The organism is Youhaiella tibetensis, from assembly GCF_008000755.1.
GTDB lineage: Bacteria > Pseudomonadota > Alphaproteobacteria > Rhizobiales > Devosiaceae > Paradevosia > Paradevosia tibetensis.
Map to the genome: position 1 here is coordinate 2,809,539 of NZ_CP041690.1, position 109,766 is coordinate 2,919,304.

At 65.0% G+C, this 109,766-nt stretch carries 117 protein-coding genes and 1 tRNA gene (1 of these 118 only partly in view); 69 read left to right on the forward strand and 49 right to left on the reverse strand.

Features of this window, described 5'->3' with window-relative positions; all coding sequences use genetic code 11:
• Window positions 1-97: 97 nt before the first annotated feature.
• The 4 genes from FNA67_RS13695 to FNA67_RS13710 all read left to right on the forward strand — a co-directional run bounded on the left by FNA67_RS13695 (window position 98) and on the right by FNA67_RS13710 (window position 3,496).
• The gene (locus tag FNA67_RS13695) at window positions 98-337 is read left to right on the forward strand and encodes a zinc-finger domain-containing protein (protein ID WP_049705688.1); all 240 of its coding nucleotides are present in this window, start codon (window positions 98-100) and stop codon (window positions 335-337) included.
• An 11-nt stretch (window positions 338-348) separates the two neighbouring features.
• Complete coding sequence (locus tag FNA67_RS13700; protein ID WP_147656367.1) at window positions 349-1,554, forward strand: FAD-dependent monooxygenase; 1,206 nt, start codon at window positions 349-351, stop codon at window positions 1,552-1,554.
• Window positions 1,555-1,661: 107 nt separating this feature from the next.
• On the forward strand, window positions 1,662-3,014 hold the full coding sequence (locus FNA67_RS13705) for a TCR/Tet family MFS transporter (protein ID WP_082202155.1): 1,353 nt from the start codon (window positions 1,662-1,664) through the stop codon (window positions 3,012-3,014).
• On the forward strand, window positions 3,014-3,496 hold the full coding sequence (locus tag FNA67_RS13710; protein ID WP_147656368.1) for a GNAT family N-acetyltransferase: 483 nt from the start codon (window positions 3,014-3,016) through the stop codon (window positions 3,494-3,496). The genes FNA67_RS13705 and FNA67_RS13710 overlap by 1 nt, the downstream gene beginning before the upstream one ends.
• A 9-nt stretch (window positions 3,497-3,505) precedes the next feature.
• On the opposite strand, the gene gndA is transcribed toward FNA67_RS13710, so the two are convergent.
• Window positions 3,506-4,918 (reverse strand): NADP-dependent phosphogluconate dehydrogenase, encoded by a 1,413-nt coding sequence (gene gndA, locus FNA67_RS13715; RefSeq protein ID WP_147656369.1) that lies wholly within the window; start codon window positions 4,916-4,918, stop codon window positions 3,506-3,508.
• 194 nt (window positions 4,919-5,112) lie between these two features.
• Here gndA and FNA67_RS13720 point away from each other — a divergent pair, with 194 nt between their 5' ends.
• Both FNA67_RS13720 and FNA67_RS13725 read left to right on the forward strand, forming a co-directional pair.
• Window positions 5,113-5,883 carry an SDR family oxidoreductase gene (locus tag FNA67_RS13720; RefSeq protein WP_147656370.1) on the forward strand — a complete coding sequence of 257 codons (771 nt, stop codon included), beginning with the start codon at window positions 5,113-5,115 and terminating at the stop codon, window positions 5,881-5,883.
• On the forward strand, window positions 5,852-6,412 hold the full coding sequence (locus tag FNA67_RS13725) for a gluconokinase (protein ID WP_147656371.1): 561 nt from the start codon (window positions 5,852-5,854) through the stop codon (window positions 6,410-6,412). The genes FNA67_RS13720 and FNA67_RS13725 overlap by 32 nt, the downstream gene beginning before the upstream one ends.
• A 3-nt stretch (window positions 6,413-6,415) precedes the next feature.
• Here FNA67_RS13725 and FNA67_RS13730 read toward each other — a convergent pair whose 3' ends face one another.
• From FNA67_RS13730 to FNA67_RS22395, 3 genes are all read right to left on the reverse strand, one after another.
• The gene (locus FNA67_RS13730; RefSeq protein WP_147656372.1) at window positions 6,416-6,979 is read right to left on the reverse strand and encodes an ASCH domain-containing protein; all 564 of its coding nucleotides are present in this window, start codon (window positions 6,977-6,979) and stop codon (window positions 6,416-6,418) included.
• Window positions 6,980-7,083: 104 nt separating this feature from the next.
• A complete protein-coding gene (locus FNA67_RS13735) occupies window positions 7,084-7,629 on the reverse strand; it encodes a methylated-DNA--[protein]-cysteine S-methyltransferase (RefSeq protein WP_049705695.1) in 546 nt (181 codons plus the stop codon).
• Between the two features lie 73 nt (window positions 7,630-7,702).
• Entirely contained in the window at window positions 7,703-8,326 is a 624-nt protein-coding gene (locus FNA67_RS22395; protein WP_342211035.1) for a TetR/AcrR family transcriptional regulator, read from the reverse strand.
• A 12-nt stretch (window positions 8,327-8,338) separates the two neighbouring features.
• On the opposite strand from FNA67_RS22395, the gene FNA67_RS13745 reads away from it, so the two are divergent.
• A complete protein-coding gene (locus tag FNA67_RS13745) occupies window positions 8,339-8,866 on the forward strand; it encodes a dihydrofolate reductase family protein (RefSeq protein WP_147656374.1) in 528 nt (175 codons plus the stop codon).
• Between the two features lie 50 nt (window positions 8,867-8,916).
• Here the strand turns inward: FNA67_RS13745 and FNA67_RS13750 are convergent, their stop codons facing one another.
• Window positions 8,917-9,102, reverse strand: coding sequence for a CsbD family protein (locus FNA67_RS13750; RefSeq protein WP_049705698.1), 186 nt, complete (start codon window positions 9,100-9,102; stop codon window positions 8,917-8,919).
• 52 nt (window positions 9,103-9,154) lie between these two features.
• Complete coding sequence (locus tag FNA67_RS13755; RefSeq protein WP_147656375.1) at window positions 9,155-10,333, reverse strand: MFS transporter; 1,179 nt, start codon at window positions 10,331-10,333, stop codon at window positions 9,155-9,157.
• A 100-nt stretch (window positions 10,334-10,433) separates the two neighbouring features.
• Here FNA67_RS13755 and FNA67_RS13760 point away from each other — a divergent pair, with 100 nt between their 5' ends.
• From FNA67_RS13760 to FNA67_RS13775, 4 genes are all read left to right on the forward strand, one after another.
• Window positions 10,434-11,339, forward strand: a complete 906-nt coding sequence (locus FNA67_RS13760; protein ID WP_147656376.1) for a LysR family transcriptional regulator — start codon at window positions 10,434-10,436, stop codon at window positions 11,337-11,339.
• Window positions 11,340-11,393: 54 nt separating this feature from the next.
• A tRNA-Leu gene (locus FNA67_RS13765) sits at window positions 11,394-11,479 on the forward strand.
• Between the two features lie 29 nt (window positions 11,480-11,508).
• Entirely contained in the window at window positions 11,509-11,934 is a 426-nt protein-coding gene (locus FNA67_RS13770) for an NUDIX hydrolase (RefSeq protein ID WP_147656377.1), read from the forward strand.
• 55 nt (window positions 11,935-11,989) lie between these two features.
• Entirely contained in the window at window positions 11,990-12,616 is a 627-nt protein-coding gene (locus tag FNA67_RS13775; RefSeq protein ID WP_147656378.1) for an FMN-binding negative transcriptional regulator, read from the forward strand.
• 9 nt (window positions 12,617-12,625) lie between these two features.
• Here FNA67_RS13775 and gpt read toward each other — a convergent pair whose 3' ends face one another.
• Both gpt and FNA67_RS13785 read right to left on the reverse strand, forming a co-directional pair.
• Window positions 12,626-13,123 (reverse strand): xanthine phosphoribosyltransferase, encoded by a 498-nt coding sequence (gene gpt / locus FNA67_RS13780; RefSeq protein WP_049705703.1) that lies wholly within the window; start codon window positions 13,121-13,123, stop codon window positions 12,626-12,628.
• Window positions 13,124-13,155: 32 nt separating this feature from the next.
• On the reverse strand, window positions 13,156-13,926 hold the full coding sequence (locus FNA67_RS13785) for a competence/damage-inducible protein A (RefSeq protein WP_147656379.1): 771 nt from the start codon (window positions 13,924-13,926) through the stop codon (window positions 13,156-13,158).
• Window positions 13,927-14,103: 177 nt separating this feature from the next.
• On the opposite strand from FNA67_RS13785, the gene map reads away from it, so the two are divergent.
• Window positions 14,104-14,937, forward strand: a complete 834-nt coding sequence (map, locus tag FNA67_RS13790; protein WP_049705705.1) for a type I methionyl aminopeptidase — start codon at window positions 14,104-14,106, stop codon at window positions 14,935-14,937.
• Window positions 14,937-15,695 carry a RadC family protein gene (gene radC / locus FNA67_RS13795; RefSeq protein WP_082202156.1) on the forward strand — a complete coding sequence of 253 codons (759 nt, stop codon included), beginning with the start codon at window positions 14,937-14,939 and terminating at the stop codon, window positions 15,693-15,695. Before map ends, radC begins: the two co-directional genes overlap by 1 nt.
• On the opposite strand, the gene FNA67_RS13800 is transcribed toward radC, so the two are convergent.
• Together FNA67_RS13800 and FNA67_RS13805 are read right to left on the reverse strand one after the other, a co-directional pair.
• A complete protein-coding gene (locus tag FNA67_RS13800) occupies window positions 15,687-16,889 on the reverse strand; it encodes a GNAT family N-acetyltransferase (RefSeq protein WP_147656380.1) in 1,203 nt (400 codons plus the stop codon). The two genes, radC and FNA67_RS13800, sit on opposite strands and share 9 nt — an antisense overlap.
• 95 nt (window positions 16,890-16,984) lie before the next feature.
• Complete coding sequence (locus FNA67_RS13805; RefSeq protein WP_049705707.1) at window positions 16,985-17,722, reverse strand: cytochrome c biogenesis CcdA family protein; 738 nt, start codon at window positions 17,720-17,722, stop codon at window positions 16,985-16,987.
• A gap of 189 nt (window positions 17,723-17,911) precedes the next feature.
• Between FNA67_RS13805 and rpe the strand changes: the two genes are divergently transcribed.
• The 4 genes from rpe to FNA67_RS13825 all read left to right on the forward strand — a co-directional run bounded on the left by rpe (window position 17,912) and on the right by FNA67_RS13825 (window position 21,130).
• Window positions 17,912-18,592, forward strand: a complete 681-nt coding sequence (gene rpe / locus FNA67_RS13810) for a ribulose-phosphate 3-epimerase (protein ID WP_147656381.1) — start codon at window positions 17,912-17,914, stop codon at window positions 18,590-18,592.
• A 36-nt stretch (window positions 18,593-18,628) separates the two neighbouring features.
• Window positions 18,629-19,948, forward strand: a complete 1,320-nt coding sequence (gene purB, locus FNA67_RS13815; RefSeq protein WP_147656382.1) for an adenylosuccinate lyase — start codon at window positions 18,629-18,631, stop codon at window positions 19,946-19,948.
• 217 nt (window positions 19,949-20,165) lie between these two features.
• The gene (locus tag FNA67_RS13820; RefSeq protein WP_049705710.1) at window positions 20,166-20,579 is read left to right on the forward strand and encodes a GNAT family N-acetyltransferase; all 414 of its coding nucleotides are present in this window, start codon (window positions 20,166-20,168) and stop codon (window positions 20,577-20,579) included.
• Window positions 20,576-21,130, forward strand: a complete 555-nt coding sequence (locus FNA67_RS13825) for an RBBP9/YdeN family alpha/beta hydrolase (protein WP_049705711.1) — start codon at window positions 20,576-20,578, stop codon at window positions 21,128-21,130. The genes FNA67_RS13820 and FNA67_RS13825 overlap by 4 nt, the downstream gene beginning before the upstream one ends.
• Before the next feature lie 79 nt (window positions 21,131-21,209).
• Here FNA67_RS13825 and FNA67_RS13830 read toward each other — a convergent pair whose 3' ends face one another.
• On the reverse strand, window positions 21,210-21,533 hold the full coding sequence (locus FNA67_RS13830; protein WP_147656383.1) for a DUF1476 domain-containing protein: 324 nt from the start codon (window positions 21,531-21,533) through the stop codon (window positions 21,210-21,212).
• A gap of 195 nt (window positions 21,534-21,728) precedes the next feature.
• Here FNA67_RS13830 and purC point away from each other — a divergent pair, with 195 nt between their 5' ends.
• The 7 genes from purC to FNA67_RS13865 all read left to right on the forward strand — a co-directional run bounded on the left by purC (window position 21,729) and on the right by FNA67_RS13865 (window position 28,776).
• Window positions 21,729-22,493, forward strand: coding sequence for a phosphoribosylaminoimidazolesuccinocarboxamide synthase (gene purC, locus FNA67_RS13835; RefSeq protein WP_049705712.1), 765 nt, complete (start codon window positions 21,729-21,731; stop codon window positions 22,491-22,493).
• Between the two features lie 27 nt (window positions 22,494-22,520).
• A complete protein-coding gene (gene purS / locus FNA67_RS13840; protein ID WP_147656384.1) occupies window positions 22,521-22,763 on the forward strand; it encodes a phosphoribosylformylglycinamidine synthase subunit PurS in 243 nt (80 codons plus the stop codon).
• A 277-nt stretch (window positions 22,764-23,040) separates the two neighbouring features.
• Window positions 23,041-24,126 (forward strand): acyltransferase family protein, encoded by a 1,086-nt coding sequence (locus FNA67_RS13845; protein WP_147656385.1) that lies wholly within the window; start codon window positions 23,041-23,043, stop codon window positions 24,124-24,126.
• A gap of 195 nt (window positions 24,127-24,321) precedes the next feature.
• On the forward strand, window positions 24,322-24,990 hold the full coding sequence (gene purQ, locus FNA67_RS13850) for a phosphoribosylformylglycinamidine synthase subunit PurQ (RefSeq protein ID WP_147656386.1): 669 nt from the start codon (window positions 24,322-24,324) through the stop codon (window positions 24,988-24,990).
• Window positions 24,990-25,634 carry a Pr6Pr family membrane protein gene (locus FNA67_RS13855; RefSeq protein WP_147656387.1) on the forward strand — a complete coding sequence of 215 codons (645 nt, stop codon included), beginning with the start codon at window positions 24,990-24,992 and terminating at the stop codon, window positions 25,632-25,634. Before purQ ends, FNA67_RS13855 begins: the two co-directional genes overlap by 1 nt.
• Window positions 25,631-27,862, forward strand: a complete 2,232-nt coding sequence (gene purL, locus FNA67_RS13860; protein ID WP_147656388.1) for a phosphoribosylformylglycinamidine synthase subunit PurL — start codon at window positions 25,631-25,633, stop codon at window positions 27,860-27,862. The genes FNA67_RS13855 and purL overlap by 4 nt, the downstream gene beginning before the upstream one ends.
• A 14-nt stretch (window positions 27,863-27,876) precedes the next feature.
• A complete protein-coding gene (locus FNA67_RS13865; protein ID WP_147656389.1) occupies window positions 27,877-28,776 on the forward strand; it encodes a LysR family transcriptional regulator in 900 nt (299 codons plus the stop codon).
• A 46-nt stretch (window positions 28,777-28,822) separates the two neighbouring features.
• Here FNA67_RS13865 and FNA67_RS13870 read toward each other — a convergent pair whose 3' ends face one another.
• The gene (locus FNA67_RS13870; protein WP_049705719.1) at window positions 28,823-29,275 is read right to left on the reverse strand and encodes an ester cyclase; all 453 of its coding nucleotides are present in this window, start codon (window positions 29,273-29,275) and stop codon (window positions 28,823-28,825) included.
• Between the two features lie 183 nt (window positions 29,276-29,458).
• On the opposite strand from FNA67_RS13870, the gene FNA67_RS13875 reads away from it, so the two are divergent.
• The 7 genes from FNA67_RS13875 to FNA67_RS13905 all read left to right on the forward strand — a co-directional run bounded on the left by FNA67_RS13875 (window position 29,459) and on the right by FNA67_RS13905 (window position 34,458).
• Complete coding sequence (locus FNA67_RS13875) at window positions 29,459-29,692, forward strand: BolA family protein (protein ID WP_147656390.1); 234 nt, start codon at window positions 29,459-29,461, stop codon at window positions 29,690-29,692.
• Entirely contained in the window at window positions 29,692-30,021 is a 330-nt protein-coding gene (locus FNA67_RS13880; RefSeq protein WP_147656391.1) for a DUF6665 family protein, read from the forward strand. Before FNA67_RS13875 ends, FNA67_RS13880 begins: the two co-directional genes overlap by 1 nt.
• Complete coding sequence (locus FNA67_RS13885) at window positions 30,018-30,677, forward strand: HAD family hydrolase (protein ID WP_049705722.1); 660 nt, start codon at window positions 30,018-30,020, stop codon at window positions 30,675-30,677. Before FNA67_RS13880 ends, FNA67_RS13885 begins: the two co-directional genes overlap by 4 nt.
• Window positions 30,674-31,228 carry a hypothetical protein gene (locus FNA67_RS13890; protein WP_147656392.1) on the forward strand — a complete coding sequence of 185 codons (555 nt, stop codon included), beginning with the start codon at window positions 30,674-30,676 and terminating at the stop codon, window positions 31,226-31,228. Before FNA67_RS13885 ends, FNA67_RS13890 begins: the two co-directional genes overlap by 4 nt.
• A gap of 123 nt (window positions 31,229-31,351) precedes the next feature.
• Window positions 31,352-31,696: a Grx4 family monothiol glutaredoxin gene (gene grxD / locus FNA67_RS13895; protein ID WP_147656393.1), complete on the forward strand. Its 345-nt coding sequence runs from the start codon at window positions 31,352-31,354 to the stop codon at window positions 31,694-31,696.
• A 165-nt stretch (window positions 31,697-31,861) separates the two neighbouring features.
• Entirely contained in the window at window positions 31,862-33,103 is a 1,242-nt protein-coding gene (locus tag FNA67_RS13900) for an MFS transporter (protein ID WP_244616353.1), read from the forward strand.
• Window positions 33,104-33,198: 95 nt separating this feature from the next.
• Window positions 33,199-34,458 carry a multidrug effflux MFS transporter gene (locus FNA67_RS13905; RefSeq protein WP_049705726.1) on the forward strand — a complete coding sequence of 420 codons (1,260 nt, stop codon included), beginning with the start codon at window positions 33,199-33,201 and terminating at the stop codon, window positions 34,456-34,458.
• On the opposite strand, the gene FNA67_RS13910 is transcribed toward FNA67_RS13905, so the two are convergent.
• Together FNA67_RS13910 and ttcA are read right to left on the reverse strand one after the other, a co-directional pair.
• Window positions 34,459-35,280 (reverse strand): inositol monophosphatase family protein, encoded by an 822-nt coding sequence (locus FNA67_RS13910; RefSeq protein ID WP_147656395.1) that lies wholly within the window; start codon window positions 35,278-35,280, stop codon window positions 34,459-34,461.
• Window positions 35,277-36,134, reverse strand: coding sequence for a tRNA 2-thiocytidine(32) synthetase TtcA (gene ttcA, locus FNA67_RS13915; protein ID WP_371874374.1), 858 nt, complete (start codon window positions 36,132-36,134; stop codon window positions 35,277-35,279). The genes FNA67_RS13910 and ttcA overlap by 4 nt, the downstream gene beginning before the upstream one ends.
• Window positions 36,135-36,291: 157 nt before the next feature.
• On the opposite strand from ttcA, the gene sbmA reads away from it, so the two are divergent.
• Complete coding sequence (gene sbmA / locus FNA67_RS13920; RefSeq protein ID WP_049705729.1) at window positions 36,292-37,632, forward strand: peptide antibiotic transporter SbmA; 1,341 nt, start codon at window positions 36,292-36,294, stop codon at window positions 37,630-37,632.
• Window positions 37,633-37,715: 83 nt separating this feature from the next.
• Here the strand turns inward: sbmA and rpsD are convergent, their stop codons facing one another.
• The 7 genes from rpsD to FNA67_RS13955 form a co-directional block, all read right to left on the reverse strand.
• Entirely contained in the window at window positions 37,716-38,333 is a 618-nt protein-coding gene (gene rpsD, locus FNA67_RS13925; RefSeq protein WP_147656397.1) for a 30S ribosomal protein S4, read from the reverse strand.
• Window positions 38,334-38,531: 198 nt separating this feature from the next.
• The gene (locus tag FNA67_RS13930) at window positions 38,532-39,035 is read right to left on the reverse strand and encodes a DUF1993 domain-containing protein (RefSeq protein WP_147656398.1); all 504 of its coding nucleotides are present in this window, start codon (window positions 39,033-39,035) and stop codon (window positions 38,532-38,534) included.
• 25 nt (window positions 39,036-39,060) lie between these two features.
• Complete coding sequence (locus FNA67_RS13935; protein WP_308499089.1) at window positions 39,061-40,350, reverse strand: MFS transporter; 1,290 nt, start codon at window positions 40,348-40,350, stop codon at window positions 39,061-39,063.
• Window positions 40,351-40,377: 27 nt separating this feature from the next.
• Entirely contained in the window at window positions 40,378-41,193 is an 816-nt protein-coding gene (locus tag FNA67_RS13940) for an RNA methyltransferase (protein WP_147656400.1), read from the reverse strand.
• A gap of 48 nt (window positions 41,194-41,241) precedes the next feature.
• Complete coding sequence (locus FNA67_RS13945) at window positions 41,242-42,690, reverse strand: GGDEF domain-containing protein (protein ID WP_147656402.1); 1,449 nt, start codon at window positions 42,688-42,690, stop codon at window positions 41,242-41,244.
• 191 nt (window positions 42,691-42,881) lie between these two features.
• Window positions 42,882-43,472 carry a GNAT family N-acetyltransferase gene (locus tag FNA67_RS13950; RefSeq protein ID WP_147656404.1) on the reverse strand — a complete coding sequence of 197 codons (591 nt, stop codon included), beginning with the start codon at window positions 43,470-43,472 and terminating at the stop codon, window positions 42,882-42,884.
• A 326-nt stretch (window positions 43,473-43,798) separates the two neighbouring features.
• Window positions 43,799-44,392 (reverse strand): GNAT family N-acetyltransferase, encoded by a 594-nt coding sequence (locus FNA67_RS13955; protein ID WP_147656406.1) that lies wholly within the window; start codon window positions 44,390-44,392, stop codon window positions 43,799-43,801.
• Between the two features lie 88 nt (window positions 44,393-44,480).
• Here FNA67_RS13955 and FNA67_RS13960 point away from each other — a divergent pair, with 88 nt between their 5' ends.
• Genes FNA67_RS13960 through FNA67_RS13970 form a run of 3 tightly spaced genes read left to right on the forward strand, consistent with a single transcriptional unit; the run spans window position 44,481 to window position 45,605 of the window.
• Complete coding sequence (locus FNA67_RS13960; protein ID WP_170267316.1) at window positions 44,481-44,924, forward strand: GFA family protein; 444 nt, start codon at window positions 44,481-44,483, stop codon at window positions 44,922-44,924.
• A gap of 1 nt (window position 44,925) precedes the next feature.
• Window positions 44,926-45,261, forward strand: coding sequence for a TfoX/Sxy family protein (locus FNA67_RS13965; RefSeq protein ID WP_244616354.1), 336 nt, complete (start codon window positions 44,926-44,928; stop codon window positions 45,259-45,261).
• Window positions 45,258-45,605 (forward strand): TfoX/Sxy family protein, encoded by a 348-nt coding sequence (locus FNA67_RS13970; protein WP_147656413.1) that lies wholly within the window; start codon window positions 45,258-45,260, stop codon window positions 45,603-45,605. The genes FNA67_RS13965 and FNA67_RS13970 overlap by 4 nt, the downstream gene beginning before the upstream one ends.
• Window positions 45,606-45,647: 42 nt before the next feature.
• Here FNA67_RS13970 and fabF read toward each other — a convergent pair whose 3' ends face one another.
• On the reverse strand, window positions 45,648-46,937 hold the full coding sequence (fabF, locus tag FNA67_RS13975; protein ID WP_049705740.1) for a beta-ketoacyl-ACP synthase II: 1,290 nt from the start codon (window positions 46,935-46,937) through the stop codon (window positions 45,648-45,650).
• Between the two features lie 62 nt (window positions 46,938-46,999).
• Window positions 47,000-47,416, reverse strand: coding sequence for a MarR family winged helix-turn-helix transcriptional regulator (locus FNA67_RS13980; protein ID WP_147656415.1), 417 nt, complete (start codon window positions 47,414-47,416; stop codon window positions 47,000-47,002).
• A 120-nt stretch (window positions 47,417-47,536) separates the two neighbouring features.
• Here FNA67_RS13980 and FNA67_RS13985 point away from each other — a divergent pair, with 120 nt between their 5' ends.
• From FNA67_RS13985 to FNA67_RS14020, 8 genes are all read left to right on the forward strand, one after another.
• Window positions 47,537-48,139, forward strand: coding sequence for a DJ-1/PfpI family protein (locus FNA67_RS13985; protein ID WP_049705742.1), 603 nt, complete (start codon window positions 47,537-47,539; stop codon window positions 48,137-48,139).
• A 53-nt stretch (window positions 48,140-48,192) separates the two neighbouring features.
• Window positions 48,193-48,585, forward strand: coding sequence for a ribbon-helix-helix domain-containing protein (locus tag FNA67_RS13990; RefSeq protein WP_147656417.1), 393 nt, complete (start codon window positions 48,193-48,195; stop codon window positions 48,583-48,585).
• 96 nt (window positions 48,586-48,681) lie between these two features.
• Window positions 48,682-49,893 carry an NADP-dependent isocitrate dehydrogenase gene (locus FNA67_RS13995; protein WP_049705744.1) on the forward strand — a complete coding sequence of 404 codons (1,212 nt, stop codon included), beginning with the start codon at window positions 48,682-48,684 and terminating at the stop codon, window positions 49,891-49,893.
• A 115-nt stretch (window positions 49,894-50,008) separates the two neighbouring features.
• A complete protein-coding gene (locus tag FNA67_RS14000; RefSeq protein WP_049705745.1) occupies window positions 50,009-50,584 on the forward strand; it encodes a TetR/AcrR family transcriptional regulator in 576 nt (191 codons plus the stop codon).
• Between the two features lie 99 nt (window positions 50,585-50,683).
• Entirely contained in the window at window positions 50,684-51,484 is an 801-nt protein-coding gene (locus FNA67_RS14005; RefSeq protein ID WP_147656419.1) for an SDR family NAD(P)-dependent oxidoreductase, read from the forward strand.
• Window positions 51,485-51,620: 136 nt separating this feature from the next.
• Complete coding sequence (locus FNA67_RS14010) at window positions 51,621-52,322, forward strand: head GIN domain-containing protein (protein ID WP_170267317.1); 702 nt, start codon at window positions 51,621-51,623, stop codon at window positions 52,320-52,322.
• Window positions 52,319-52,834 carry a GyrI-like domain-containing protein gene (locus FNA67_RS14015; RefSeq protein WP_049705748.1) on the forward strand — a complete coding sequence of 172 codons (516 nt, stop codon included), beginning with the start codon at window positions 52,319-52,321 and terminating at the stop codon, window positions 52,832-52,834. Before FNA67_RS14010 ends, FNA67_RS14015 begins: the two co-directional genes overlap by 4 nt.
• A 29-nt stretch (window positions 52,835-52,863) precedes the next feature.
• The gene (locus FNA67_RS14020) at window positions 52,864-53,847 is read left to right on the forward strand and encodes a glycerophosphodiester phosphodiesterase family protein (protein WP_170267401.1); all 984 of its coding nucleotides are present in this window, start codon (window positions 52,864-52,866) and stop codon (window positions 53,845-53,847) included.
• Between the two features lie 2 nt (window positions 53,848-53,849).
• Here the strand turns inward: FNA67_RS14020 and FNA67_RS14025 are convergent, their stop codons facing one another.
• Window positions 53,850-54,443, reverse strand: coding sequence for a cation transporter (locus FNA67_RS14025; protein ID WP_049705750.1), 594 nt, complete (start codon window positions 54,441-54,443; stop codon window positions 53,850-53,852).
• Between the two features lie 240 nt (window positions 54,444-54,683).
• On the opposite strand from FNA67_RS14025, the gene FNA67_RS14030 reads away from it, so the two are divergent.
• Both FNA67_RS14030 and FNA67_RS14035 read left to right on the forward strand, forming a co-directional pair.
• Complete coding sequence (locus tag FNA67_RS14030) at window positions 54,684-55,634, forward strand: DMT family transporter (RefSeq protein WP_053167919.1); 951 nt, start codon at window positions 54,684-54,686, stop codon at window positions 55,632-55,634.
• A gap of 17 nt (window positions 55,635-55,651) precedes the next feature.
• Window positions 55,652-56,584 (forward strand): DMT family transporter, encoded by a 933-nt coding sequence (locus FNA67_RS14035; protein ID WP_147656423.1) that lies wholly within the window; start codon window positions 55,652-55,654, stop codon window positions 56,582-56,584.
• A gap of 51 nt (window positions 56,585-56,635) precedes the next feature.
• Here the strand turns inward: FNA67_RS14035 and alaS are convergent, their stop codons facing one another.
• Window positions 56,636-59,284 (reverse strand): alanine--tRNA ligase, encoded by a 2,649-nt coding sequence (alaS, locus tag FNA67_RS14040; protein WP_147656425.1) that lies wholly within the window; start codon window positions 59,282-59,284, stop codon window positions 56,636-56,638.
• A gap of 426 nt (window positions 59,285-59,710) precedes the next feature.
• Window positions 59,711-60,787: a recombinase RecA gene (gene recA / locus FNA67_RS14045; RefSeq protein ID WP_049705753.1), complete on the reverse strand. Its 1,077-nt coding sequence runs from the start codon at window positions 60,785-60,787 to the stop codon at window positions 59,711-59,713.
• Window positions 60,788-61,136: 349 nt separating this feature from the next.
• On the opposite strand from recA, the gene araD1 reads away from it, so the two are divergent.
• The gene (araD1, locus tag FNA67_RS14050) at window positions 61,137-62,132 is read left to right on the forward strand and encodes an AraD1 family protein (RefSeq protein WP_147656427.1); all 996 of its coding nucleotides are present in this window, start codon (window positions 61,137-61,139) and stop codon (window positions 62,130-62,132) included.
• A gap of 31 nt (window positions 62,133-62,163) precedes the next feature.
• Here araD1 and FNA67_RS14055 read toward each other — a convergent pair whose 3' ends face one another.
• Both FNA67_RS14055 and FNA67_RS14060 read right to left on the reverse strand, forming a co-directional pair.
• Window positions 62,164-63,168 carry an ABC transporter permease gene (locus FNA67_RS14055; RefSeq protein ID WP_147656429.1) on the reverse strand — a complete coding sequence of 335 codons (1,005 nt, stop codon included), beginning with the start codon at window positions 63,166-63,168 and terminating at the stop codon, window positions 62,164-62,166.
• 11 nt (window positions 63,169-63,179) lie between these two features.
• Entirely contained in the window at window positions 63,180-63,920 is a 741-nt protein-coding gene (locus tag FNA67_RS14060) for an ATP-binding cassette domain-containing protein (RefSeq protein WP_049705756.1), read from the reverse strand.
• Between the two features lie 505 nt (window positions 63,921-64,425).
• On the opposite strand from FNA67_RS14060, the gene FNA67_RS14065 reads away from it, so the two are divergent.
• Complete coding sequence (locus tag FNA67_RS14065) at window positions 64,426-65,418, forward strand: substrate-binding domain-containing protein (RefSeq protein WP_147656431.1); 993 nt, start codon at window positions 64,426-64,428, stop codon at window positions 65,416-65,418.
• Window positions 65,419-65,583: 165 nt separating this feature from the next.
• On the forward strand, window positions 65,584-66,612 hold the full coding sequence (locus FNA67_RS14070; RefSeq protein ID WP_147656433.1) for an aldo/keto reductase: 1,029 nt from the start codon (window positions 65,584-65,586) through the stop codon (window positions 66,610-66,612).
• Between the two features lie 124 nt (window positions 66,613-66,736).
• Here FNA67_RS14070 and cckA read toward each other — a convergent pair whose 3' ends face one another.
• The 7 genes from cckA to flgB form a co-directional block, all read right to left on the reverse strand.
• Window positions 66,737-69,304, reverse strand: a complete 2,568-nt coding sequence (cckA, locus tag FNA67_RS14075; RefSeq protein ID WP_049705759.1) for a cell cycle histidine kinase CckA — start codon at window positions 69,302-69,304, stop codon at window positions 66,737-66,739.
• Window positions 69,305-69,377: 73 nt separating this feature from the next.
• Entirely contained in the window at window positions 69,378-70,472 is a 1,095-nt protein-coding gene (gene flhB, locus FNA67_RS14080) for a flagellar biosynthesis protein FlhB (RefSeq protein ID WP_049705760.1), read from the reverse strand.
• Between the two features lie 45 nt (window positions 70,473-70,517).
• Window positions 70,518-71,285: a flagellar biosynthetic protein FliR gene (gene fliR, locus FNA67_RS14085; RefSeq protein WP_244616355.1), complete on the reverse strand. Its 768-nt coding sequence runs from the start codon at window positions 71,283-71,285 to the stop codon at window positions 70,518-70,520.
• A gap of 3 nt (window positions 71,286-71,288) precedes the next feature.
• Window positions 71,289-71,555 carry a flagellar biosynthetic protein FliQ gene (locus tag FNA67_RS14090; RefSeq protein ID WP_049705761.1) on the reverse strand — a complete coding sequence of 89 codons (267 nt, stop codon included), beginning with the start codon at window positions 71,553-71,555 and terminating at the stop codon, window positions 71,289-71,291.
• Between the two features lie 28 nt (window positions 71,556-71,583).
• A complete protein-coding gene (fliE, locus tag FNA67_RS14095; protein WP_049705762.1) occupies window positions 71,584-71,907 on the reverse strand; it encodes a flagellar hook-basal body complex protein FliE in 324 nt (107 codons plus the stop codon).
• Window positions 71,908-71,918: 11 nt separating this feature from the next.
• Window positions 71,919-72,332, reverse strand: a complete 414-nt coding sequence (flgC, locus tag FNA67_RS14100; protein WP_049705763.1) for a flagellar basal body rod protein FlgC — start codon at window positions 72,330-72,332, stop codon at window positions 71,919-71,921.
• A gap of 11 nt (window positions 72,333-72,343) precedes the next feature.
• Window positions 72,344-72,751 (reverse strand): flagellar basal body rod protein FlgB, encoded by a 408-nt coding sequence (flgB, locus tag FNA67_RS14105; protein ID WP_049705764.1) that lies wholly within the window; start codon window positions 72,749-72,751, stop codon window positions 72,344-72,346.
• A gap of 172 nt (window positions 72,752-72,923) precedes the next feature.
• Between flgB and FNA67_RS22325 the strand changes: the two genes are divergently transcribed.
• Window positions 72,924-73,565 (forward strand): FliO/MopB family protein, encoded by a 642-nt coding sequence (locus tag FNA67_RS22325; protein ID WP_049705765.1) that lies wholly within the window; start codon window positions 72,924-72,926, stop codon window positions 73,563-73,565.
• Window positions 73,531-74,304 (forward strand): flagellar type III secretion system pore protein FliP, encoded by a 774-nt coding sequence (fliP, locus tag FNA67_RS14115; RefSeq protein WP_371874373.1) that lies wholly within the window; start codon window positions 73,531-73,533, stop codon window positions 74,302-74,304. Before FNA67_RS22325 ends, fliP begins: the two co-directional genes overlap by 35 nt.
• Before the next feature lie 17 nt (window positions 74,305-74,321).
• Here the strand turns inward: fliP and FNA67_RS14120 are convergent, their stop codons facing one another.
• From FNA67_RS14120 to FNA67_RS14140, 5 genes are all read right to left on the reverse strand, one after another.
• Window positions 74,322-77,582 (reverse strand): tetratricopeptide repeat protein, encoded by a 3,261-nt coding sequence (locus FNA67_RS14120; protein WP_147656435.1) that lies wholly within the window; start codon window positions 77,580-77,582, stop codon window positions 74,322-74,324.
• Window positions 77,583-77,785: 203 nt separating this feature from the next.
• Window positions 77,786-78,745, reverse strand: a complete 960-nt coding sequence (locus FNA67_RS14125; RefSeq protein ID WP_147656437.1) for a MotE family protein — start codon at window positions 78,743-78,745, stop codon at window positions 77,786-77,788.
• Window positions 78,742-79,170, reverse strand: coding sequence for a DUF6468 domain-containing protein (locus FNA67_RS14130; RefSeq protein WP_147656439.1), 429 nt, complete (start codon window positions 79,168-79,170; stop codon window positions 78,742-78,744). Before FNA67_RS14130 ends, FNA67_RS14125 begins: the two co-directional genes overlap by 4 nt.
• A gap of 3 nt (window positions 79,171-79,173) precedes the next feature.
• Window positions 79,174-80,343, reverse strand: a complete 1,170-nt coding sequence (gene fliM / locus FNA67_RS14135; protein ID WP_147656441.1) for a flagellar motor switch protein FliM — start codon at window positions 80,341-80,343, stop codon at window positions 79,174-79,176.
• Window positions 80,343-80,843 carry a flagellar basal body-associated FliL family protein gene (locus FNA67_RS14140; protein ID WP_049705771.1) on the reverse strand — a complete coding sequence of 167 codons (501 nt, stop codon included), beginning with the start codon at window positions 80,841-80,843 and terminating at the stop codon, window positions 80,343-80,345. The genes fliM and FNA67_RS14140 overlap by 1 nt, the downstream gene beginning before the upstream one ends.
• A 292-nt stretch (window positions 80,844-81,135) precedes the next feature.
• Here FNA67_RS14140 and flgF point away from each other — a divergent pair, with 292 nt between their 5' ends.
• From flgF to flgH, 4 genes are read left to right on the forward strand one after another with little or no spacing between them, the layout of a single operon-like run.
• Complete coding sequence (gene flgF, locus FNA67_RS14145) at window positions 81,136-81,873, forward strand: flagellar basal-body rod protein FlgF (protein WP_049705772.1); 738 nt, start codon at window positions 81,136-81,138, stop codon at window positions 81,871-81,873.
• 12 nt (window positions 81,874-81,885) lie between these two features.
• Window positions 81,886-82,671, forward strand: coding sequence for a flagellar basal-body rod protein FlgG (gene flgG, locus FNA67_RS14150; protein ID WP_049705773.1), 786 nt, complete (start codon window positions 81,886-81,888; stop codon window positions 82,669-82,671).
• Between the two features lie 15 nt (window positions 82,672-82,686).
• On the forward strand, window positions 82,687-83,640 hold the full coding sequence (gene flgA / locus FNA67_RS14155; RefSeq protein WP_147656443.1) for a flagellar basal body P-ring formation chaperone FlgA: 954 nt from the start codon (window positions 82,687-82,689) through the stop codon (window positions 83,638-83,640).
• 12 nt (window positions 83,641-83,652) lie between these two features.
• Window positions 83,653-84,387 carry a flagellar basal body L-ring protein FlgH gene (gene flgH / locus FNA67_RS14160; protein WP_049705775.1) on the forward strand — a complete coding sequence of 245 codons (735 nt, stop codon included), beginning with the start codon at window positions 83,653-83,655 and terminating at the stop codon, window positions 84,385-84,387.
• Window positions 84,388-84,530: 143 nt separating this feature from the next.
• Here flgH and FNA67_RS14165 read toward each other — a convergent pair whose 3' ends face one another.
• Window positions 84,531-85,235, reverse strand: coding sequence for a glutathione binding-like protein (locus FNA67_RS14165; RefSeq protein WP_147656445.1), 705 nt, complete (start codon window positions 85,233-85,235; stop codon window positions 84,531-84,533).
• Between the two features lie 157 nt (window positions 85,236-85,392).
• Between FNA67_RS14165 and FNA67_RS14170 the strand changes: the two genes are divergently transcribed.
• Together FNA67_RS14170 and FNA67_RS14175 are read left to right on the forward strand one after the other, a co-directional pair.
• Window positions 85,393-86,889, forward strand: coding sequence for a carboxypeptidase M32 (locus FNA67_RS14170; RefSeq protein ID WP_049705777.1), 1,497 nt, complete (start codon window positions 85,393-85,395; stop codon window positions 86,887-86,889).
• Between the two features lie 267 nt (window positions 86,890-87,156).
• Complete coding sequence (locus FNA67_RS14175; RefSeq protein WP_147656447.1) at window positions 87,157-88,737, forward strand: ABC-F family ATP-binding cassette domain-containing protein; 1,581 nt, start codon at window positions 87,157-87,159, stop codon at window positions 88,735-88,737.
• Between the two features lie 158 nt (window positions 88,738-88,895).
• Here the strand turns inward: FNA67_RS14175 and dksA are convergent, their stop codons facing one another.
• Window positions 88,896-89,315 (reverse strand): RNA polymerase-binding protein DksA, encoded by a 420-nt coding sequence (gene dksA / locus FNA67_RS14180; protein ID WP_049705779.1) that lies wholly within the window; start codon window positions 89,313-89,315, stop codon window positions 88,896-88,898.
• 102 nt (window positions 89,316-89,417) lie between these two features.
• Complete coding sequence (locus FNA67_RS14185) at window positions 89,418-89,837, reverse strand: flagellar assembly protein FliX (protein WP_082202162.1); 420 nt, start codon at window positions 89,835-89,837, stop codon at window positions 89,418-89,420.
• 220 nt (window positions 89,838-90,057) lie between these two features.
• Here FNA67_RS14185 and FNA67_RS14190 point away from each other — a divergent pair, with 220 nt between their 5' ends.
• The 7 genes from FNA67_RS14190 to flaF all read left to right on the forward strand — a co-directional run bounded on the left by FNA67_RS14190 (window position 90,058) and on the right by flaF (window position 95,718).
• Entirely contained in the window at window positions 90,058-91,182 is a 1,125-nt protein-coding gene (locus tag FNA67_RS14190) for a flagellar basal body P-ring protein FlgI (protein ID WP_082202163.1), read from the forward strand.
• The gene (locus tag FNA67_RS14195; RefSeq protein ID WP_049705781.1) at window positions 91,182-91,505 is read left to right on the forward strand and encodes a rod-binding protein; all 324 of its coding nucleotides are present in this window, start codon (window positions 91,182-91,184) and stop codon (window positions 91,503-91,505) included. The genes FNA67_RS14190 and FNA67_RS14195 overlap by 1 nt, the downstream gene beginning before the upstream one ends.
• Window positions 91,505-91,969: a hypothetical protein gene (locus tag FNA67_RS14200; protein ID WP_049705782.1), complete on the forward strand. Its 465-nt coding sequence runs from the start codon at window positions 91,505-91,507 to the stop codon at window positions 91,967-91,969. The genes FNA67_RS14195 and FNA67_RS14200 overlap by 1 nt, the downstream gene beginning before the upstream one ends.
• Window positions 91,970-92,127: 158 nt before the next feature.
• A complete protein-coding gene (locus FNA67_RS14205) occupies window positions 92,128-92,454 on the forward strand; it encodes a hypothetical protein (RefSeq protein WP_049705783.1) in 327 nt (108 codons plus the stop codon).
• 248 nt (window positions 92,455-92,702) lie between these two features.
• The gene (locus FNA67_RS14210) at window positions 92,703-94,772 is read left to right on the forward strand and encodes a flagellin N-terminal helical domain-containing protein (RefSeq protein WP_147656449.1); all 2,070 of its coding nucleotides are present in this window, start codon (window positions 92,703-92,705) and stop codon (window positions 94,770-94,772) included.
• Window positions 94,773-94,970: 198 nt separating this feature from the next.
• The gene (gene flbT, locus FNA67_RS14215; protein WP_049705785.1) at window positions 94,971-95,396 is read left to right on the forward strand and encodes a flagellar biosynthesis repressor FlbT; all 426 of its coding nucleotides are present in this window, start codon (window positions 94,971-94,973) and stop codon (window positions 95,394-95,396) included.
• The gene (flaF, locus tag FNA67_RS14220; RefSeq protein WP_049705786.1) at window positions 95,347-95,718 is read left to right on the forward strand and encodes a flagellar biosynthesis regulator FlaF; all 372 of its coding nucleotides are present in this window, start codon (window positions 95,347-95,349) and stop codon (window positions 95,716-95,718) included. The genes flbT and flaF overlap by 50 nt, the downstream gene beginning before the upstream one ends.
• A gap of 417 nt (window positions 95,719-96,135) precedes the next feature.
• On the opposite strand, the gene FNA67_RS14225 is transcribed toward flaF, so the two are convergent.
• From FNA67_RS14225 to FNA67_RS14235, 3 genes are all read right to left on the reverse strand, one after another.
• Window positions 96,136-98,109 carry a hypothetical protein gene (locus FNA67_RS14225; RefSeq protein ID WP_147656451.1) on the reverse strand — a complete coding sequence of 658 codons (1,974 nt, stop codon included), beginning with the start codon at window positions 98,107-98,109 and terminating at the stop codon, window positions 96,136-96,138.
• A 6-nt stretch (window positions 98,110-98,115) separates the two neighbouring features.
• Window positions 98,116-99,987 carry a flagellar hook-associated protein FlgK gene (gene flgK / locus FNA67_RS14230; RefSeq protein WP_049705788.1) on the reverse strand — a complete coding sequence of 624 codons (1,872 nt, stop codon included), beginning with the start codon at window positions 99,985-99,987 and terminating at the stop codon, window positions 98,116-98,118.
• Window positions 99,988-100,059: 72 nt separating this feature from the next.
• Window positions 100,060-101,775: a flagellar hook protein FlgE gene (locus FNA67_RS14235; protein WP_147656453.1), complete on the reverse strand. Its 1,716-nt coding sequence runs from the start codon at window positions 101,773-101,775 to the stop codon at window positions 100,060-100,062.
• 375 nt (window positions 101,776-102,150) lie between these two features.
• Here FNA67_RS14235 and FNA67_RS14240 point away from each other — a divergent pair, with 375 nt between their 5' ends.
• Both FNA67_RS14240 and FNA67_RS14245 read left to right on the forward strand, forming a co-directional pair.
• Window positions 102,151-103,017: an ATPase gene (locus FNA67_RS14240; protein WP_147656455.1), complete on the forward strand. Its 867-nt coding sequence runs from the start codon at window positions 102,151-102,153 to the stop codon at window positions 103,015-103,017.
• 65 nt (window positions 103,018-103,082) lie between these two features.
• Window positions 103,083-103,994, forward strand: a complete 912-nt coding sequence (locus tag FNA67_RS14245) for a homoserine O-succinyltransferase (RefSeq protein ID WP_049705791.1) — start codon at window positions 103,083-103,085, stop codon at window positions 103,992-103,994.
• 73 nt (window positions 103,995-104,067) lie between these two features.
• Here the strand turns inward: FNA67_RS14245 and FNA67_RS14250 are convergent, their stop codons facing one another.
• Window positions 104,068-104,958, reverse strand: coding sequence for a hypothetical protein (locus tag FNA67_RS14250; RefSeq protein WP_147656457.1), 891 nt, complete (start codon window positions 104,956-104,958; stop codon window positions 104,068-104,070).
• A gap of 179 nt (window positions 104,959-105,137) precedes the next feature.
• Between FNA67_RS14250 and FNA67_RS14255 the strand changes: the two genes are divergently transcribed.
• From FNA67_RS14255 to FNA67_RS14265, 3 genes are all read left to right on the forward strand, one after another.
• Entirely contained in the window at window positions 105,138-106,592 is a 1,455-nt protein-coding gene (locus FNA67_RS14255; protein WP_147656459.1) for a YcjX family GTP-binding protein, read from the forward strand.
• A gap of 8 nt (window positions 106,593-106,600) precedes the next feature.
• A complete protein-coding gene (locus tag FNA67_RS14260; RefSeq protein WP_244616356.1) occupies window positions 106,601-107,599 on the forward strand; it encodes a YcjF family protein in 999 nt (332 codons plus the stop codon).
• 317 nt (window positions 107,600-107,916) lie between these two features.
• A complete protein-coding gene (locus tag FNA67_RS14265) occupies window positions 107,917-108,195 on the forward strand; it encodes a hypothetical protein (protein WP_049705794.1) in 279 nt (92 codons plus the stop codon).
• A 230-nt stretch (window positions 108,196-108,425) separates the two neighbouring features.
• Here FNA67_RS14265 and FNA67_RS14270 read toward each other — a convergent pair whose 3' ends face one another.
• A complete protein-coding gene (locus FNA67_RS14270) occupies window positions 108,426-108,845 on the reverse strand; it encodes a winged helix-turn-helix transcriptional regulator (RefSeq protein WP_049705795.1) in 420 nt (139 codons plus the stop codon).
• A 96-nt stretch (window positions 108,846-108,941) separates the two neighbouring features.
• Between FNA67_RS14270 and FNA67_RS14275 the strand changes: the two genes are divergently transcribed.
• Entirely contained in the window at window positions 108,942-109,517 is a 576-nt protein-coding gene (locus tag FNA67_RS14275) for an NADPH-dependent FMN reductase (protein ID WP_049705796.1), read from the forward strand.
• A gap of 118 nt (window positions 109,518-109,635) precedes the next feature.
• Here the strand turns inward: FNA67_RS14275 and FNA67_RS14280 are convergent, their stop codons facing one another.
• Window positions 109,636-109,766, reverse strand: partial view of a 2Fe-2S iron-sulfur cluster-binding protein gene (locus FNA67_RS14280; protein ID WP_147656463.1) — the final stretch only. Its footprint extends 187 nt past the window's final position; only the last 131 of its 318 coding nucleotides appear in the window; its start codon lies beyond the right edge, outside the window; its stop codon occupies window positions 109,636-109,638.

A 109,766-nucleotide genomic window follows, 5' to 3' on the forward strand; every position in this document is an offset into this window, starting at 1 on the left:
CCCACATTCCAGACCCCAGTATCCGCCCTTCCCTTTGCCCGCCCGCTTCGCTATGGTCCGGCCCAATTCAACGGCTCCATTCCTAGGGCTTTACGACATGGCTAACGCGACCGTTCCGCACTTCCACAACACCGATGGCCTGCGCCAGATCGAGGTCGGCTCCAAGGAATTCATGTGCGTGGGCGCCCTGCCGCCGTTCGATCACCCCCATGTCTTCCTCGACATGGGCAAGGACACCGAGATCGTGTGCCCCTATTGCTCCACGCTCTACGTCTATAGCTCCAAGCTGGCCCCCGGCACCTCCTCGCCTCTCTCGGCGGTGTTCGAGGCGGCCTGAGCCTTCGCGAAATGCCAGGCGGCAGGTCCGTCTATATTGCCGGCGCCGGCATTGCCGGACTGACTCTCTCCCTCGCCCTCGCCAAGTTCGGCGCCCGCGTGACTGTCCTTGAGCGCCACAAGAGCGTCCAGGAAATCGGCGCGGGCCTCCAGATCAGCCCGAACGCCCGGCGCGTGCTCAATCGGCTGGGCCTCGAGAAGGCTATCTCCGCGGTCAGCTTCGAGCCCGAGGGCATCGACGTCTACGGCTTCCGCGCCGCCCGTCCGCTGGTCACCATGGAACTGGGCGAGGCCGCCCGCGAGCGCTACGGCGCCCAATACGCGGTGATGCACCGCGCCGACCTCGCTGACGTCCTCCATACCGCCACCCGGCGCTTCGCCAATATCGACATCGTCTACGAAGTCATCGACTTTGAGGTCGAGGAGCAGGCGCGCGGCGTCGGAATCGGCTTCGGCCAGGCCGGCGGAGAAAGCCGCCAGGGGCGTGGCTTCGCCTTCGTGGGCGCCGACGGCATCAACTCCGTCACCCGCACGGTGCTGCTGGATGGCCCGGTTCCCGACTGGACCGGCCGCCTCGCCTGGCGCACCCTGCTCGAGACCCGCGAACTCAAGGGCCTGCTCAACCTCGACCGCACCAGTGTCCTGCTCGGCCCCGGCTTCCACGCCGTCTGCTATCCGCTCCCGCATCGCGACAAGGTCAACATCGTGCTCTTCGCCAGGGATCGCGGCGAAGGCGCCCGCAGCGCCCCGGCCCTCCCCGGCGCGGCGCTCGATGACGAGCGCTTCTCGGCCATTTTCCAGGCAGGCGCCGGCCGCTGGGGCTATTGGCCGGTGGGGAGCGTCAATACCGATTTCTGGCACAAGGGCTCGGTCGGCCTCATCGGCGACGCCGCGCACGCCATGATGCCTTTCCAGGCGCAGGGCGCCGCCATGGCCATCGAGGATGCCGCCATCCTCGCGCCGCTGCTCATGACCGAGCCATCGGCAGATGCGGCCTTCGAACGCTACGAAAGCCTGCGCCGCCGGCGCGTCGAGCAGGTGGCCCGCATCTCCGAGGCCAATGGCCGCGCCTTCCACATGCACTTCCCCGCCACGCTCGCCCGCGACGCCGTCATCCGCCTCCAGGGTCCCCAGGGTCACTTCCGCCGGCTCGACTGGCTCTACGGCTACGACCCCTCCCCGGAAGCCGAAATCGGGGCGCCCACCCGTACCGCCTGACGGCATTGCAACCGTTCGGCTACCCAATTCATTGCTTGATCACGCTTGCTTTGGCCACACCTCGTGTGTCAACTGCGCGGCACCCACTAGAGTTTTCAAGATAGAGCATGAAAGCCGAGACCCGCTCCCGACTGACCCTGGCCTGCATTCTCATCACCATTCTGCTCGACATGATCGGCCTGGGGATCATCGTACCGGTGCTTCCCGAACTGATCGAGCAGGTCACCGGCGAGGGCGTGGCCCAAGCCGCCGTCATCGGCGGCTACCTGGTCTTCGTCTATGCGCTGATGCAGTTCCTGTTCTCTCCGGTCCTCGGCAACCTCTCGGATCGCTTCGGGCGCCGCCCGGTGCTGCTGCTCTCCCTGCTCGGCCTGACGGTCGACTATCTCTTCATGGCCTTCGCCCCGATCGTGGCCTTCCTGTTCGTCGGCCGCATCCTCTCGGGCATCGCCGGGGCCGCCGTGGCTACCGCGACGGCCTATATTGCCGACATCACGCCGCCCGAGAAGCGCTCGCAGCGCTTCGGCCTCATCGGCGCCGCCTTCGGCCTCGGCTTCATCATCGGTCCGGTAGTGGGCGGTGAGCTGGGCGCCTATGGCCCGCGCGTCCCCTTCTACGCCGCCGCCGCCCTCGCCTTCGCCAACTTCCTCTTCGGCTTCTTCGTCCTGCCCGAAAGCCTCCCCAAGGAGCGTCGCCGCAAGTTCGACATCCGCCGCGCCAACCCCTTCGGGGCGCTGGTGGCGCTGCGCCAGTACCCGGTCGTGATCTGGCTGCTCTTCGCCCTCTTCCTGCTCTCGCTCGCCAGCCAGGCGTTCCCCTCGGTCTGGAACTTCTTCACCATCGAGGTGGTCAACTTCTCGACCAGCCAGATCGGCCGCGCCCTGGGTGCCTTCGGCATCGGCTTCGCCCTCAGCCAGGCTTTCCTCATCGGCCCGATGGTCAAGCGCATCGGCGAATGGAGCACGGTGCTGATCGGCCTGACCGTGGCGACCATCGCCTTCGTCGGTACCGCCTTCATCCACACAAGCTTCGGCCTCTACGGCTTCCTGATGTTCGGCTCGCTCAGCGGCATCGCCGCGCCCGCCATCAATGGGCTGCTCTCCCGCCAGGTGCCGGACAACGCCCAGGGCGAGCTCCAGGGCGCCGTCAACGCCGCCAACTCGCTTGCCGCCATCCTTGGCCCGCTGGCAGCCACCCAGCTCTTTGCCTATTTCACCACGGCCGAGAAGGGCGAGCCCGGCTATTTCCCCGGCGCCCCGTTCATCGGCGCCGGCGCCATGATCGTCCTGGCAGCGCTCGTCTTCGTCTACACCGCCTGGCGCTACGACCTCATGCACCGCCACCCCGTGGCCAAGCATCCCAAGCGCCCCGACATGGCCCCGCCCGGCCAGCAGGCGACCCCGCCCCATGCCGACCGCAACGGCAACGGCGATAGCGACGTCGAGCCCGAGAAAAGCTGATGGAAATCCGCGCCGCCGGCGAAGCGGACTGGCCCGCCATCTGGGCGATGTTCGAGCCGATCGTGCGCGAAGGCGAGACCTACGCGCTGCCCCGCGACATGGATGAAGCCGCCGCGCGCGGCTACTGGATGGCGCCTGACCGCGCCGTCTTCCTCGCCATCGAGGACGGTCTCGTCCTGGGGTCGAGCACCATCCACCCCAACCAGCAGGGCGGCGGCGCTCACGTTGCCAATGCCGGCTACATCACCGCCGCGGCGGCCCGCGGACGCGGCGTGGGGCGGGCGCTCTGCCTGCACTCGCTCGACTACGCGCGCGATGCCGGCTTCCGGGCCATGCAGTTCAATTTCGTGGTGAGTTCCAACGCGCCTGCCGTACACCTGTGGGAGAGCATCGGCTTCCGCGTCCTCGCCCGCCTTCCGGGGGCCTTTGAGCATCCACGATTGGGTTTCGTGGATGCCCTGCTCATGTGGAAGGACCTCTAGGTCCCCCGCTCAGTTGCCGAGCGTGGACGGCCACTTGCCGTGCTGGCCCGGCCCGCGTCCCTCGATCTCGAAGCCATGCGCCCCGAAGAAGTCGCGCTGCCCCTGGATGAGGTTTGCGGTGCCCCGCGCCTGCCGGTAGCTGTCGAAATAGGAGAGCGCCGAGGACAGGCAGATCAGCGGGAACTCGCCGAGCGCCCCGGCCGCCACCACCTTGCGCAGCGAGGGATGGGCGTCCTTCATGATCGTCACGAAATCCGGCGCCACCAGCAGGTTGACGTTGTCGCCCTTGTCATAGGTCGCCGCCATCTGGTCGAGGAACCGCGAGCGGATGATGCAGCCGGCGCGCCAGATCTTGGCGATGGTGCCGAGCGGCAGGTTCCAGCCGTTCTCTTCGGATGCCTTGGCCAGCACCGCAAAGCCCTGCGCATAGGCCGCGATCTTGCCGGCCAGCAGCGCCTTTTCGAGCTCGGCGAGGCTCACGTCGGCCCCGCCCGCCTGCCGCTTGCCGTAGATGGCTTCTGCCGCCACGCGCTGGTCTTTGGCCGCCGAGAGCGAACGCGCCGCCACGGCGCCCTCGATGGCCGTGGCCGGCACCGCCATTTCCTGCGCCACGATCGCCGACCAGCGGCCCGTGCCCTTCTGGCCGGCTCGGTCCACGATCAGTTCGACCAGCGGCTTGCCCGTCGGCCCGTCGATGGCTTCGAGCACATAGCCCGTGATCTCGATGAGGTAGGAGTTGAGCGGCCCCTTGTTCCACTCCTTGAAGACGTCCGACGCCTGCTTGGGGTTCATCCCCAGCCCGTCGCGCATCACGCCATAGACCTCGGCGATCATCTGCATGTCGGCATATTCGATGCCGTTATGGATGGTCTTGACGAAGTGTCCGGCTCCGCCCTCGCCCAGATAGGCGCAGCACGGCTCGCCGTTGAACTTGGCGGCGATCGCCTTGAGCACCGGCTCGGCATTGTGCCACTGCTCCTTGGAGCCGCCCACCATGATCGAGGGACCGTGGCGCGCGCCTTCTTCGCCGCCCGACACGCCCACGCCCAGGTACCCGATGCCCTTGGGCTTGAGATAGTCGAACCGGCGCTGCGTGTCGGTATAGAGCGAGTTGCCGCATTCGAGGATCGCGTCGCCCTTGTCGAGCAACGGCAGCAATTCCTCGATCACGTCATCCACCGGCTTGCCTGCCTTGACCATGATGATGATCGAGCGCGGCGCCTTGATGGCCTGCACGAATTCCTTGAGGTCCGCTTTCCCGATGATGCGCGGGCGCAATTCGCCTGCTTCAGCCACGAACTCGTCGATCTTGGCGGCGGTTCGGTTGTGGACGGCGATCGTGTACCCTTTTTCGGCAATGTTGAGGGCCAGGTTCGACCCCATAACCGCAAGGCCGATCAGGCCGATATCCGCTGAAGCCATACTCAATTCTCCTATGCGCATCATTGGGCCGGGCCTGCGACGGGAGGCCGCAGGCGGCGGGCGCCAATCGATCACAAACCGGCGCCCGGCGAAAGTCCGGATGGCGTTTTTTTTGCCCCGCGTGAGCCTTGAATCTCGGCGGCCCTTACCAAGCTGCGCCCCTTCCTCTAGGCTTGCTCAAAAGGGAGGAATTCGTGGATTCGCTTTCGCAATTCAACCTTGCGGGCAGGCGCGCGCTGGTCACCGGCTCGAGCCGGGGCATAGGCCTCGCCATTGCCGGGGCGCTGGCCGGAGCCGGCGCCGATGTCGTGCTCAACGGGCGCGACGCCGAAGCCCTGGGCAAGGCCGCCGATACCCTCGCCCAGGGTGGCGTGCGAGTGCGCGCCCTCGCCTTCGACGTCACCAGCGAGGACAGCGTCAACGAGGCCATCGCCTATTGCGAGGGCGAGGTCGGCGCCATCGACATTCTCGTCAACAATGCCGGCATGCAGTTCCGCACCCCGCTCGAAGACTTCCCCCTGGGCAAGTTCGAGATGATGATGGCGACCAACGTCACCTCCGCCTTCATCGTCGGAAAGGCCGTTGCCCGCCACATGATCTCGCGCGGCCGCGGCAAGATCATCAATATCTGTTCGCTGATGAGTTCGCTCTCGCGCCCCTCCATCGCCCCCTACGCCGTGAGCAAGGCCGCCATCGCCAACCTCACGCGCGGCATGGCCACGGACTGGGCCAAACACGGCCTCAACATCAACGGCATCGCTCCAGGCTACTTCAAGACCGAGCTCAACCAGGCGCTCATGGCCAATCCCGAATTCAACGAGTGGGTGGAAAAGCGCACGCCCATGGGCCGCTGGGGCGATGTCGCCGAACTGGGCGGCGCTGCCGTCTTCCTGGCCTCCGAGGCTTCCAGTTTCGTGAACGGACACATTCTCTATGTCGACGGCGCCTTCACCGCCACGGTTTGAACCGGCCCGCATCATCGTGGTGATGGGCGTCTCCTCGAGCGGCAAGTCCACCATTGGGGCCGCCGTCGGACGGCGCCTGCACGCGCCGTTCCTGGATGGCGACGGCTACCATCCTGCCGCCAATGTCGAGAAGATGCGCAGCGGCATTCCGCTGACCGACGAGGATCGCTGGCCTTGGCTCGATGCCCTCGCCAAGGCGCTGCACGAAGCGGCCGACCGCAAGAGCGTGGCCGTCGGCGCCTGCTCGGCGCTGCGCCGCTCCTACCGCGACTATCTCATCAAGAAAGCCGGCGAACCGATTCTATTCGTTTATCTTCACGGCTCGCGCGAGGTCATTGGAGAGCGCATCGCGCATCGCAAGCATGAATACATGCCCGCCTCCCTGCTCGACAGTCAGTTCGCCACCCTCGAGGAACCGGCCGCCGACGAGAACGCCCTGCAGGTCGAGGTGACCGACCCGGTCGAGACCATCGCCAGCCAGGTGGTCAAGGCGGTCTCGCACCTGCGCAGTTTCAAGCGCTGGCAATAGCGGCTACTGGCCGAGCACGGTCTCCCCGCGCGGCGATATCCGGTAGCCGACATCGAGGCTCTCGGTGAGACCAAGTTCCTTGAGCTTGGTCACCTTGCTCTTGAACGGGGCCTTGTCCATACCAGCCTCGCCCGCCAGTTCCTCGGCAAGCCGCCCGGGATGTTGCGCGATCAGCCTGAGCACCGCCCGCGTCCAGGGCGCCTTGCCGTCGAGCCTGTCCAGCGCCGCATGCGCCTCGCCCAGTTCCTCGGCCGAGAGGTCTCGCTTGTTGCGCAGCGCGATACGTGGGTCCTCGCCCGCATAATGCAGCCGGATGATGCAGAGGTCCCCATCCTTCATCGTGTCCAGCCAGCGCCGGAACTCATCGAGCGAACCGAACCCCGCCCGCTTCACGTCCGGCAGCGTCACCTCATCAAGCGTGATCGGCTCGATCGAGTCGATGGCCAGCAGCCCCGCCGACGTCATCAGCGTCCCGCCTGCCTTGACGGTCGAACGCTTCCAGCGCCGGAAGACAGTATCGACTTCCCCGGCCTTGATCCGGGCCAGCAGGTCGGCTTTGAGCAGCATGGATGCGAATCTCCCAACGGACTAGAAAACCGCCCGGACGTTATCGCCGCACCGCCCTCATGCCTACTCGGCCCGCCGTCTCACCCACGATTTCCTGGGGCGATCTAGAACGAGAACGCCATCTGCGCCGGGTTGCGCGCGCCGAGGCGAATGCCCTCCATGTCGAGCAGAGCCAGCTTGGTCTTGACCCCGCCAGGTGCGGAAAACCCGCCCATCTTGTTGCCGCTGGCAAGAACGCGGTGGCACGGCACGATGATCGGCACCGGGTTCTTGCCCATCGCCTGCCCCACCGATTGCGCCGCCCCGGGCGAACCCACCCGTTCGGCCAGTTGCCCGTAGGTCACCGTCTCGCCCCAGCCCAGCTTGAGCATTTCCCGATAGAGCCGGGCATGGAACTCGGGCACGCTCGCCAGGTCGAGCGGCTCGGCACTCAGGTCGGTCGGAATGCCGGTGAAATACTGCTGGAGGCGTTTGACCGTCGGCACCAGCCATTCGGGCGGATGTCCCTCGTCCGCCTCGAGGCGCCGGAGCAGCCGCCCCAGCGTCCTGGGGCCATCCACGTCCGGCAACTGCACGCGGATCAGCCCGGCCTCGCTCCAGGCGAGCCCGACCGGTCCGATGGCAGTGGCGATGAGGCAATATTCGGGCACGGCGTGTTCCCTTTCCGTACTCAGCGGAAAATGATCCCCTTCGCGCTCGAAAACAAGTGCCGCGCGTCGATCTTCAGGGCTTGTCCACGGCCAGTGCCTTGAGCCAGGTGCGCAATTCGGCGGCGACTGCCTCCCGGCCCCGCCCCTCGCGCTCGAACGCCCACCAGATCTGCGCGCCCTGCCATTGGCTGGCCATCAGCCGCCCGAGTTCGTCCTGCCGCGCAGGGTCCGAGGCGAGTCGCCGCCCCAGCGCCTGCATCAGGGCCGCACGCCAGCGCACGCCCCGCGCCCGCAGCACCGGATCGCGCATATCCTCGTAGAGCAGCAGCAGGCCCTCGGCATAGGCCTCGTCGCCCTGCCCCTCCGGCCAGAGCGCCGTCACCAGCGCCACCGCCCCGTCCGGCGTCACCGGCTGGCGTTCGTCCTCACGCGCCGTGGCCTCGTCCAGCAGGTCCCACGCGCGCTCGAGTGCCGCCCGCAGCAGCGCTTCCTTGGTGCCGAAACGCTGCACCAGCGTGGCCGGCGACAGGCCCACCACCGCCGACACCGACGCGAACGTCACGTTCGCCGGTCCCCGGCGGTTGGCAACCTCGAGCGCGCCATCGAGAATGGCTTGATCGGTGACTGTGCGCGGCCGGGCCAAGGTCTCTCCTATTGTAAACGAACGTTCATTTATATAAACACGCGCTCCGAGCAAAGGAGAATCGCGATGGCAAGGATAGTCGGATATATCGCATCGAGCCTGGATGGGTTCATCGCCACGCCCGATGACAACCTCGACTGGCTGACCAGTCAGGAATTCGACAGCGGCGAATTCCCCTACGACGAGTTCATCGCCGGCATCCGCACGGTTGTGATGGGCCGCGGCACCTATGACTGGCTGGAAGGTCAGGAGATGGACTGGCCCTACCACGGCAAGCGCGCCATCGTGGTCACATCGCGCCCGCTCGACAACCCCAAGGGGGAGCTCGAAGTCTGGACGAGAGGCGTCGACGATCTCGTCGCCCACCTGCGTGCCCTCGACGACGGCGACGTCTGGATGCTCGGTGGCGGCAAGCTCCAGATGGCCTTCATGGAGCGCGGCGCGCTCGACGAGATCGAAATCTACATCGTGCCCGAACTCATCGGGGGCGGCATTCCGATGTTCCCGGCCACCGGCTTCAGGGCCAGCCCGAAACTGCTCTCGGTCAACCTCCTGCCACCCGGCGTCGTCCGCCTCAAATACCGCTTCGCCTGAAACGAAAAAGGCCGCCCCCCGGGCGGCCTCTCTGGCGGCATAAACCGTCGCTAGTGGTGCTTGGTGGCCTTGCGAACCTCGTCCTTGGCCTTGCCGACCGCGCTCTCCACCTTGCCCTCGGCCTTTTCCATCTTGCCTTCGGCCTGCAGCCGGCGATTACCGGTCATCTTGCCCGCGGCATCCTTGACCGCTCCACTCGCCTGCTTGCCTGCGCCTTCGATACGATGCTTGTCCATGGGACATCTCCTTGTTGGCCGGCTATCAACGACCAACCGGCGCCCGGGTTCCTCAGGCGAGTTTGTCCCGGGTCACGGTTGCGTGCGGCCGGTCGATCCACACGCCCAGCAGCGCCGTCGCGATGCCGGCGACCGGCAACGCTGCCGCCACCAGCGGCAGGGCCACCAGCCCCGCCCCCTGCTCGACCACCACGCCGCCCAGCCACGCTCCAAGCGCGTTGCCCAGGTTGAAGGCGGCGATATTGAAGCTCGACGCCAGCGTCTGCCCCGCCCCCTCGGCCTTGCCCAGCACCCAGAGCTGGAGCGGCGCCACCGTGGCAAACCCGGCCGCCCCGAGCAGTCCGATGAACGCGACCGTTACCCAGGGATTGTCGAGGCCCAGGCCCATCAAGCCGAGCACCAGCGCCAGCACCGCCAGCGTCCCCAGCACGGTCGGCACCAGCTTCCAGTCGGCCAGCCGCCCACCCACCAGGTTCCCGACGACCAGCCCGCCGCCAAAGACGAGCAGGATCGGCGATACCGCTGCCTCGGGCATGCCGGCGATGCCGGTGAGGATCGGCGCGATATAGGTGAACACCACGAAGACGCCGGCAAACCCCAGCACCGTGGTCAAGAGGCCCATCAGCACCTTGGGCTGCATCAGGATGCGCAGTTCCGCGGCAGGATTGCCGTCCTGGCTCCCCGCCTGATCCCTGGGCACGAAGAGCGCGATCACCGCCAGCGCCAGCACGCCGACACCTGCGACGGCCCAGAAAGTGGCCCGCCAGCCGAATGCCTGCCCGAGCCAGGTGCCGAACGGCACGCCGAGCACATTGGCCACGGTCAGGCCCGTGAACATGATGGCGATCGCCGAAGCCTTGCGGTCGGGCGCCACCAGGCTCGCCGCCACGACCGAGCCTACCCCGAAGAACGTGCCGTGGGCGAACGCGGTCAACACCCGGGCCGCCATCAGCACGGCATAGTTCGGAGCCAGCGCGCAAGCGAGATTGCCCACGATGAAGATCCCCATCAGCGCCAGCAGCGTCAGCTTCCTCGGCCACCGGCTGGTAAGGATCGTCAGCACGGGCGCACCGGCGACCACGCCCAGCGCATAGCCCGAGATGAGCAGACCCGCCATTCCGATCGAGACGCCGAAGTCGGTCGATACCTCGATAAGCAATCCCATGATGACGAATTCGGTTACGCCGATGCCGAAGGCACCGGCGGTGAGGGCGAGAAGGGCGATAGGCATGGCAGGGTCCGTCCGGCTGATGAGCGGCCTCACAAATGGACTCGCCGGCGGCTGTGATCTAGACTTCCCCAATGCACAGCATCTGTGATTTGAATTCATAATGGCGAGAATCGACGTCAATCGCTTCGGCGAAATGGAAATGTTCGTGCGCACCATCGAGGCGGGCAGCTTTTCCGCCGCGGCCCGGGCCGCTCACCTATCGCCATCGGCGGTCAGTAAGCTCATCTCGCGGCTCGAAGCGCGCCTCAACGCGCGTCTCGTCAACCGCTCGACCCGGCGGATCCAGCTCACCCCAGAGGGTGCGGAATTCTACGAGCGCAGCCAGCGCCTGCTCGCCGAGCTCGATGACGCCGAGCAGGCGGCCGCCGGTGCCCTCGCCCCACGCGGAAAATTGCGGATCAACGCCAACGTGCCCGTCGGAACGCAGATCCTCCTGCCACTCATGCCCGCGTTCTGCGCGCGCTATCCTGCGGTCTCCGTCGACATCTCCCTGACCGACAAGGTCGTCGACCTGGTCGAGGAGCGCACCGACGTCGCCCTGCGCAGCGGCCCCCTCAGGAACTCGCGGCTGATGGCCCGCAAGCTCGGCGAAACCCGTTTGCTCCTGGTTGCCGCCCCCGGCTATCTCGCCCGCCAGGGCGCGCCCTCGACCCCCGCTGACCTCGAGGCGCACCAGCGCCTCAGCCTCTGCTACGCTCGCGTCAACGAAACCTGGCCGTTCGTGGTCGATGGCCAACCGATCAGCCTCGCCCCTCGCGGTCCTGTTCGCATCAGCGATGGCGAGGCCCTGCGCCAGCTCGCGCTTTCCGGCCTGGGCATCGCCCGCCTCGCCTGGTTCCAGGTGGCCGACGACATCGCCCAGGGCCGCCTTGTGCCGGTGCTGGAAGACTTCGATGCCGGCGAATGCGAAGAGGTCCATGCCGTATTCCTCGGCCAGGGCGGACACCTCCCCGCCCGCGTCCGCGCCTTCCTGGACTTCATGGTCGAGAACGTTCGCCTTGGGTAAAACCGGTGGCCTCGATTGAGTTTTCGACGGGCGTGTGACACACGAAAGACGCTGGCGGGCGTGATGGAATGGTAGACATACCGGACTTAAAATCCGGAGGGGGTATCCCCATGTGGGTTCGAGTCCCACCGCCCGCACCATCGCTCGCTCCTCCCGACCCGACGAGACCATGACCCGTTTGATCCGCATCGCCGCCTCGGTCATCGCCCGCCCGGATGGCTATGTCCTGGTCGTGCGAAAGCGCGGCACCACCGCCTTCATGCAGCCCGGCGGCAAGATCGATGGCGCCGAAACCGCCCTCGCCGCGGTCCGCCGCGAATTGTACGAGGAACTCCAGATCGAGGTGGCCGAAGGGGCCCTCGACTATCTCGGGCATTTCTCGGCGCTCGCCGCCAACGAGCCGGGCGCGACGGTCGATGCCGAGATCTTCACGCTCCAATGGGGCGAGCCGGTTTCCTCCGCTGCCGAAATCGAGGAGATCCGCTGGGTCGATCCCGCCATCCCCGGCGACATCGAGCTGGCAGCGCTGACCCGCGATCACATCTTTCCCGCCTGGATGGCGCGGCGAAACCTGCCCCCTGCGGACGGCGGTTGACAGCGCGGGGCTTCCCCGCCCAGCCTCTGCGCGCACTTGTCGCCAGGAGACGCAGATGTATACCCCGCCCGCCTTCCGCCAGGACGATCCGCAGGCCTTGCGCGCCCTCATGGCCGAGGCTCGTCTGGCGACCCTGGTCACCGCCACTGCCGATGGCCTTCTGGCCACCCCGCTCCCGCTGATGCTTGATGAAACCGAGGGGCCGCATGGCGTGCTTTACGGACATCTGGCGCGAGCCAACCGCCAATGGAACACTGCCGCAAACGGAGAAGCCCTGGCGATCTTCGCCGGGCCCGACGCCTACGTGACGCCGTCCTGGTATGCGGCCAAGCGCGAGCACGGCAAGGTCGTGCCCACCTGGAACTACGCCGCCGTCCACGCCTATGGCCCGGTCGAGTTCTTCGAGGACGAAGCGCGTCTACTCGAGGTCGTGAGCCGCCTCACCGACCGCCACGAGCACGCCCGCAGCGCGCCCTGGGCCGTGACCGACGCCCCCGATCCGTTCATCCGGGCCCAGCTCAAGGGCATCGTCGGCCTGCGCATGCCGATCACCCGCATCGAGGGCAAGCTCAAGATGAGCCAGAACCGCAGCCCCGAGGATCGCGCCGGCGTCGCGGATGGGCTCTCTCAAAGCGAGGACCCGGCCGACCGCGTGGTCGCCAGGCTCATTCCCCGCTCCTGAACGCAGGTCTCAGTCGGTGCCGCCCGAGATCGGGGCGACATAGGTCACGTCGAGATCCCAGGGGAAGAAGATCCAGGTGTCCTGGCTCACTTCCGTGATGAACGTGTCCACCATCTCCCGGCCCTTGGGCTTGGCGTAGACGGTGGCGAAATGCGCGCCCGGCAGCATTTCGCGCACGGCCCGGGCGGTAGCGCCGGTATCGACCAGGTCGTCCACGATCAGGATCTTGCCGCCGTTCTTGGCGAGATCGAGGATCTGCTCGGAGATCGGCTTGAGCACCTTGACGCCGCCCTGCGACTGGTGGTCGTAGGACTTGACCGCCACGCTCTCCACCACGCGGATATTGAGTTCGCGCGCCACGATCGCCGCCGGCACCAGCCCGCCGCGGGTGATCGCTACGATGGCATCGAACGTCCCGAGGCTCGTCAGGCGCCAGGCCAGCGCCCGGCTGTCACGGTGGAACTGATCCCAGCTGACGGGGAAGGACTTCTGGGCTGGATTGCTCAACGGATTCTCCTTGGCGGCGCCGGGCGCCTTGATTACTCGAGTGGGGGAAGGCCAGCCGCCTTGTGGGCGGCGTTGACCATTTCGCGGACCTTTTCGGCCGCCAGATTCAATCGGGCCTCGTCGGCGGAGCGCAATACCAGCTCGGTGCGCACGTAACCGGCGCCCATCTGCGGATAGCTCCCCATCTTGACGTCGGGGAACTGCGCCTGCAGCTCGGCCAGCGGGCCACCCACCGTCCCCTCGCCGACGCTCGCGGGCACCGTAAGCGAAAGTACCTTGCGGCCGCCCTTGAGGGTGGGCGCCAGGGCCTCGAGCATGGCGCGCATGATCACCGGTACGCCGGCCATCACATGCACGTTCCCGATGCGGAAGCCGGGGGCGGCGCTCACCGAATTGACGATGAGGTTGGCCCCTTCCGGAATCCGCGCCATGCGCAGGCGAGCCTCGTTGACTTCCGTGCCGGTCTCGCGCCAGCGGCTCTCCAGCATCTCGCGGGCGCGCTGGTTGATCGGCAGCGGCACGTCGAAGGCCTTGGCCACCGCGTCGGCGGTGATGTCGTCATGGGTCGGCCCGATGCCGCCGGTGGTGAAGACATAGGTATAGCGATGGCGCAGCGCGTTGAGCGCATCGACGATATCGTCGGTCTCGTCGGCCACCACGCGCACTTCCTTGAGGTCGATCCCCAGGTCCGTGCAGAAATCGGCGACCGCCCCGATGTTCACATCCTTGGTGCGGCCGGAAAGGATTTCGTCACCGATGACGAGCAGGCCGGCAGTGACGCTTGTTTGGTCGGACGTTGACATATCCGCAATAACCCCGGGGCAGGAACGCATGGAATGCCTTCCCCTTCCGCAAACGTCAAGCAATCCGGGCCGCGCACGAACAGGATTCGCCCGCCCGCCTCGTCATAAATGCCGATAGCCGGTTCCCCTTCCCATCTGGCAACATGGCGACTATCTCTTGGGAAACCGGAGAGCCCAATGGTCACCTATGTCGACGCCGCCCAGAAGACCCACCGCACCGCAGGGGTGATCCCGCTTCATGGCGAAGCGGGTTTTGCCGGCATGCGCAAGGCCGGGTCTCTGACGGCCGATGCGCTCGACCTGCTGGTCGATGCCGTCCAGCCCGGCGTCACCACCGCCGCGCTCGACAAGCTGGCCTATGAATTCGCGCGCGACAATGGCGCCATCCCCGCCACCCTCTTCTACAAGGGCTACCGGCACTCGATCTGCACCTCGATCAACCATGTGGTCTGCCACGGCATCCCAGATGACCGGCCGCTGCGCGAAGGCGACATCGTCAATATCGACCTGACCCTGATCGTGGACGGCTGGTATGGCGATTCCTCGCGCATGTACCCGGTCGGCGAGATTTCGCGAAAGGCCGAGCGGCTGATCGAAGTCACCTACCAGTCCTTCGAGGCCGGCCTCGCCCAGGCCAGGCCCGGCAACACCACCGGCGACATCGGCGCGGCTATCCAGGCGGTGGCCGAGGGAGAGCGCACCAGCGTCGTGCGTGATTTCGTCGGCCACGGCGTCGGCCAGCTCTTCCACGATGAGCCCAACATCATGCATTTCGGCATTCCTGGCACCGGCGTCGAGCTCAAGCCCGGCATGATCTTCACCATCGAGCCGATGATCAATCTCGGCCGCCCGCACGTGAAAGTGCTCTCGGACGGCTGGACTGCGGTCACCCGTGACCGCACCCTTTCGGCCCAGTGCGAGCATTCGATCGGCATCACCGAAACCGGCTACGAAATCTTCACGTCCTCCAAGCGTGGCCTCTTCAACCCCCTGGAAGCCCGGAAGAGCTGATGGGAAGCCGGGAGCCTCCATCCGGCCTCCCCGCGTCCGCCGATGGCGGGCTGAACGAGTTCACTCCCGGCCTGCTGAGCCCCACCGATCACCACGCCGGCCACCGGCAGCGCGCCCGCGACCGCTTCCTCAAGGTCGGTGCCGAGGCCATGGAGGATTACGAGCTCCTCGAGCTCGCCCTCCACATCCTCCTGCCCCGCCGCGACACCAAGGCTCTCGCCAAGCAGCTCCTTGCCCGCTTCGGCTCGTTCTCCGGCGTCTTCGCCGCTCCGCCCGAACGCCTGGCCGAAATCAACGGGCTGGGCGAAACCACTATCGCCAATCTCAAGGTAATGCAGGCGGTCGGCCAACGCTTCGGGCGCGACAAGGTGCGCCACGGCCAGCCGATCCTCGGTTCCTGGTCCGAATTGCTCGATTACTGTCACGCCCAGATGGCCTTCGAGAACATCGAGCAGTTCCGCATCCTGTTTCTCGACAAGAAGAACCGCCTCATCGCCGACGAAGTCCAGCAGCGCGGCACCGTCGATCACACCCCGGTCTACCCGCGCGAGGTGATCAAGCGCACGCTCGAGCTCTCCGCCACCGCCATCATCCTCGTGCACAATCACCCCTCGGGCGACCCCTCCCCCTCGGCGGCCGACGTGCAGATGACGCGCGCCATCGTCGATGTGGCCAAACCCCTCGGCATCACCGTCCACGACCACATCATCATCGGAAAATCCGGCCACGCCTCGCTGCGCGGCCTCAAGCTATTCTGAGGCCGGCGCCGGCTTGGCCGACTTGCGCAGCGACTGCACCAGGTTGCGCAACCGCGTATTGGACTTGATGGCGTGCCGCGCAGAGTGCCAACCCTTGTGGGCCTTGGCTGCGATCCAGCCGCGGATCGTGAGCGGCAGGTAATGATGCCTAACCGCGATCTGCTCGTTGCACCAGTGGCGCTTCTCGTCGGTGAACCCCACGCCCATGTCGAAGACGCGGTGGCCCGCATCGAACACCGTCTGCATCACCCGGAGCAGGCACTGCTTGCCGGGCGACCCGACCTGGATCGCCTCGTCCTCGCTCATCGAGGAAATGAGGCAGAAGAGCCTGTCGCCATGCGCGATGTTGTAGCGCACCGCCACGATCTCGCCGTTGAGCCTGAGCACGTGAAGCTTGACCGGCACCCGCGACCCCGGCGCCACCGTCGCATCGTAGAACGCCCGCGTCTTTTCACAGGCAAAGGGATCGCGCACGCCCATCTTGACGAAGCGCGCCGCGCGCTGCCGGAACATCACGTCGAGCACGGCGAGGGCATCGGGTCCGCTTCCAAGCTCCTCGAACGTCACCGTTCCCAGCGCGTCCAGCCGGTCGCCCTGCTGGCGGTCGTGCTTGCGGCGCGATTTGGAGCGCTGCGTCGTATTGGCTTCGTCCCAGCTCGAAAAATGCGAGCGGTAGAGGATATCGGCCTCCAGCCGCTCCCCCAGCTCCGCAAAGATCGGGTCGGCCGGCAGGTATTTGAGGGACACGATATCCACGTCCTGCACCGCCTCGGTCATCGCCAGCCAGAGCGTGCGGCGCTGATGCGGCGTCAGCGTTTCGAGCCGCTCCCGATCCAGCAGCGGCGCGTTGGCGCCCACATGCGATCCGGCGAACCAGCTCAGCACCCGGATACCCCCGACATTGCGACGCTTGAGCGGCATGAAGGCCAGCGGCTCTCCATCGAGCCAGGCGGTGACGAAATACTGGTCGTCTTCCGGCGTTTCGAATGCGTGCGCCCACTGGCGCACGAAATCGAAATCCTGCCCCGGCGATTCAACGCTCGTGGCAAGGGCGCGCCAGGTCTGCTCGACCTCGTCGATGCAATGGCTGACGCTGACGGCGAATTCGGATGCCGAAGCCCAAGCGGACGTGTGCCCGCCGACTCCGGCAAGCCCAAGCGTCATCGTATCGACCGCGGCTTCGCTATGTGCCATGTCCCCCACTCTCGGCTGCGAACGCTGAAAATCTCAGCGTAACAATGCCGTGAACCAACCGGCAGTGGGGAAGCTTTTGGCCAAAAGGGTTAAGATCAGCCGAACTGGCTGAGCATCGGGAAGGTTTCGAGGAACCAGTAGGATAGCCGCGTGAAGTTGCCGGTGAGGAAGAGCACGCCGGTAAGCACCAGCAATCCGCCCATCACCTTTTCGACCGTGCCCAGGTGCTTCTTGAACGTATCGAAGAACGTCAGGAACGGCCCCACGGCAATACCGGCCAGCAGGAACGGCACGCCCAGCCCGAGCGAATAGACCAGCAGCAGCGCCGCGCCCTCATAGGCGGTCGACTGGCTAGCCGCCACGCTCAGGATCGCCGCCAGCACCGGCCCGATGCAGGGCGTCCAGCCGATGGCGAAGGCCAGCCCCAGCATGAACCCGCCCAGCGGTCCGCTTGCCGCGCCCGGCCCGTTGTGCCGGATCTGCCGGTCGAGAATGCCGATGCGATAGACACCCAGGAAGTGCAGCCCCATCGCGATGATCATCAGCCCCGCGATCGGGGTCAGGATCGGCAGCGCCTGGCGGAAGGCCTGCCCGAAGGCGGTCGCCGTTGCGCCGAGCGTCACGAAGACCACCGCGAACCCCGCGATGAAGAACAGCGCCGTCACCACCGTACGCATGTAGAGCGTCCGCGAGTCGCGGCTGGCGTCGCGCATCTGGTCGAAGCTCGCCCCGCTCATATAGGTGAGGTACGGCGGCACCAGCGGCAGGACGCAGGGGCTCAGGAAGCTCAGCACGCCAGCGCCGAACACCACCGGCAAGGAAAATCCGAACATGGTCACTCCGTTTCGCCCGGCTCTTGTAGCCGAGTGGTCCCTTTATGCAACCGGACCGGATGCCGCTCCCGCCGTTGTGATTTGCAGCCTTAGCCTAAGGAAGCACGCGCTGCCTCTTGTACCGGAGGCCCCATAGGGTTAAGCACCGCTGCAACTCCCAATACATCCGCAAGAAGGCCGGAGGCGCCCGTGACCAGCCGACCCATCAAGATCGCTCCCTCGATCCTCTCCGCCGACTTCTCGCGGCTGGGCGACGAGGTGAAGGCCATCGACCAGGCCGGGGCCGACTACATCCACATCGACGTCATGGATGGCCACTTCGTCCCCAATATCAGCTTCGGCCCGGTGGTGATCTCGTCCATCCGCGAGGTCACGGCCAAGCCCTTCGACGTGCACCTGATGATCGCTCCCGTCGATCCCTACATCCAGGCCTTCGCCAAGGCGGGCGCCGACATCATCACCGTCCACGCCGAGGCCGGTCCGCACCTGCACCGCACGCTCCAGGCCATCCGCGCAGAGGGCAAGAAGGCTGGCGTGGTCATCAATCCGGCCACGCCCGTCTCGGCGCTCGAACTGGTCATCGACTATGTCGACCTGCTGCTCATCATGAGCGTCAATCCCGGTTTCGGCGGCCAGAGCTTCATTCCCGAGTCGCTCACCAAGCTCCGCCAGGCCAAGGCCCTGATCGGCGGCCGCGATATCGACCTCGAGATCGATGGCGGCGTCACCGCCGACAATGCCGGCGAGATCGCCCGCGCCGGCGCCAATGTCTTCGTGGCCGGCAGTTCCGTCTATCACGGCAACGACCCGGCCACCTACGCGGCCCGCATCGCCGCAATCCGCAATGCCGCTCAGACCGTTACGGCCTGATCCGGACTCAACTTCTTAAGCCGAGAGCCCAAGCCCATGATCCCGCGCTATTCCCGCCAAGAAATGACGTCGATCTGGTCTCCCGAGACCAAGTTCCGCATCTGGTTCGAGATCGAAGCGCATGCGACCACCGCGCTCGCTCAGCTGGGCGTCGTCCCCAAGGAAGCGGCCGACGTCATCTGGGAAAAGGGCAATGCCGCCACCTTCGACGTCGAGCGGATCGATGAGATCGAACGCACCACCAAGCACGACGTGATCGCCTTCCTCACCCACCTCGCCGAGATCGTCGGTCCCGAGGCCCGCTTCGTCCACCAGGGCATGACCTCCTCGGACGTGCTTGACACCACCCTCTCCGTCCAGCTCGCCCGCGCGTCCGACCTGCTCCTGGCCGATATCGATGCCCTGCTCGCCGCGCTCGAACGGCGCGCGCGCGAGCACAAATACACCATCACTATCGGCCGCAGCCACGGCATCCACGCCGAGCCGACCACGTTCGGCGTCAAGCTGGCCGAAGCCTATGCCGAGTTCGCGCGCAACCGCGAGCGCCTGGTCAACGCCCGCAAGGAAATCGCCGTCGCCGCCATTTCGGGCGCCATCGGCACCTTCGCCAATATCGACCCCAAGGTCGAAGCCTATGTCGCCGAAAAGCTCGGCCTCGCCGTCGAGCCCGTCTCGACCCAGGTGATCCCGCGCGATCGACACGCCATGTTCTTTGCGACCCTGGGCGTCATCGCCTCGTCGGTCGAGCGCGTCGCCACCGAAATCCGCCACCTGCAGCGCACCGAGGTGCTCGAGGCAGAGGAATATTTCTCGCCCGGCCAGAAGGGTTCCTCGGCCATGCCGCACAAGCGCAATCCCGTGCTGACGGAAAACCTCACCGGCCTCTCGCGCCTCGTCCGTGGCATGGTCACGCCGGCACTCGAGAACGTCGCCCTGTGGCACGAGCGCGATATCTCGCACTCCTCGGTCGAGCGCATGATCGGACCGGATGGCACCGTCACCCTCGACTTCGCGCTCGTCCGCCTCACCGGCGTCATCGACAAGCTCCTGGTCTACCCGGAGAACATGAAGCGCAACCTCGACTTGCTCGGCGGCCTCCATAACTCCCAGCGCGTGCTGCTCGCCCTCACGCAGGCGGGCCTGAGCCGCGAAGAGTCCTACGCGGCCGTGCAGCGCAACGCCATGAAGGTCTGGGAAATGCGCGGCGACCGCACCGGCCAGTTCGCCGCCCTGCTCAAGGCCGACCCGGAGGTCTCGTCCAAGCTCTCCGCCGCCGACATCGACGCCATGTTCGACGACTTCTACCACCTCAAGCACGTCGACACGATCTTCGAGCGCGTCTTCGGCGCCAAGTAGGTAGCCCCGCTTCCGCTCCTCCACGAACTCTCGGAGGAGACACCGACCGATTCCCACCGCCTCCCTCCCCCTTGTGGGGAGGGACCGAGGGTGGGAGCAGGCCCCAGACCAGACATCATCCTCCTTACCCGTTGCTTGGGACGCCCCAGGCGACCCCAACCTATTGCGCCCGCCTGCCGACTTCCCTAAGCCTGCCTGCAAGGTCCGGAGTCACGCCATGCCCATCACCTACGCCCGGGAGCTCGATCTCACCGCCGCCGAGTACATCGCCTGCGTCGGTCGCACGACCCTGGGCGAAGGGCGGCCCCTGGGAAACCCTGTACGCATCCAGGCCATGCTCGACAATTCCGGCCTTGTCGTCACCGCGCGCGACGAGACGGGCGAACTGCTCGGCCTCTTCCGGGGCATTACTGATTGGGACTGGGTGTGCTATTGCGCCGACCTGGCCGTCATCGATGGCCAGCAGGGCAAGGGGATCGGCAAGGCCTTGATGGACAAGGCCGCCCAGGTTCTCGGTCCCCGCGTCGCCATCACTCTCCTGGCCAAGCCGCAGGCCGAGGGTTTCTATCGCGCCATCGGCATGAGCCAGCCCATGGCAGCCTTCTTCCGTCCAAGGACAGATCGCTCATGAGAATTTCGGAAGTCGACATCCTGATCGTGCCCGGCCTGGGCAATTCGGGGCCCGAACACTGGCAACGCCGCTGGGGCAGCCGCTTCTCCACCGCCGCCGTGGTCGAGCAGGACGATTGGGATCATCCCAGCCTCGAGCCGTGGGTATCCACCCTCGAGCGCGCCATCATGATGGCCACCCGCCCGGTCATCCTTATCGGCCATTCGCTCGGCGTTTCCGCCATTGCCCACACCGCCCAGCGCCTGAAGGACACCAAGGTGCGTGGCGCCTTCCTCGTTTCGGCGCCCGACCTCGACAATCCCGCCGTCCCGGCCGAGACCGCCCCCTTCAAGGACGTCCCGCGCGATCCCCTGCCCTTCCCCTCGATGCTGGTCGCCTCGAGCGACGATCCCTTCTGCTCGCTCGACCGCGCCGTCGAATTCGCCACCTGCTGGGCCTCCGACTTCCACGAAGCCGGCCCCTCCGGCCACATCAACGTCGCCTCCGGCCACGGCCCCTGGCCCGAAGGCCTTCTCATGTTCACCCGCCTTATGCAGCGCCTGAAGAGCTGAGGCCCACCAAACCGCCGCCTGAAAGCAAAACGGCGAGGGTTGCCCCTCGCCGCTTCGCATTTCCTGCCTGCGCGAAGGCTCAGCCTTCGGCGGCGACCTGCTCGCGGGCCACGTTGACCAACTGCACCATCTTCTGGCGAATCACGTCCTCGCCCACGCTGATGCCCTTGGCCTTGATGTCGCCGGACACCTTGCGGAACACGTCCTCGTCGCCCGCTTCCTCGAAGTCGGCGGCCACCACTTCGGCGGCATAGGCCTTGGCTTCCTCGGCGTTGAGGCCCATCAGCTCCGCGGCCCAGATGCCGAGCAGCTTGTTGCGGCGAGCCTCAGCCTTGAAGCGGAGTGTGGCGTCGTGGGCAAACTTGGCTTCGTAGCCCTTTTCACGATCGTCAAAGCTGGCCAATTGCAGGCTCTCCCGTTTGTCGAAAAACTGGTTGAGCACATAATGGGTTCGCCGCCCTAAATCAACGTCCGCGATGGTCGCAATGCCGCACTGGGCGGGGCTTTCCGCAAAAGCGCTTGCAATTGTGACCGGATTCGGCGCATGAAGCGCCCACTCCATTTCCCGCAACCTTGATTGACGAACGGACAGTCTGCCATGAACCGTCGGCGCAGGATCTATGAGGGCAAGGCCAAGATTCTCTACGAGGGTCCCGAGCCGGGCACGCTCGTTCAGTATTTCAAGGACGACGCCACGGCCGGCAACGGCGCCAAGCACGAAGTGATCGACGGCAAGGGCGTTCTCAACAACCGCATCTCCGAGTTCATCTTCTCGCGGTTGAACACCCTCGGCATTCCGACCCATTTCATCCGCCGCATCAACATGCGCGAGCAACTGATCAAGGAAGTCGAGATTATCCCGCTCGAGGTCGTCGTGCGCAACGTCGCCGCCGGCTCGCTGGTCAAGCGCCTCGGGCTCGAGGCTGGTACCCAGCTCCCCCGCTCGATCATCGAATTCTACTACAAGGACGACGCCCTCAACGACCCGATGGTCTCTGAGGAACACGTCACCGCCTTTGGTTGGGCGACCCCCCAGGAACTCGACGACATCATGGCCCTCGCCATCCGCGTCAACGACTTTCTCACGGGCCTCTTCATGGGCGTCGGCATCCAGCTCGTCGATTTCAAGATCGAGTGCGGCCGCCTCTATGAGGGCGACCTCATGCGGATCGTCCTCGCCGACGAGATCTCGCCGGACAATTGCCGCCTGTGGGACATCAAGACCCGCAACAAGCTCGACAAGGATCGCTTCCGCGAGGACCTCGGCGGCCTGGTCGATGCCTACCGCGAAGTGGCCCAGCGTCTCGGCATCCTGACCGAGACCGATAACGCTCTGGCCACCGGCCCGAGACTCGTGCAGTAAGACAATACGTTCCAGTACGGATCACCGATGAAAGCCCGCGTCACCGTTACCCTCAAGTCCGGCGTCCTCGACCCTCAGGGCCAGGCCATCGTCGGCTCGCTCACTTCCCTCGGCTTCGAGGGCATCAACGGCGTGCGCCAGGGCAAGGTCTTCGACGTGAACCTGGCTGAAACCGATCCGGACAAGGCCAAGGCGCTTCTCAACGACATGTGCGAGAAGCTCCTGGCCAATACTGTGATCGAAAACTACGCCGTCGAACTCCTCGATTAACGCTTTCCCAACTTTTTCAGCAGCATTTGGATCGGTGCGCCCCCAGTGTGGCGCAGGAACCTCCGCACATGATCAAGACCCTGTCACTCTCGGCGCTCTTTTTCCTCGTTCTCGGCCTGCTCTTTGCGGCCTACGCTTCGGTGCCCGTGCCGCTTTAGGCGCGAATTCGATTCAAATTTTATCGATTAAGCATTTCCCTTAAGCACGTCAGCAGCTTGCGCGAGCGGATCGCGCGCTGCCAGACTATCTTGCCGCCATCCAAACAAGGACCAGCGGCATGTCGGGGCAATCCAATCGTCTTTCCTGGGTCGATACGGCCAAGGGTATCTCGATCATCCTCGTGGTGATGATGCATTCTGCCTATGGCGTCGGTGAAGAGACCGGCGGCACCGGCATCCTGCATTGGATCATCGGCTTCGCCACCCCCTTCCGCATGCCCGAATTCTTCATGATCTCGGGCCTCTTCCTGTCCCAGGTCATCAACCGCGACTGGCAGCGCTTCGCCGATCGGCGCGTGGTGCACTATTTCTATTTCTACTTCCTCTGGGCGTTCCTGCAGATCCTGTTCAAGGTCGCCCTGGGCACTGGCGACCCCGTCGCCGCCGCCAGCTACATGGCCTGGGCCGTCATCGAACCCTATGGCGTCCTCTGGTTCATCTACATGCTCGCCGTCTTCTCGGCCGCCACCAAGCTGCTGCACGACGCCAAGGTGCCCCATGTCGTTGTCATCGGCGCCGCCGCCCTCTTGCAGATGGCCCCGGTCGCCACCGGCTCCTACATCGTCGACCAGTTCGCCGAGTACTTCGTCTACTTCTATTCCGGTTACGTCTTCGCCCCCCTCATCTTCAAGCTGGTGGATTGGTCCATGGACCATGTCCTGCTGGCAATTCTCGGCATCGTGGCTTGGGGCCTTGTAGATGCCGCCCTCGTCTTCTCGCCCGGCTTCCAAGTCCAGCCCAAGCACATGCTCATGGGCCTGGCGGAACTGCCCGGCCTGCACCTGATCCTCGCCATCACCGGCTCGATCACCCTGTGTGTGCTGGCCGGCCTGCTCTCCAAGCTCCCGTTCATGGATTGGCTGCGCTGGCTCGGTGCCCACTCGATCGTGGTCTACCTCTCCTTCTCGATCCCCATGTCGATGACCCGCGTGATCCTGATGAAGCTCGGCATCATCGAAAGCACCAGCGTGCTCTCGATCATCGTGATGCTCTCCGCTCTCATCGCCCCGCTCGTCCTCTACGCGGCGATCCAGGTCACCGGCTGGGGCAAGTTCCTCTTCGAGCGCCCCGCCTGGGCCCACATCCCCGGCACCCCGGGCTCGCGCAGCTACGTCAAGGCAGCCCGTCAGGCTCCGGCTGAATGAGCTAGGACGGGAGAGGCGTCGCCTCTGGAGGCATTCGGACCCGATCTCGCGAGCCGGTCTCCTTCCCCCTTGTGGGGAGGGAACAAGGGTGGGAGCGGGCCCAACCCACCTGAATCTCACACTCTCCCCTTGCCTTTTCCCCAAAGAGTCCGCATTAGGGCCTCGCACACCCCATACATACTGCGAGGCCACCCGATGAAGTCAGCTGTCATCGTGTTCCCCGGCTCCAATCGCGACCGCGACATGATCGCGGCGCTGACCAAGATTTCAGGCGAGGCTCCGGCCGTCGTCTGGCATCACGACAGCGAGATTCCGGATGTCGACCTGATCGTGCTTCCCGGCGGCTTCTCCTACGGTGATTACCTGCGCACCGGCGCCATCGCCGCCCGCTCCCCGATCATGAATGCGGTCCGCGAGGCTTCGGCCAGGGGCGTCCGCGTCCTCGGCGTCTGCAACGGCTTCCAGATCCTCACCGAAGCGGGCCTGCTGCCCGGCGCCCTCCTCCGCAATGCCTCGCTCAGGTTCGTCTGCCGCGAGGTCAAGCTCGAGGTCGCCAACAACCAGACCGCCTTCACGCAGGGCTACGCCCAGGGCCAGATCATCCGCTGCCCGGTCGCCCACCATGACGGCAACTACTTTGCCGATGCCGAGACCCTCAAGGCCATCGAGGACAATGGCCAGGTGGCGTTCCGCTACGCCGAGGGCACCAACCCCAACGGCTCGCTCAACGACATCGCCGGCATCTTTAACGCCGACAAGACCGTACTGGGCCTGATGCCCCATCCGGAAAACCTCATCGAAAGCGCCCATGGCGGCATCGATGGTCGTGGCCTCTTCGAAGGGCTGGTGCGGCAGGTCGCTTGATGAACCCTCAGCGCGTCCTGACCCTGGTCGGTTTCCTGATCGGCGTGGTCGGACTGGTCCTGCAGTTCTCGATTTCCATCCCTGCCTACCTCTCGGCAGGACGAAACCTCGCGGATGCGCTGATCACCTTCTTCACCTTCTATACGATCCTCACCAATCTCGCCCTGGTGCTGATCTACCTTTCGGACCTCACCAAGGCCCAATGGCTGGGTTGGTTCCGCCTCGAGCGCACGCGCGCCATGATGGCCGGCGCCATCCTGCTCGTCATGCTGTTCTATCACGCCCTGCTGGCCAGCCTCTGGTCGCCCGAAGGTGCCGCCTGGGTAGCCGACAGCATCCTCCACTACGTGACGCCCATCTTCTACATCGTCTGGTGGTGGATCTTTGCCGACCACGGCAAGCTCGGCTGGCGCGACGTGCCGATGATGCTGGTGCCCTCGCTCATCTACATCGTCTGGGTGCTGCTGCGCGGGGCCGTCGTCGCCGAGTACCCCTACCCCGTGTTCAACGTCACCGAGCTGGGCTATCCCCAGGTCATGCTTAACATCGTCATCGTCGCCATCGCGCTGGCAGTCTTCTTTTGCTGCGCGCTCGCCGCTGACCGCTATCTTGCCCGTTCCTCGACCATCCGGACCCCCGAATGACCTTCCAGAACTACGTCGTCATCACCCCGCAACTCATCGCGGACCACGGCCTCAAGCCCGACGAGTTCGACAAGATCGTCAAGCTCATCGGTCGCCAGCCCACCTATACGGAGCTCGGCATCTTCTCGGCCATGTGGAACGAGCACTGTTCCTACAAGTCCTCCAAGAAATGGCTGCGCACGCTGCCCACCAGCGGCCCGCTTGTCATCCAGGGCCCGGGCGAGAACGCCGGTGTCGTCGACATCGGCGACGGCCAGGCCGTGGTCTTCAAGATGGAATCCCACAACCACCCGTCCTACATCGAGCCCTACCAGGGTGCGGCGACCGGCGTGGGCGGTATCCTGCGCGACGTCTTCACCATGGGCGCGCGCCCGGTCGCAGCCATGAACGCCCTGCGCTTCGGCGCTCCGGACCATGAGAAGACCCGTCACCTCGTCTCCGGCGTCGTGGCCGGCGTCGGCGGCTACGGCAACTCCTTCGGCGTCCCGACCGTGGGCGGGGAAGTCGAGTTTGACGAACGCTATAACGGCAATATCCTCGTCAACGCCTTCGCGGCCGGCCTCGCCGACACCGACAAGATCTTCTACTCCAAGGCCGAAGGCGTCGGCCTGCCCGTCGTCTATCTCGGCGCCAAGACCGGCCGCGACGGCGTCGGCGGCGCCACCATGGCCTCGGCTGAATTCGGCGACGACATCGAGGAGAAGCGCCCCACCGTGCAGGTCGGCGACCCCTTCACCGAAAAGCGCCTGCTCGAAGCCTGCCTCGAGCTCATGGCCACCGGCGCCGTCATCGCGATCCAGGACATGGGTGCCGCCGGCCTCACCTGCTCGGCCGTCGAGATGGGCGCCAAGGGTGACCTCGGCATCGAACTGGACCTCGACAAGGTGCCGGTCCGCGAAGAGAACATGACGCCCTACGAGATGATGCTCTCGGAAAGCCAGGAGCGCATGCTCATGGTGCTGCATCCCGAAAAGGAAGCCGAGGCCCGCGCCGTCTTCGAGAAGTGGGAACTCGACTTCGCCACCGTCGGCATCACCACCAACGACCTGCGCTTCCGCGTGAAGTGGCAGGGCCGCGAAGTCGCCAACCTACCCATCAAGGATCTCGGCGACGAGGCGCCCGAATACGATCGTCCCTGGATCGAACCCAAGGCTCCCGCCCCGCTCGCCGCCGACGACATCCCTGCCTATGACGTGGCCGACGCTCTCCTCAAGCTCATCGGCTCGCCCGCTCTTTCCTCGCGCCGCTGGGTCTATGAGCAATACGACACCATGATCCAGGGCAACTCGCTCCAGCGCCCCGGCGGCGATGCCGGCGTGATCCGGGTCGAAGGCACCGAGAAGAAGGCCCTGGCCTTCACCTCCGATGTGACCCCGCGCTATTGCGAAGCCGACCCCTATGAGGGCGGCAAGCAGGCCGTGGCTGAAGCCTGGCGAAACCTCACGGCCACCGGCGCCGATCCGCTCGCCGCCACCGACAACCTCAACTTCGGCAATCCCGAGCGCCCCGAAATCATGGGCCAGCTCGTCAAGGCCATCGAGGGAATCGGGGAAGCCTGCCGCGCGCTGGACTTCCCCATCGTCTCGGGCAACGTCTCGCTCTACAACGAGACCAATGGCAAGGGCATCCTGCCGACCCCGACCATCGGCGGCGTGGGCCTCCTCCCCGATTGGGACAAGATGGCTCGCATCGGCTTTGCCGGCGAAGGCGAGATGATCCTGCTCTTCGGCGCTCCGGCGCTCTGGGGCACGCATCTGGGTCAGTCCATCTACCTGCGCGATCTCCACGACCGCCGCGACGGCCCCGCCCCCGCCGTTGACCTTGCCCACGAGCGCCGCGTCGGCGACTTCGTGCGCAACCTCATCCGCTCCGGCAAGGCCACCGCGGTCCACGACGTCTCCGATGGCGGCCTCGGCATCGCCCTGGCCGAAATGGCCATCGCCTCGGGCATCGGCGCCACCATCAAGAAGCTCGAAGGCCAGCACGCGATCCCGCTCTTTTTCGGCGAGGACCAGGGCCGTTACATCGTCACCGTCAAGGACATTCCCGACGTCGAGGAATTCTCGCGCTTCATGTCCGAGATCCGCGAAGCCGGCATCTTCGCTCCCTGGATCGGCACCACGGGCGGCACCAAACTCAAGCTGGGTGCGGCGCGCGGTGTACCGGTGAAGGACCTGCAGAAGGCCTACGAAGGCTGGTTCCCCGGCTACATGGCCGGCGAGCTCTGATCACAGCGGGCGCGATGTACGATTGGAACGATCTCAAATTCCTTCTCGCCATCGCCCGCACCGGTTCGACGCTGGGCGCCGCCAAGGCGCTCGGCGTCAACCAGTCCACAGTCGCCCGGCGCTCCGAGGCGCTTGAAGACGCCTTGGGCATCCAGCTTTTTGAACGTCGCCCCGGCGGCTATCGCCTGACGGCTCGCGGCCAGGAACTCGCCGCGATGGCCGAAGCGGTCGAGGCCGGCGCGACCCACATCGCCGATACGGCCGCCTCCTGGCGCCGCCAGATTTCGGGGACGGTCCGGGTCACGACCACCGAACTGGTCGCCACCGCGATCCTCGCTCCACTCATTTCCCGGCTTTCCGCCACCCATCCCGGCCTTACCGTCGAACTCATCGCCGGCGACAGGCGCCTCGATCTTCAACGTAGCGAGGTGGACGTGGCCATTCGAGTCGGCTCCAACCCGAGCGAGCCGAGCCTCGTCCAGAAACACCTGGGCGAGAGCGTCTGGGCCATCTTCGCCGCCCGCAGCTACGCCGACCAATACGGGCTTCCCGGCACGGCCGGGGACCTGGCCGCCCATACGATCCTGGCCGGCGGCGGAGATCTCGTAACTCTTCAGCCACTCGAGTGGCTGGCCGAGGCGGCAGCGGGCGCCCGCATCGCCATGCGATGCAATTCCGTTCCCAACCTCATCGCCGCGGTGAGGTCGGGCGTCGGCATCGGCCCGTTGCCGTATACGGGCGTCGACGAAACGGTCGTCCGCTGCCTTGACGTCGAATGGCGGTCCGATGTCTGGCTCCTCTACCACGAGACCCAACGCTCGACCCCGCACATCCGCGCGTTCCTGGATGCCTTCACCGCCTATTTCGCCACCGTGCGAGGCAAGGTGGACGGAACGGCTTTCGCTGTGCATTAGGGTCCGCTCCGTCGGCACGACGGACGGATCCCACAGCGACAGCCGCTTAAGCTACGACCTTGACCCCCACTGCCGGCTTGGCCGGCCCGGCGGCCTGCGGGAAGCCGACCTGGCGAGCCTGCGAGGCAGCATCGCGCACGCCCCAGCGGCGGCTGATCAAGCCATCGCGCAACTCGAACCATTCGATGGCGACCAGCTCGAAGCTCTTGCCGGTCGGCTCGGTCATGCCAAGGAACGGCGCCGTCCAGCGCCCGCTTTCGGTGAAGCGCACCACAACGATATCGCCTTCGGCCACCATGCCCTCGACCTTGAGCGTCATGTTGAGGCTGCCGGTCAGCGCCCGCCAAACGATCATGGCTTCATCGACCGGAGCCGCGCCGGTGACGCCTTCGATACGCGCATCGTCATGGAAGACGGCGCGCAACTTGGTGAAATCGCGTTCGTTCATCGCCGACACATAGGTCTCTACGATCGCTTTGTTCTTTTCGACAGAGTTCATGGCAATTCTCCTGGTTAGAGGCGCCCGGGGCGCCGTGAAGGCCGCTTGCTAAGGCCCGCGCCCGTTCCTCTCAATCAGCGATTGCGCCGCCTGGTTCTGCGAAACTGCATACCCCCTCCGCCGGTTGACGCATCCGCGTCGAGCGCTCATATCTCGGGCTGGACTACAGACGGAGCCAGCGCCATGCCCATGCCAGCCAGTGAAATCGAACGCCGCATCCGCGAAGCGCTCCCCGATGCCCGGATCGAGATCCGCGACCTGGCGGGCGACGGCGACCATTGGGCCGCGACCGTCGTTTCCGAGGCATTCCGCGGCAAGACGCGCGTCCAGCAGCACCAGCTCGTCTACAAGGCTATCGGCACCGACATGGGCGGCGCCCTGCACGCCCTGGCCCTCACCACCGGCGTCCCCGACTGATGTCGCTGCGCGATTCCCTCGACCTTATCCGGGCCGTCCGCCCCGAGGCGGGAACCGCCGCCCTTCAGAACGAGATCATGGCCGAGCGAGCCTCCTCGCTCGGCATCGCCGAGCAGCGCGTCGCCGAAGCTATTGACGCCCTTGAAGCCGCCCCCGAAGCCAGCCGCCCCGAGACCCTCGCCACGGCCCGCAAGGCGGTGTGGGAGTATTTCGTCCAGCGCGAACTCTGCGGCTTCCGCCGCCACCAGGACGTGATTCAGGATTTGAGAATTCCTCCGCAAGTCCTTCTTGGACTTGGCGCAATGCAACCCATGCGAAAGCCTAGATGACACGAGCCGTTCTATTCGACGTCGATGGCGTGCTGGTCCACAGCCGCTTCCATCCCGATGAAGGCGCGCGCCGTTTCTGGGACAGTCACCTGCTCGAGGACATGGGCGTCGACCCGGTTCGATTCCAGGGCCTTTTCGGCGCCAGCTTCGACCAGGTCGTGATCGGCAAGCGATCGCTCGTTGCCCTGCTCGACGCCTTCCTGCCCTCGGTCGGCTACAAGGGCTCGACCATGGATTTTATCGGCTACTGGCTCGCGCGCGATGCCAATCTCAACTTCCAGTTGCTCGACCTCGTCAAGCGCCTGCGCGCCACCGGCAAGGTGCGCGTCTACATGGCCACCAACCAGGAACACCTGCGCGCGTCCTACCTCTGGAACGAGCTCAAGCTCAGCCACCTGTTCGACGACATGTTCTACGCCGCGCGCCTCGGCGCCATGAAGCCGGATCGCGAGTTCTACCTGCGCACCGAAGACTTCCTCGGTCCCCAGGACGAGCCGCCCCTGCTCTTCGACGATTCCGATCGTGTCATCGCCAGCGCCAACAGCCATGGGTGGGAGGCGGTTCTGTTCAACCACGTTGACGACTGCGCCAACCACCCCTGGATCGCGAACATCCTCGCAGGCACCAGCGCCGCTCGCCTCAAGGAAACGACATGATCCGCACCTGCCTCGCCATGGCCTTGACGACCACCAGCGCACTTGCCGCGATCCCGTCCGCCCTCGCGGTCGAGCCGGAATGCCATGCCAACGACAAATACGTCGTCATAGGCCTCGAAAAGTCCGACGATGTCGGCACCGATTTCCTCGTTCGCAACAAGGCCACCCCGGCCATGAAGGTCGCCTGCAAGTTCAAGCCGACGGATGGCGACTTCGCCGTCGGTGGTCCCGACGAGCCGCTATGGTTCGAGGCGCTTGAGGGCGACCACCTCGTGCTTACCCGCTCGACCGGCCCGCAGGGCATGCTCGTCGTCTACAACCTTGCCGGCCGGATCTCGGTGCTCGATGTCGACGCCGAGGACGTGGTTGTCGACCCGGAAGGCATCGCCTTCTGGCAACCCACCGGACCGGGCACCGCCGAAAACTGCGAGCAGTTCGCCGAGAACGAGGCCGACGGCTTCGGATCCGTGATCCAGGTCTCAAGCCGCTTCAGCTTCACCACCGATACCGTCGCGACGGGCAGCGAAACCCGTTGCAGCATCACCCAATAGGCAGCGCGTCTCGAAAAGGTCATCGTCCAATGCCGATGATGCTCTCGACATGCCTGCCTATCGGCACTATTTAGGGCTCAACCATGTCCGGCCCTTGATCCGGACAATGAAAGGCGCATCCTCATGTCCGAAACCAACGACATCAACGCATTCATCGACAACGCGGTGAAGACCAACGACGTGTTCCTGTTCATGAAGGGCACGCCTGATTTTCCCCAGTGCGGCTTTTCCGGCCAGGTCGTTCAGATCCTGAACTACCTCGGGGTCGACTATCAGAGCGCCAACGTGCTCGCCGACCAGGAACTGCGCGAAGGCGTGAAGGTCTACACCAACTGGCCGACCATTCCCCAGCTCTACGTCAAGGGCGAGTTCGTGGGCGGCGCCGATATCGTGCGTGAGATGTTCCAGAACGGCGAACTCCAGGCGCATTTCGAGCAGAACGGCATCGCGGTCAAGCAGAGCGCCTGATCGCAGGTTACTCCTGCCCGAACCAGCAAGCCGCGCCCCAGGCGCGGCTTTTGCTTTTTGGTCCCATCACCGGACTTGATGGGAACCATCACCCGAATGCGCTTTTCGTGATGAGCGGCCCGGCGTATGAGTCCCTTCCCCCAAAAAGCCGAAGGGACTGCCAACGTGACGTCCATTACCGCGCCCTCCGTTCGCTCCGCTGCCGTGCCGCTGGTCGTCGTAATCGTGGCCGGTTGCATCATCGCGGCCATCGGCAACGGCATCCGGACGAGCTTCGGCCTCTTCACGCTTCCCATGACTGCCGACCTGGGCATGAGCCGGGAGGCCTACGGCATGGCCATGGCCATCCAGAACCTGGCTTGGGGCATCACCCAGCCATTCGCCGGCGCCTTTGCCGACCGCTACGGCACCGCCCGCACCGTGGCCGTAGGCGCGGTCATCTACGCCCTGGGCGTGGTGCTGATGGCCTATTCGCAAACCTCCATGATGCTCAACCTCACCGCGGGCGTCATCACGGGCGTCGGCATCGCCATCTGCTCGTTCAGCGTCGTCATGCAGGCCTTCGGCCGCAGCGTGCCCGCCGAGAAGCGCAGCTTCATCTTCGGCATCGCCACTGCCGCCTCGTCCTTCGGCCAGTTCGCCTTCGCGCCCATTGGCCAGGGCTTCATCAATGCCTTTGGCTGGCAAACCGCGCTCGTTTATCTGGGCGCCATCCTGCTGCTCGTGGTGCCGCTCTCGGCGGCGTTGCGCGGCCGCACCGAGGCAGCGCCCGGCCAGGCGGACATGCCGTTCTTCACTGCCCTGCGCAAAGCCTGGAAGTTCCGCTCCTACCGGCTGCTGGTCACCGGCTTCTTCGTGTGCGGCTTCCACCTGGCCTTTATCAACGTCCACATGCCCGCCTTCCTCGTCCAGTGCGGCCTCACCCCGGAAGTGGGTAGCTGGTCCATCGCCGTCATCGGACTCTTCAACATCGCCGGCTCGCTTCTCTCGGGCTATCTCGGCGGCAGGGTGCCCAAGCAGATCCTGCTCGCCAGCATCTACCTCTCCCGCGCGGTCGCCATCGGGCTGTTCATGCTGTTCCCGGTCACCGAGGTCACGGCCTATCTCTTTGCGGGCGCCATGGGCCTCCTCTGGCTCTCCACGGTCCCGCCCACCGCCGGTCTCGTCAGCGTCTTCTTCGGCGCGCGTTACATGGGCATGCTCTACGGCATCGCCTTCCTTTCCCACCAGATCGGCTCGTTCGTGGGCGTCTGGCTAGGCGGCTATGTCTTTGACCTCACAGGTTCCTACAACCTCGTCTGGTACCTCGGCATCCTGCTCGGTCTCGCCTCTGCCGCCGTGCATCTGCCGATCCGGGAAATGGCCGCGCCGCTCTTCCGGCCCGCTTCGCTTCAACCCGCCCAATAGGCTCAAGGCGGGTTGAAAAAACCTCCCTCGGGGTCCATGGTCGCGGCCTGTTTTCGCCGGGCCGCTCCAGGTCCCTGTATTTTTTGAGACATCTCATGACGACGACAACAATGGCGGCGCGGGAAGTATCCCGTCCCGTCTTCATTGCCCTTATTGCTTCGCTGATGGCTCTCAACGCGCTGGCCATCGACGTGATGCTGCCCGCCCTGCCCTACATGGGCGAAGCCCTTGGCATCGCCAACGAGAACGAGCGGCAGTTCGTGATCTCGGCCTACATGGTCGGTTTCGGGTTCGCCCAGCTCTTTTATGGCCCCATCTCGGATCGCTTCGGGCGCCGTGTGCCGATCTTCGTCGGCCTGAGCATCTATACGGTCGCCGCCCTCGCCGCCGTCTTCGCCCCGAATTTCGCCACGCTTCTCGTCATCCGCGTCATCCAGGGCATCGGTGCTGCGTCCACCCGCGTGATCGCCACCTCGATCGTGCGCGACAAATATTCGGGCCGTGCGATGGCCGAAGTCATGTCGCTGGTCTTCATGGTCTTCATGATCATCCCGATCATCGCCCCGGGCATCGGGCAGGTAATCCTGCTCCAGGCGCCCTGGCAGGGGATCTTCATCTTCATGGCCGTGCTCTCGGCCATCGTGATCACCACCACCTATTTCCTGCTCCCCGAGACCCTGGCGACCGGCAATCGGCGCCCATTGACCATCGGCGCAGTCTTCGACGGGTTCCGCATCGTCTTCACCAACCGGGTCGCCTTCATGTACGGCGCCGCCGGCATGCTCACGTTCGGCGCGCTCTTCGGCTTCATCTCGACCAGCCAGCAGATCTTCGTCGATATCTACGGCTTCGGCCCCTATTTCCCCGTCGCCTTTGCCGTGATGGCCAGCTTCATGTCCATCTCCTCGTTCCTCAACTCGCGGATCGTGTCGCGCTTCGGCATGCGCCGCATCTCGCATTTCGCGCTGCTCGTCTACACCAGCCTCGCCGGCATCTGGGTGGTAGCCAGCCTCTTCGGGCCAATGCCGTTCTGGCTGTTCTTCATCCTGCTGACCACGGTCATGTTCATGTTCGGCTGGGCCGGCTCGAACATGAATTCGCTCTCCATGGAGCCTCTCGGGGCGGTCGCCGGCACGGCGTCATCGGTCTTCGGCTTCCTCCAGACCATCGGGGGCGCAGCCATCGGCTCGTTCATCGGCCAGCACTTCGACGGCACTGTCACCCCCGTAGCCCTGGGCTACTTCAGCATGGGCGCGCTGGCGCTCATCTGCGTGCTGATCGCGGAACGTGGCCAGCTGTTCGGCGTAGGAGCCGAATACTCCCACACCGACTTCTCGCACCACGAAGCGCACTGATCAGAGGGTGAACACCTCACGCCGCAGCGCCTCCCATGTGCTGCGGTCGGCCGCCACGATCAGCCCACCGTCGACGTGGCGAGGCAGGTAGGGTTCGCCATCAAGGCGCGCCGCGTATCCACCCGCTTCCTGTACCATCAGCGCGCCCGCCAGGTGATCCCAGGGCATCAGCTTGCTGTAGGCTGCAAAATCGGCGAACCCCGATACCAACGTTCGGTACTCGTGCCCGGCGCAACGGTAGTTGGCAAACATCCGCGCCTTGGCGAGGTTGGCCAGTATCTCCGGGCGCCGGTCCGGCGGCAGAAACGCAACCGACGCGAGACCCACCATCTGGGCAAGCGGCTTGGGCGCGGCGAAGGCCAGCTTCGTGCGCTCTCCGTCTGCCCGCACCCGCCAGGTACCGCTGCCCTTCTCGGCCAGCATGAAGTCATCGCCCATCGGGTCGTAGATGACGCCGGCGACGGTTTCCCCGCCCGACACCACCGCCGCCATCACCGCAAAGAGCGGCAGCCCGGCGGCAAAGTTCGCCGTGCCGTCGATGGGGTCCACGACAATCGCAAGATCTGCTTCGGCCAATCTCGCAAGCAGCGCAGGGTCCGCCGCCACCGATTCCTCGCCCACGAACAGCGCGTCTGGTGCGAGGGCGGCCACCTTGCCCTTGATGAACCGCTCGGCCTCTTCGTCAGCCTCGGTCACCAGGTCGATGGCCTCGCTCTTGCGCCGTACCTGCTCCGGCTCGAGGTGCCGGAAGCGTGGCAGGATTTCCGCCTTCGCCGCGTCGCGGAGAATGCCGGCCAGCTTGTCGATATCGATGCGGGTCACTGCTGGCCTCCTGCGATGCCTGCGAAATCGAAGAGCCGGGAATCGAGCAGGTGGCTCGGATTGACGTTGCCCAGCGCCCGGATCATCACGTCCTTGCGCCCGGGCATCTGCTTTTCCATGCCATCGAGCATGGCCTTCATCGCGTTGCGCTGCAGGCCATCCTGGCTGCCGCACAGGTCGCAGGGAATGATCGGGAAGGCCATGATTTCGGCAAACCGCGCCAGGTCGGGCTCGGCGCAATAGATCAGCGGCCGCAGCACCTGCACGTCACCCTCGTCATTGAGCAGCTTGGCCGGCATCGCCGCAAGCTTGCCGCCGTGGAAGAGGTTCATGAAGAACGTCTCGAGGCTATCCTCGCGATGATGGCCGAGCACCAGCGCCGAACACCCCTCCTCGCGCGCGATCCGGTAGAGGTGCCCGCGCCGCAACCGCGAGCACAGCGAACAATAGGTCGCCCCCGCCGGGAGCTTGTCGGTCACAATCGAATAGGTGTCCTGGTATTCGATTCTGTGCTCGACCCCGATTTTGGCAAGGTACTCGGGCAGGATGTGCTTGGGAAAGTTCGGCTGCCCCTGATCGAGATTGCACGCGATCAGTTCGACCGGCAGCAGCCCGCGCCACTTGAGATCGAGCAGCAGCGCCAACAATCCATAGGAATCCTTGCCGCCCGAAAGCGCCACCAGCCATCTGTCGCCCGGCCGCACCATTCCGAACTTGTCGATCGCCTCGCGCGTCAGCCGTATCAACCGCTTGCGCAGCTTGTTGAACTCGACGCTCGAGGCAACCTCGCGAAACATCGGATGGGTGGAGGTGGCATCCTCCGTTTCGATGGACTCAGGTGAGGATAGGATCATCTCGTTCATGGCGGGCTCCGTGCCGCAGACCTGTAACGCTTACGGCATCAGAGGAAAAGAGCCACGCCTTGCCGTATTGGCGCCCAGATCGCTCACATGTTGTTTTGTTTAAGCCCTCACAAGTAGGATGAGGGTACAAACACCCTCGGAGACCCCCGTGTTCCGCTCGTTCTTCCCAGTCCCAAAGATCTTCTTCACCTCGGCAATCGTCTGGTTGCTCGTCGCCGTGCTTGCCTGGTTTGCCATCGGCGAGCAACTTCGCGCAGTCATCAGTATCGACCACCTGGTGACTCCAACCGTCTGCGCCGGTGCCGCGCCCGAGGAACCGAGCGGCGCCCGCTCTCCCGAAGCGCCCGCCATAACCCCGGCCGCGCCGGTTGATGGCACCGCCGCGCAACCGAATTGCGTGGCCGAGGACAACAATTTCCTCAACGGCGACAAGATCTGGCTCTACGAGTACGTGCTGCTGATCTCCGTCCTCTTCTGCGTCTTCTGGTACTTCTACAAGCGCAACGAATGGTACTGGTGGTCGGTCGTCGGTTCCACCGGCATCCTGCTCGTGATCTACTTCAACGTGCAGATCGATGCCTGGGTGAACGACTGGCAGGGCACCTTCTTCAACCTCCTGCAGAAGGCCCTCTCCCAACCCGGATCGGTTTCCCCCACCGAGTTCTACGCGCAGATCTTCGTGATCTTCGCCGTGCTGCTTCCCAACATTCTCGTGCTGGTACTGCTGGCCTTCTTCACGTCCCACTACGTGTTCCGCTGGCGCAAGGCGATGAACGCCTACTACATGTCCTACTGGCAGACGATCCGCACGGTCGAGGGCGCCGCCCAGCGTGTGCAGGAAGACACGATGCGCTTCGCATCGATCGTCGAAGACCTCGGCACCAGTTTCTTCTCCTCTCTGATCACGCTGGTCGTGTTCCTGCCCATCCTCTGGACCCTCTCCCAGCACGTCACCGAACTCCCCTTCTTCGGAGACATTCCGGGGAGCCTGGTCTGGGTGGCGCTGGTCGCGGCCGCGGCCGGCACTGTCTTGCTGGCACTCGTGGGCATCAAGCTGCCAGGGCTGCAATTCGAAAACCAGAAGGTGGAAGCAGCTTACCGCAAGGAGCTTGTCTATGGCGAGGACAGCGCCGAGCGCGCCCAACCGCCAACCGTGCGCGACCTCTTTGCCCACGTGCAGAAGAACTACTTCCGCCTCTACTTCCACTACACGTACTTCAACCTGGCTCGGTATGGGTATCTGCAGGCCGCCGGCTACATACCCCTGCTGGCGCTATCGCCCTCCATCCTCGCCGGCACGCTGACCCTGGGCCTCTATCAGCAGGTGCAGCAGGCCTTCGGGCAGGTTTCGGTCTCGTTCCAATTCTTCGCCCGCGCCTGGACGACAATTGTGGAGCTGCAGTCCATCCACAAGCGTCTGCGCCTCTTCGAAAGCTTCATCCCGGTCGGTCAAGAAGCCGTCCGCGAACCCGAACAGGTGGTGGCCTAAGGGCCACCACTTCATCACGCGCAACAAAAAAGGGCCGCTCCGAGGAGCGGCCCTTTCCATATTCGGTTTGTACGTCGCGCCGATTAGCGCGAGTAGAATTCCACGACCAGGTTCGGTTCCATCTGGACCGGGTACGGCACGTCGGCCAGGGCCGGAACGCGCACGTAGGTGGCGGACATCTTGTTGTGGTCGACTTCGATGTACTCGGGCACATCGCGCTCGGCGAGCTGGGTGGCTTCAAGAACGATCGCGAGCTGGCGCGACTTTTCCTTGAGCTCGACCTTGTCGCCCGGCTTGACCTGGTAGGAAGCGATCGTGACGCGCTTGCCGTTGACCAGCACGTGGCCATGGCTCACGAACTGACGGGCTGCGAACACGGTCGGAACGAACTTGGCGCGGTAGATCACGGCGTCCAGGCGGCTCTCGAGCAGACCGATCAGCTTCTCGCCGGTATCGCCCTTGATACGCGAGGCTTCCTGGTAAAGGCGCTTGAAGGCCTTTTCGGTGATCGAGCCGTAGTAGCCCTTGAGCTTCTGCTTGGCGCGCAGCTGCAGACCGTAGTCCGAAGCCTTGCCCTTGCGGCGCTGGCCGTGCTGGCCGGGGCCATAGGCACGGTCATTGAGCGGGGACTTCGGGCGACCCCATAGGTTTTCGCCCAAACGGCGGTCGATCTTGTACTTAACTGAATGGCGCTTCGTCATCGCGTGTCCTTTGTGAACGAAGAGAAATGGACCGCGCCCTCCTCTGCCCCAGCGCTTTCGCTCTGGAGCCGACAGACCTCGTTTAATCAAGATCCCGGGTGCGCCTGCTGCCCCGAAAGGCTGAACAGGTGCGCGCGTGATAGAGGCGTGAAGGAATTATGTCAAGCGGCGCGAGGTTTGCACGCCGCCCGGCGGGCCTCACACGCCCAGATAATCGCGCTTGCCCACATCCACCCCGTTGTGACGCAGGATCGCGTAGGCCGTGGTGATGTGGAAGTAGAAGTTGGGCAACTGCCGATCGAAGAGATAGTCGGCGCCGGTCAGCGTCAGGTCGCGGTCGCGCAGCTTGACCGTGAGTTCGCGCGTATCGGCCCCTTCAAAGGCGCTCTCGGGCACGCTCTTGACGAAGTCGACGGTCTTTGCGATGCGCGCGCGCAGCTCTTCCCAGGTTGTCTCGTCGTCGGCGAAGCTCGGCATCTCGACGCCGGCAAGCCGCGCCACGGTGGCCTTGGCCGTATCGCTGGCGCGCTGGATCTGCCCGGAGAACGGATACATGTCCGGCGCCAGGCGCGAATTGACGAGCACCGAAAGCTCGATCTTGCGAGCCGCCGCATTGGCCCCGGCCTTGTCCATGATGCCACTCAGCTGGCTGAAGCCGCGCAGATAGAGGGGAACCGAAGCCCGATAAATCGACAGAGTCATGTGCCTACCTTCTTTCAAGCCAACGTCATTCGGCCGCAGCCGACTGAGGTTCGGAAACCATTTTGCGATCGAGTGCGCGCTGGTTGCGCAGGCCCGGGAAGGCTCGGCTCCAAATGCCGGCGACCAGCATGGCGCCCACCCCGCCGATCACCACCGCCGGCACGGCACCCAGCCACGCCGCCACCATTCCGGCGCGGAACTCGCCGAGTTCGTTCGAAGCGCCGATGAAGACGCTGTTGACCGCCGTCACGCGTCCACGCACCGAGTCGGGCGTCCAGAGCTGCATGATGGTCTCGCGGATGGTGACGCTCACCATGTCCGAGGCCCCGACCAGAGCCAGCGCGGGAATCGCCACCCAGATCGATGTCGAAAAGCCGAAGATGATCGTGAAGAACCCGAAGAGCCCCACGAAGAAGAATAGAATACGCCCGGCGTGATCGCGGATGGGGAAGCGCGAAAGAGCAATTGCCATCGCAATGCCCCCGATCCCCGGCGCCGCCCGCAGGAAGCCCAGCTCGGTCGGCCCGGCATGCAGGATGTCCTTGGCATAGATCGGCAGCAGCGCCACGGCACCACCCATCAGCACCGCGAAAAGGTCGAGCGAGATTGCCCCCAGCACCACCTTGTTGGAAAGGATGTAGCGGAAACCCGCCAGCATGGTCTCGAGGCTCGTCGCCTGGTGCGAGTCGCGCTTGGCCGGCTTGGGGATCAGCAGCACGCTCACCATCGACACGCATACCAGCGCCGCCGCCACGCCGAACGCCACCACCGGCGAAATGCCATAGAGCAAGCCGCCGGCCACCGGCCCCAGGATCGAGGCGAACTGCCAGGCCGATGCGTTGACGGTGATCGCGTTGGAAAGCGCTTCGGGCGGCACGAGATTGGGCGCCAGCGACTGGCTGGCCGGCCCCATGAAAGCCCGGGCCGTGCCGAGCACGCCCAGCACCACGAAGATCGGCCAGATCTCGTGCGCCTGCAGGTCGACGAACACCAGCAGCGCGATGGCCGCCGCAAACTCGAAGCCGAGACACACCGCCATGATGGCCCGCCGGTTGAAGCGGTCCGCCGCAAGTCCCGTGACTAGCACCAGCAACAGCGCGGGCGTGAAGAGCGTCAGTCCCACCAGTCCGAGCAGGGCAGCGCTGCTGGTCAGGTCATAGACCTGCCAGGCAACAGAGACCGCCATGATCTGGACGGCGAAGCTCGTCGTGAGCGTAGCCAGCCAGAAACAGCGAAAACCGAAATAGGTGAATGCCTGACGGGAAGGCTCAGGCGCCGAAGCGGAGGTGTCCATTATGCCCAAAGCAAATGCCACGCCGCCCGGTCACAGTCAAAGACTGCTTTAGGAGGATTGTTCCTCGTCCTTGTCCCTGGGCCTTTGCCGATTGGGATTGGGTCGCTCGTGGCGGCGATCGATCGATGAGATGACGCCGCGCAGCGTGCGAACCTCCTGGGAAGAAAACTGTCCGCGCGTCAGCGCCGTGCGCAAGTTGTTGACCATGCTCGGGCGCTTGTCGGGGGTCGTGAAGAACCCGGTCTGGTCGAGCACGCCTTCCAGGTGCTCGAAGAGCCCTACCAGTTCCTCGCGCGGCGCTGGTTCGGCCAAGCCGCTGTCAAAGGGCAGTTGCGCGCCCTCATCGGTCTGCCGGCGCCATTCATAGGCGATGATGAGCACCGCCTGCGCGATGTTGAGCGAGGCGAAAGCCGGCTCGACCGGGAGCGTCACGATGGCGTCCGAAAGCGCCACCTCCTCGTTGTAGAGGCCCCAGCGCTCGCGGCCGAACAGGAACCCAGCCTTCTGGCCGGTCGCGATATGCGCGATGACCCTTTGCCCGGCGACATCGGGGCCGAAGACTTCTTTCTGCATGTCGCGCCGGCGCGCCGTCGTGGCATAGACCAGCGAGAGGTCGGCCACTGCCGCCTCGACCGTATCGAACACCTGGACCTTCTCGATCACATGGTCCGCACGCGAAGCTGCCGCGACGGCGCGCTCATTGGGCCAGCCATCGCGCGGATTGACCAGACGCAGGTCCCACAGCCCGAAATTGGCCATGGCCCTGGCGGCGGTACCGATGTTCTCGCCTAGCTGCGGTTCACAAAGGATCACCGCCGGGCTGGGGCGATAGTTGAAAGTCTGCGAAGAGTCGGTGCCGGCCATGGATGTCATCCTTGTTGGCCGGCAGATAGGAAGAAAGCGGGCAAAAGATCAAGAGACGGCATGCCCCCTTTCCTCTTCGTCCCGGAGAAAGGCTACCCGATTGCGGCCCTCTCCCTTGGCGACATAGAGCGCCCGATCCGCCACCGCGATCATCTGGTCGAGGTTGGTTCCCACAGCAGATGCATGGGCGACCCCGACGCTCAACGTGGTGCGCAGGACCGTTCCATCATCGAGGAATACCGCCAGCTTTTCCACCGAGCTGCGCACGCGCTCGGCGATGGCAGTCGCCTCCCGGTGCCCCACATTGGGCAGCACCACCGCGAACTCTTCCCCGCCGACCCGGCCGAAGACGTCGCTTTGCCGGATGGCAGCCTGGATCGCCGCGGAAATCGCAACGAGCACCTTGTCTCCGGCAGGATGGCCGTGTTCGTCGTTGACCCTCTTGAAATGGTCGGCATCCAGTACCAGCACGCCGACATAGGCGCCCGTCGTCGCCATGAGTCCCATCATCTGGTCCGCCGTTTCGTAGAAGGCGCTGCGCGTCAGGGCGTTGGTGAGGGCATCGTGCCGTGCGATCTTCTCGAGTTGCTTGAGCAGTGCGTTGCGGGCCGAATTGGCGCTGGAAACCATGATCGGCCCCATTGCCACCAACGCGAGCGCCAGGTGCACCGACATGATAGCCCCGCTCGTGTCCTCCACCCCCAGGTTGATCAGGTCGAAGCGCAGCGCCAACATGGCAAAGTCCGAATAGAGCATCACCAGGATAGCCGTCGCGCAGACCGAAAAACTGAGCGCGCACCAGAGCAGCGCCAGGATGGGAAAGACGATCGATACCTGGTCGCGCACCACCAGCGTCAACGCCAGGCTGGCACTCAGGGCCAGCAATTGCGGCCAGTAGAGCTGTATCGGGGGCAGTGTGAACTGGCGCTTCCTTAGGATCGCCCCCAGCGTCGGCGCGGACAGCACGACCGGTAACAGGGACAGGTAATTGCCAAGCTCCGAGGCTGCCCAGCTCATCCAGCTCGCAGCCACCGACTGTGCGGTCAGTTCGGGCACCGCCCAGCATCCCACGGAGGCCGCGACGCTCGAGCCGACCGCCGCGAAGATCAGCAGGAACAACACGCCCTGCGGCCGCTGCAAAGTGGCATCGCCGGGATCGAGTTGATCGAGCAGCACGGTTATGGTGAATACCCCGGCCAGGTTGGCCAAGGTGAACCAGACTGCCGTTGTCACCGGATCGCCTACGGCCAGGTCGGCCAGGACGAAAGCGATGAATGCCATTACCGAAGCGGGCAGTCTCCACGCCCTCGGGTTGCGGTAGAGCAGGCCAGCCAGAAGCGCGTTGGCCGGCCAGAACGTTGCCAGGAAACCGTAGGGGCGCGACAAGCCCCCCAGAAGTGCCGCCGCAAAAACCACGGCGAAAATGGTCAGAGCAAAAGTAAATGCATTCCACGCGCCGCGTCCCGCCGGTGCGGGATCGGACAAAGTCTCACTCATAGGGCCCTCAAAGTGTTCGAGCACCGCGCTGGAACACTGGACGAGCCCCTCTTCACGTCAGCTGTACGCGGCCCGTTCACCCAAGCACAAAAAAAGGCGAACGTCAGCGCCTAGTTCATAGCAGGCCTTCCAAAAATGCATATCGACGTAGGCAGCAAGCTTCATTACGATTCGCTGCGCATACCCGGTGGTCAGGCCACCCGGTGGGTCAATTCCCTAACCTTGCTGGACCGGCGCCACTCGCGATCGAGTATCGCGAAATGCAGCTCCTCGTCCCATTCGCCCTGGAAAAGCGCATGCTCGCGATAGTGAGCCTCAAGCCGCATCCCCATGCGGTTGAGAAGCTTGGCCGAGCGCGTATTGCGCGCGTCGCAGCGGGCGAACACCCGGTGCATGCCGAAATTGTCGAAGGCGACGTCCAGAAGCCTGGAAACCGCTTCGGTCGCGTAGCCCTGACCGGAATAGACCTTGCTGAAGACAAATCGTATCTCGCCCTGCCCCGCCGTGGCGTCGACCCAGCGCAGGGAAACCTGGCCGATCAACTGGTCGTCGGACTTGCGCACCACCGCCAGGCTCAGGATGTCTCCGGGGCGTTGCAGCGTGATCTGCCCGCGCATGGCCTCTACGGCAGCCACCACTTCCACCTTGTCGCGCGCTTTCCAATCCAGGTAGCGCTGCACTTCGGGCAAGGCGTGATAAGCCATTACGGCCTCGATATCTGCCTTTTCGAATATCCTGAGAACGAGCCGGTCTGTTTCAACCGGAAGTTGCAATTGAGTCATGTCGTCGCGTTCCTCCGCTGAAAAATACGACAGCGATCGCACCGACAACACGAGTGTTTCGTTATGCGCCCCGCCGCTCCAAGCCCACAGTCCAAACGGCGCTTCGCACCGCTCGGTTCCCGCTATGCACGTGAAAAAACCTGCTAATTTCCGGTGGCTTGGTAGATCGTGGCCAAGCTTCGCCGGGCGCCGGCCTTGTGACCGAAACGCTGCAACAACCCGGCTTATACACCGGTCCGATGACGCTATGCTGAATGTACGAGCCGGTACGCAGCTCGTCCTTTCAGACTAGGACGCCGTGCTCGTGGAATCAATCGAAAGCCAACCTACGTGCTTTCGCCGACGGCGATCGCGGGGACGCGGCGAGCCGCCCACTCATCCTCAAGAATTGCGTAGACGAATTCCTCGTCCCACTCGCCCTTGAAGCGCGCATGCTCGCGGAAATGTGCTTCCCGGCGCATGCCCAGGCGCTCCATGACGCCCCATGACGCCCGGTTGCGCGCATCGCATCGCGCCATAATCCGGTGCAGCCCAAGATCCTCAAATCCTATACGCAGGAGCGCCTCGCTCGCCTCCGTGGCGTAGCCGTGCCCGTGAAAGAGCGGATTGAAGATATATCCGAGTTCCCCCTGCCGGGCGATCTCGCTGCGCCAGATGAGGGAAATCTCTCCCACCAGTTCACCGGTCTCGCGCAGATCCACGGCCAGAACGAGCTTGTCGCCCTCCTGCTCCACCGCCGATTGAGAAATCCGCTGCTGGATCGCCTCGGTGACCGTCTCGTGGGACATCGGGCTATCGAATAGAAAGCGCGCCACGTCTTCGCGCTGGCGGTAGGCGAACACCGCCTCGACATCTCCACGCGTGAACGGACGCAACCGAAGTCGGTGCGTCAGGATCGGATAATCCGGGGCGTAGACCATGGGCAATATCCGGATTGGCGGCAACCTTTCGGTGGTAAGCCGCGCTGGCCGCAATTGCAAGTTCGCCTGGCCCGTGCCAGCCTCCGGCATGTCCAAAGCGCCAAAGCCATCGGTCGATCTTTCGGCGCGCTGCGCATGCGGCGCGGTCGCTGTCCGCGTGCACGGCCCGATCTTTGCGATGCTCATGTGTTCCTGCCTCGATTGCCAGAAGGCCACAGGCACCGGCCACGCCACGGTTGCACTCGCCGCCCCGTCGGACGTGACCATCACCGGCCCCGTCTCGAGCTTCGAGCGCCCCGCCGACTCGGGCGCGCTTTTCACGCGCAGCTTCTGCCCGCATTGCGGCACGCCCATCGCCGGGCGCTCCAGCCGCGCGCCTGACGCCATCATGTTGCCGGTTGGCCTGTTCGGCGCCGACACAGGCTGGTTCGCACCCAATCAACTGATCTTCGCGCGCTCGCACCACCAATGGGATGCCATCGCGCCGGACCTGCCCCGCTATGTCCGCTACCGCGACAGTGGAGAAATCTGACGTGTCAGCAGCTTCAGACGAAATGGCGGGACGCATTCGCGCTATCCTCGCGGACCGTCCCGAGATCGTCGAAAAGAAGATGTTCGGAGGGGTAGGCTTCATGCTCAACGGCAACATGCTGGTGGGCACGACCGCCAAGGGCGCCCTCATGGCCCGCGTCGCCCCCGACCGGGTCGAGGAAGCGCTGGCCCGCCCCGGCGCCGCGATCATGCATATGGGCGACAAGCCGATGAAGGGCTTCCTCTCCGTCGCTGACCAGGGGATCGAGACCGACGACGCCCTCGCCGACTGGATCGCCTATTGCGAAACCTTCGTAAGGACCCTGCCGCCCAAATGACGCGCGACAACGAAACGCTCACCTATCTCTGCGACCGCATCCGCACCATCCTCGATGGCGACCCGCGCATCACCGAAAAGCGCATGTTCGGCGGGCACACCTTCCTGCTCAACGGCCACATTCTGGTGGCGGCAAAGAAGGATGGGCGGATCCTCGTCAAGGTCGGCAAGGAAACCTCAAACGAAGAGGCCCTGGCCCGCCCGGGCACCACCCAGATGATGCATGGCGGCAAGGCCATGCGCGGCTTCATCTGGGTTGATCCAGATGTCATCGAGGACGATGACGACCTGCGCGACTGGATCGCCACATCCGAGCGGCATGCGGCAAGCCAGGTACCGGTGTAGAGAAACGGGCGGCCGACGAACCGGCTACCCGCTCGAACGAACTCAGGCCGGGGCCTTGCCCAGGACCAGCGATGCGTTGACCCCACCGAAGCCGAAAGCGTTGACCAGGGCGTAGTCCAGCGCCTTGGCATGCGGCACCTTCGGCACGAGGTCGAAGACATCGGCAACCGGCTCTGGATCGTCGAGGTTTAGCGTTGCGGGCAACAGGCCGTTGCGGATGGCCTGCACCGTAAAGATCGTCGCGATGGCTCCGGCTGCGCCGAGCAGGTGACCGGTCGAGGACTTGGTCGCGGAAACCGAAAGGTCCTTGCCGCGATCCCCGAACACCGCCTTGATGCCTTCGATCTCGGCCGCATCGCCTACCTCGGTGGAGGTCGCGTGCGCGCTTACGTAGCCGATGGCGTCGGGAGAGACGTCCGCCATCTTGATGGCATTGCGCATGGCGCGCTGCGCCCCGGCGCCGGTAGGTTCGCCTGCCGTCAGGTGATAAGCGTCGGCCGAAGTTCCATAGCCCGCCACCACGGCCAGCGGCGTGGCGCCGCGCTTCCTGGCATGGCTGAGCTTTTCGATGACGAGAACCGCCGCGCCTTCCGCCAGAACGAACCCGGCATGGCCCTTGTCGAAGGGCCGCGAGGCCTTTTCCGGTTCATCGTTGAAAGTGGTGTTGAGGGCGCGAGAGGCGGCAAAGCCACCGATGGAGATCGGATCGACCGAACCTTCGGCGCCCCCCACCACCGCCACTTCTGCTTCGCCCGTCATGATGAGGCGCATGCCGTCGCCGATTGCCTGGGCCGAGGCCGCGCAGGCCGTCACCGGCGTTCCGATGGGCCCCTTGTAGCCGTAGCGGATGGAAATCCAGCCGGCGGCGAGATTGGCGAGGAATGCGGGCACGGTGAACGGCGAGAGCCGCCGCGGACCCTTCTCGATGATGATCTTGGCCGTTTCGGCCATGATCGGGGAACCACCGACACCGGAGGCGATGATCGTAGCGGTGGCTTCCTTGTCCTCTTCGCTTTCGGGGAACCAGTTGGCCTGTCGGATGGCCTCCTGGGCCGCTACCAGCCCGTACTGGATGAAGAGGTCCATCTTCTTGACGTCCTTGCCGTCGACCGCGACCAGCGGGTCGAACCCGGCCTCCGGATCCTCCTCGGTCCGCTTGACCAGTCCGCCGATCTTGCTGGCGAATTCACTCACGTCGAAGCGGGTATTGGGGCCGATGCCGCTCTTGCCGGCGATCAGTCGCTCCCAGACCTTGTCGACGCCGACCCCAAGCGGGCTCACGACACCCATGCCGGTCACGACAATGGGATCGTTCGGATCGGGTTTCAGCATTGCATTGGTCTCCTGTGGTGATCGACGGGTGCCCGTCAAATCGGGCTAAATAGTGTTTGGGCCTAAAGCCTTGCCAGCTCCTGGAGGGCCTTGAGCGTGGAGGGCCAGTCCGGCTGCGTGAGCTGTTCGCGCAATTCCGCCTGGCTGGCACGCCAGATCGGCACGATCCTGTCCAGCAGCACTTGCCCCTCCTCGCTGAGCGAGCACAGCCGCCCGTTTCCCTTCTCCGCCCCCTCGAGCCGGACCAGGCCCTTGCGAGCCATCAGGTCGAGATTGCGCGACAGGGTCGTGCGCTCCATGGCGATGCTCTCGGCGATCTCGGTGATCGAACGCCCGGGCCTCTGCCTCGCCGCGGTCAGGATCGAGAACTGCGTGGCCGTTACGCCGAACCCGCGCAGCTTGCGGTTTGCCCGCCGCGTGACGGCCCGAGCCGCCATTCGCGTATTGAGCACCAGGCACTGGGAAAAGTCGTCTTCCATGCGTAAATGGTGCCGTGCATATACACGGCCGTCAAGTGTAGTATCCCGCTAACACCCACCCCCTCCTCGTGCGTGACATAGTGCCGGGCAAGGCAAAACCGCCACAACGAGGAGGATACGATGAGCGGCAAGCGCTTACTCATGATCTGCGGCGACTTCGGCGAAGACTACGAAACCATGGTGCCTTTCCAGGCCCTGACGGCAGTCGGCCATACGGTTCACGCCGTCTGCCCCAACAAGAAGGCCGGCGACACCATCGCCACTTCCATCCACGACTTCGAGGGCGACCAGACCTACAGCGAAAAGCGCGGGCACAACTTCGCCCTCAACGCCACCTTCGCCGACATCCGGCCGGAAACCTACGACGCGCTGGTCATTCCGGGCGGGCGCGCGCCGGAATATCTGCGGCTCGACGCCCGCGTCATTGCCATGGTCCAGCACTTCTTCGAGACCGACAAGCCGGTCGCGGCCGTCTGCCATGGCCCCCAGATCCTAGCTGCCGCGCGCGTGCTCGAGGGCCGCACCTGCTCGGCCTACCCCGCCTGCCGGCCCGAGGTCGAACTGGCCGGGGCCACCTATGCCGACATCGCCATTGATGCCGCGGTAACCGATGGTAATCTGGTGACGGCTCCCGCCTGGCCAGCTCACCCTGCCTGGATCGGCCAGTTCCTCACGGTCCTGGGCACGCGGATCGAACATGAGAGCAGGAAGGCGGCTGCCTGATTGAGACGGGCCGGTCTCCCCGACCGGCCCACGCTCGGGGAGGAGCGCCAGCCATGTGCCGTCTGTTCATCAACGCTGATCCCAACCTCTGGCAGAGCCAGACCCGCTCGATGCGCATCGGCGGCATGGCAACCAGCGTTCGACTCGAAACCCTCTTCTGGAATGTGCTCGAAGAACTGGGCGCGCGCGACGGGCTGAGCGTGAGCCAGCTCATCGCCCGCCTCTACCAGGAATCCCTCGATGAAGGGCATGACCTGGAGAACTTCGCCTCGTTCCTGCGCGTATGCTGCGCGCGCTACCTTTCGCTCCAGCTGAGCCACGACATCCCGCACGATCGCTCGATCCCCATCCGCTCGCTCGATGCCGACCGAATCCTCGAGCGCGAACGCAATCGGAGCGGCGCCAAGCGGCCCCGCGCGGCCTCAGGCGCAACCCTTCACGCCTGATCTTCCCTGCGGCCTTTGCGCGCGGCATCACCAATGCTATAGGGGCGCCGAACAACAGGCCCACGCGGGCCTTCAAACCCCTATGGAGCGTTATCGATGAGCAAAATCAAAGTCGCTAACCCGGTGGTCGATCTCGACGGCGACGAGATGACCCGGATCATCTGGCAGGCGATCAAGGACAAGCTCATTACGCCCTACCTCGACCTCGACATTCGCTACTACGACCTGTCGGTCCAGAACCGCGACGCCACCAACGACCAGGTGACCGTGGACGCGGCCAACGCCATCAAGGAATTCGGCGTGGGCATCAAGTGCGCCACCATCACCCCCGACGAGCAGCGCGTCGAAGAGTTCAAGCTCAAGAAGATGTGGAAGTCGCCCAACGGCACCATCCGCAACATCCTGGGCGGCGTGATCTTCCGCGAGCCCATCATCTGCAAGAACGTGCCGCGCCTCGTGCCGGGCTGGACCCAGCCGATCATCGTCGGCCGCCATGCCTTCGGCGACCAGTACCGCGCCACCGACTTCCGCTTCCCGGGCAAGGGCAAGCTCTCGATCAAGTTCGTGGGCGAAGACGGCCAGACCATCGAGCACGACGTCTACGACGCGCCCGGCTCGGGCGTAGCCATGGCCATGTACAACCTCGACGACTCGATCCGCGACTTCGCGCACGCTTCGTTCAACTATGCGCTCAACCGCGGCGTACCCTGCTACCTCTCGACCAAGAACACCATCCTCAAGGCCTATGACGGCCGCTTCAAGGATATCTTCCAGGAGATCTTCGAGAAGGACTACAAGGCCAAGTTCGACGAGAAGAAGATCTGGTACGAGCACCGCCTGATCGACGACATGGTCGCCTCCGCCCTCAAGTGGAGCGGCGGCTATGTCTGGGCCTGCAAGAACTACGATGGCGACGTGCAGTCCGACATCGTGGCCCAGGGCTTCGGCTCGCTCGGCCTGATGACCTCCGTGCTTATGACGCCCGATGGCAAGATCGTGGAAGCGGAAGCCGCGCACGGCACCGTGACCCGTCACTATCGCCAGCACCAGCAGGGCAAGGAGACCTCGACCAACTCCACCGCCTCGATCTTCGCCTGGACCCGTGGCCTCGCCCACCGCGCCAAGCTCGATGACAATGCCGAGTTGATGCGCTTTGCGACCACGCTCGAAAAGGTCACCGTCGACACCATCGAAAGCGGCAAGATGACCAAGGATCTCTCGCTCCTGGTCGGCCCGGATCAGCCCTGGCTCTCGACCTTGGGCTTCCTCGATGCCATCGACGCCAACCTCCAGAAGGCCATGGCGTAAGCCCTCCAATCGATAAAATTTGAATCCTTTTCGACCATTGACGGCGCCCTCCTGGGCGCCGTTTGTCGTTGAAGGATGCTCATCATATATATGTTGCGCAGCAAAGGAGCCGATCATGGGCCGTGTCTCGCGCCAGCAGGCGGACGAAAACCATAAGCAGATCCTGGAGGCGGCCTCCCACCTCTTCCGGGCCAATGGCCTCAAGGAGACCAGCGTGCCCCAGGTGATGGCGGCCGCCGGCCTGACCCACGGCGGCTTCTACGGCCACTTCGCCTCCAAGGAGGCGCTCTCCGCCGCTGCCTGCCAGAGCGCCTTTGCCTGGCTGGACGACTACTTCAAGGACATTGCCGCCCGCCACCCCGGCGACCCGGCGGCAGCCCGAGCCGAGCTCATCGACAACTACCTCAGTCCTGACCACCGTGATCACCCCGGCGACGGGTGCCCGGCCATTTCGCTGGGCGCCGATGTCGGCCGCGAGCCAGCGGACAGCCCGGTGCGCGAAGCCTATCGCCAGGGCATCGAGGGTATCCTCGACATCCTGCGCGACGATTTCGCCGTCGCTTCGCGCAGCCAGGCGCTGGCCAGCTATTCCACCCTTGTGGGCGCGCTGTTGCTTTCGCGGGCGACCGAGGGCTCTCCCCTCTCCGATGAAATCCTCGAGGTGGCGCGCAAGGCCCTACTGCCGCGCTGAGCCGAAATTTCGGTCGCGCCTGCGCTTGACGTTTTAAATTATGATCATCATGTATTTGCCATCGCCGCCCGCGAGCGGCCTTACAATGGAGAACACAAGATGACCGTCCAAGACCACGCGGGCTATGCCCTGGTAACCGGCGCCTCCGAAGGGATTGGCGCTCTCTATGCGGAACGCCTTGCCGCCCGCGGGCACGATCTGGTTCTGGTCGCGCGCAACCGCGACAAGCTCGAAGCCCTGGCCGCATCGATCCGCCAAGCCACCGGCCGACAGGTCGAGGTGCTGCCTGCCGACCTTTCGACCCGCCCCGGCCAGGCCGCGGTCGCCGAACGGCTCAGGGCCGAACCGGCCATCGAGATGCTGGTCAATAATGCCGGCATCAGCCTTTCCACCGGGCTGGTCGATGCCGACCCGGCGCGGCTCTCCGACATGCTGGCGATCAACGTGGACGCGCTGACGCTGCTCTCCAACGCCGCTGCGACCGGCATGGTCAAGCGCGGGCACGGCACCATCATCAACATCTCCTCGGCCATGGCCGTGCTCCACAACCCCACCAGCGCCGCCTATAGCGGCACCAAGGCCTTCGTGCTCACCTTCACCCAGGCGCTCGACCTCGAACTGCGCCCGCACGGCGTACGCGTCCAGGCGGTCCTGCCCGGCGCCACGCGCACTGCGATCTGGGAGAAGGCCGGCGTCGACATGGAGAAGATGCCAACCTCCATCCTCATGGACGCAACCGAACTGGTGGATGCAGCCCTTGCCGGACTCGACCAGGGCGAACTGGTCACCATCCCCTCCCTGCCCGACCCCGAGGAATGGGCACGCTTCGACGCCGCGCGGCAATCCCTGAGCCGTTTCGTGTCGCGCGACAGCGCCGCGCCACGCTACAGCCAGGGCTGATTCCCCCACCTTCGCGCCGGAAAACCCTCTCCGGCGTGATGACCTCATCATTGAAAAGAATTATCCGGCTGCCCCTTGAACGGCTAGTAACACACCTCCCAGCTTTGAATTCATCCATCGGGACATGGAGACAAAGATGAGCGTGTTTGCTGCCGTGGGGCTAGCCGGAGCAATGGTCGTCGCCGTATCGGGCGCCGCTTTCGCACAGTCCAAGACATTCGAGGTCGCCCCATTTTCGGGCGTCGATATTTCTTCAGGACTCAATGCCGACATTACTGTCGGCCCCACCGTTTCAGTGACCGCGCAAGCGCGCGATCCTCGCGATCTCGACGATCTGCGCGTGGAAGTTCGCGACGACCGGCTCTTCGCCTGGATCGAGCGCAGTATCCTGGACCTGCGCTTTGGCGACCGCCGCATCACTATCCACATCACCACCCCCCGGCTCGACTTCCTCCAGGCCAGCGCCGGCGCGGACGTGACCGCCAAGGGCCTCGCCGGCCAGCGCACCGAAGCCAACGCCTCGGGCGGCGCCGACCTGACCGTGACCAGCGTCGAGGCAGGCGAAATGGTCGCTTCCGCCTCGTCGGGCTCGGACCTGCGCCTCTCCGGCACCTGCCAGAGCGCAACCTTCGACATCTCGTCGGGCTCCGACCTCGACGGGCGCGACCTCAAGTGCCAGGACGTCGCCATCCGCGCCTCGAGCGGCAGCGACGCCGAAGTCTTCGCCAGCAAGAGCCTCGTCGCCAATGCGTCGAGCGGCAGCGACATCGAAGTCCACGGCAACCCGGCCTCGGTCACCAAGGATGCATCGAGCGGCGCCGGGATCGAACTGCGATGATCCCGCTGCTCGACATCGGCATCATCGAGGTTGCCCCCCTGCTCCTGGCCGCAGTTCGCGACAGGGTCGCGCTATCGGCGCTTTCCGACGCCATCAGCAATTCCCCCGTCTGGGAGCGCGTGCGCGAGCGTGGCCTCCAGCACAGCGGCCGCAACGTCGTCATCTACTGGGGCGGCGAAGAGGAAGTGACGGTCGATATCGGGGTGGAGGTCACCGAGCCGTTCTGCGGCGACGATGACCTGCAATGCGTCGCCGTGCCCACCGGGCGCGCCGTCACTGCCACCCATACCGGCCCCGATCACCTCCTGCCGCACGTCCACGAACGCATCCGCTCCTGGTCCGCCGAGGGAGAGCGCAAGCTCGCCGGCGTCCACTGGGAAGTCTCGCAGGGCGAACCGGACGACCCGGCGCAACGCCAGACCCAGGTCTTCTATCTCATCAGGGAACCCACAGCGCGGGCAACGCCCCGCAAGAAGTGGCCGCGCTTCAACGAGCGCTCCCGCCCGGCCTGACGGCATCCTGAGAGAAGACTGGAACTATGCTGCGCAAGATTCTGATCGGACTCGCGGTTTTCATCGCGCTTGTCTTCGTGTGGAACGCAAGCTGGCGGGTTACCCCACCCGCCGACGCGAAGGTGGCACTCATCGCCCATCGCGGCGTCCACCAGACCTTCGACAATAACGGGCTGGGCAACGACGGCTGCAGCGCCGAGCGCATCGAGACGCCAACGCACGGGTTCTTCGAGAACACCCTGCCCTCGATGGAAGCCGCTTTCGCGGCCGGCGCGGATATCGTCGAGTTCGACATCCACCCCACCACCGACGGCCAGCTGGCCGTGCTCCACGACTGGACGCTCGATTGCCACACCGAGGCGAGCGGGGTCACGCGCGAACAATCCATGGCGTTCCTCAAGACGCTCGACATCGCCTACGGCTACACCGCCGATGGCGGCAAGACCTTTCCCTTCCGCGGGCAAGGCGTCGGCATGATGCCCGAACTGAGGGAAGTGCTGGCCGCCTTCCCCGAGGGGCGGTTCCTCGTCAACTTCAAGAGCAACGAGCAGCGCGAGGCCGACATGCTCGCCGCCGTCGTGAACGACGATCCGGTGTGGCGCGCCGAAATCTGGGGCGTCTATGGCGGAGATCCCCCGACCATGCGGGCTCAGCAACTTCTCGGCATCGACAATGCCTGGACGCGCAAGGCGACCATCGATTGCGTTACCCAGTACGCGGGCCTCGGCTGGACCGGCTACGTGCCGGGCCCCTGCCACAACACGCGCATCATGCTGCCAATCAACGTTGCGCCCTGGCTCTGGGGCTGGCCCAACCTCCTGCTCGAGCGAATGCACGCGGCGGGCAGCGAAGTGATCCTGCTCGGCGCCTTCGAGGCGGGCGACCCCGGCACCTCCGGCATCGACACGCTCGAGGAACTCGCCAAGGTTCCCCAGGGCTTTGACGGGTACATCTGGACCAACAGGATCGAGGTCATCGGCCCGGCGCTCAAGGGCACGCCCGAAGGCGTATGACCTCAGGCCGCCGCCTCGTGTTCGCCCCGCGCCGCCTCCCATACCTCGCGCGCGGCATCCACGTTGAGCGCGGCAATGCCCAGGCCCACGATGACGTCGGGCCACACCGAAGGATAGACCAGCGTCACCAGGCCCGCCGCGATGATGGCCACATTGGCGAAGGCGTCATTTCTCGCCGACAGGAACGCCGCCTTGGTAAGGCTGCCGCTGTGATGGCGGTAACGCACGAGGATGAAGGCACAGGTGAGGTTCACCGCCAGCGCACCGAGCCCGGTGGCCGAAAGGGCGAAGGGCTCGGGCGGGATCGGATTGCTGAACTTGCCCCAGAGCGCCCAGAGGAACGCAAGCGCGGGAATGAGCAGAACCGCGGCGAGCGCCATGCCCACCTTGGCGCGCGCCGCCAGCGACCAGCCCATCGCCAGGGCGATCAGCAGATTGACCGAGGTATCTTCAAGGAAGTCGACGCTGTCGGCGAGCAGCGACACCGACCCGATATGGAGCGCCACTGCGAACTCGACGAAGAAATAGGCGAGATTGAGCAGCGCGACGACGATAACCGCGCGGCGCAGCCCCGCGGGCATTTCCTGTGGACTCATCGGGTGTTCCTCCTGCGCGCAGGCTAGCCCCGGAGCCTCCGGCGCTCCACCACAATCATCTTCCTGCCCGCGGCAACGAATTCTTTTCGCTGTGGCAAGAAAGCGCTCACAATTTCGGCATAGTGTGCGTATTGTAGTTCCCAGGAATGCGCCGCCACCTCCCTGCGGCCCCTGCCTCCTCCACGCGCCTCCCCAGCCCCCGCGCAGCGGTGCGATATCTGTTATGATTGGATATCCCAGATGCCGGTCGGCGTGCTATTTGCGCTGGGTGCGTACGCTTTCTATTCGTGCAGCGACGCCATCGTTAAGAGCTTTTCGGGGCACCTGTCGGTGTTCGAGATCAGCTTTTTTTCTGCCCTTTTCTCGCTGATCCCGGCGGTCCTTAGCAAGGCCAAGACCGAACGCTGGCGCGACACCTTCAAGCTCAACCATCCCTGGTTGCTCCACGTGCGCGCCGTCACCGGCGTGCTGGGCGCGACCATGGTGATCTTTGCCTTCACCACCATCCCCCTGGCCGAAGTCTATTCGATCGCCTTTCTCGCCCCGGTCTTCGTCACCATCATCTCGGTGGTAGTGCTCAAGGAGCACGTGCCGCTCCAGAAGTGGCTGCTGCTGATGGCGAGCTTCGTGGGCGTGCTGATCGTCGTCCGCCCAGGCTTCCGCGAATTGCATTGGGGTCACCTGGCCGCCGTCGGCAGCGCCCTTTTCGGCTCGATGACCACCACCATCCTGCGCACGGTCGCCCCGCGCGAAAAGCGCGTCTCGATCTTCGGGGTACCTACCGCCTACCTGCTGGTCTTCAACGGCCTGATGATGATCCCGACCTTCGTCGTCCCCAGCCTCCAGCAGTGGGCGTTCTTCGTGGCCATGGGCGTGCTCGGCGGGGTGGGTCACCTCTGCTTCATCAGCTCGACTCGCCTCTCGCCGGCAAGCCTCGTGGCGCCCACGCAATACAGCCAGATCCTCTGGGCCATCATCTTCGGGGCCACCTTCTACCATGAGTTCCCCGACGCCATCGCCTATGTGGGCCTGGTGATCGTCGCGGCGGCCGGCATCCTCAACGTGGTGCCCGCCGAGACGCGCCGGCGCGCCATCGCCCGCTTCGCCATCCTGCGCGGCCCCGCCGCCGCAGCCGCCCCGCCCGCAGCCAATGACGTGAAACCGGCCCAGCCCAGCAAGAAGGCCGCCTGACCGACAGGGAGTTGCCCATGCCGATCGGCGTTCTGTTCGCCTTTGTCGCCTACGCCGTCTACTCGTGCGCCGACGCCCTCATCAAGGCGCTCGGCGGCTCGGTGGGCATCTTCGAGATCGGCTTTTTCACCTACATCTTCTCGCTGATCCCGGCCCTGCTGACCAAGCCGCCCCAGGAGAGCTGGCGCGGCATCTTCGCCATGAAGAACCCGGGCCTGGTACACCTGCGCGCCTTCTTCGGCCTGGCGAGCGCGGTGCTGGTGACCTATTCGTTCATCACCATCCCGCTGGCCGAAGCCTACGCCATCGTCTTCCTCATCCCGGTCTGCATCACGATTCTCTCGGTCTTCGTGCTCAAGGAGCATGTGAGCCTGCAGCGCTGGGTGCTGGTGCTGCTCAGCTTCGCCGGGGTGATGGTGGTCGTGCGGCCCGGCTTCCGCGAACTCGAACTCGGACACCTCACGGCCTTCCTCTGCGTCGGCTTTTCGGCCGGCACCACCACCATCCTGCGCCTCATCGCCAGCCAGGAGCAGCGCACGACGCTCATCGCCATCCCCGCGCTCTGGGCTATCGTCTTCAATGGCCTGGCCATGATCCCAAGCTTCCACATGCCCAACCTCATGGAAATGGCGCTGCTGATCATTGCCGGCGCCGTCATCGGCACCGGGCACCTCATGCTGGTGCTGGCCACCAAGCACGCCCCGGCCAGCGCCGTGGCCCCGATCCAGTACAGCCAGATCGTCTGGGGTATCTTTTTCGGTGCGCTGTTCTTTTCGGAATTCCCCGATGGCGTGGCCATCGTCGGCATCGTCGTGGTGGTGGTCGCCGGCCTGCTCAACGTCTTTGCCGACGGCGCCAGCGCCCGCATTGCCGGGCGCTTTGCCGAGTTCCGCGCCCGGCGCGACGGGGCGCGCAAGAATATTGTCGAGGTCCAGGGCCCCGAGCCCTGATCGGACAAAAGAAAAAGGCCGGCGTTTCCGCCGGCCTCCGTTTTCTTCCAGTTAGCCCGCCAAGGCGCCCTTTATGGCCGCCAGCGCCTCGCTGGCCTTGGAGCCATCCGGCCCGCCGGCCTGGGCCATGTCGGGCCGGCCGCCGCCGCCCTGCCCGCCCAGCGCTGCAGAGCCGACGCGCACCAGATCGACGGCGGACACCTTGCCCACCAGATCCTCGGTGACGCCGACCGCCAGGCCCGCCTTGCCATCCTCGGTGACCCCGATGATGGCGACGACGCCCGAGCCGACCTGCTTCTTGGCCTGGTCCACGAGCCCGCGCAGATCCTTGGGCTGAAGCCCATCGACGGCGCGGCCGACGAAATTATAGCCGTTGACGGTCTCGGCCGCAGCCGGCGCCCCGCCGGTGCCGCCGCCCATCGCGAGCTTCTGCTTGGCATCGGACAGCGCCTTCTCGGAACGCTTGAGCTGTTCCTGGAGCGCCTCGATCCGGTCGAGCACCTCGGTGGGGCCCGAGCGCAGGAGCGTCGCGGCGTTGGAAACGATGGCGGCATTGTCGTTGCCGCGATGGCGCGCCGCCTTGCCGGTCAGCGCCTCGATGCGGCGCACGCCCGCGCCCACGGCGCTTTCGCTGACCACCGAAATCAGCCCGATATCGCCAGTCCGGCGCACATGGGTGCCACCGCACAACTCCACCGACCAGCCCACGGCATTGCCGGTGGGGTCGCCCATCGAGACCACGCGCACTTCATCGCCATACTTCTCTCCGAACAGCGCGCGGGCGCCCGAGGCCTTGGCCTCCTCCACGCCCATCAGGCGCGTCTCGACCGGCGAATTCTGCAGCACGATCTCGTTGGCGAGGTCTTCGACCTCGGCGAGTTCCTGCGGGCTCATCGGCTTGGTGTGCACGAAATCGAAGCGCAGGCGGTCGGGCGACACGAGCGAACCACGCTGGGCCACGTGATCGCCCAGGATCAGCCGCAGCGCCTCGTGCAGCAGGTGGGTCGCCGAGTGGTTGGCGCGAATGGCCGACCGGCGCGAATGATCGACGTCCAGGCTCAGGAACTGCCCGTTGCGGATCTCGCCCTCGGTCACCTTGACCTTGTGCGTGAAGACGCCGTGATGCTTGGAGGTATCGACGACCTCGGCGGCGACACCCTCGCCCTTGAAGGCGCCGGTATCCCCGACCTGGCCACCGCTCTCGCCGTAGAACGGGGTCTGGTTGAGCACCACGAACCCTTCCTCGCCGGTCTTGAGCGCATCCACGATGGCGCCATCCTTGATGAGCGCGGTCACCTGGCCCTCGGCATTCTCGGTTTCATAGCCGAGGAATTCGGTGGGTCCGACCTTGTCGGCGACCGTGTACCAGATGGTATCGTCGGCGCTCTCGCCCGAACCGGCCCAGCTCTTGCGCGCCTCGGCCTTCTGGGCCTCCATGGCGGCGCTGAACCCGGCCTGGTCGACGGTGATGCCGCGCGTACGCAGCGCATCCTCGGTGAGGTCGAGCGGGAAGCCGTAAGTGTCGTAGAGCTTGAAAGCGGTGGTGCCATCGAGCACTGCGCCCTCGCCCAGGTCCTTGGTTTCGTCGGCAAGAATCTGGAGGCCACGGCCCAGGGTCTTGAGGAAACGGTGTTCCTCGAGCCGGATGGTCTCCTCGATCATCGCCTCGCCGCGCACGAGCTCGGGATAGGCCTGGCCCATCTCACGCACCAGCGTCGGCACGATCTTGAAGATCGCCGGCTCGTTCGAGCCCAGGAGCGTGGCATGGCGCATGGCGCGGCGCATGATGCGGCGCAGCACGTAGCCGCGGCCTTCATTGGAGGGCAGCACGCCCTCCGCGATCAGGAAGGACATCGAGCGCAGGTGGTCGGCGATGACGCGCAGCGAGGTGTTGCCGTCGCCATCGACACGCGCGCCGGTCGCCTGGGCAGCTGCCGAGATCAGCGTCTTGAAGAGATCGATGTCGTAGTTGTTGTGAACGCCCTGCATGACCGCGGCAATGCGCTCCAGGCCCATGCCGGTGTCGATGGAGGGACGCGGCAGGCCCGAGCGCGAACCGTCATTCTGCTGCTCGTACTGCATGAACACGAGATTCCAGATCTCGATGAAACGGTCGCCGTCTTCCTCGGGCGAACCCGGAGGGCCGCCCCAGACGTGATCGCCGTGGTCGTAGAAGATTTCCGAGCACGGGCCGCACGGCCCCGTATCGCCCATCTGCCAGAAGTTCGACTTGGCGCCCAGCCGCACGATCTTGTCGTCGGAGAGCCCGGCGACCTTCTTCCAGAGCGCGTGAGCCTCGTCATCGTCCTGGTAGATCGTGACCGAAAGGCGCTCGCGCGGGAGCTCCCATTCCTTGGTCAGGAGGTTCCAGGCAAGCTCGATGGCGCGCTCCTTGAAATAGTCGCCGAACGAGAAATTGCCCAGCATTTCGAAGAAGGTGTGGTGACGCGCCGTAAACCCGACATTGTCGAGATCGTTGTGCTTGCCGCCGGCGCGCACGCATTTCTGTGCCGTCGTCGCCGTCGAATAGGGACGCTTCTCGACGCCCGTGAAGACGTTCTTGAACTGCACCATGCCGGCATTGGTGAACATCAGCGTCGGATCGTTCCGGGGCACGAGCGGGCTCGATGCCACCGGTTCGTGCCCTTCCCTGGCGAAGTAGTTCAGGAAGCTCGACCGGATGTCGTTTACGCTGGTCATGGTATAGGCGTTCCTCGCGGAAGGTGGCGCGCCCCCGAGCGCACCCTTGGAAATTTGACCGGGCTTTCTATCGCGCGGGTGATGGTTCGTCCAGCGGCGCGGTGGAGCAATGGAAGGCTCAGGCGGGGCGCGACGTCCACGGCGCTTGCCGCCTCCCGGCTTCCTCCCCCTCGTGGGGAGGGGATCGAGGGCGGGGGAAGGCCGCAGACACCGAGGGTGGAGCTACCCCCACCCTTGTTCCCTCCCCACAAGGGGGAGGGAGACCTGCCGGGGCGAATGAGGTCAACTTGCATTAGGGCAAACTTGCTACGGGCATGGCTTAGCCGGACGTCAGCAGCTCTCTCCCCTGGGCGCGGCTCGGGGCCTCGAAACAAAAAGGGCGCCGCTTGTGCGACGCCCCACAATCTCTCTCGGACAGAGCCGAGCTTATTCCTCGGTGCCCTCGGCATCCGATTCCGGCGTTCCCGCGGTGATCAGCGCATCGCCCAGCAGGCCGGCGCTTTCGCGCACGCCCTGCTCGATCTGGGCGGCGATCTGCGGATTGTCCTTGAGGAACTGCTTGGAATTGTCGCGGCCCTGGCCGAGGCGCTGGCTATCATAGGAGAACCAGGCGCCCGACTTCTCGACGATGCCGCTCTTGACGCCCAGGTCGATGAGCTCGCCGACCTTGGAAATGCCCTCGCCATACATGATGTCGAATTCGACCTGGCGGAACGGAGGAGCCAGCTTGTTCTTGACCACCTTGACGCGCGTCTGGTTGCCGACCACTTCCTCGCGGTCCTTGATGGCGCCGATGCGGCGGATATCGAGGCGGACCGAGGAATAGAACTTGAGCGCATTGCCGCCCGTGGTGGTTTCGGGCGAACCGAACATCACGCCGATCTTCATGCGGATCTGGTTGATGAAGATCACCATCGCCTTGGACTTGGAGATCGAGGCGGTGAGCTTGCGCATGGCCTGGCTCATCAGGCGCGCCTGCAGGCCCGGGAGGGAGTCGCCCATCTCGCCTTCGAGTTCGGCGCGCGGCGTGAGCGCGGCCACCGAATCGACCACCAGCACGTCGATGGCGCCCGAACGCACCAGCGTATCGGCGATCTCGAGTGCCTGCTCACCGGCGTCCGGCTGGGAAATCAGCAGGTCATCGACATTGACGCCGAGCTTGCGGGCATAGACGGGGTCGAGCGCATGTTCGGCGTCCACGAAGGCGCAGATGCCGCCATTGCGCTGCGCCTCGGCGATCACGTGCAGGGCCAGCGTCGTCTTGCCCGAGCTTTCCGGCCCGAACACTTCCACGATACGGCCACGCGGCAGCCCGCCGATGCCCAGGGCGATGTCGAGGCCCAGCGACCCGGTCGAGATCGCCTCGACCTCGATGGAGGAATTCTCGCCAAGGCGCATGATCGAGCCCTTGCCGAAATTGCGCTCGATCTGGCTGAGAGCCGCAGCGAGCGCCTTGTCCTTATCCATGCTTCCCTCGATAACGCGCAGTGGTGTAGTCGACATGAGTCCCGCTCCTTATTTCACGCCATCGGCACCGGTGCAACGCGGCTGAGCCGCTATTCCCCGTCCATCTAATGTGCCTATTTTGTTCTCATTTTGTTTCCAAACTGTCAACACGCAAAATGAGAACGGCAAAAACTAATTCACGCGGCCCGAGACCAGCTTTTCCTGCCGATACTCCCCCGCGCTCCTCCCGCCGCCAATTGGGATTTCTCCGGCTCCGGCGCGCACCGATTTTCATCACGTTTTCCGATAAAGACCGGATTTTTGGATTGCTGACCGTTTTCCCCCTTGCCCCGCCCCGCCAGCTTGCGTTTTATGCGCGCACCGCTTGAGGGAGGGCGCCAGGCAAATGAATCTCATCCAGTTCCAGGACGACAATGGCGACCGCGCCGTAGCGGCGATCGAGAACGGGGTGGCCCGGCTCATCAAGGACGCAGCGAGCGTTTATGACCTGACGCTGGCCGCCATCGACCGGAACGTGACCATCGGCACCATCATCGCCGAGAAGGGCCTGGGCGCCACGCTCGACCGCGACGCGATCGTCGCCGAAGGCCGCCTGCTCTCGCCCATCGACCACCCAGATCCGGCCCATCTCTACGTCACCGGCACGGGCCTGACCCATCTCGGGTCCGCCGCCACGCGCAATGCCATGCACAAGTCGGCCGGCACCAAGACCGAGGAAAACCTCACCGATTCCATGAAGATGTTCCGCATGGGCCTGGAAGGCGGCAAGCCCGCGCCGGGGCAGGTCGGCGTCCAGCCGGAGTGGTTCTACAAGGGCAACGGCTATTCGGTGGTGCCGCCCGGCCGCCCCATCCCCTCCCCGGCCTTCGCAAAGGACGCCGGCGAGGAGCCGGAAATCGCCGGCATCTACATCATCGACCAGGACGGCAACCCGCGCCGTCTCGGCTTCGCCCTCGCCAACGAGTTCTCGGACCACGTGACCGAACGGGTGAACTACCTTTTCCTCGCCCATTCCAAGCTGCGCGCCTGCTCGTTCGGCCCGGAACTGCGGCTGGGCGATCTCCCACGCCACATCGAGGGCATGTCGCGCATCCTGCGCGGCGGCAAGGTGCTGTGGGAAAAGCCGTTCCTGTCGGGCGAGGACAACATGTCCCATACCATCGCCAACCTCGAATACCACCACTTCAAGTACGAGCTGTTCCGCAACCCCGGCGACATCCACGTGCACATGTTCGGCACGGCGACCCTGAGCTTTGCGGACGGCATCAAGACCGAGCCTGGCGACGTCTTCGAGATCGCCGAGACCCAGTTCGGCGCGCCGCTGCGCAACGCGGTGGCCTGGGACGAGGCCGAAACCATCGAGATCAAGCCGCTCTACTGAGCGGTGCTCCGAGGGGGAGCCTGCGCTCCCCCTATTCGCTCGTCTCCCGGTTCCGCAGCCGGTCGAAGGCCACGGCGATGACGATGAAACAGCCTACGAACGTGCCCTGCCAGAAGGTCGAAATACCGAGCAGGATCAGGCTGTTGCGGATGACCTCGATCAGCACCGCCCCCACCACGGCGCCGAAGGCCGTGCCGGAGCCGCCGGCAAGGTTCGCGCCCCCGATCACCGCTGCGGCGATGACCGTGAGTTCCATGCCCTGCCCCAGGTTGGTGGTGACGCTCCCCAGCCATCCGGCCTCGAGAAAGCCGGTGAGCCCGGCCGTGAAGGCCACGAACATATAGACCGAGATCTTGACCGCCTTGACCGGCACGCCGGTGAGCACGGCCGCCTTCTCGTTGCCGCCGATGGCGAAGAGATAGCGCCCCCACCTGGTCCAGTGCATGGCCAGCCCCGTCACCAGCGCCAGCGCGGCGAGCACGTAGACGGGATTGGGAATGCCGAAGGTCGAGCCGCCGCCGATCTGGAGCAGCAGCGCCTGGTCGGGGCCGAACTGGTAGATCATCTTATTCTGCGACATCACCATGCCGATGGAACGCGCCACCGACATCATGCCCAGCGTCACCACGAAGGGCGGCATGCCCATGATGGCGATGAGCACGCCATTGATGAGCCCGACAAGGAGCGAAGCGGCCATGGCCGCCGGAAACGCCACCGTGATCGGCAGCCCGGCCGACATCAGCACCGAAGTGACGATGGCCGAGACCAGCACGGTCGAGCCCACCGAAAGGTCGATGCCGCCTGTGATGATCACCGCCGTCATACCCACCGCGATGATGCCCACGAAGGTGAAGTTGCGGGTGACGTTGAAGAGGTTGCCGGGCGTGGCGAAAGTGGTGGTGAGTATCGAGAGGGCGAGGCAGGCCAGAATGGCCGCCAGCAGCACCCAGAACACCTGCCGGCTCAGCAGCCAGGCCACCGGCCCGCGATGTGTACGTCCCTCAATCGCCTGGCCCAGGGTTTCGTCTGCACTCATCGGACCGCTCCCTAAGCCTGCTTGATGGCGCCGGTGATCAACCCGGTCACTTCTTCGGGCGACGAATCAGCCACCCGTTTGTCGGCGACCTTGAGGCCGCGCCGCAGCACCACCAGTCGGTCGCATACGGCGAAAATGTCGGGGATACGGTGGCTGATCAGCACCACCGCGATGCCCTGGTCCTTGAGCCGGCGGATAAGGTTGAGCACTTCGGCCACCTGCCGCACCGAAATGGCGGCGGTCGGCTCGTCCATGAGCACGATCTTGGGGTTGGAAAGGCGCGTGCGCGCGATGGCCACCGCCTGGCGCTGCCCACCCGACATGCGCCGCACCACGTCGCGCGGCCGCGTCTCGGACTTGAGCTCGGCAAAGAGCTCGCCGGCGCGCCGGTACATGGCGCGGTAGTCGAGGATCTTGAGGAAGCCCCAGCCAATGGTCTTTTCGCGCCCGAGAAAGATATTGGCGGCGGCGGTGAGGTTATCGGCCAGCGCCAGGTCCTGGTAGACGATCTCGATGCCCTTGGAGCGCGCATCCTTGGGGCCGTGCAACTGCTCGGTGCCGCCATCGATGCGGATGATGCCGCCGCTGGGGTGGAAATTGCCCGCGATGATCTTGACCAGCGTGGATTTGCCCGCGCCGTTGTCGCCCACCAAGCCCACCACCTCGCCCGGTTCGAGCGACAGCGAAACATCGCTCAGCGCCTGGATGGCGCCGTAATGTTTGGAAATATTCTCAAGCTCAAGCACCGCCATAGCGGCATCCCCTCCCCGGAACTCCGCAAGCGCCTCCACGCCGATCGGTAATCTATAGGGGCAGCACGCGCACAGCGTCAATGCACACGAAAGTTATCTGACAAGACGTTCATGCACCTTATCTGACAGGTTGCGCGACCAATGCTGTAGTTTTCCCAGATTTCTCTTCCCGTACTTGAGCTTGACGCGAGTCCAGATAGCACTCAAAACAAAATTGTTTCGCTTTTCATCTCGCGGCACGTTGACGGAACCCGAAAGGGATCAGTAATATTCTGATCGAGGAGACTTTTCTGCATCGACACCGGACGGCTTTAGCCAACGATTTGGCGCGTCTGCGCAAATCGGTTTGATGTACGTTGGTCAAGCTAATCCGCCTAGTGTCCACGAACTCGTCGAGGAGGTTTCGACCTGACGGCGCGCCGATATTTGCGCGTCCATCCTGCCTTATGACCGGCCTCGGGAGGTCCCCGTTGAGGGGAGCGATAATCGCAATGGGAGGACTAGTATGAGGAAGACCGCATTGTTAGTTGCCGGCGCAGCCCTCTTGGCTCTCGCCGCAGGCGCCGCTCAGGCGCAGGACAAGAAGACCCTCGCCATCGTCGTGAAGGGCCTGGACAACCCCTTCTTCGAGCAGATCAACCTGGGCTGCCAGCAGTGGAACAAGGACCACGCCGACAGCGAATACACCTGCATGTACACCGGTCCGGCCTCGAGCACGGACGAAGCGGGCGAAGTGCAGATCGTCAACGACCTGCTGACCAAGGGCGTGGCGGCCATCGCCATCTCGCCCTCCAACGCCCCGGCCATGGCCAACATGCTCAAGACCGCCGCGCCCACCATTCCGGTGATGACGGTCGACGCCGACCTCAACCCAGAGGACAAGGCGCTGCGCAAGACCTACCTGGGCACCGACAACTACCTGATGGGCGTCAAGATGGCCGAGGAGGCCATGAAGCTCAAGCCGCAGGGAGCCACCGTCTGCCTGCAGCTCGGCAACGTCTCGGCGGCCAATATCGCCGCGCGCGCCCAGGGCTTCCGCGACACCGCCGCCGGCGCCAAGAACGTGGACAAGCTCACCGGCCAGAACGGCTGGACGGAAGTTGAAGGCTGCCCGGTCTTCACCAACGACCAGTCCGACCTTGCCAACCAGCAGATGGCGGACGTCTTCACCGCCCACCCGGACCTGGGAGCCTTCATCCTCGTCGGCGGCTGGGCCCAGTTCGCCCCGCAGGCCTATGCGCAGGTGACCGACCAGGTGATGCCCAAGCTGAAGTCGGGCGACCTGATCATCATCGCCGGCGACACCCTGCCCCCGCAGACCCAGGCCTTCCGCGAAGGGCGCTCGAACGCCCAGATCGGCCAGCGCCCCTATGAAATGGGCCTGAAGGCACCGGACGTGATGATCCAGCTCATCAACGGCGAGAAGGTGGACGACCCGCTCTATACCGGGCTGGACGTCTGCACCACCGCCGACCCCGGCTTCTGCAAGGACAACTGAGGACGGTAGCGGCGCCCCCGCCAGGGTGCGCCGCTCCCCATCAGGAGGCCCAGGCGCGAGATGCCCGCCGGCAACTCGCGCCGTGCTTTTTTGCCCGCCCGGCTTGAGGCGGCTTTACCTCCGCCAACTAACATGTCAGTTAGAGGCAACCTGAGGGAGGGCCGCATGACCAGCGCTAAAACCACGTTCCAGACCCGCCGCATCGGCCAGACCAGTCTCGAGATTTCGACCCTGGGGCTGGGCGGCGCGACCATCGCGGGCATGCGCGAAAAGGTCCCCGCCGAAGTCGCCCGCGCCACCGTCGCGCGCGCGCTCGATGCCGGCATCACCTATTTCGATACCGCCCCGCGCTATGGCACCGGCCTTTCCGAGCGACTGATGGGCGACGTGCTGCGCGACCGGCGCGAGGGGACGGTGCTTTCCACCAAGGTAGGGCGCCTGCTCAAGCCGCATTTCGGCCCGCGCCCGGCCGACTTCCAGTTCATGGGCGCCCTACCCTTCGAGGAAGTCTTCGACTATTCCTACGATGCCATCATGCGCTCGTTCGAGGACAGCCAGCAGCGGCTGGGCCTGAACAAGATCGACATCCTCTACGTCCACGACATCGGCACCGCTACCCACGGGGTGGAGGGCAACAAGCCCTACTGGAAGCAGCTGGAAACCGGCGGCTACAAGGCTCTGCTCGAACTCAAGGCCTCCGGCCAGATCGGCGCCATCGGGCTGGGGGTGAACGAGTGGGAGGTGCTCATGGACGCCTTCGAACTCGGCGACTGGGATGTCTTCCTGCTGGCCGGCCGCTATACGCTGCTCGAGCAGACCTCGCTCGACCCGTTTCTCTCCACCTGCCTCAAGCGCAAGGCTTCGGTGGTGGCCGCGGCGCCGTTCAACTCCGGCATTCTCGTGGGCGGCACCACCTGGAACTACGTCAAGGCGCCTGACGACGTCATCGCTCGCGTCGGCGCCATCGAGGAGGTGTGCGCCCGGTTCGGCGTGCCGCTCCCGGCCGCCGCGCTGCAATTCCCGCTGACCCATCCCGCCGTCTGTGCCGTACTCCCCGGGCCACGCAGCCCCGAGGAACTCGACGGCATCCTCGCCTGGTGGGGCGTCGAGATTCCGGACGAATTCTGGACGGCACTGGCCGACAAGGGCCTGCTGGCCGACGGCACGCCCCTGCCTGGCGGCAAGGCCGCCTAAAGCGGTCGAAGGGGTAAACCGCGCCCCGAAACGCCGCACGATCACTGGGCCCCGGCCTTCGCCGGGAAAGAGGGACCGGAGGGGCAGGTGTCGTGCGGGGCGAACGAGCGTCCCCGCGCCAACCTTACTCGGCCGCCCCGCTTCCGGTGGCGGCGAGCACTTCCTTGACCTTGGAATTGATCTGGTCGAGCGAATAGGGCTTGGGCAGGAATTCGACGCTCTGGTCGTCCTCGATGTCCTTGCGCACGCTCTCCTCGGCATAGCCGGAAACGAAGATGACCTTGATGTCCGGCCGCTTCTCGCGCACGCGCTTGAGCAGCGCCGGGCCATCCATCTCGGGCATCACCACGTCCGAGATGATGAGGTCGACTTCGTAGCCGATCTCATCGAGCACCTCGAGCGCCTCTTCGCCCGAATCCGCCTCGAACACCTCGTAGCCGGTGGTCTTGAGGGCGCGGGCCGAGAAGGCGCGCACGCTCTCCTCGTCTTCCACGAGCAGGATGCGCTCGTGGCCGGTGAGGTCCCTGACCGGCGCGGCCACGGCCTTCTGCGTCAGCTCGCCCTCGGCGGCACGATGGCGCGGCAGGAAGATCTTGAAGGTCGTGCCCACCCCGACCTGGGACACCGGATAGATGTAACCTTCGGTCTGCTTGATGATGCCGTAGACCGTCGAAAGCCCCAGGCCCGTGCCCTTGCCGAGTTCCTTGGTGGAGAAGAACGGCTCGAAGATCTTCTCGAGCACCTGCGGGCTCATGCCCGTGCCGGTATCCTCGACCTCGATCAGCACATAGTCCGCCGGCGGCATGCCGGTGAAATGGAAGTCGGACGACTGCGCCGCCGTGATATTGGCCGTGCGGATGGAAATCTTACCGCCGTTCGGCATGGCGTCGCGCGCATTGACCACCAGGTTGACGATCACCTGCTCGAGCTGCACGAGGTCCGCGCGCACCGGCCAGATCTTTTCCCCGTGGTTGACCTCGAGCGTGATGGTCTCGCCGATCAGGCGCTTGAGCAGCACCGTGAGGTCGTCGATGTTGGTCGGGATTTCGAGGATCTGCGGGCGCAGCGTCTGCCGGCGCGAGAACGCCAGGAGCTGGCGCGTCAGGCCGGCGGCGCGGTTGGCGCTCTGCTTGATCGACATCAGGTCGCCGAACGAGGGATCGCCCGGCTTGTGCTTGAGCAGCAGCAGGTCCGAGAAACCGATGATGGCGGTCAGCACGTTGTTGAAATCGTGCGCCACGCCACCAGCGAGCTGGCCGACGGCCTGCATCTTCTGGCCCTGGGCAAACTGCGCCTCCAGCTTGCGCTGGTCGGTCATGTCGAGCGCATAGACATTGACGCGCTCGGCGGAATCCTCGCTCTGCTCGGAGCCCGAAACATAAAGGCGCACCGCATGGTCGCCCTCGCCCGCCAGCGAGGCATCCACCGGCGTGATCTCGGAGCGGTTCTGCGTGGCGGCCGTCACGGCCACCTGGAAGGCCGCGCGATTGGCCTCCACCAGCAGGTTCACCAGCGGCATGTTCTCGAGCGCCTGCTTTTCGCCGGACCAGTTGAAGATGCGGCTGAACGGAGCGTTGGTGCGCACGATGCGCCCTTCCCCGTCGAGCGTGGCAATGGCGAACGGCGTATCGTTGAAGAAGCGCGAGAACCGCACCTCGGCGGCGCGCAACGCCTCCTCGCTGTCCGCGCCGCGGCTGCGGTCGAGCACCAGCGTGCGGGTCTCACCCAGTTCGCCATCGGCAAGCCGGGCGGCGCGGTGCAGCAGGCGCACGGCCATCGAGGTGCCGTTGCGGCGCACGAAGTCGATATCGATGATCTCGGTGCGGATTTCGCCATCGCCGCGCCCGCGCATCAAGAGGCTCGCGTTGTCGCCGCGGCAGATGTCGTCCAGGTGCACCGTGCCGGCCTCGAACTCGGCCAGGTCATAGCCCAGCCAGTCGGCCAGCGTCGAGTTGAGGTATTGCACCCGCCCGTCGGCATCGGCGGAAAAGAAGCCCGCGGGCGCGTGATCGAGATAATCGATGGCGCGCTGCAGCTCGAGAAAGGCGTTTTCCTGCCGCTCGCGGTCGCGCGTGATCTCTTCCACGGACCAGAGCACCAGCGGCTTGTCGGCCCCATCGACCTCAGGCAGCGCCCGCACGGCGACGCGATACCAGAAGGGGCGGCCGAAATCGCCGGCTGCGCCCTCGAGCCCGCCGACAAGACGAATGTCCTCGGTGGCCGGACGGCCATCCTGGGCGGCGCGCGAGAGGCGATAGACCGCCTCGCTCGCCTCGGGCTGGCCGGCAAACAGACGCGGCACGCTCACCGGCACGCCGTTGGAAATGCCCCCGGCGAACCCGCCATACTGGGCGTTGACGTAGGAAATCTTGCCTTCCCGGTCGGTCACCACAGCGCCGAACGGCAGGCTGTCGACCACGGCGCGCGAAAGCGTGCGCTTTTCCTCGTTGCCCGCGAACCGGAAGAGCCCGGCAGCCAGCGCGAAGAGGCAGAAAACGCCCACCACGGCCAGCAACCCGAGGGCCAGCAGCATGGCATCGGCCGGTATCTGCTCGCTGAAAGCGGCATAGGCACTGGCCAGGGCGATGAGCACCACGGCGAGCGCGACGACGCGCCACAATCCCGACCCGCCACGGGGCCGCGAAACGAGAGGTTCGGGATAAATGTCCTCGTCGAGCGGAGAAGCTGCCATGCGGGTTATGTCACCACCGAATCAAGCCTATCCTGTGGTAGCAAATGGCTTAACGCCTTGGGTAGGCCAAAGGCTAATTTCGCGGTTCAGAACCTCGCCAGGAACGCGTGTTCTTTAGCCGCATGACGTAGCCGATGACCTGCGCCACCGCCTTGAAGTGTTCGGCGGGGATGGTTTCGTCGATTTCCACGCTCGCATAGAGCGCGCGCGCCAGCGGCGGGTTCTCCACGATCGCTACGCGATTCTCCTCGGCGACGGCGCGGATGCGCAGCGCCACCGCGTCCACGCCCTTGGCCACGCACAGCGGCGCCTGCATGGTCTTGTCGTATTTGAGCGCCACCGCGAAGTGGGTCGGGTTCATCACCACCACGGTCGCATCGGGCACCGCGGCCATCATGCGCTGGCGGCTCTTTTCCATGCGGATCTGGCGGATACGACCCTTGATCTTGGGGTCGCCTTCCATCTGCTTGAACTCGTCGCGCACTTCCTGGACCGTCATCTTCTGCCGCTTCCACCATTTGTTGCGCTGGTAGAGGTAGTCGGCGAGAGCGATGAAGGTCACCGCGATCAGCGAGGAAATGATCACCTTCATGCCCAGGGACTGGAAGGTATCCAGGATGATCGCCGGGTCGGTGGTCATCATCGTGTCCATGCGGTCGCGCTCGGGCCACACGGCCATGAAGATGGCGGCGCCCACGATGCCGAGCTTGGCCAGGCCCTTGGCGAAGTTGACCAGCGCCTCGCTCGAGAACAGGCGCTTGGCGCCCGCGAGCGGGGACACCTTGGAAAGCTTGGGCGTAATCGGCTCGAGCGAGAGCAGCGGCCGGTGCTGGATGAGATTGGCCGCCACCGCGCAGGCGGTCAGCACCACCAGCGGCACCAGCGCCACAAGGATAATCGAGCCCCACAACCCCCAGAGGAACGCACCCAGCGCCGGCCCGCCCACCTCGAACTGGTCGGCATTGGCGATGAGGGTCTTGAAGGTGCCGCTCAGGTTCGCGCTCGTGGACGGCGCCAGCATGGCCATCAGCGCCGCGGCGCCCAGCAGCATGAACCAGGTCGTCACCTCCTGGCTCTTTACGACATCGCCCTTCTTGTGGGCGTCCTCGAGCTTTTTGGCGGAGGGGTCTTCTGTTTTCGAGGATTCTTCGGGGGCTTCATCGCTCATAGGCGGCCCCCAGCAGAATCACTCGATGCGCTGCGCCCTGCCCCATCACACCCTCAAGGTGGCCAGTTCGGCCTCGAAATGGGTGAGGTACCAGCCCATCATCATGGCCAGCAGCAGCCCGAAAAGCAGCAGCCCCACCCAGATATTGGCGGGCATGGCCATGAAGTAGACCTGCAGCGCCGGCATCAGGCGCGAGAGGATGCCCATGCCCAGGTTGAAGATGAGGCCGAAGACGATGAACGGCGCCGCCATCTGCACGCCGACGAGAAACGAGCCCGTCACCGCCCGGATCGCCGCCTGGGCGGCATCGCCCACCATCAGCGGTTCGGTGGGCGAGAACACCATGTAGCTGTCGTAGATGGCGCTCAGCGTCATGTGGTGGAGATCGGTGGCGAAGATCAGGGCGATCCCCAGGAACGACAGGAACGTGCCGAACACGGCCCCCTGCACGCCGCCCTGGTTGGGGTCGGCCATCATGGCCGCCGAAAGACCGACCTGGAAGGCGATGATGGCGCCGGCCACCTGCGCCGCCGACACGAAGAAGCGCATCAGCGCCCCCAGCATCAGCCCGATGATGATCTCGTGGAAGAGCATCATGATGATGGCCATGATCTCGGTCGGCAGCGCCGGCAGTTGTGGCCGCAGCAGCGGATAGAGCACCAGCGCGAACACCAGCGCGAAGCCCAGGCGCATGCGCGCGGGAATCGAGCGCTCGCCCAGCCCAGGCATGAACATGAGCATGGAGCCGACGCGCGCGAAAACGATGAGATAGAGGTAGGCGGTTTCCGGCAGCCAGTTGAGGCCGATCGTCATCGATCAACCGCCCGTGGCGATCAGGTCGGAAACGTGCACCATCAGCATGGCCATCTCCGCGCCGATGAACGGCAGCGCGATCAGCATGGTGATAAAGATGGCCAGGATCTTGGGAACGAAGACCAGTGTCTGTTCCTGGATCTGGGTGAGCGCCTGGAAGAGCGCGATGATCACGCCCACGACCAGCCCTACCAGCATCATGGGCGCCGCCACGATGATCAGCGTCCATATGCCTTCGCGGGCAATATCGAGGACTTGGAGTCCAGTCATGCGAGTCCCTTGGGGGCCGTGCCCCGGGCTAGATCGGCATCCGCATGATTTCTTCGTAGGCCGAAATCACGCGGTCGCGCACCGTGACCATGGTCTCGACGGCCATTTCGGTCTGCGAGATGGCGGTCACCACGTCGACCACATTCGCCTTGCCGTTCACAAGATCAAGCGACAACTGCTCGGAATGGTGGCCGCTATCCACAACAGATTGCACGCTGGAGGCCAGCATGCTGGCGAAGTCGGGGCCCTGCCCGCCCTGGTTGAGCATTTCGGGCGAGGCTTCGCTCGCCTGGGTGAGAAGCTTGGCCGCATTGCCGTATGCGGCCGCTGCTGCGTTGAAGGGAGTGGCCATCGTCTAATTCCTTATCCGCGAAGAATGCTGAGCGTCTGCCCGAGCATGGTGCGAGTCGCCGTCACCACGTTCAGGTTGGCTTCGTAGGTGCGCTGCGCTTCACGCATGTCCATGGTTTCCACCAGCGCATTGACGTTGGGGTAGCGAACCATGCCGCTGGCATCCGCCGCCGGATGCCCGGGTTCGTACCGAGTGGTGAACTCGCTCATGTCGTAGGCGAGCTTGCCGACCTGGACGGTGGTGCCGCCCAATTCCTGGTCGTACATGGCCTTGAAGGTCGGGATTTTGCGCCGGTAGGGGTCCTCGCCGGGCGTCTTGCCGGCCGAATCGGCGTTGGCAAGGTTTTCGGCGATGACGCGCATGCGCGCCGTTTCGGCATGCAGGCCCGTCGCGGCGATCCGGATGGAATTGTAGAAGTCGCTCATCGCTTCCCTCCTCAGGCAGACTTGCCCAATGCGGTCCGCAGGAGCCGCACGGAGCGTGTGTAAAGGGTGGTGACGGCCTGGTAGTCCATCTGGTTGCCAGTGACCTTCATCATCTCGTCCTCGAGCGTGACGCCATTGCCTTCCGGCGTGATCTCGAAGCTGTTCAGCCGCCGCGACTGGAAACCGTCGCCGGTGCCGCTGGAAACCGCGATATGCTTGGGGTTGGTCGCCGTGGTGGTGACCTCAGCCGTCGACTTGTTGGCCATGTGGTCTTCGAAGTCGAAGGCCTTCAGGTCCCGCCCCTGGTAGCCGGGGGTCTCGGCGTTCGCTACGTTCTGCGACAGCAGGTTCTGCCGCGCCTGATGCCAGCGCATCTTTTCCGTCATCGCTGCGAACAGCGGTATTTGCCCGAGCCCCATTTGGTTTCTAGTCCCTTAACCGAGTGGGCAATTTGTGCCGCCCAAATGGTTAACAGGTCGTTAATCCTAGGGTTTTAACGGACCGAAACACTCGCAATTTGCAATTGGCACGGTCTATATAGGCAATTACTTCCCACCTGTTGTCGACGTGCGTGATTCTGGAGACGCCTAGATGCAATTTTTGACGGGCCTGTTCGGGGGCACCGAAGGAGCGATTCTCAACGCCATCCTGGCGCTGGGCGTCGTTCTCGTACTCATCATCCTTGCCCTATGGCTGCTCAAGGTCGTTTTCCGCGCCTCCAACAACGTCGGAAGAGGCAAGAATCGCAGGCTTTCCGTGGTGGATAGCCTGGCTATCGACCCCAAGCGCCAGCTCGTGATCGTGCGGCGCGACGATGTCGAACACCTCATTCTCGTAGGTGGTCCGCAGGACCTCGTGGTCGAGGCCGGCATTCCCGCCGAGCCGATTCCGCAGCGCCAGCCGGCGGCTCGGCGGCCTGCTCCGGCCCAACCCCAGGTGCAGCCGGCAACCCCTGCTCCGGCCCCCGCGGCCGACCCGGGACCCAAGTTGGCCTCGGCCAAGCTGCGTGAACTTGCCGCACCCCATGCCCAGCCCGCGCGCCCCACTTCCCTGCGCCACACCGGCTTCATGCGCGCCGGCGAGGACACCGAACCTGTGGCAATCCTCGCAAATGGCGATTCGGTCGGCGCCGACTCAGCTAGAACGGGCCATTCCCACGAAGAGACGCAGGCGGCCGGTGGTGACAATTCTCAAAGCGATAACCCGGCAACCGAAAAGGCCGGCTCGCACTAGCCACGTGCGCAAGGCGCTCGGCCTTGCGGTCCTGCTCGGCGCGCTGATCGTCCCGGCCGTAGCCTTCGGCCAGGACCTCAATATCGACTTCGGCGCCGATGCGTCGCTGACCGAGCGCGCCGTCCAGCTGATCGGGCTCATCACGGTCCTGTCGCTGGCGCCTTCGATTCTGGTGATGGTGACGAGCTTCACCCGCATCGTGGTGGTGCTGTCCCTGCTGCGCACGGCCATCGGCCTGCAGACCGCCCCGCCGAACTCGGTGATGGTCTCTCTCGCGCTGTTCCTTACCGCGTTCATCATGGCGCCCACGCTGACGCAGACCTACAATGTCGGCATCGCGCCGCTGATGAACAACACCATCACCATCCAGCAGGCGTTCGAGCGCGGCTCGGTGCCTATCCACGATTTCATGGCCGCGAATGTGCGCGACAAGGACGTGGCCCTGTTCTACGACCTGTCCGGCCAGGAGCCACCTGACGAGCCGGCGGCCATTCCGCTGCAGATCCTGATCCCAGCCTTCATGATCTCCGAGCTCCGCCGCGCCTTCGAGATCGGCTTCCTGCTCTTCATCCCGTTCGTGGTGATCGACATGGTGGTGGCCTCGGTGCTCATGTCGATGGGCATGATGATGCTGCCGCCGGTGATCATCTCGCTACCGTTCAAGCTGATCTTCTTCGTGCTCGTGGACGGCTGGAACCTGGTGGCCGGCTCGCTGGTGCGAAGCTTCATCAGCGGCTAGCACTGGAGGAGCGGCGCTTACGCCGCTCCGGCCTTGTCGGGCACCAATGCGCCCTTGCCGCCATAGATCTCGTGGTACGAGGCCAGGAACGCGTTGAGCGAATCCATGCCCGACACCGCCGCGGCCACCTGCTTGAACTCGGCCGGTGACGGCGCCGAGATCTGGCTGGTCACGAAATCGAACATCGCCCATTGCGGGGAGTTGGCCATCTGGTCGCCGAACTTGGCGCGGATGCGCGAAAGCCCGAGGGAATCGTTGCTGAGCACATACCCGACCGCGGCCTTCACCACCGCCAGACGCCCGTTCTGCGAGAGCGGCGACCCATCGGTCGGCGGCGCGTAAAGCGCCTCCATCAGCTCGGCCGCCTTGGCGTAGCGCTTTGCCTTCCAGTGCGCGTCCACGCGCAGGAGGTCGATGTCGCGCCCGTTCATGCGCGAGAGCATGTCCAGCGCCAGGTCGTCGCGCCCGGCATCGATCATGGCCCGCGCCTCGAGCACGCGGCGCTGCCGCTCGAGCGGAGGCGCAAGATCGGCGAGGCGCGTCTTGTTGAGCACGCGCAGGGCTGCTTCCGGATCGCGGTTGGCAATGTAGATGACGGCCAGGTCGGCCCCCACCTGCGCCTGCGCCACGCCCTTGAGTCGGCTGTCGATCTGGTACTGGAGGAGGTCCGCGGCCTGCGCCAGCAGGTCTACCTTGACGAGGCGCCGGGCCAGGTTGCGGATCATCTCGTCGCCGCGCGTACCCGGCGGGGTCAGCTCGCGATAGTCATAGAAGAGGCTGAGCGCATCCACCGGATCGAGCGCATCGGCGCGCCCGTTGAGGTAGAGCTCGGCGAACTCGCCCGCCGCTTCCTCGGCCAGCCTGTTGGCCGGCACGCTATCGCCGTGGAAAGTCGAGGCCTGCTTGGCCACTTCGAACCCGGCGCGATATTCGCCCTGCTCGAAATAGAGCTCGGCCAGGAGCTTCTGCATCTGCGCTTCCAGCTCGCCGCCGCGCCAGAGCATCGACTCGGCCGAAAGCGTGGCGGTCGCCTTGGCGACGTCGATGCGCCCCTCCTGCTGGAGGATGGCGAGCGTCCGGTAGACGGCCTCGGCACGCGAGGGACGATAGTCCGCCGCGATCACCTGCCCATAGGTGTCGAGCGCCTGCTCGTTATTGCCCATCAGCTCGTCGACACGGCCAGCGAGCACACGCAGGTCGCTGACCTGCTCCGGCTCCAGCCGCGCCACGTCAACCATGCCCATGAAATGAGCGGCTAGCGAGGAATCGTTGGTCTCGACCGCCGCCCGCAGCGCCGAGAGCAGGAAGCGCGAGCGCACCCAGGCCGGATAGCTCTCGAGCACGGCCTCGGCGCCCATCGAGTCGCTGCGTGCGCCGCGATAGTCACCCGCATCGGTCTTGGCGATGGTGCGCCAGAGCAGCGCATCCATGTCGTCGGCCATCGAATCGGCATTGAGGACTTCGAGGGCTTCCTTGGGACGGAAGGCTTCGGTATTGGCGATGGCGGTCGTCAGCAGCATCTGCTTCTTGAGCGAACCATCCGAAAGCGACCCCTCCATCACCCGAAGCACGCCCAGCGCCTCGATGCCGAAGCGATTGGCCGTGAGGAACTGCGCCAGCTCGAGGCGGGCAGCGTCCCGCGCCTTGCCTTCCACCCGGCTCGCATCCTCGAGGAGACGATCGCGGTAAATGGCAAGTTGCAGCGGATTGGTTTCCTGGAGCGCGTTGAGATTGATGTAGCTGCTGCGGGCCGCGTTCTGGTCGCCGAAATCGACGACGCGACGGGTGTCCGCGGACGAAACGGTCAGGCCCGCCGGGCTGTGGATCACGGCGAGGCGCGAGTCGATATTGACCTCGACGCCATCGCGGTTGGGCCGCACGACGAGCCCATGAACCGAGCGCAGCGCCGAAAAGTCGACGAACGCCTGGTCACGGGTCACCCCGCGCGCCGGCGGATAGGCGGTGACGATGGTAAGCTTGTCGCCCACCACCGGATCGGAGAACTGATGCACCCTGCCCGGCCGCTGCAGGTCGGCCGTCATCTCATAGAGCCCCTCGGTATCGAGGCGGCGATTGATGGCCAGCGGTTCGGTGGGAGTGAGCAGGACGTCGCCGAGCGAAAGCACCCAGGCCTTGCCCTGCGAACCGAGGGTCGCCAGCCGGTCGCCATTGAGTTCGAGCTTGATCACCTGCGAGTCGCCCGAGGGCACGATGGTGAAGCTCTTGGCGATGGCGTCGAACCCGGGATTGGCCGGCGGCGGATTGATGCCGGTCATGGTGTCGAACACCATCCAGAGCGAGTCGCCGCGCCGGAAGACGGCGGCGGGCGTATCCTGGTTGAACGGGAACACCAGGCGCACCGTCGAGCCCACGGCCGCGAAGAACGGCGTGATGCTGGCCATGGCCGGCCCCTGGAACTCGCCGTCATGGGCTGCGCTGGCGGCCGGCTCGGCAGGCTTGCTGGCCTCGAGCAGCGCCGCCGCGTCGATCGGCTTGGCCTCGACCGGGGCCTGCACGTCGAGATCGATGATGAACTGCCGGTTCGAGGTCGCATAGAAGCGCGGCGTCACCCCATCGGCGACGCGGAACTTGATCTCGCTGCCGGCGGGCCCGACGACATTGTCCACGACCTTCATTTCGGCGGGCATGTCGGCCTTGAGCTGCCAGAGCTCCACCGGCACCGGCCAGTTGAAGGTCAGCGTGCCGACATTGCTCATGTCCATCTTGAACGAGGCCTTGGTGTCGGCGGTCCAGTCGAACTGCAGGCGGGTGAAGGTGGGGTTGCGGCCCACGCGCAGCTCGGCGGTGGGCTTGATGATGGCCGCTTCCTCGGCCAGGCGCTTCTGCTCGGCCAGCTGCGCGGCTTCCTCGGCGCGCCGCGCCAGGTCAGCGACGATCTCGGGTGGCAGCGCGGGAGGCATCCCCTGCCAAGTCGGCGGCATCAGGTCGAGGAAGAGCTTTTCGCCGGCTTCCATCGGGTTGAAGTTGAGCTTGGTGCGCAGGGCAAAGCGCACGCCGCGTCCATCCGGATCGACCCGCGCCACGGAAATGTAGTCGGGCAGGATCTTGGTGACGTCGGGCAGCACGATGTCGATGGGTTCGGAGAAGGTGACGGCGAGCACGCCGTTGTCGACCTTCACCTGGTGCGGAGGCATCTCGTAGAGGCCCGGGAAGCTCAGGATCATGCGGCCGAACCCCTGCTCGGCCGTCACGAACAATTGCGCCTTGTCCGCCGCCCAAGCCGGCACCGACAACGCCACCACCAGGGACAAGGCCATCGCGCACTTCACCGCCGCGCTGGCAACCGCCCGCCTCACATACGCACTCACTGATACTAACACTGTCCGACCGCGCCCAGATTTACCCAGGCAAATTAGCGGCTTGGACTTAACGGGGCGCTAAAGCAGTCCGGAGGCTTTTTCTGCGCCCCAAAACAAAAGGCGGGCCGGAGCCCGCCTTCCGCCTGCCTCCAGAGCAGTATCTATTGTCCGACGATCTGCGGAAGGTCCGACGGCAACCCTGCATTGGCGATCGTGGTCGGCTGGGTGATCGGGCTCACCGCGGCAAGCTGAATGGTCAGGACCTGCGCCACCGTCGGGCTCATCTTGGCCATGATCGGAGCCATCTTGCGCGGGTTGATGGCCTTTGCCACCCGCACCAGCACGTCCACGTCCAGCGAGTCGAAGATCTTGGCTGCATCCGCCGGCTTCATGTTCTCGTACATGGAGACCAGGCTCTTGAACTGGGCCTCGTCCACCGCCTTCTGCTGGTCGACCATGCCGTTGATGCGCGCCTCGATAGCCTGCAGGGCAGCGGTGCGTTCGGCCAGCTTCTGCTCGGCGGCCTCGACGAGCTGCTGGCGGGTCGCCAGTTCGCCCTCGATACTGTCGAGTTCGGTACGCCGCTCGGCCAGCCGGTTGAGGATGGTCCGCTCGGTTTCGTTGAGCGGCTGGCCCTCGGCCAGGGCCTGTGCATCGGCCGCCGCGGCATCGCCGTGATCGGCGGCGTCCCCATGCCCGGCATCCTGTGCGACCTCCCCATGGCCGGCTTCGGCAGCGGGATCGGCGGCAAGATCGGGCACCGCGACTTCGGGCTCGGGCGCGGGTTCGGCACCGTGGCCACCGCCTTCCCCGGCTGCGGGCGCAGCCTCGCCATGGCCGCCGGCGGCCGCCTTCTGGTTGAGCGCCATGGTCGGCGCCCCGTCATCGATGGTGGGCGACTGGTCCTCGAGCGTGGGCTCGGGCGGAATGGTGATGGTCTCTCCGGGCGAGGCAACCTCGCCTTCGGCCGGGGCCGAATGCCCGCCGCCACCACCGGCCGCCGCGACTTCGGTCGTGCCGGTCAGCACATACCCGCCGCTGGTAACCAGCCCGATCGTCTTGAACGCCAGCAGTGCCAGCGAAGCGAAGACGACGATCGGGAGAAGTCGGATCGATTTCACGCTGCGTTACCCCGCATGCGTTCATGCGTCGACAGGCGGTTGAGCGCTTCCTTGACCAGGCTCGGCTCGTCGGCGCGCGGCTCGGGTTCGAGCGAGCGCGAGTGGCGGGCGGCGCTGGTGAACTTGGCCACGCGCTCCATCAGGGCCTGGCCGGCATTGATGTGGCTTGCCAGTTCGACCCCGAAGCGCTCGGCTTCCCCCAGGCGCGCATTGAGCGTCTCGTCGGTCTCGATGGCGGTGGCCTTGAGTTCCTTGATGGCGGCGTTGGCCAGGTTCGTGGCCTGCACCAGGTCCGCCACCGTCTGGCGCAGCGCATCGCGATCGCCATGCAGGCGCTTGAGGCGCGAATTGAGCACGATGCAGTAGCCGATCGTGACGGCGAGCAGGATGGCTACGGAGCCTTCGACCAAAATTCCAAAAGTCATTTCTTAAATCTCCCCGGCCGCATCGATCGCCTCGAAAGCCGCCATCGTCACCTTGGGCGGATTGAGAGGACGGATCGTCCGGACCGAAACATTATTGCCAATATGCCCCATGATCGCCTGCGTCAGGTCGATGTCCCCACAACGCAGCTTGACCGGATCGTTCGGGCTCCGGTCGAACATGATGGTTTCGCCCCGGGCGAGGCTGAGCACGCGCGAAAGCGGCAGTTCCATCTCGTGCAGCACCGCTTCCACGTCCACGTCCGCCGCATAGATTTCGGTGGCGAGATGCCCTTCCCAGATCGGGTCGCGGCCGAACTTCTCGCCCATGAAATTCTGGAGGAGCTGTTCGCGGATCGGCTCGATCGTGGCGTAGGGCAGGAGGATTTCGATCTTGCCGCCGCGATCGTCCATCTCGATGCGCAGCTCGATCAGGATCGCCGCATGCGCCGGCCGGGAAATGGCCGCGAAGCGCGGGTTCGTTTCGACGCGCTCCAGCTTGAAGTTGATCTGGGTCAGCGGCTCGAAGGCCTTGTGGATGTCATCCAGGATGACTTCGATCATGCGCCTGGCCAGCGCCATCTCGATGGTCGTGTAGGGACGACCCTCCACGCGCACCGCGCTGCCGATGCGGCGACCGCCGAGCAGCACGTCGATCATCGAGTAGATGAGGCTCGAGTCGACGGTGAGCAGGCCGAAATTGTCCCACTCCTCCGCCTTGATGACCGACAGGATCGCCGGCAGCGGGATGGAGTTGAGATAATCGCCGAAACGCACCGAAGAGATCGAATCCATCGACACTTCGACGTTGTCGGAGGTGAAATTGCGCAGCGAAGTCGTCGACAACCGCACCACGCGGTCGAAGACGATCTCGAGCATGGGCAGGCGCTCGTAGCTCACCAGCGCCGAATTGATCAGCGCCTGCACGCCAGACAACTCGACATTGCTGCCGGCGCTGGCATCGAACCCGAGGAGGCTGTCGATCTCGTCCTGGTTGAGGACGCGGTCGGCGGTGTCGCCGGCATCGAGCCCTGCCCCGTCATTGTCGAGCATCGCCGCCCATTCGGCGCTCAGCCCGGAATCGCTCGATTCAGAGGAGTCGGAGGAACCGCCCTTGGTGATCTCGTCGAGATTCCACTCGTCCGAAATCTTGTCCTTGTCGTTCGGCCCCGCCATCACTGCACCAGGATGTCTTTGAAGAGGACGTTCTCCACATGCGCGGGCGCGATGGCCACGTTCACGCGGCGGAGCAGTTCCTCCTTGAGCCGGTAGATGCCGGCCGAGCCGTCCAGGTCGCTCTTGCGCAGCTCGCGCAGGTAGACCTGGAACGCGTCCACCACCTTGGCCATGCGCGGCTGGATGGACTTCATCATCTCTTCGTCGGCAACTTCAAGCGCTATGGTCAGCTTCATGAAGTTCTCGGTCCCTTCCGGGCTCGAGAGATTCACCGTCATTTCGGGCAGGTTGAAGATGAAGGTATGTGGAGCGGCCGCTGCCGAGGCGGTGTCTTCCACCGTCGCGTTAGGCTTGTTGGCGAACAGGAAGAAATAGCTCCCCGCGCCAATCACGATCACGGCGGCCGCAACGCCCGCGATCAATAGCATACGGCCGCGACCATTCTTCTTGGTCGCAGCGGACGCACCAGCGCCCTCTTCGATTTCGGCTTCAGCCGCCATAGTCCTGAAAAGCCCCCAGAGCCCCTGCCGTCGGGCGATTCCGACGACCCGTTAACCTTCGCGCGAGGTTGGTTAACGAAGCGTTACTTTCGCCCCTCCAGGCGGCAGAAATTGCCGGGCACTTTCTGCCCCGGGCAATTCCTTTCCTGCCGATTGCAAACAGCGAAACACCCTACATTTCATTGTTTTTGCTGCGTTTTTCGACTTGGCACGCTTTCTGCAACGAAGGTGTCGGGCCTGCTGGCTTGGGGAAGCAGGGCAGGTCCGGGGATTATTAACGGGGTATCGCGCCATGGAAAATGCGCAGCTCATCAGCCTCTCCAAGCAGATGGCTCTTCAGCGGCAGATGGATGTGGTGGCCAACAATCTGGCCAACATCAACACAACCGGCTTCAAGTCCGAGAACATCCTGTTCGAGGAATACAAGAGCCCGACGGCGCGCGACCGCGACTTCGCCTTCAAGGACCAGATCCTCTCCTATACGCAGGATTGGGCAACCGTACGCGACATGACGCAGGGCGCCTACCAGCAGACCGGCAACCCCTTCGACCTGGCCCTTTCGGGCGACGGCTACTTCGTGGTGCAGACCCCGGCCGGCGAGCGCTACACCAAGGCCGGCTCCTTCCAGATCGCCTCGGATGGCACGCTGGTCGACCTCTCGGGCAATCCGGTGCTCACCGAATCCGGCCCGATCAAGTTCACCGGCCAGACCGACGACGTCACCATCAACGCCGACGGCTCTATCACCACCTCCCAGGGCGGGCGCGGCAAGCTGCGCGTGGTCGAGTTCGCCGACCCGCAGGCGCTCGAGCATACCGGCGGCAACCTCTTCACCGGCACCGGCGCCAATGCCGCCGCCAACACCCGCGTCATCCAGGGCGTGGTCGAGAAATCCAACGTCTCGGGCGTCACCGAGATGGCCGAAATGATCCGCGTCTCGCGGGCTTACGAAAGCCTCTCGAGCCTCATGCAGCAGCAGAACGATCTGCGCCGCACCGCAATTCAGCGCCTCGGCGATACCCAGGCCTAAAGGAGTTAACCGATGAAAGCGCTCTATATCGCATCCACCGGCATGGCCGCCCAGGAACGCAATGTCGAAGTCATTTCGAACAACATTGCCAACATGCGCACCACCGGCTTCAAGCGCCAGCGTGCCGAGTTCCAGGACCTGCTCTACCAGGCCTACCGCCGCGCCGGCTCGCAGACCTCGGACCAGGGCACCCTCGTCCCCGCCGGCATCGAAGTGGGCTCGGGCGTGCGCACCGTGGCCACCCCGCGCATCATGAGCCAGGGCTCTGTCGCCGCCACCGAAAAGGACATGGATATCGCCGTGCGCGGCGAGGGTTTCTTCATGATCCAGCTTCCGGACGGCCGCACCGCCTACACCCGCGACGGCTCGTTCGAGCGCGATGACACCGGCCAGCTCGTCAACGTCAACGGCTACCAGGTGCAGCCGGGCATCACCATTCCCGACAACGCCACCGACCTCTCGATCTCGGCCGACGGCATCGTGGAGGCCACGCTGCCTGGCCAGACGGCGGCCACCCAGCTCGGCCAGCTCCAGCTCGCCCGCTTCGTCAACAAGGCCGGTCTCGAGTCGGCTGGCGACAACCTCTTCCTGGAAACCGCCGCCTCGGGCGCCCCGCAGATCGGCACGCCGAACGTGGATGGCACCGGCAACCTCATGCAGGGGTACCTGGAAGCCTCCAACGTCAACTCGGTCACCGAAATCGCCGACCTCATCGCCGCCCAGCGCGCCTACGAGATGAACGCCCGCGTCATCTCCGGCGCCGACGAGATGATGCAGTCCACCACCCAGATGCGCTGATAGGGAGTCGTGAGAATGTCCCATAAGCTCCTCAAGACCCTCCTGGTCCTCCCGGCGAGCCTGTTGACGCTCAACGCCGCGCTCGCCGCGCCCACGCTCAAGGCCGACGTGATGGTCACCACTGCCATCGTTACCGTGGGCGACATGTTCGACGGCGCCGGCCTCAGGGCCGAGCAGGCCATGTTCCGCTCCCCTGCCCCCGGCACCGCCGGTGTGGTCTCGATCGAGGCCATCCGCGCCGCCGCCATCAAGGCGGGCGTCACCAATTTCGACGCCGAAGGCATCGACAAGGTGCGCGTGGCCCGCCAGGGCACCGCGATCGACGAGACCATCCTCACCGGCCTCATCGCCGCCGACCTCAAGAACCGTGGCATCCTGACCCCGGGCATGACCGCCCAGGCCAGCTTCGACACCATGCTGCCCCAGATCAACGCCGACAACGCCACCGACCCGGCCAAGCTGGTCTCGATGCGCTACATGCCGGCCAGCGGCGCCTTCGCCGCGCGCTTCGTGGTCTCGGGCGTCGACAAGCCGCTCGACGTCACCGGCCAGATCAGCCTGATGATCGAGGCTCCGCACCTGGCGGCCAATCTCTCGGCCGGCACCGTGCTGACCCCGGCGGACGTCGAAATGAAGCTCGTGCCGCTCCGTTTCGCGGAGAGCTCCGGCTTCACCAGCATCGACCAGCTCGTCGGCAAGACCCTCGAGCGCCCCAGCCGCGCCGGCATGATGCTCAAGGCCACCGACGTGTCGGACCCGGAAGTCGTGGCCCGCAACCAGGCGGTGACCGTCTACTTCCGCAACGGACCGATGACCCTGACGGTCAAGGGCCAGGCCCTCAATTCGGCCAGCCTCGGACAGCCGGTTTCCGTCCTCAATTCGATGTCCAAGAAGGTCCTCACCGGCGTGGCCCTGGCCAACGGCGCCGTCGAGATCAAGGCCGGCCCCATCAACGTCGCCGGGCTCTAAGGAGTAACGAGAATGAACCCCTTCAAGATCGCGACCGTCGTCGCCCTCGCTTCGCTCCTGGGCGCCTGCTCCACCATGGACCGCCTCTCCCAGGTCGGCCAGGCTCCCCCGCTCACGGCCATCCAGGACCCGACCACCATGGCCGGCTACCAGCCCGTCTCCATGCCGATGCCGCAGGCGATCGAGGACACCTACCTGCCGAATTCGCTCTATCGCACCTCGGCCAAGGGCTTCTTCAAGGACCAGCGCGCCCACCGCGTCGGCGACATCCTGACCGTGCTCGTCACCATCGACGACCAGGCCCAGATCTCCAACCAGACGGCCCGGGGCCGTACCTCGACCAACACCGCCGGCGTCGGCGGCGTGCTCGGCTCGATCTTCAACAACGTGGTGCCGGACGTCGACTCCAGCGCCGCCATCGACACCACCTCGGGCATGAACGACAAGGGCACCGGCTCGGTCAACCGCAAGGAAAACATCGAGACCTCCGTTGCCGCCGTGGTCACCCAGGTGCTGCCGAACGGCAATCTCGTGATCGAGGGGCACCAGGAAGTGCGCGTCAACTTCGAAGTCCGCGACCTGATCGTGTCCGGCATCGTGCGCCCCGAAGACATCCGCGCCGACAACACCATCCCCTCGGCCAAGATCGCCGAAGCCCGCGTGGCCTACGGCGGCCGCGGCCAGATCACCGACGTCCAGCAGCCGCGCTACGGCCAGCAGGTCCTCGACGCGATCCTGCCCTTCTAGAAATCCCTGCCTCGCCGCAATTCCCCCAATGTGCGGCGAAGGCAACCGGCTCCAGAATAGAGCCAAATGGCGCAGCCCCACACCCCGTGGGCTGCGCCTTTTAGTTTTTGGGGGAGACTATCCCGCTTCCCCCGAACTTCCGCCTAGTCCCGGCCCGGAATATTGAGCGCCCGCACGGACGCCGGTCGGGCGGCGGCGCGCTGCATCCAGGCCATGGTGCGGGGGAAATCCTTAAATCCGATCACCGGGTCGGCCCCGTAGAACCCTTCGAGGTTGCGCACCCATGGGAAGGCGGCAATGTCGGCGATGGTGTATTCGGATCCCATGATCCATTCCCGGTCCTCGAGGCGAGTCTCCAAGACGCCCATCAGGCGGCGGGATTCGCCCGCGTAGCGCTCGAGCGGACGCTTGTCCTCCCATTCGCGGCCGGCGAACTTGTAGAAGAAGCCGACCTGGCCGAACATCGGCCCGACTGCGGCCATCTGGAAGAACACCCACTGCATGGTCTCGTAGCGCGCCGCGCTATCCTTGGGCATGAGCATGCCGGTCTTGTCGGCTAGGTAGACGAGGATCGCGCCCGATTCGAACAGGCCCAGCGGCTCCCCGTCCGGCCCGTTCGGATCGATGATCGCCGGAATCTTGCCGTTGGGGTTGAGCGAGAGGAATTCGGGCGTCCAGGTCTCGTCCTCTCCGATCTTGATCAGGTGCGGCTCGTAGGGCAGCCCGGTCTCCTCCAGCATGGCCGAGACTTTGACGCCGTTGGGCGTGGGGAGCGAATAGAGCTGCAGCACGTCCGGCTTGCTCGCCGGCCAGCGCTTGGTGATGGGAAAGGTGGAGAGATCGGCCATGGGAGACTCCTGATATACGAGGCGCGGCACCATGGCGCGGGGGCGGCTCGACACGCAAGGCCCTCCATCCTGACAAGCTATTGAACCTAAGTAGGGCCCGGTTCCCCCTTCCCCGACATTGGGCTAAACCTGTCGCTCCATTCCTGCGGAGCCTGCCATGTCCTTCCAGAAGCTCGACGAACTCGGTCACAAGCTCGAAGCCCTAGAACACGCCCTTTCCATCCTCGGCGCCGACGAGGCGACCCATATGGCCCCGGGCGGCGGCGAAAAGCGCGCCGAGGCCATGTCGAACCTGGCCGGCATGTACCACGAGCAGGCCACCGCGCCGGAAATCGCCGACTGGATCGACAAGGCCGAGTCCGAAGACCTCACCGAGGATGGCCGCAAGGCCCTGCGCGAACTCAAGCGCAGCTACACCAACGCCACCTGCCTGCCCACCGAGTTCGTGCGCCGGCGCACCCAGGCCACCATGCTTTCCGAGCAGTTGTGGCGCGAGCTGCGCGCCAAGAGCGACTGGGAGGGCTTCCGCCCCGCGCTCGAAGGCGTGGTCCAACTCGTGCGCGAAGAGGCCCAGCTGCGCGCCGCCGCGCTCGGCCTGGCCCCCTATGACGCGCTGATGGAGCAATACGATCCCGGCAACCGCGTTGCCGACATCACGCCGGTCTTCGATCGGCTCAAGAGCTTCCTCAAGGGCTTCCTGCCCGAGGCCCTGGCTGCGCAGAACCGCCGCCAGACCCTGCGTCCGCTCAAGCCCTTCGAAGGTCCCTATACGGTCGAAAAGCAGCGCGACCTTGGCCTCGCCGCCATGGCCGCCGTCGGTTTCGACTTCCACCACGGGAGCCTGGCGGTGTCGCACCACCCGTTCTGCGGCGGCGTGCCCAGCGACGTGCGCATGACCACGCGCTACCGCACCGACGAATTCCTGTCCTCGCTCATGGGCGTGCTGCACGAGACCGGCCACGCCCTTTACGAGCAGGGCCTGCCGCCCGAGTGGTCGCACTGGCCGCTCGGCAAGGCGCGCGGCATGGGCGTGCACGAAAGCCAGAGCCTGTTCGTGGAGATGCAGCTCGCCCACAGCCCCGAATTCTGGGAGTTCATGCTGCCGCTCGTGCACAAGCACCTGGGTCGTGACGCGGTGCGCGGCTGGGATGTCGAGGACGTGCTCAATCGCGTCAACCACGTCGAGCGCGGCTATATCCGCGTCGACGCCGACGAGGTGACCTACCCGCTCCACGTGATCCTCAGGTTCGAGCTGGAGCAGGACCTCGTCAACTCCAAGCTCGAAGTTGCCGACCTCCCCGAAGCCTGGGACGCCAAGATGAACGAGTACCTGGGCCTTTCGACCCTGGATAACCCCAAGGACGGCCCGATGCAGGACGTGCATTGGCCAGGCGGCGCCTTCGGCTATTTCCCGTCCTACACCCTGGGCGCCATGATGGCGGCCCAGCAATGGGCAGCGCTCGAAAAAGCAACACCCTCGGTCCGCGACGATATCCGCCAGGGCAATTTCGCTCCGCTCAACGACTGGCGCCGGGAAAACATCTGGCTGCAGGGCTCGCGCTGGTCGACCCCGGAACTGATGACCCGCGCCACCGGCGAACCGCTCAACGCAGACTATTTCATCGCGCACCTGAAGCAGCGCTACGGGGCATAAGAGGCACGGGCCGGGACTCCCCGGCCCCCGCCACCGGTGTCCTCCGCACGTCCCCCGATCTTCGCCGGGGGCCCTACAGCCCCCTCCCGAGTGGCGCCACCATGGCTCCCCGTGCTCCGGGCCGGCAGAGGGTTTGTGGCGCCCCCTTGCCATCGCCTCCCGACCTCCCTATGTTCGCGCCATCCGCAACACCAACAGGACGGTCCCGTATGGAATCCACCTTGAACGACTGCTTCGCACGCATCGCTCATCAGGATTCCGTCATCAATGCCCTCCTTCGTTGCTCTCAATTCCGTCAGCTATTCAACGCCTGACGGCCATTCTCTCTTCCAGGACCTGAACCTTGCTTTCGGCCCCGCCCGTACGGGACTGATCGGCCGCAACGGCACGGGCAAGTCCACCATCCTCAAGCTCATCACCGGCGAGTTGCAACCGGCTTCGGGCGATATCGCCGTGTCCGGAACCATCCGCATGTTGCGCCAGTCCGTGCGCGTGGATGGGGAAACCGTTGCCGATACGTTCGGCGCGACCGAAGCCCTGGCCCGACTGGCCCGGCTCGAGGCGGGCGAAGGCACGCTGGAGGATGCCGGCGAGGCCGACTGGACCCTGCCCTCACGGCTCGAGGCAGCGCTCGAACGCGTCGGGCTGCCCGCCCTTACCCCCGAGCGCCCGCTCGCCACCCTCAGCGGCGGCCAGCGCACGCGCATTGCCCTGGCGGCGCTCATCTTCGACGAACCCGACCTCATCCTGCTCGACGAGCCGACCAACAATCTGGACGCCGAAGGTCGCGCCGCGGTGGCCGAGGTGCTGCGCGGCTGGCGCGGCGGCGCCATCGTGGTCAGCCACGACCGCCAGTTGCTCGCCCAGATGGATGCCATCGTTGAACTGACCACGCTCGGCGCCAAGACCTATGGCGGCAATTACGACCACTACCAGGAGCGCAAGGCGCTCGAACTGGCGGCCGCCGAGCAGAACCTCGCCTCCGCCGAGCGCCGGATTGCAGAGATCGACCAGAAGGTGCAGGCGGTGCGCGAGCGCAAGGCCCACAAGGACGCCGCCGGCGCCCGCAAGCGGGCACGGGGCGACATTCCCAAGATCCTGCTCAACGGCCGGCGCGACAACGCCCAGAAGACCGCCGGCGAACAGGCCAACATCGCCGCCCGCCAACGCGAGGACGCCGCCCGCGAAGCCGCCGAGGCCCGGGCCCAGATCGAGATTCTCCAGAACCTGTCGGTGCGGCTCGCTCCGACCGGCCTACCCTCTGGCAAAACGGTGCTCGAGGCCCACGGGCTGACCGGCGGTCCCGAGGCGGACACGCCGGTAGTGCGAGATTTCAACCTGACCATGATCGGTCCCGAACGCCTGGCGATCACCGGCCCCAACGGTTCGGGCAAGACGACGCTGCTGCGCCTCCTGACGGGGGAGCTGGTTCCGCTCGCCGGCACGGCGACCATCGCCGCCCGCCACGCCCTACTCGACCAGACGGTGAGCCTGCTCGACCCCGAGCGCACGATTCGCGACAATTTCCGCGCCATCAATCCGGGGGACGACGAAACCACGGTCCGCTCCGCCCTCGCCCGCTTCATGTTCCGCGCCGAAGCGGCGCTGCAGCCGGTGGGAACGCTCAGCGGCGGCGAGATGCTGCGCGCCGGCCTCGCCTGCACCCTCGGCGGCTCCCGTCCGCCCGAACTGCTGATCCTGGACGAACCCACCAACCACCTGGACATTACCGCCATCGAAGCGGTGGAAGCGGGCCTGGGCGCCTATGACGGCGCCCTGCTCGTGGTCAGCCACGATCCGGCATTCCTCGAGGCGATCGGAGTGACGCGGCAGATAAGCCTGGGCTGAGCCTGCGGCCGACCCCCTCAATCCTCGCCACAAGGGTGAGGGAAGCGATGCCGGCGGGTCTCCCTCTCCCACGTGGGAAGGGAACCAGGGTGGGGGCAAGCCGCAGACAAAAAAAGGGCCCGCATCGCTGCGGGCCCCGGAATTCGTGCCTCTTCGGCTTATTCGTCGCGATAGACCTTTTCGCGGCGCTCGTGCATTTCCTGCGCTTCGAGCGACAACGTCGCGATCGGACGCGCATCCAGGCGTGCCAGCCCGATCGGATCGCCCGTCTCTTCGCAATAGCCGTAGGTGCCATCCTCGATGCGCTTGAGCGCCGCATCGATCTTGGAGATCAGCTTGCGCTGCCGGTCGCGCGTCCGCAACTCCAGCGCACGATCGCTCTCCGACGAGGCCCTGTCGGCCATGTCCGGATGGTTCTGGCTCTCTTCCTGGAGGTTCTCGAGCGTCTCCCGGCTTTCGCGCAGGATCTCTTCCTTCCAGTTTTCAAGCTTGCGCCTGAAGTACTCCCGCTGGCGCGGGTTCATGAACGGCTCGTCTTCGCTGGGCCGGTACACGTCTAGTTCGGCAACAGATGACATTCCTTGGACTCAACTCCAATGCGCCCCTGAGGACGGCCTATATAGTGAACAGCCGTTAACCGGGCAAGCACGGATCGCAAAACACGTTAATTCGTGAGTGGATTAGAAAGCCGGGTATTGCCCGAGCTTGGCCAGTTCCACGCGCGCCCGCAATTCGATGTCATCGATAAGGGCGTCCAGTTCCGGGTCGCATTGCTCGCGGGCCTGGCCGATGAGCGCCATCAGATGGTTGAGTCGGCTCTCCCCGACGCGGCCGAGCAGGAGGTCTGCCTTGATGGCCTCGAGCGTATCGAGCAGGGCGCGTCCGCGCCGCACGGTCTTGCGCCGCTTGAGCACCGGATCCTCGATGGCCTGCAGCGCCAGGATCGCGTCGATACCGGCAGTCGGACTGATGGCGCGGGCATTGGCCACGCGCGGCATTTCCCCCATGTCGGGCTGGAAGACGGCGCCCGACGCACTGCTGCGACTCGCGCCAGCCTTGCCCCCTACACCCGCCGTCCTGGAATAGCCTTCAATACGCAAATCAGTCTCACTCGTTTCAACACCGGCAAATTCTGCCCGTTTGGGTTAACAACGCATTAAGCGGCCCGGCAGGAATTGCCGCTTTCGCGTCGATTACGCCGCGCTCCCGCAAAAAACCCCGAAAAATCAGCGCCCTAAGAAACTGGCACGGTTCTGGCAATGCAGACGCCGAGAAATCGCTGCCCATGGGGATGGGCTGCTACTGAAACGGGGAACGACCATGAACAAGAAGGTTTGGAGAAGCATCTTCGCCGGTCTTTTGACCGCAGCGACGATCCTTGCACCCTTCGCTCCGGCCCAGGCCGCCAGTGCGCGCATCAAGGACATCGTCAATATCGAGGGCGTCCGCGAGAACCAGCTTGTCGGCTATGGCCTGGTGGTCGGCCTCAACGGCACCGGCGACAGCCTCAACTCCTCCCCGTTCACCAAGCAGAGCCTGCAGGCCATGCTTGAACGGCTCGGCGTCAACACCCGCGGCGAATCCGTGCGCACGGCAAACGTTGCCGCCGTGATGGTCACCGCCAACCTGCCGCCGTTCGGCACCCAGGGCTCCAAGATCGACGTTTCGGTCGCCGCCATGGGCGATGCCGGCAGCCTCCAGGGCGGCACCCTGCTGGTTACGCCCCTCCTCGGCGCCGATGGCGAAGTCTACGCCATCGCCCAGGGACCGGTGACCATTAACGGCTTCAAGGCACAGGGCGATGCCGCAACTGTGATCTCCGGCGTCCCCACGACCGGCCGCATTTCCTCGGGCGCCATCATCGAGCGCGAGATCGGTTTCGAGCTCGGCGCCCAGCGCACCCTGCGCCTGGCGCTGCGCAACCCCGACCTCACCACTGCGCGCCGCGTCGCCCTCTCCATCAATGATTTCATCGGCGTGCCAACCGCGACCCCGGAAGATCCCTCGACGGTGCGCGTGACCCTGCCCAAGGGCTTCAACGGCAATATCGTGGACCTGCTGACCGACGTCGAGCAGCTCGTGGTCGAGACCGACGCCCCGGCCAAGGTCGTGATCGACGAGAACTCGGGCATCATCGTCATGGGCCGCGACGTGCGCGTCTCGACGGTTGCCGTGGCCCAGTCGGGCCTCACGGTCACCATCGCGGAAAACCCGACCGTCGTGCAGCCCCTGCCCTTCAGCAACGGCACCACTCAGGTGGAGCCCTCGACCAACCTGAACGTCAACCAGACCAACAGCGACCTCACGGTCGTGCCGGAATCGGTGACGCTGCAATCGCTGGTGGATGGCCTCAACGCCCTGGGCATCACCCCGCGCGACCTCATCGCCATCCTCCAGGCCATCAAGGCCACCGGCGCCCTCCAGGCCGAAATCCAGGTGATGTGATGAACGTCTCGGGCATTCAGACCACTTCGGCCAACGGCCATACCGATCAGCTTCGCGGCCAGGCCGTCGAGCTGGAAGGCGTCTTCCTCAACACCCTGCTCAAGGAAATGTTCTCGTCCATCAAGACCGACAGCGCCAGTTTCGGCGGCGGGTTCGGCGAAGAGACGTGGCGCGGCATGCAGTCCGAGCAGCTCGCAAATTCCATAGCTGAATCCGGCGGCGTTGGCCTCGCCGACCAGCTCATGGATGGCCTCCTTCAGATCCAGGAGGCCTCCCAGACCAACTCGCAAGTACAAGTACCAGTAAACGGAGCCTACCGCTGATGTCCGCTGCCGAACGCCTCGCTGCCCTCGATGACATGCCCGCAACCGAGCTCTGCGCTAGCGCAGAAGCGGCCCTCAACGAACTGGTGGCGATCATGAACGAGGAGACCACTCTCCTGCGCGCCGGCAGCTTCCGGCAGGCCAGCCACCTGACGCCCGAAAAGACCCGGCTCGCCCAGGATTATGTGGGCCTGGCCCGCTCGGTGCAGCGCCAGATCGCCCGCCTGCGCGAAGAGGCGCCGGTCGAGCTCGACCGGCTCCAGAACGGCCACGAGCGCCTGGCCACGCAGATGGCCGAGAACCTCAAGGTCATCGCCAGCGCCCGCAACCTCACCGACACACTGCTGACCGAGACCGCCAACGTGGTCGCCGCGCGCGAGCGCACGCGGACCTACGACGAATCCGGCACCATTCCCGCCGTCACCCAGGGCTCGGCCGGCATCGCCATCCGCAAGACCCTCTGAGCGGCACCGCTTCGAGACGACCAGGGCGCCCGGCGGGCGCCCTTTTTGTTTGCGCCAATCGATAAAACTTGAATCGAATCGGGCGCCTTTGCCAAACACGCGCCTAAGCATTTCTGCCTAGCCTGGGTCCCAAAGATTAGTGGCCTAGGAAAGCGCCCATGACCGCCAGGATCGCACCGACTCCGGTTTCCATGTCTGCCATCGGTATCGATGAGAGACAGCCCCGCCCCAAGCCCCAGCAGCAAAGCCACGATGATTCCGCCCAGCAGGAAGCGACCCGCCGCTTCCATGCGCTGCGCAAGAAGGCCCGGGCCCTGGCCGCCGCGGTCGACACCGACGAGTCGCTGCCCGCCTCCACGCTCTTTGCGGCAACCCTGTTCGCCAACGGCATGCGCCAGAGCGGCGCCAAGCCCGAAATCCCGCTGCGTCGCACCCAGTGGGCGCCCCCCGATTCCGGCCTGCGCCTGCGCGACAAGACCATCTGAGCCCGCCCGACTCGCGCTCCGATACGATCCGTTAGCCATTGCGGTAAGTGTAACCGGCATCGAAATCTTTTTCGCTGCGCGCTGCGCCGAAAACCTGTCCGAAGGCCCTTCGGACAAGGGTTTTTGCGTACCTGCCGATGGTCGCAATGCACTGGCGCGTTTAACCAATTTTTATCGGCTCGGTTCCATAGTCAGCAACGCCTCAGGAAGAGGCACTAGCAAACTCGGATACCCAGAAGGAAAGCCATATGTCCGATATCACCCTCACGAAATCGGTTCGTACGAACCTGCTGTCGCTGCAGAATACCGCTTCGCTGATGGCCAAGACGCAGGAGCGTCTCGCTACCGGCAAGAAGGTGAATTCCGCGCTCGACAACCCGACGAACTTCTTCACCGCTTCGGCGCTGAATAGCCGCGCGTCGGACATGTCTTCCCTGATGGACTCCATGGCCAACGGCGTGAAGACCATCGAAGCTGCCAACAACGGCATCACCTCGATCACCAAGACCGTCGAATCGATGCAGTCGACCCTGCGTCAGGCTCGTCAGGACAAGTCGTTCCAGACCGGCACTTACTCGGTGACCGCTGACTCGACCCTGTCCGTCACGGGCGGCCAGTTCGGCGCCACCCCGCAGACGATCAAGCTGCAGACCTCGGAAGCCGGCATCAACGCTGAAGTCAAGTCTTCGGCCGCTACCGCCTACCTCGGCCCGCAGTCGACCGACGCTTCGGCCACCGGCGCCGGCGCTCGTAGCCTGATCACCCGTACCGGCCTCGCCGGCGGCGACAGCATCACCGTTGGTGGCGTTGCCGTGGCTCTGGTTGGTGCTGACGTCGCTTCGGACGCCGCTCTCGCCACCAAGATCCAGACGACCCTCGATGGTTCGGCTGAAGCTGGCAAGTACACCGTTACCGCTGGTACCGGCGCCAATGCTGGCAAGGTCATCGTCGAAGCCGTCGACACCTCGGCTGCTTCGCCGACCGTCGACGTCTCGGGTTCCTCGCAGGTTGACGTGCTCGGCACGACCACCTTCAACTGGACCGACGTTTCCGGTGCGATCACCGTGGGTGGCCAGACGGTCAACTCCGGCGCGACCGCCGAAGACTTCCTGGCAAGCCTGCAGGCCAGCGCCGAAGCCGGCGGTTACACCGTCGACTACGACTCCGGCACGGGTGCCTTCACCCTGACCAACGTTGCCTCGGGTGCGACTTCCCCGACCGTGACCGGTATCCCGGCTGCTGTCACCACCAATGGCACCGTCGGTACCAAGGTTGAAGCCGTTGCCGCCGAGAAGGACGAGTTCACCGTCACGTTCGACGGCAAGAGCGCCGATATCTCGATCTCGGGCGTCAAGGGCGGCATCGGTTCCGTTGCCAACGCTCTGGACAAGAAGAACTGGCAGGATGCCACGATCGCTCAGGTCAACGCTCAGCTGAAGGCCGGCGGTCTCGACTCCGCGCTGGAAGCCAAGTTTGACGCCGATGGCAAGTTCTCCATCGTCGCCAAGACCGCCGAAGCCAAGACGATCGCCATCACCGGCACCGACGCTGTCTCGACCTTCGGTTCGAGCGCCGTGTCCACCGGTAAGGCCGAAGTGAAGCCCTACTCCTCGACCGGTGCTGTTGACCAGTTCGTCGAAGAGATCAACCGCTCGTTCGCTGGTCAGCTCCGCGCTTCCAACGACAACGGCAAGCTCCGCGTCGAGAACCTCTCGACCCAGGAACTCGACGTTTCGTTCGACGAAGACGGCGCTGGCGTTGGCCCGGCCGTTGCCTCCAAGATTGCTGGCAACACGGTCCGCGACAACCTGGCCAAGCAGTTCAACGAACTGCGCGACCAGCTCGACAAGCTCGCTGATGACGCTTCCTTCAACGGCATCAACCTGCTCCGTGGCGACCAGCTGACGATCACGTTCAACGAGAACGGCTCGTCCTCGATCAAGATCCAGGCCAAGGACGCGAACGGCAACGAACGCGCCATCACCGCGGCCAACCTCTCGATCAACTACCTCGAGGGTACCGATCTGGACACCGACTCGGGCATCGACAGCCTGCTCGGCAAGCTCTCCGAGTCGCTCTCGACCCTGCGTTCGCAGGCTTCGACCTTCGGTTCGAACCTGTCGTCCGTCGAGAACCGCCAGGACTTCACCAAGAACATGATCAACACCCTGCAGTCGGGTGCTGACAACCTGACCCTGGCCGACATGAACGAAGAGGCCGCAAACCTCCTCGCTCTGCAGACCCGTCAGTCCCTGTCGTCCTCGGCTCTGTCGATGGCTTCGCAGGCTGACCAGTCGGTCCTCCAGCTCCTCCGCTAAGCCGCAAGGCTTGCCGGAAACGGTTAGACGGAAAGGCGGGCTTCGGCCCGCCTTTCTGCTTTCGGGCCCCCTGCCCTGCCGCCAACGCTCTTCCCAGGAAGGCCCTGCGCTGGTAGCGCTTTAGTCACCTTAGCTGGCTAGAATGGCGCGCACACGGTCCTGCGCCCGCCCAGTGCGCCCACAGGAGTATCCAAGCCCATGTCTTTGAAAGTCGAACTCAAGCCCGGCGAACGGCTCCTGATCGGCAATTGCGTGATCACCAATTCCGACCAGCGCACCCGCCTTTATATCGACGGCAAGGCCCCTATCCTGCGCGAGAAGGATATCCTCACCTACGACACCGCCGACTCCCCGGCCAAGCGCATCTACCTGGCCATCCAGCTGATGTATATTGGCGAAAATGTCGAAGCCGTCACCAAGGAATACTTCACGCTTGTGCATGATATCGTAGAGGCGGCTCCATCGATGACACCCCTTATCGATCAGATAAACAACGAGATTTTAACCGGGGCTCTCTACAAAGCATTGAAGACGGCAAAGCGTCTGATCGACTACGAACAGGACCTTCTATCAAATGCAGCACAACGGGGCGCTGGCCTACCAGCAGACCGCCAAGACAGTTGAAACGCCGCGCGAGAGGGAAGCGGCGCTTCTGGTAAAAGCCGCTATGTCCCTGCAGCGCGTACGTGACGACTGGGAAAATTCCTACCCTCAGCTTTCCGAAGCCCTGACCTTCAATCGCAAGATCTGGACCGTCTTCCTGTCGTCCGTGACCCGCGACGATAGCCCCCTTCCGGCCAACCTGCGCCAGAACATCGCCAACCTCGGCATCTTCGTGATGAACGAAACCCGCGAACAGCTCGAGCTGCCCAACCAGGCCAAGCTCGGTTCGCTGATCAACATCAACCGCCAGCTCGCAGCGGGCCTGCGCGGAACCACTTCCTGACTTCATCCTCCCTTGACGTTAGTTTGCGGCCTTCAAAGCCCCCGCCCTCGGCGGGGGTTTTGCTTTTCGGAGGATGCACTTCCTCCCCCAGCTCCGGTGGCGGGGTGCAATGGTCCCGGACAGATCGAGGTGGTGGTAGTTCAGCGGCAGGCCATGACGGCTCGCCTCCCTCCCCCTTGTGGGGAGGGATTGAGGGTGGGGGTGAGCCCAACGGTCAGAGCGCGCTTCTCCCCCACCCTTGTTCCCTCCCCACAAGGGGGAGGGAGACGTGCTGGGGCGATCGTGCTCACCTGCTTGAACCGGGAAGATCGAAGGTGGGGCGGGCGCAGTGCCCCACAAAAAAGCAAAGGGCGGGGTTTTCCCCGCCCTTTCGATCCTTCTGGATCTCGCGCCCGTCCTGGGCTGCTGCAGTTGGTATCAGCGCAGGTAATTCACCAGGCTGAGCTGAGCGACCGAGGCAGTCGTCTGGTAGCTCGCCTCCAGCCGCGTCTTGAGAGCGAGCAGTTCCATGGCGGTCTGCTCCATGTTCACATTCTCGACATCGGTCAGCATCGTCTCGAGCTGATAGGCATAGGCCGTGTTGCGCTCGGTGGTGTTGCCGATCGAGTTCTTGACCACGCCCAGTTCGAGCGAGATCCCCTCGACCGAGCCGTCCATCGCCGCCGTGTCCGAGGAGAGGTTCGACATCTGCCGCTCGACCATGGCGTCGAACCGGCCCTTGGAGGTGACGTCGTCGGTCGGGTAGCTCTCGATGCTCATCGAAGCGAGCGTGCGCACCATCTGGAGCAGGCCGTCCTCGTTGGCGCGCACGCCATAGCCGACCTTGGTGGTGTCATCGATCTGCGCCGTCGCCGAGAGACGCGCATTGCCGCTCTGCTGGCCGGTGTACCAGATGACGGTATCGGCCGAGCCGTCGCGCAGGGCAACCGCGTCCTCCAGCGCCACCGGCGGCGGGCCGGCGGTATCGACGCGCATCGGGTGCCCGTCGGCCGAGAAGAAGTCGTTGCTCGCCTGGTAGGTCGAAGCGGCCGAGAGCGTGGTCTTGGAAAGATCGCCCAGCGTCGCCTGGACGCCCATGGTGAAGTTGGCCGAAGTCTCGGCCGCGTCTGCCCCGATCTGGAACTCGCCCGGGCCGGGCGCACCCAGCACGGCCGTCATCTTCATCGTGGTCGTCGTGCCGTCCGGCAGCTTGAGCTCGAACGAGACGCTTTCGCCCGCCTTGGGATTGGCCGCGAACTTGACGTCCATGGTCGCCGGCGGCCCGGCATTCTGCGCCACGTTGATCTTGGAGCTGTCCGTCGAGACGCTCGAGAGCTGGTAGCCGAAGACGGTGTTGTTCTGCGTGATGGTCGTGGTGTTGGTCGCCGGCAGCGCGGCCTGCGTCACGTCGAGCCGACCCAGTTGCGGCCCTTCGAGCCCGGAGAGCTCGGTCTGGAGCGCCGCCTGGAAGTTCTGGGCCGTCACGTTCTCGTCGAACGGATCGTAGACGAACTGCCCGGGGCCGGCCGGAGCCGTGTTCGTCGCCGTCAGCGTGATGCTGCCGTCGGTGCCGTCCGGCTTGGTGAAGTTGAGCGTGACCGTGTCGCCCGGAGAGGGCGAGAGCGGGAACTGGTTGAACGAAACGCCGATCTGGGTCGGGTTGCCGTTGGGATCGGGCGCCACCGCCCACACGTCCGTGGTGCTCGAGGTGAAGGAGTTGAGCTTGTAGCCAAGCTGCTCCATGCCGTCGCCCTTGAGCATGACCGTGTTCTGCGCCGTGACCGGATTGCCGGTGGCATCGGTCACCGGCTTGCCGTCGCCGTCGCGCACGGGGCCCGAGACGATATCGACCTTGGGCAGCCCCAGGTCGCCCAGCGTCAGCGCCCGGCCGAGATCGGCCTGCTTGCGCTCGTTGACCACCGTCTGCAGGCCCGCCGAGCCGCCCTGCCCGTTCATGATGACGTTGTAGCTCTTGACGGGCGCGGAGTCGGTGACGTTGCCGCCCATCAGGTAGCGGCCGCCATATTGGGCGTTGAGGGTATCGATGACCAGGCTCAGCCGATCCTGCGAGGTCTTCTGCAGGTTGACCATGACCAGGTTGTTCTCGCCATAGCTGCCCGGCGTCGCCGCCGTGCGCGCTTCCGACTTGATCTTGGAGAGGCTGGTAAAGGCCTGGTCCAGGAAGTTGAGCCGCATGTTGACCGTGGTCATGTTGTCGGCATAGGCGGTCAGCTTGGTCAGGCGCGCCCGCAGGCTGAGCGAGTTGGCGCGGTCGCCGCCGATCATCTCGGCGAGGCTGGAGGCCTTCTGCTGCGTCCCGAGCTGGGTCTGCAGCTTGCCCAGTTGGTCGTTCATCTTGGAGATGACGTTGTAGCCGGCCTGGACCGGGAACATGGACTTGTTGACGAGCATCTGAACTTACCTTCCAACCGACTGCATGAGCGTATCGAGCAGCTCCTGCACCACTGACACTACGCGCGCATTGGCCGCATACGCGTTCTGCAATTCCATGAGCCTGGCCACTTCCTCATTGACGTCGACACCGTAGGTCTCGGTCATGCGCGAGGTGAGCGCATCGAGCGAGAGCCCCTGCGCATCGGACTTGGAGAGCGCGTCCGAAATCGTGGCGCCCTGATAGTCCACGGTCTGGGTGACCATGTCGCCCAGCGTGCCGTTGAGCCGGAAATTGCCCAGCTCCGGCGCCGCCCGGTATTCGGACGAGAACTTCATCGTCTTGAACTGATTGACGATGTAGTCGACGCGCGCCGAGTCACCCGAGCCGGCCGCTCCGTCGTATTTCACCAGCTTGGTGTTGTCCGCCACGATGGCCGCGTTGATCTGGATGCGGCCGGCGAAACCCGTCTTCTGGCCCTGCCCGTCGATCGAGCCCGTATAGGGCGTGCCGTTGCCATTGGCGTCCAGGAACAGCGGCAGCGCCAGATTGCCGTCCTGGTCGGCCGTGGCGGTCGTGCGGGCCGTCATCGAGTTGATGGTGACCCCGCCCGAGCCGGTGACCGCCAGCTTGCCGGCATTGTCGCTGAACGCCACGCCCGTGATCGGCGGCGTCTTGGCCGCCATCATGCCGTTGAGCGTGTTCGAGAGCGCCGCGGACGGCTGCGTCAGGTCGGCGTAGAAGACGTCATCGCCATTGGCATCGACATAGTTCGCCGGCGGCGGAACGGTGCCGGCCGAATTGACGACGCGGATGTTGCGGGTCGCTCCGCTGGCATCGCGGTACGCAACCAGCAGGTCATCGCCATTCTGGTAGCTCGGTGCCAGCGGCGCCACGCCATTGGTGGGGTTGGCCAGGTCAATCTCGTAGCCACCGCCCGCGACGGGCGTTGCCGGGGTCTGCACGGTCGAGAACGTCTTGGCGAGCGCGGCGGCGATATCGTCGAGCTGGCGCTGCGCATCGACCAGCGTCTTGTCGCGCAGTTCCACGAGCGCGGCGAGCGAGCCCGACTGCATGACGTTGTTGGAGACGAGGTCGACCCGGCTGCCCGAGGGTGTGAGCAGCGTGAGCTTGCCCGAATTGGTCGAGGAGGCATCCATGCCGCCCGAAGGCTCGAATTCGAAGATCGAGCGCTTGACGTCGAGCAGGCTCATGCCCGAGCGCGTCGAGAGTGCCACGGTGCCGTCATCGCGATAGTCGACGCGCACGTCGATCTTCTCGGCGATCTGGCTGACCAGGCGATCGCGCTGGTCGAGCATGGAGACGCGGGTGTTCTGGTCCATGCCGTAGTCGGCCAGGCCCAGGTTGACCTCCTGGAGCGCCTTGAGCTGGTCGTTGAGCTCGCCCACGCTGGTGGCGATCTTGCTCTCGGCTTCCTGGCGCAGGCCCTGGATGGTGGTGGTCAGCCGGTTAAGGGTGCTCACCATGTCCTGGGCCTTGGACACCACGTCGGCACGCGCGGCATAGTTGTCCGGGCTCGTGGCCAGGGCATCCAGCGAAGTCTGCAGCGAACCGAACGTGGTATCGAGCGAGCCAGCGGTGCCGGGCTTGCCCAGGTAGGTCTGCAGCCGGTCGAGGAAATTCGCCCGCGTATTGGCGTAGGACGAATCCGGCAGCTGCTTGGTGTAGTAGTTCTGCAGGGTCTGGTCGAAGGCCCGCGACACCTGCCCCACGCGCACATAGGAATTGTCGCCCCTGCCAACTTCTATGACATTGAGCGACTGCTTATGGTAACCGGGCGTGCCTGCGTTCGAGATGTTGCGGGAAAGGACTTCCAGCGATCCCTGGTTGGCCTTGAGGCCCGCCAGCGCGTTACCGATAGCTACTGTCAAACCCATCCTGGGTCTCCTGAATAAGGCTGCAACTTCCCGGCGCGTACGCCGGGATCACTGGATCACTGGCGCCAGGCGTCAGCGCATCATGTTGAGCGTTTCCTGGAGCATGGAGTCGGCGGCCGACACGATGCGCGTGTTGGCGGCGTAGGCCTGCTGGGTCACGATCAGCTTGGTGAATTCTTCCGAGATATCGGTGTTGGAGGCTTCCAGGGACGAACCCACGATGCCGCCATCCATCGACAGGATCGGCTCGCCCGACTGCTGGGTGGCCGAGAACACGCCGCCGTCACCGCGCTTGAGCGCATTGGGGGCGTTGAACGTGGCCACCAGGATCTGGGCCACTTCCTTGGTCTCGCCATTAGTGTAGGACGCCACGATCCGGCCGGTGTCGGAGACGCCCACCGAGATGAACTGGCCAGCGCCGTAGCCGTTCTGCTTGAGCTCGGTCGTAGTGGCGCTGCCGGCATTGTCGGCGAACTGGGTGATGCCCTTGGCGCCGTTATCGATGGTGATGGCGCCCAGCGCCGTGCCGCCGATGGTGAGCGGGTTGATGGTGAGGCCCGTCATACCCACTTCCGTGGCGCCCGGAGCGGCCGTCAGGCCGGCCAGCACGCCCTGGTTGAAGGTGTAGGAGCCGGCCTTGACCCAGCTGTCGGCCGGGGCGGCATCGCCCGTGCCGTAGTAGAGCGCCCAGCTCTCGGCGCCCGGCGTATCGGAGGTCTTGGCCCAGCGCATCTGCACGTTCACCGGCTGGCCGGTGGGCGAGTAGAGGGTGAGGCCGCCGCCCGCGATGGATTCGGAGATGAACTTGTCGGTGTCGCCCGACTGGATGCGATCGGGCAACACGCCGACGTTGGGGGTCTGCGCCGGGACCGGCATGCCGAACGGCGCGGTGCCGCCGACGGTCAGCGAATTGGTGTAGTCGTTGCTGGCGGTCGAAACGTTGAGCATGCCGCCCACGATCGACACCGAAGCGTTCGAGGTGCCGGCGACGCCGCTGGCGCGCAGCTTGGTCTCGATGTCGGCGATGGCGTTGGCGATCGGCAGCGAACGGTCGATGTCGTTCGGGCCCGAGGGCGTATCCGAGAAGGTATAGGTCAGCGTGTTGGCGCCGATCTTGATGGTCAAGGTATCGCCATCGGCGACATAGGTCGAAGCCGGGCCGCCCGCGGTCATGTCGAGCGTGCCGGTGGCGGTGGCGTTGGCCGCGCCCGAGTTGCCGTAGGAGTAGGACTTCATCAGCTCGCTGCCGGGCACGGTGGCATCGTACGAGGCGGTCTTGGGGAGTTGCGGCAGGTTGAGCTGGTAGTTGATGGTCGTGGAGGCCTTGGCCGGCATGAACGAGTTGTCGATCTTGATCGCCTCGGGCACCGACCCGGTGATCACGCCGCCCGCCATGGCCAGGCCCTTGAGCCGGTAGCCGGCGCCGTTGACCAGGTAGCCGTTCTTGTCGATGTCGAAGTCGCCGCGGCGGGTGTAGAAGGTACCGCTGGTGTCGCCCGCGGTCGCCTCGACCACGAAGAAGCCCGAACCGTTGAGCGCCATGAAGGTCTCGGTCGAGGCATTCTGGATGTCGCCGCGGTCATCATTGGTGGAACGCGAATAGGACGTTACGGCGCCGGGCACCTGGCTCTTGACGGGCGCGTCGGGGATCAGGTCCACGAAGCTGGTCTCGATGCGCTTGTAGCCGGTGGTCTGCGAATTCGCGATGTTGCCCGAGATGTTCTCCATGGCGTGCGACTGTGACCGCAGACCCGACACCGCCGTGGCAAGAGCCCCATAAATGCCCATTCAATAACTCCGTAACCGCTATGGCGGCGTGCCGCCCGTTTCTCGTCTGTGAAGACGCAAAGAGCGTGCCAAACGGCTAAGCTATTGATTTGTATGGATATTACTCAGAACCGCGTCGGGCCGGAAACGTGAATTGCGGCAAAAAGCGGTACGGCCCCCGGCAGTTTCTGCCGTGGGCGAGAGGCCAATCGAGAGGGGCGGCACCCCTGGTCGGGGCCGTTCCATGTGCTTTGAACGGGGCGGATCGCAAAGTCAGGCGGAGAAAATTGAGGGGTGTTGCCCGGCCCGATCCGGTGGCACCGAGCCCAAACCTTGCCTCCGCCCCGCCGATGCCGTAAACGCAATGCCCACCCACCTTTAGGTCCGAATAGTCCGATGCTCTTCACCAGTGCCGACGAATTCCTCAAGGCGCCGCGTCACGCCGTGACGGTGTTCGGCATGGCTGGTGTCGGCAAGACGCGACTGGCCGCGCTCCTGCGCAAGAACCACTGGTTCCACTACTCGGTCGATTACCGCATCGGCACCCGCTACATGGGCGAGTTCATCGTGGACAACTTCAAGGCCGAGGCCATGAAGGTGCCGTTCCTGCGCGACCTGCTGCGCTCGGATTCGATCAAGATCGATTCCAACATCTCCTTCGCCAACCTCGACCCGCTCTCAAGTTATCTGGGCCGTCCCGGCAACACCAAGAAGGGTGGCCTGCCGCTGGCCGAATACCAGCGCCGCCAGGAGCAGCACCGCGTCGCCGAGATCGCCGCGCTCCAGGACGTGCCGCTCTTCATCGAGCGCGCCGCAGCGCTCTACGGCTATGACAATTTCATCGCTGACACCGGCGGCTCGCTGATCGAGGTCATCGACCACGACGACGCCAACGATCCGGTGGTCAAGACCCTTACCGCCTCGACCACGCTGCTCTATATCCGTGGTACGGAGAAGGACGCGGCAGAACTCATCCGCCGGTTCACCGAAAGCCCCAAGCCGATGTATTACCGGCCGGAGTTCCTCGTGGCCAAGTGGAACGAATACAAGCAGATCAACGGCGTCGAGGCCGACGAGGCCGTCGACCCCGATGGCTTCGGGGCCTGGGGCTTCGAGGCGCTGCTGCACGACCGCCTGCCGCGCTACCAGAAGCTGGCGGAGAATTTCGGCTACACCGTCGAGGCCTCGGACCTCGCCACGGTGCGTGACGGAGACGAATTCCTGGACCTGATGGCGAGCGCGATCGAAGCCCGAATGCGTTAGCGCGTCACGCGCCGCTCAGATCGCCGTTCATCTTCGTCCAGTTCATTCATCATCGAGGCAAAGCCATGCCCATTCGTATTCCCGATGACCTGCCCGCTCGCAAGACGCTTGAAGCAGAAGGCGTCGTCGTCATGGATTCCTCGCGCGCCGCGCGCCAGGATATCCGCCCGCTCAACATCGGCCTGCTCAACCTTATGCCCAATAAGGAGCGCACCGAGACCCAGTTCAGCCGCCTGATCGGCGCCACCCCGCTCCAGGTCGAACTGACCCTGGTCCGCATCACTGACCACCAGTCCAAACATACGTCCGAGGATTACCTCAAGACGTTCTACAAGACCTGGGAAGAGGTGCGCGAACACAAGTTCGACGGCTTCATCGTCACCGGCGCGCCCATCGCCAACATCCCGTTCGAGGAAGTCCGCTACTGGCCGGAAATGCTCGACATCATGAACTGGACGCAGACCAACGTGCACCACACGATGTTCATCTGCTGGGGCGCCCAGGCGGCGCTGCACCACTTCCACGATGCCCGGCGCTACCGCATGGACAACAAGGCGTTCGGGGTGTTCCGGCACAAGATCGTCCAGCCGCGCTCGCCCTGGCTCCACGGCTTTTCGGACAGCCCCATGGTGCCGGTGTCGCGCTACAACGACATCGACCGCACGAGCCTGGGCCCCGACCTGCAGATCCTCATCGACAACGAGGAGATCGGCGTCTGCATGATCGATGATCCCAAGCATCGCGCCGTGCACATGCTCAACCACCTCGAATACGACAACCGCTCGCTGGCGGACGAGTACGAGCGCGATATCAAGGCAGGTCTCAACACCCCGCTGCCGGCCAACCTCTTCCCCGACGGGAACCCGGTTGCCGAGCCCGAGAACCGCTGGCGCAGCCATGCGCACCTGCTGTTCCAGAACTGGATCAACGAGATCTACCAGACCACGCCCTACGACATCGCCGAGATCGGCAAGTAGGAAGGGAAAAGAAAGCGGCGGGTCCGGCGGGTAGGAGTCAGGGTCGCCGGACCCGCCAGATGTCCGCGGCCCCTCAGTCGCGGACAAACTCCCAGGTAATGCGGGTCCTTACGGGGACGACCACCTGCCCCGAATTGTGCGAGACTGAGCCGACATCGGTCAGCACCGTTTCCCCGCCCCAGGTTTTCGTGCCGGCCACGGCCGGCTGATCGAAAAGCTCGATCCGGTGCACGCCCTCGATGAACTGGACGCGCTTTTCGCTGGTGAAGGCGTCGCCCGAAAGCGCCACCGGAATGAGGATGCCCGCCGCCGGCAATCGCAGGCTCGCGACCCCCAGTTTCGTGTCGATCGAGAGCATGCTCGGACACAGCGAATCCTGGCTCTCGGTCCCCGGCCCTTCCGAAAGGATGGAAGCCTCGCCGCGGCGCTCGAAGTGATAGCGCCGGGCCGGGCTGGGCGGGGAAATGGCGTTGCCGTCCCCCAGATCGACAACGCTCGCATGCCCGGTCGCGCATGGCCCGTTGGCATCGGCCACCCAGTTCTCGTAGCGCGTATTGTCCACTTCCATGCTGCCGAGCGCATTCTCGTCGGCCGCAAGCTGCTTACCGATGCCCATCATGGTCTTGGCGATGCACGCCTGGTCTTCGCCGCACGCTTCCACGGCGCTGGCGATCGCGGCCATTCCGGGAGGCAGGGATGGGTTTCGCGGATCGACGCCCCCAAGGGTCAACAGCGGCCCACCCCCGACCTCCGGCATCCACATCGCCAGGTCCAGGGACATGGAACGTTTGGTGGATAGCGCCGCCCACTCGATCCCGTTCGGGAAGTCTTCGCGCGCACTTCCCTCGAGTTCGACCTTCACGTGCAGTCTTCCGGTCGCCGGTTGCCCGGCAACGCTCACCTCGCCCGCCCCCAGGAGGAGGAGGGATAAGGACAGGGCAGCGATGCGGATCGTCTGGGGCATGGCAAACTCGAAAGCCGCCGGTCATCGGCGCGGCGCGGACATTTGCAGATCGTCCGCTCCCGCGCCCCCATCGTTCGGACGGGGCCGAAAATCCCGGGCGATTGCCGCCAAACCACTGCCAGCCCTTGCAAAGCCATTGTCACGGCATACCTTAGCCTCACCCGAACCAGAGGATGCCGATGGCCCAGTCACCGACCAACGTTGTCGATGAAATCGGCATAGCGCTCTCCAATCTCGCCGACGCGGCGGGTGGCGCCTTTACGCCCACCCTGCGGCTCGGCGTCACCGGGCTCTCGCGCGCCGGCAAGACCATCTTCATCACCGCCCTGGTGCATAACCTGCTGACCGGCGGGCGCCTCCCCGGCTTTACGCCGATGGCGGAGGGGCGGTTCATCGGTGCGCGGCTCGCCGAATACCCCGACGCCACCATCCCCCGCTTCGCCTACGAGCAGCATCTCGAGGCGCTGACCGGCAAGGCGCCGACTTGGCCGGAAAGCACGCGCCGCATCTCGCAATTGCGCGTGACGCTCAAATACCAGAGCGCCCGCTGGTTCTCCGGCATGCGCGGCCCCTCCATGGTGAACCTCGATATCGTGGACTATCCGGGCGAGTGGTTGCTCGACCTGCCGTTGCTCTCGCTCAGCTTTGCCGAATGGAGCGCCCAGGCGCTGGAGCGCGCCCGCCGCCAGCATTCAGCCGCGGAAGCCGGACCGTTCCTGGCGCTGCTCGATTCCATAGATCCTCTCAAGGAAGCCAACGACGTGGATGCGGAGGCCCTCGCCGGCGCCTTCACCAGCTACCTGCGCGAAAGCCGCCACGACGGGCGCGCCCTCTCGACCCTGCCGCCCGGCCGCTTCCTGTTGCCCGGCGACCTCGAGGGCAGCCCGGCACTGACCTTTGCGCCCCTGCCCCCACAGAGCCAGGCCGTGCGCCATACGAGCCTCTACCACATGCTCGAGCGCCGCTACGAAGCCTACAAGGACGTGGTGGTCAAACCTTTCTTCCGCGATCACTTCGCCCGGCTCGACCGCCAGATCGTGCTGGTGGACATGCTGCGCGCCCTCAACGCCGGCCCGGAAGCCGTTCACGATCTCGAAACAGCGCTGACCGACGTGCTTGCCTGCTTCCGGCAGGGCGACGCCAACCCCTTCCTGCGCCTCATCGCCCGGCGGATCGACCGCATCCTCTTCGCCGCGACCAAGGCAGACCACCTCCACCACACCTCCCACGACCGGCTCGAGGCCATCCTCAACCGGCTGCTGGCCAACGCGGCGCGCCGCGCCCGCTTCGCCGGCGCCGAGACCCGCTCGCTGGCGCTGGCCGCCATCCGGGCGACGCGAGAGGGCACCATCAAGGAGAAGGGGGAGACGCTCGACGTCATCCTAGGCACGCCACAGGCCGGCGAAAGCCTCGATGCGGTGACCTACGACGGCAAGACCGAAATCGCCCTCTTCCCGGGCGACCTGCCGGACGATCCCGAAGTGGTCTTCCAGGACGGCAAGGCGGTCGAACTCAATTTCCTGCGCTTCCTGCCGCCCCAGAAGCTCGAAAGGAACGCCGAAGGCGCCTATGTCCTTCCCCATATCCGGCTCGACAGGGCCATCGACTTCCTGATCGGAGACTGGCTCAAGTGAAGCGCCCCGTGGCACGTCCCGTCACCTCGCCCGATACGCGCGAGGAAGAACTGCGCACCCCGCGCGCCTTTGCGCCGGCCGAGGTCGAGGCCATCGCTGAATTCGAGCCCGGTTCGGAAGAAATCCCCCTGCCCGATACCCTGCCCAACCCCAAGGGGATGGGCTGGCTGGGGCGTCTCGCCTGGACCACCGGCGGCATTCTCGTCTCGCTGGGGCTCGGCCTGGCCGCCGAACGCCTCATCCGCGATCTCTTCGCCCGCTATGAATGGCTGGGCTGGGCTGGCATGGCCGCACTGGCCGCCTTCGTGGTGGCGGTCATCGCCCTCGCCCTGCGCGAATACTGGTCGCTGCGGCGCCTGCGCAGCCTCGATCGCCTGCGCCTGCGCGCCGCCGAGACGCTGGTGTCGGACAAGCCGGAGGATGCGAGGCGCATCGTTTCCGAGCTGCAGGGGGTCTACGGCCAGCGCGCCGACCTGGCCCGAGCCCGCAGCCTTGTCGACGAAAACCTGCGGATCATGCTCGACGGCGCCGAGATGATCCAGTTCTCCGAGCGCACCCTCATGGCGCCACTCGACGCCCGCGCCCGCGCTCTCACCGCCGCCTCGGCGCGGCGGGTGGCGCTGGTGACCACCATCTCGCCCCGCGCTCTCATCGACATCGCCTTCGTCAGCTATGAGAGCATCCGGCTGGGCGGCGCCATCGCCCAGCTCTACGGCGCCAAGCCGAGCCTTTTCGGCTCGCTGCGACTCGCCGGCGCGATTCTCGGCCACCTCGCCGTTACCGGTGGCCTCGTGCTTACGGACGGGGTCATGGAGCAGCTCGTCGGGCAAGGATTGGCCGCAAAACTCTCTGCCAGGCTGGGCGAAGGGGTGGTCAATTCGCTCATGACCGTACGCGTGGGCATAGCAGCCATGCGCGTCGTGCGCCCCTTGCCCTTCGCCACCCAGCCCCAGCCCATGGTTAAGGATTTCCTGCCCGAGCTGGTGAACCTGGCCCAAGGCAAGTAGCCAAACCCCGCATTCCCGTGAGTTCTCACGGGTTTTCACGGGCGATCGCGCGGCCGTGATATCTGGTATCCCAGTATTCGCAACTATAAACCGAGTATCCAAAAGGATACCTAGTCCCGCCGACATGAACAGTTCATGTCCGAAACCTGTCCTCGACTTAATTTGATGTTCATGTGAGGCGGGCGTAGCGTTTTCGTCATGAGGAAGTTGCCTACAAACAACTTCTTCACGCCAGACCACCTTCCGCGTGCTCAACGACAATCCCTCCCGGCACGCGTCGGGCTTCTGGCGTACCCCTCATGTCAAAGGATGAGAAAATGCGCACTCGTAACGTTATCGCCGCCGGTCTTTCCGTTGCCCTGCTCGGCCTGGGCGCCCTTGCTACCGCTGGCTCAGCCAATGCCGCTGCCTGCCTCAAGCACGACCAGACCAACTACTCGCTGGGCGTCGACCAGACCGATGACCGCAATGACGACATCTTCGCTGCCAACAAGTCCGGCTACCGCTGCGACGACGGCTCCCATGTGAGCTACTACCAGATGCAGCACGAAAATGCCGCCGCGGCCGCCGCAAAGGCCCAGGTGAAGCAGAACTAAATCGGTGGGCGAACCGGAGTTCGCCCCTGACGATCACATGCAAACCCCGACCCGGATCAAAGTATTTGCATCCGGGCCGGAGTAACAAGACCCGAAGGGTCATCGACCTATCCGCGGAAAACTAGGGGCGGTAAGCTCCCTTTGCGCATTAAGGTCGAGCTTGCCGCCCCACTTTTTCTTTTTGACGATCATTGGACGCCCCGAGCATCGCTGCCGGGGCTTTTGCATGTCTAGGGCTGGCGCGGCGCCGCGATCAGCGCCACCCGCCCGATGCGGCCCGGCCGCGCGTCCGGGTTCTCCTCGGCAAACTTCTCGCGCGCCGCGATGACGCGCTCCCGGTTCCGGAGCGCCCATTCCGAGATCGCCGCCAGCGGTCCTCGCAGGTCCATGCCCAGTTCGGTCAGTTCGTAATCCACGCGCGGCGGAATGCTCGGCGTCACCGTCCGGCTGACGAAGCCGTCGCGCTCGAGATCGCGCAGGGTCGATGTCAGCATCTTCTGGCTGATGCCCCCGATCATGCGCTTGAGCTCGCCGAACCGCATCGGCCCGTCCGCCAGCCGCGTGATGATGAGCACGGTCCACTTGCCGCCGATCTGGTTGAGGATTTCGCCCACCGGGCGGCAATCGTGCGAATGCTCTAGCGGTTTCAAAATGGTGCCTTCCGTATCCAAAAAGTGCCGTCTTGCGACGCATCAGGTGGTCACTAACATAGTGTCAGTCACTATTGGATACCAGGATAACCTCCCATGCACAAAGTCGCAGTTCTCGTCGGCAGCCTACGCGCCGCCTCGATCAATCTCAGCTTCGCCAGGGCGCTGGAAAAGCTGGCCGCCGGCAAGCTCGAATTCGTCTACCCGGACCTTTCGGCGCTGCCGATCTACAATGACGACCTCTGGGCCAACCCGCCGGCCGGCGCCCTCGCCCTCAAGCAGACGGTTGAAGCGGCGGACGCCGTTCTATTCGTCACGCCAGAGTTCAACCGCACCATTCCCGCCGCGCTCTCTAACGCAATCTTCTGGGGCTCGCGCCCCTGGGGCAAGAACTCCTGGGCTGGCAAACCTGCCTCGGTGGTCGGCACCAGCCCCGGCGGCATCGGTTCGGCCGTCGCCCAATCGCACCTGCGCAGCGTCGTCACGGTTCTCGACACCGTGCTGATGGGCCAGCCCGAGGTCTATTTCCAGACCAAGCCCGGTCTCATCGACGAAGACTTCAACATCACCGATCCGGAAACCAAGGCATTCCTCGAAGGGTACATCGCGCGTTTCACCGGCTGGGTAGCCCGGCACGCCGGCGATCGTTCGGCAAGCGTGGCGGCGGAATAACCCTGAGCTACTGGCTTACTCCCACCCTTGTTCCCTCCCCACAAGGGGGAGGGATTGAGGGTGGGGGTGGCCAAGGCGGCAAACGAAAAGGCCGGGCATTGCCCGGCCTCGCTGTGTCTTACTGCGCGGCGCTCGCCGCCAGGGTCACTTTCAACCCATCTAGCTCGTCGCTCATCAGGATCTGGCAGGAAAGCCGCGACGTAGGTTTGACGTCCCCGACCGTATCGAGCAGGTCTTCCTCGTCATCGC

Coding starts and splice junctions, on each gene's coding strand:
- gndA (WP_147656369.1), bottom strand. CDS start 4,918: ATGGCTTCAGCGGATATCGGCCTGATCGGCCTTGCGGTTATGGGGTCG.
- FNA67_RS14205 (WP_049705783.1), top strand. CDS start 92,128: ATGACCGCCAGGATCGCACCGACTCCGGTTTCCATGTCTGCCATCGGT.
- FNA67_RS13750 (WP_049705698.1), bottom strand. CDS start 9,102: ATGGACAAGCATCGTATCGAAGGCGCAGGCAAGCAGGCGAGTGGAGCG.
- FNA67_RS14130 (WP_147656439.1), bottom strand. CDS start 79,170: ATGACTTTTGGAATTTTGGTCGAAGGCTCCGTAGCCATCCTGCTCGCC.
- FNA67_RS13905 (WP_049705726.1), top strand. CDS start 33,199: ATGACGACGACAACAATGGCGGCGCGGGAAGTATCCCGTCCCGTCTTC.
- FNA67_RS14165 (WP_147656445.1), bottom strand. CDS start 85,235: ATGGCCGATCTCTCCACCTTTCCCATCACCAAGCGCTGGCCGGCGAGC.
- FNA67_RS14000 (WP_049705745.1), top strand. CDS start 50,009: ATGGGCCGTGTCTCGCGCCAGCAGGCGGACGAAAACCATAAGCAGATC.
- FNA67_RS13955 (WP_147656406.1), bottom strand. CDS start 44,392: ATGGTCTACGCCCCGGATTATCCGATCCTGACGCACCGACTTCGGTTG.
- FNA67_RS13775 (WP_147656378.1), top strand. CDS start 11,990: ATGTATACCCCGCCCGCCTTCCGCCAGGACGATCCGCAGGCCTTGCGC.
- FNA67_RS13700 (WP_147656367.1), top strand. CDS start 349: ATGCCAGGCGGCAGGTCCGTCTATATTGCCGGCGCCGGCATTGCCGGA.
- FNA67_RS13890 (WP_147656392.1), top strand. CDS start 30,674: ATGATCCGCACCTGCCTCGCCATGGCCTTGACGACCACCAGCGCACTT.
- purL (WP_147656388.1), top strand. CDS start 25,631: ATGACCTTCCAGAACTACGTCGTCATCACCCCGCAACTCATCGCGGAC.
- FNA67_RS14025 (WP_049705750.1), bottom strand. CDS start 54,443: ATGAGTCCACAGGAAATGCCCGCGGGGCTGCGCCGCGCGGTTATCGTC.
- radC (WP_082202156.1), top strand. CDS start 14,937: ATGGGAAGCCGGGAGCCTCCATCCGGCCTCCCCGCGTCCGCCGATGGC.
- flgB (WP_049705764.1), bottom strand. CDS start 72,751: ATGGGGCTCGGGCAAATACCGCTGTTCGCAGCGATGACGGAAAAGATG.
- flgC (WP_049705763.1), bottom strand. CDS start 72,332: ATGAGCGACTTCTACAATTCCATCCGGATCGCCGCGACGGGCCTGCAT.
- grxD (WP_147656393.1), top strand. CDS start 31,352: ATGTCCGAAACCAACGACATCAACGCATTCATCGACAACGCGGTGAAG.
- FNA67_RS14250 (WP_147656457.1), bottom strand. CDS start 104,958: ATGCCCCAGACGATCCGCATCGCTGCCCTGTCCTTATCCCTCCTCCTC.
- FNA67_RS13950 (WP_147656404.1), bottom strand. CDS start 43,472: ATGACTCAATTGCAACTTCCGGTTGAAACAGACCGGCTCGTTCTCAGG.
- FNA67_RS13755 (WP_147656375.1), bottom strand. CDS start 10,333: ATGCCTATCGCCCTTCTCGCCCTCACCGCCGGTGCCTTCGGCATCGGC.
- FNA67_RS13960 (WP_170267316.1), top strand. CDS start 44,481: ATGTCCAAAGCGCCAAAGCCATCGGTCGATCTTTCGGCGCGCTGCGCA.
- FNA67_RS14240 (WP_147656455.1), top strand. CDS start 102,151: ATGCTCTTCACCAGTGCCGACGAATTCCTCAAGGCGCCGCGTCACGCC.
- alaS (WP_147656425.1), bottom strand. CDS start 59,284: ATGACCAGCGTAAACGACATCCGGTCGAGCTTCCTGAACTACTTCGCC.
- purB (WP_147656382.1), top strand. CDS start 18,629: ATGATCCCGCGCTATTCCCGCCAAGAAATGACGTCGATCTGGTCTCCC.
- cckA (WP_049705759.1), bottom strand. CDS start 69,304: ATGGCAGCTTCTCCGCTCGACGAGGACATTTATCCCGAACCTCTCGTT.
- FNA67_RS14210 (WP_147656449.1), top strand. CDS start 92,703: ATGTCCGATATCACCCTCACGAAATCGGTTCGTACGAACCTGCTGTCG.
- purS (WP_147656384.1), top strand. CDS start 22,521: ATGAAAGCCCGCGTCACCGTTACCCTCAAGTCCGGCGTCCTCGACCCT.
- FNA67_RS14265 (WP_049705794.1), top strand. CDS start 107,917: ATGCGCACTCGTAACGTTATCGCCGCCGGTCTTTCCGTTGCCCTGCTC.
- flbT (WP_049705785.1), top strand. CDS start 94,971: ATGTCTTTGAAAGTCGAACTCAAGCCCGGCGAACGGCTCCTGATCGGC.
- FNA67_RS14005 (WP_147656419.1), top strand. CDS start 50,684: ATGACCGTCCAAGACCACGCGGGCTATGCCCTGGTAACCGGCGCCTCC.
- fliE (WP_049705762.1), bottom strand. CDS start 71,907: ATGGCCACTCCCTTCAACGCAGCAGCGGCCGCATACGGCAATGCGGCC.
- fliM (WP_147656441.1), bottom strand. CDS start 80,343: ATGGCGGGGCCGAACGACAAGGACAAGATTTCGGACGAGTGGAATCTC.
- FNA67_RS14010 (WP_170267317.1), top strand. CDS start 51,621: ATGAGCGTGTTTGCTGCCGTGGGGCTAGCCGGAGCAATGGTCGTCGCC.
- purC (WP_049705712.1), top strand. CDS start 21,729: ATGAACCGTCGGCGCAGGATCTATGAGGGCAAGGCCAAGATTCTCTAC.
- FNA67_RS13785 (WP_147656379.1), bottom strand. CDS start 13,926: ATGTCAACGTCCGACCAAACAAGCGTCACTGCCGGCCTGCTCGTCATC.
- FNA67_RS13985 (WP_049705742.1), top strand. CDS start 47,537: ATGAGCGGCAAGCGCTTACTCATGATCTGCGGCGACTTCGGCGAAGAC.
- FNA67_RS13820 (WP_049705710.1), top strand. CDS start 20,166: ATGCCCATCACCTACGCCCGGGAGCTCGATCTCACCGCCGCCGAGTAC.
- ttcA (WP_371874374.1), bottom strand. CDS start 36,134: ATGATCCTATCCTCACCTGAGTCCATCGAAACGGAGGATGCCACCTCC.
- FNA67_RS14070 (WP_147656433.1), top strand. CDS start 65,584: ATGACCAGCGCTAAAACCACGTTCCAGACCCGCCGCATCGGCCAGACC.
- FNA67_RS14235 (WP_147656453.1), bottom strand. CDS start 101,775: ATGGGCATTTATGGGGCTCTTGCCACGGCGGTGTCGGGTCTGCGGTCA.
- FNA67_RS14255 (WP_147656459.1), top strand. CDS start 105,138: ATGGCCCAGTCACCGACCAACGTTGTCGATGAAATCGGCATAGCGCTC.
- FNA67_RS13800 (WP_147656380.1), bottom strand. CDS start 16,889: ATGGCACATAGCGAAGCCGCGGTCGATACGATGACGCTTGGGCTTGCC.
- FNA67_RS13705 (WP_082202155.1), top strand. CDS start 1,662: ATGAAAGCCGAGACCCGCTCCCGACTGACCCTGGCCTGCATTCTCATC.
- FNA67_RS14275 (WP_049705796.1), top strand. CDS start 108,942: ATGCACAAAGTCGCAGTTCTCGTCGGCAGCCTACGCGCCGCCTCGATC.
- rpsD (WP_147656397.1), bottom strand. CDS start 38,333: ATGACGAAGCGCCATTCAGTTAAGTACAAGATCGACCGCCGTTTGGGC.
- FNA67_RS13995 (WP_049705744.1), top strand. CDS start 48,682: ATGAGCAAAATCAAAGTCGCTAACCCGGTGGTCGATCTCGACGGCGAC.
- FNA67_RS13855 (WP_147656387.1), top strand. CDS start 24,990: ATGAACCCTCAGCGCGTCCTGACCCTGGTCGGTTTCCTGATCGGCGTG.
- fabF (WP_049705740.1), bottom strand. CDS start 46,937: ATGCTGAAACCCGATCCGAACGATCCCATTGTCGTGACCGGCATGGGT.
- flaF (WP_049705786.1), top strand. CDS start 95,347: ATGCAGCACAACGGGGCGCTGGCCTACCAGCAGACCGCCAAGACAGTT.
- FNA67_RS22325 (WP_049705765.1), top strand. CDS start 72,924: ATGCAATTTTTGACGGGCCTGTTCGGGGGCACCGAAGGAGCGATTCTC.
- FNA67_RS14190 (WP_082202163.1), top strand. CDS start 90,058: ATGAACAAGAAGGTTTGGAGAAGCATCTTCGCCGGTCTTTTGACCGCA.
- flhB (WP_049705760.1), bottom strand. CDS start 70,472: ATGAGCGATGAAGCCCCCGAAGAATCCTCGAAAACAGAAGACCCCTCC.
- FNA67_RS13865 (WP_147656389.1), top strand. CDS start 27,877: ATGTACGATTGGAACGATCTCAAATTCCTTCTCGCCATCGCCCGCACC.
- FNA67_RS13730 (WP_147656372.1), bottom strand. CDS start 6,979: ATGCTGCTCAAAGCCGACCTGCTGGCCCGGATCAAGGCCGGGGAAGTC.
- FNA67_RS14200 (WP_049705782.1), top strand. CDS start 91,505: ATGTCCGCTGCCGAACGCCTCGCTGCCCTCGATGACATGCCCGCAACC.
- FNA67_RS13825 (WP_049705711.1), top strand. CDS start 20,576: ATGAGAATTTCGGAAGTCGACATCCTGATCGTGCCCGGCCTGGGCAAT.
- FNA67_RS13930 (WP_147656398.1), bottom strand. CDS start 39,035: ATGACTCTGTCGATTTATCGGGCTTCGGTTCCCCTCTATCTGCGCGGC.
- map (WP_049705705.1), top strand. CDS start 14,104: ATGGTCACCTATGTCGACGCCGCCCAGAAGACCCACCGCACCGCAGGG.
- flgH (WP_049705775.1), top strand. CDS start 83,653: ATGAACCCCTTCAAGATCGCGACCGTCGTCGCCCTCGCTTCGCTCCTG.
- FNA67_RS13940 (WP_147656400.1), bottom strand. CDS start 41,193: ATGGCCGGCACCGACTCTTCGCAGACTTTCAACTATCGCCCCAGCCCG.
- FNA67_RS13870 (WP_049705719.1), bottom strand. CDS start 29,275: ATGAACTCTGTCGAAAAGAACAAAGCGATCGTAGAGACCTATGTGTCG.
- FNA67_RS13760 (WP_147656376.1), top strand. CDS start 10,434: ATGGCGAGAATCGACGTCAATCGCTTCGGCGAAATGGAAATGTTCGTG.
- FNA67_RS14120 (WP_147656435.1), bottom strand. CDS start 77,582: ATGGCCTTGTCCCTGGTGGTGGCGTTGTCGGTGCCGGCTTGGGCGGCG.
- FNA67_RS13710 (WP_147656368.1), top strand. CDS start 3,014: ATGGAAATCCGCGCCGCCGGCGAAGCGGACTGGCCCGCCATCTGGGCG.
- FNA67_RS13845 (WP_147656385.1), top strand. CDS start 23,041: ATGTCGGGGCAATCCAATCGTCTTTCCTGGGTCGATACGGCCAAGGGT.
- FNA67_RS14195 (WP_049705781.1), top strand. CDS start 91,182: ATGAACGTCTCGGGCATTCAGACCACTTCGGCCAACGGCCATACCGAT.
- FNA67_RS14225 (WP_147656451.1), bottom strand. CDS start 98,109: ATGCTCGTCAACAAGTCCATGTTCCCGGTCCAGGCCGGCTACAACGTC.
- flgK (WP_049705788.1), bottom strand. CDS start 99,987: ATGGGTTTGACAGTAGCTATCGGTAACGCGCTGGCGGGCCTCAAGGCC.
- fliR (WP_244616355.1), bottom strand. CDS start 71,285: ATGACGATCGGCCTCAACTGGCTGCCGGAAACCGCCTACCTCTATCTC.
- FNA67_RS13695 (WP_049705688.1), top strand. CDS start 98: ATGGCTAACGCGACCGTTCCGCACTTCCACAACACCGATGGCCTGCGC.
- FNA67_RS13885 (WP_049705722.1), top strand. CDS start 30,018: ATGACACGAGCCGTTCTATTCGACGTCGATGGCGTGCTGGTCCACAGC.
- FNA67_RS14015 (WP_049705748.1), top strand. CDS start 52,319: ATGATCCCGCTGCTCGACATCGGCATCATCGAGGTTGCCCCCCTGCTC.
- FNA67_RS14055 (WP_147656429.1), bottom strand. CDS start 63,168: ATGAGTGCAGACGAAACCCTGGGCCAGGCGATTGAGGGACGTACACAT.
- FNA67_RS13980 (WP_147656415.1), bottom strand. CDS start 47,416: ATGGAAGACGACTTTTCCCAGTGCCTGGTGCTCAATACGCGAATGGCG.
- FNA67_RS14035 (WP_147656423.1), top strand. CDS start 55,652: ATGCCGATCGGCGTTCTGTTCGCCTTTGTCGCCTACGCCGTCTACTCG.
- FNA67_RS13745 (WP_147656374.1), top strand. CDS start 8,339: ATGGCAAGGATAGTCGGATATATCGCATCGAGCCTGGATGGGTTCATC.
- FNA67_RS14245 (WP_049705791.1), top strand. CDS start 103,083: ATGCCCATTCGTATTCCCGATGACCTGCCCGCTCGCAAGACGCTTGAA.
- FNA67_RS14175 (WP_147656447.1), top strand. CDS start 87,157: ATGCCCTCCTTCGTTGCTCTCAATTCCGTCAGCTATTCAACGCCTGAC.
- FNA67_RS14030 (WP_053167919.1), top strand. CDS start 54,684: ATGCCGGTCGGCGTGCTATTTGCGCTGGGTGCGTACGCTTTCTATTCG.
- flgF (WP_049705772.1), top strand. CDS start 81,136: ATGGAAAATGCGCAGCTCATCAGCCTCTCCAAGCAGATGGCTCTTCAG.
- FNA67_RS13725 (WP_147656371.1), top strand. CDS start 5,852: ATGTCGACGGCGCCTTCACCGCCACGGTTTGAACCGGCCCGCATCATC.
- flgG (WP_049705773.1), top strand. CDS start 81,886: ATGAAAGCGCTCTATATCGCATCCACCGGCATGGCCGCCCAGGAACGC.
- dksA (WP_049705779.1), bottom strand. CDS start 89,315: ATGTCATCTGTTGCCGAACTAGACGTGTACCGGCCCAGCGAAGACGAG.
- FNA67_RS13945 (WP_147656402.1), bottom strand. CDS start 42,690: ATGAGTGAGACTTTGTCCGATCCCGCACCGGCGGGACGCGGCGCGTGG.
- purQ (WP_147656386.1), top strand. CDS start 24,322: ATGAAGTCAGCTGTCATCGTGTTCCCCGGCTCCAATCGCGACCGCGAC.
- araD1 (WP_147656427.1), top strand. CDS start 61,137: ATGAATCTCATCCAGTTCCAGGACGACAATGGCGACCGCGCCGTAGCG.
- FNA67_RS13875 (WP_147656390.1), top strand. CDS start 29,459: ATGCCCATGCCAGCCAGTGAAATCGAACGCCGCATCCGCGAAGCGCTC.
- FNA67_RS14090 (WP_049705761.1), bottom strand. CDS start 71,555: ATGACTGGACTCCAAGTCCTCGATATTGCCCGCGAAGGCATATGGACG.
- FNA67_RS13770 (WP_147656377.1), top strand. CDS start 11,509: ATGACCCGTTTGATCCGCATCGCCGCCTCGGTCATCGCCCGCCCGGAT.
- FNA67_RS14170 (WP_049705777.1), top strand. CDS start 85,393: ATGTCCTTCCAGAAGCTCGACGAACTCGGTCACAAGCTCGAAGCCCTA.
- FNA67_RS14060 (WP_049705756.1), bottom strand. CDS start 63,920: ATGGCGGTGCTTGAGCTTGAGAATATTTCCAAACATTACGGCGCCATC.
- FNA67_RS13805 (WP_049705707.1), bottom strand. CDS start 17,722: ATGTTCGGATTTTCCTTGCCGGTGGTGTTCGGCGCTGGCGTGCTGAGC.
- FNA67_RS13990 (WP_147656417.1), top strand. CDS start 48,193: ATGTGCCGTCTGTTCATCAACGCTGATCCCAACCTCTGGCAGAGCCAG.
- recA (WP_049705753.1), bottom strand. CDS start 60,787: ATGTCGACTACACCACTGCGCGTTATCGAGGGAAGCATGGATAAGGAC.
- FNA67_RS13880 (WP_147656391.1), top strand. CDS start 29,692: ATGTCGCTGCGCGATTCCCTCGACCTTATCCGGGCCGTCCGCCCCGAG.
- FNA67_RS14140 (WP_049705771.1), bottom strand. CDS start 80,843: ATGGCGGCTGAAGCCGAAATCGAAGAGGGCGCTGGTGCGTCCGCTGCG.
- FNA67_RS13970 (WP_147656413.1), top strand. CDS start 45,258: ATGACGCGCGACAACGAAACGCTCACCTATCTCTGCGACCGCATCCGC.
- FNA67_RS14065 (WP_147656431.1), top strand. CDS start 64,426: ATGAGGAAGACCGCATTGTTAGTTGCCGGCGCAGCCCTCTTGGCTCTC.
- flgA (WP_147656443.1), top strand. CDS start 82,687: ATGTCCCATAAGCTCCTCAAGACCCTCCTGGTCCTCCCGGCGAGCCTG.